112 protein-coding genes, 2 pseudogenes and 1 riboswitch (1 of these 115 running past the window's edge) are annotated in these 115,343 nt (G+C 41.5%); of the genes and pseudogenes, 29 read left to right on the top strand and 85 right to left on the bottom strand.

Features of this window, described 5'->3' with window-relative positions:
• The 8 genes from DOZ58_RS00565 to larC all read left to right on the top strand — a co-directional run.
• A protein-coding gene (locus tag DOZ58_RS00565; protein WP_111886510.1) for a DUF362 domain-containing protein crosses the window boundary here: on the top strand, positions 1-1,001 show its 3' portion. Its footprint begins 301 nt before the window's first position; 1,001 of the gene's 1,302 nt are visible here — the last part of the coding sequence; its start codon lies off the left edge, out of view; its stop codon occupies positions 999-1,001.
• Positions 1,002-1,069: 68 nt separating this feature from the next.
• A complete protein-coding gene (locus DOZ58_RS00560; protein WP_204355444.1) occupies positions 1,070-3,094 on the top strand; it encodes a sigma-54-dependent Fis family transcriptional regulator in 2,025 nt (674 codons plus the stop codon).
• A gap of 3 nt (positions 3,095-3,097) precedes the next feature.
• Complete coding sequence (gene lipB / locus DOZ58_RS00555; protein ID WP_111886508.1) at positions 3,098-3,784, top strand: lipoyl(octanoyl) transferase LipB; 687 nt, start codon at positions 3,098-3,100, stop codon at positions 3,782-3,784.
• A gap of 27 nt (positions 3,785-3,811) precedes the next feature.
• Positions 3,812-4,048, top strand: a complete 237-nt coding sequence (locus tag DOZ58_RS00550; RefSeq protein WP_111886507.1) for a biotin/lipoyl-containing protein — start codon at positions 3,812-3,814, stop codon at positions 4,046-4,048.
• Positions 4,049-4,051: 3 nt separating this feature from the next.
• Positions 4,052-4,795 (top strand): SDR family NAD(P)-dependent oxidoreductase, encoded by a 744-nt coding sequence (locus DOZ58_RS00545; protein ID WP_111886506.1) that lies wholly within the window; start codon positions 4,052-4,054, stop codon positions 4,793-4,795.
• A 33-nt stretch (positions 4,796-4,828) separates the two neighbouring features.
• Positions 4,829-6,688: a non-ribosomal peptide synthetase gene (locus tag DOZ58_RS00540; RefSeq protein ID WP_111886505.1), complete on the top strand. Its 1,860-nt coding sequence runs from the start codon at positions 4,829-4,831 to the stop codon at positions 6,686-6,688.
• Positions 6,689-6,732: 44 nt separating this feature from the next.
• Entirely contained in the window at positions 6,733-7,482 is a 750-nt protein-coding gene (gene larB, locus DOZ58_RS00535; RefSeq protein ID WP_111886504.1) for a nickel pincer cofactor biosynthesis protein LarB, read from the top strand.
• Between the two features lie 48 nt (positions 7,483-7,530).
• On the top strand, positions 7,531-8,682 hold the full coding sequence (gene larC / locus DOZ58_RS00530) for a nickel pincer cofactor biosynthesis protein LarC (protein ID WP_111886503.1): 1,152 nt from the start codon (positions 7,531-7,533) through the stop codon (positions 8,680-8,682).
• Between the two features lie 138 nt (positions 8,683-8,820).
• On the opposite strand, the gene DOZ58_RS00525 is transcribed toward larC, so the two are convergent.
• The 4 genes from DOZ58_RS00525 to DOZ58_RS00510 all read right to left on the bottom strand — a co-directional run bounded on the left by DOZ58_RS00525 (position 8,821) and on the right by DOZ58_RS00510 (position 12,117).
• Complete coding sequence (locus DOZ58_RS00525) at positions 8,821-9,504, bottom strand: L-2-amino-thiazoline-4-carboxylic acid hydrolase (protein WP_111886502.1); 684 nt, start codon at positions 9,502-9,504, stop codon at positions 8,821-8,823.
• 197 nt (positions 9,505-9,701) lie between these two features.
• Positions 9,702-10,388 carry a DUF2786 domain-containing protein gene (locus DOZ58_RS00520; RefSeq protein WP_162624366.1) on the bottom strand — a complete coding sequence of 229 codons (687 nt, stop codon included), beginning with the start codon at positions 10,386-10,388 and terminating at the stop codon, positions 9,702-9,704.
• A gap of 198 nt (positions 10,389-10,586) precedes the next feature.
• Entirely contained in the window at positions 10,587-11,762 is a 1,176-nt protein-coding gene (locus tag DOZ58_RS00515; RefSeq protein WP_111886500.1) for a MalY/PatB family protein, read from the bottom strand.
• Between the two features lie 55 nt (positions 11,763-11,817).
• Positions 11,818-12,117, bottom strand: coding sequence for a PLP-dependent transferase (locus DOZ58_RS00510; RefSeq protein WP_242988555.1), 300 nt, complete (start codon positions 12,115-12,117; stop codon positions 11,818-11,820).
• Between the two features lie 360 nt (positions 12,118-12,477).
• Here DOZ58_RS00510 and DOZ58_RS00505 point away from each other — a divergent pair, with 360 nt between their 5' ends.
• A complete protein-coding gene (locus DOZ58_RS00505) occupies positions 12,478-13,308 on the top strand; it encodes an ATP-binding protein (protein ID WP_111886499.1) in 831 nt (276 codons plus the stop codon).
• 72 nt (positions 13,309-13,380) lie between these two features.
• Here the strand turns inward: DOZ58_RS00505 and DOZ58_RS00500 are convergent, their stop codons facing one another.
• The 28 genes from DOZ58_RS00500 to DOZ58_RS00365 form a co-directional block, all read right to left on the bottom strand.
• A complete protein-coding gene (locus DOZ58_RS00500) occupies positions 13,381-14,445 on the bottom strand; it encodes an XdhC/CoxI family protein (protein ID WP_204355443.1) in 1,065 nt (354 codons plus the stop codon).
• Positions 14,438-16,432, bottom strand: a complete 1,995-nt coding sequence (locus DOZ58_RS00495) for a sigma-54-dependent Fis family transcriptional regulator (RefSeq protein ID WP_111886498.1) — start codon at positions 16,430-16,432, stop codon at positions 14,438-14,440. The genes DOZ58_RS00500 and DOZ58_RS00495 overlap by 8 nt, the downstream gene beginning before the upstream one ends.
• Before the next feature lie 10 nt (positions 16,433-16,442).
• Complete coding sequence (locus DOZ58_RS00490; protein ID WP_111886497.1) at positions 16,443-17,030, bottom strand: histidine phosphatase family protein; 588 nt, start codon at positions 17,028-17,030, stop codon at positions 16,443-16,445.
• A gap of 92 nt (positions 17,031-17,122) precedes the next feature.
• Positions 17,123-18,238 (bottom strand): DVU_1551 family NTP transferase, encoded by a 1,116-nt coding sequence (locus tag DOZ58_RS00485; protein ID WP_111886496.1) that lies wholly within the window; start codon positions 18,236-18,238, stop codon positions 17,123-17,125.
• Positions 18,235-19,281 carry an XdhC family aldehyde oxidoreductase maturation factor gene (locus tag DOZ58_RS00480; RefSeq protein ID WP_111886495.1) on the bottom strand — a complete coding sequence of 349 codons (1,047 nt, stop codon included), beginning with the start codon at positions 19,279-19,281 and terminating at the stop codon, positions 18,235-18,237. Before DOZ58_RS00480 ends, DOZ58_RS00485 begins: the two co-directional genes overlap by 4 nt.
• Positions 19,274-20,596 (bottom strand): DVU_1553 family AMP-dependent CoA ligase, encoded by a 1,323-nt coding sequence (locus tag DOZ58_RS00475; protein ID WP_111886494.1) that lies wholly within the window; start codon positions 20,594-20,596, stop codon positions 19,274-19,276. The genes DOZ58_RS00480 and DOZ58_RS00475 overlap by 8 nt, the downstream gene beginning before the upstream one ends.
• 6 nt (positions 20,597-20,602) lie before the next feature.
• The gene (gene trsS / locus DOZ58_RS00470) at positions 20,603-21,970 is read right to left on the bottom strand and encodes a radical SAM (seleno)protein TrsS (RefSeq protein ID WP_111886493.1); all 1,368 of its coding nucleotides are present in this window, start codon (positions 21,968-21,970) and stop codon (positions 20,603-20,605) included.
• Positions 21,970-22,419 carry a DVU_1555 family C-GCAxxG-C-C protein gene (locus DOZ58_RS00465; protein WP_111889642.1) on the bottom strand — a complete coding sequence of 150 codons (450 nt, stop codon included), beginning with the start codon at positions 22,417-22,419 and terminating at the stop codon, positions 21,970-21,972. The genes trsS and DOZ58_RS00465 overlap by 1 nt, the downstream gene beginning before the upstream one ends.
• Positions 22,420-22,431: 12 nt before the next feature.
• The gene (gene trsM, locus DOZ58_RS00460; protein ID WP_111886492.1) at positions 22,432-23,148 is read right to left on the bottom strand and encodes a DVU_1556 family methyltransferase; all 717 of its coding nucleotides are present in this window, start codon (positions 23,146-23,148) and stop codon (positions 22,432-22,434) included.
• Position 23,149: 1 nt separating this feature from the next.
• Positions 23,150-23,356, bottom strand: a complete 207-nt coding sequence (locus DOZ58_RS00455; protein WP_111886491.1) for a DVU_1557 family redox protein — start codon at positions 23,354-23,356, stop codon at positions 23,150-23,152.
• A gap of 46 nt (positions 23,357-23,402) precedes the next feature.
• Positions 23,403-25,793 carry a pyridine nucleotide-disulfide oxidoreductase/dicluster-binding protein gene (locus tag DOZ58_RS00450; protein WP_111886490.1) on the bottom strand — a complete coding sequence of 797 codons (2,391 nt, stop codon included), beginning with the start codon at positions 25,791-25,793 and terminating at the stop codon, positions 23,403-23,405.
• A 267-nt stretch (positions 25,794-26,060) separates the two neighbouring features.
• Entirely contained in the window at positions 26,061-28,787 is a 2,727-nt protein-coding gene (locus DOZ58_RS00445) for a molybdopterin-dependent aldehyde oxidoreductase (protein ID WP_111886489.1), read from the bottom strand.
• A 47-nt stretch (positions 28,788-28,834) separates the two neighbouring features.
• Positions 28,835-29,857 (bottom strand): molybdopterin-binding protein, encoded by a 1,023-nt coding sequence (locus DOZ58_RS00440; protein WP_111886488.1) that lies wholly within the window; start codon positions 29,855-29,857, stop codon positions 28,835-28,837.
• 287 nt (positions 29,858-30,144) lie between these two features.
• On the bottom strand, positions 30,145-31,608 hold the full coding sequence (locus DOZ58_RS00435) for an alkaline phosphatase family protein (RefSeq protein WP_111886487.1): 1,464 nt from the start codon (positions 31,606-31,608) through the stop codon (positions 30,145-30,147).
• Between the two features lie 8 nt (positions 31,609-31,616).
• Positions 31,617-32,966 (bottom strand): FMN-binding protein, encoded by a 1,350-nt coding sequence (locus DOZ58_RS00430; RefSeq protein ID WP_111886486.1) that lies wholly within the window; start codon positions 32,964-32,966, stop codon positions 31,617-31,619.
• 38 nt (positions 32,967-33,004) lie between these two features.
• Positions 33,005-33,514, bottom strand: a complete 510-nt coding sequence (locus tag DOZ58_RS00425; protein WP_111886485.1) for a hypothetical protein — start codon at positions 33,512-33,514, stop codon at positions 33,005-33,007.
• A 53-nt stretch (positions 33,515-33,567) separates the two neighbouring features.
• The gene (locus tag DOZ58_RS00420; RefSeq protein ID WP_162624365.1) at positions 33,568-34,305 is read right to left on the bottom strand and encodes an energy-coupling factor transporter transmembrane protein EcfT; all 738 of its coding nucleotides are present in this window, start codon (positions 34,303-34,305) and stop codon (positions 33,568-33,570) included.
• Positions 34,292-34,972, bottom strand: a complete 681-nt coding sequence (locus DOZ58_RS00415; protein ID WP_111886483.1) for an energy-coupling factor ABC transporter ATP-binding protein — start codon at positions 34,970-34,972, stop codon at positions 34,292-34,294. Before DOZ58_RS00415 ends, DOZ58_RS00420 begins: the two co-directional genes overlap by 14 nt.
• Positions 34,973-35,016: 44 nt before the next feature.
• On the bottom strand, positions 35,017-35,778 hold the full coding sequence (locus DOZ58_RS00410; protein WP_242988554.1) for an energy-coupling factor ABC transporter ATP-binding protein: 762 nt from the start codon (positions 35,776-35,778) through the stop codon (positions 35,017-35,019).
• On the bottom strand, positions 35,771-36,403 hold the full coding sequence (locus DOZ58_RS00405) for an ECF transporter S component (RefSeq protein WP_242988553.1): 633 nt from the start codon (positions 36,401-36,403) through the stop codon (positions 35,771-35,773). The genes DOZ58_RS00410 and DOZ58_RS00405 overlap by 8 nt, the downstream gene beginning before the upstream one ends.
• Positions 36,396-37,076, bottom strand: coding sequence for a hypothetical protein (locus DOZ58_RS00400; RefSeq protein ID WP_111886481.1), 681 nt, complete (start codon positions 37,074-37,076; stop codon positions 36,396-36,398). Before DOZ58_RS00400 ends, DOZ58_RS00405 begins: the two co-directional genes overlap by 8 nt.
• Positions 37,073-37,837, bottom strand: a complete 765-nt coding sequence (locus tag DOZ58_RS00395; protein WP_242988552.1) for a molybdopterin-guanine dinucleotide biosynthesis protein MobB — start codon at positions 37,835-37,837, stop codon at positions 37,073-37,075. The genes DOZ58_RS00400 and DOZ58_RS00395 overlap by 4 nt, the downstream gene beginning before the upstream one ends.
• Before the next feature lie 23 nt (positions 37,838-37,860).
• Entirely contained in the window at positions 37,861-38,442 is a 582-nt protein-coding gene (locus tag DOZ58_RS00390; protein ID WP_111886479.1) for a hypothetical protein, read from the bottom strand.
• Positions 38,443-38,531: 89 nt separating this feature from the next.
• Positions 38,532-39,029 carry a hypothetical protein gene (locus DOZ58_RS00385; RefSeq protein WP_162624363.1) on the bottom strand — a complete coding sequence of 166 codons (498 nt, stop codon included), beginning with the start codon at positions 39,027-39,029 and terminating at the stop codon, positions 38,532-38,534.
• 126 nt (positions 39,030-39,155) lie between these two features.
• Positions 39,156-39,278, bottom strand: a riboswitch (molybdenum cofactor riboswitch).
• A gap of 178 nt (positions 39,279-39,456) precedes the next feature.
• Positions 39,457-39,864, bottom strand: a complete 408-nt coding sequence (locus DOZ58_RS00380) for a zinc ribbon domain-containing protein (protein WP_111886477.1) — start codon at positions 39,862-39,864, stop codon at positions 39,457-39,459.
• A 12-nt stretch (positions 39,865-39,876) separates the two neighbouring features.
• Positions 39,877-40,914: a DUF4349 domain-containing protein gene (locus tag DOZ58_RS00375; protein ID WP_111886476.1), complete on the bottom strand. Its 1,038-nt coding sequence runs from the start codon at positions 40,912-40,914 to the stop codon at positions 39,877-39,879.
• Positions 40,915-41,060: 146 nt separating this feature from the next.
• A complete protein-coding gene (locus DOZ58_RS00370) occupies positions 41,061-41,714 on the bottom strand; it encodes a hypothetical protein (RefSeq protein WP_111886475.1) in 654 nt (217 codons plus the stop codon).
• Positions 41,711-42,238: a flavodoxin family protein gene (locus tag DOZ58_RS00365; RefSeq protein WP_111886474.1), complete on the bottom strand. Its 528-nt coding sequence runs from the start codon at positions 42,236-42,238 to the stop codon at positions 41,711-41,713. Before DOZ58_RS00365 ends, DOZ58_RS00370 begins: the two co-directional genes overlap by 4 nt.
• A gap of 251 nt (positions 42,239-42,489) precedes the next feature.
• Between DOZ58_RS00365 and DOZ58_RS00360 the strand changes: the two genes are divergently transcribed.
• Positions 42,490-43,140: a TetR/AcrR family transcriptional regulator gene (locus DOZ58_RS00360; protein ID WP_111886473.1), complete on the top strand. Its 651-nt coding sequence runs from the start codon at positions 42,490-42,492 to the stop codon at positions 43,138-43,140.
• A 62-nt stretch (positions 43,141-43,202) separates the two neighbouring features.
• Here DOZ58_RS00360 and DOZ58_RS00355 read toward each other — a convergent pair whose 3' ends face one another.
• The gene (locus tag DOZ58_RS00355; protein WP_111886472.1) at positions 43,203-44,183 is read right to left on the bottom strand and encodes a uroporphyrinogen decarboxylase family protein; all 981 of its coding nucleotides are present in this window, start codon (positions 44,181-44,183) and stop codon (positions 43,203-43,205) included.
• Between the two features lie 32 nt (positions 44,184-44,215).
• A complete protein-coding gene (locus DOZ58_RS00350; RefSeq protein ID WP_111886471.1) occupies positions 44,216-44,845 on the bottom strand; it encodes a corrinoid protein in 630 nt (209 codons plus the stop codon).
• Positions 44,846-45,466: 621 nt separating this feature from the next.
• On the opposite strand from DOZ58_RS00350, the gene DOZ58_RS00345 reads away from it, so the two are divergent.
• Positions 45,467-45,739: a zinc ribbon domain-containing protein gene (locus DOZ58_RS00345; RefSeq protein WP_111886470.1), complete on the top strand. Its 273-nt coding sequence runs from the start codon at positions 45,467-45,469 to the stop codon at positions 45,737-45,739.
• Positions 45,740-45,952: 213 nt separating this feature from the next.
• The gene (locus tag DOZ58_RS00340) at positions 45,953-48,106 is read left to right on the top strand and encodes an HD-GYP domain-containing protein (protein ID WP_111886469.1); all 2,154 of its coding nucleotides are present in this window, start codon (positions 45,953-45,955) and stop codon (positions 48,104-48,106) included.
• A 42-nt stretch (positions 48,107-48,148) separates the two neighbouring features.
• On the opposite strand, the gene DOZ58_RS00335 is transcribed toward DOZ58_RS00340, so the two are convergent.
• The 7 genes from DOZ58_RS00335 to lpdA form a co-directional block, all read right to left on the bottom strand.
• Entirely contained in the window at positions 48,149-48,670 is a 522-nt protein-coding gene (locus DOZ58_RS00335) for a PadR family transcriptional regulator (RefSeq protein ID WP_111886468.1), read from the bottom strand.
• A 307-nt stretch (positions 48,671-48,977) separates the two neighbouring features.
• On the bottom strand, positions 48,978-49,994 hold the full coding sequence (locus DOZ58_RS00330; protein WP_111886467.1) for a radical SAM protein: 1,017 nt from the start codon (positions 49,992-49,994) through the stop codon (positions 48,978-48,980).
• Between the two features lie 103 nt (positions 49,995-50,097).
• A complete protein-coding gene (locus DOZ58_RS00325; RefSeq protein ID WP_111886466.1) occupies positions 50,098-50,457 on the bottom strand; it encodes a metalloregulator ArsR/SmtB family transcription factor in 360 nt (119 codons plus the stop codon).
• A gap of 200 nt (positions 50,458-50,657) precedes the next feature.
• On the bottom strand, positions 50,658-51,023 hold the full coding sequence (gene arsD / locus DOZ58_RS00320) for an arsenite efflux transporter metallochaperone ArsD (RefSeq protein ID WP_111886465.1): 366 nt from the start codon (positions 51,021-51,023) through the stop codon (positions 50,658-50,660).
• Between the two features lie 57 nt (positions 51,024-51,080).
• Positions 51,081-51,359 carry a hypothetical protein gene (locus DOZ58_RS00315; protein WP_111886464.1) on the bottom strand — a complete coding sequence of 93 codons (279 nt, stop codon included), beginning with the start codon at positions 51,357-51,359 and terminating at the stop codon, positions 51,081-51,083.
• A 69-nt stretch (positions 51,360-51,428) separates the two neighbouring features.
• On the bottom strand, positions 51,429-53,144 hold the full coding sequence (gene arsA, locus DOZ58_RS00310; protein ID WP_111886463.1) for an arsenical pump-driving ATPase: 1,716 nt from the start codon (positions 53,142-53,144) through the stop codon (positions 51,429-51,431).
• A 108-nt stretch (positions 53,145-53,252) separates the two neighbouring features.
• Positions 53,253-54,638 carry a dihydrolipoyl dehydrogenase gene (gene lpdA, locus DOZ58_RS00305; RefSeq protein WP_111886462.1) on the bottom strand — a complete coding sequence of 462 codons (1,386 nt, stop codon included), beginning with the start codon at positions 54,636-54,638 and terminating at the stop codon, positions 53,253-53,255.
• A 267-nt stretch (positions 54,639-54,905) separates the two neighbouring features.
• Between lpdA and DOZ58_RS00300 the strand changes: the two genes are divergently transcribed.
• Positions 54,906-56,057 (top strand): aminotransferase class V-fold PLP-dependent enzyme, encoded by a 1,152-nt coding sequence (locus tag DOZ58_RS00300; protein ID WP_111886461.1) that lies wholly within the window; start codon positions 54,906-54,908, stop codon positions 56,055-56,057.
• Positions 56,057-56,596, top strand: a complete 540-nt coding sequence (locus DOZ58_RS00295) for a (Fe-S)-binding protein (RefSeq protein WP_111886460.1) — start codon at positions 56,057-56,059, stop codon at positions 56,594-56,596. Before DOZ58_RS00300 ends, DOZ58_RS00295 begins: the two co-directional genes overlap by 1 nt.
• 202 nt (positions 56,597-56,798) lie before the next feature.
• On the opposite strand, the gene DOZ58_RS00290 is transcribed toward DOZ58_RS00295, so the two are convergent.
• From DOZ58_RS00290 to DOZ58_RS00270, 5 genes are read right to left on the bottom strand one after another with little or no spacing between them, the layout of a single operon-like run.
• Positions 56,799-57,206: a putative zinc-binding protein gene (locus DOZ58_RS00290; protein WP_111886459.1), complete on the bottom strand. Its 408-nt coding sequence runs from the start codon at positions 57,204-57,206 to the stop codon at positions 56,799-56,801.
• Position 57,207: 1 nt separating this feature from the next.
• Positions 57,208-57,609, bottom strand: a complete 402-nt coding sequence (locus DOZ58_RS00285) for a putative zinc-binding protein (protein WP_111886458.1) — start codon at positions 57,607-57,609, stop codon at positions 57,208-57,210.
• On the bottom strand, positions 57,602-58,450 hold the full coding sequence (gcvH, locus tag DOZ58_RS00280; RefSeq protein WP_111886457.1) for a glycine cleavage system protein GcvH: 849 nt from the start codon (positions 58,448-58,450) through the stop codon (positions 57,602-57,604). Before gcvH ends, DOZ58_RS00285 begins: the two co-directional genes overlap by 8 nt.
• The gene (locus tag DOZ58_RS00275; RefSeq protein WP_111886456.1) at positions 58,443-58,745 is read right to left on the bottom strand and encodes a ferredoxin family protein; all 303 of its coding nucleotides are present in this window, start codon (positions 58,743-58,745) and stop codon (positions 58,443-58,445) included. The genes gcvH and DOZ58_RS00275 overlap by 8 nt, the downstream gene beginning before the upstream one ends.
• A 2-nt stretch (positions 58,746-58,747) precedes the next feature.
• Complete coding sequence (locus tag DOZ58_RS00270) at positions 58,748-59,119, bottom strand: hypothetical protein (protein ID WP_111886455.1); 372 nt, start codon at positions 59,117-59,119, stop codon at positions 58,748-58,750.
• 184 nt (positions 59,120-59,303) lie between these two features.
• Here DOZ58_RS00270 and DOZ58_RS00265 point away from each other — a divergent pair, with 184 nt between their 5' ends.
• The 4 genes from DOZ58_RS00265 (at position 59,304) to DOZ58_RS00250 (ending at position 60,997) form a co-directional block, all read left to right on the top strand.
• Positions 59,304-59,609 (top strand): helix-turn-helix transcriptional regulator, encoded by a 306-nt coding sequence (locus tag DOZ58_RS00265; RefSeq protein ID WP_111886454.1) that lies wholly within the window; start codon positions 59,304-59,306, stop codon positions 59,607-59,609.
• A gap of 16 nt (positions 59,610-59,625) precedes the next feature.
• Positions 59,626-59,991: a putative zinc-binding protein gene (locus tag DOZ58_RS00260; protein WP_111886453.1), complete on the top strand. Its 366-nt coding sequence runs from the start codon at positions 59,626-59,628 to the stop codon at positions 59,989-59,991.
• A 130-nt stretch (positions 59,992-60,121) separates the two neighbouring features.
• Complete coding sequence (locus tag DOZ58_RS00255) at positions 60,122-60,553, top strand: arsenate reductase ArsC (protein WP_111886452.1); 432 nt, start codon at positions 60,122-60,124, stop codon at positions 60,551-60,553.
• Between the two features lie 24 nt (positions 60,554-60,577).
• Positions 60,578-60,997: an arsenate reductase ArsC gene (locus tag DOZ58_RS00250; protein ID WP_111886451.1), complete on the top strand. Its 420-nt coding sequence runs from the start codon at positions 60,578-60,580 to the stop codon at positions 60,995-60,997.
• Positions 60,998-61,267: 270 nt separating this feature from the next.
• Here the strand turns inward: DOZ58_RS00250 and DOZ58_RS00245 are convergent, their stop codons facing one another.
• The 17 genes from DOZ58_RS00245 to DOZ58_RS18615 all read right to left on the bottom strand — a co-directional run bounded on the left by DOZ58_RS00245 (position 61,268) and on the right by DOZ58_RS18615 (position 77,481).
• Positions 61,268-61,918 (bottom strand): class I SAM-dependent methyltransferase, encoded by a 651-nt coding sequence (locus tag DOZ58_RS00245; protein WP_204355442.1) that lies wholly within the window; start codon positions 61,916-61,918, stop codon positions 61,268-61,270.
• A gap of 289 nt (positions 61,919-62,207) precedes the next feature.
• Positions 62,208-62,441: a thioredoxin family protein gene (locus tag DOZ58_RS00240; RefSeq protein WP_111886449.1), complete on the bottom strand. Its 234-nt coding sequence runs from the start codon at positions 62,439-62,441 to the stop codon at positions 62,208-62,210.
• 27 nt (positions 62,442-62,468) lie between these two features.
• Positions 62,469-63,341, bottom strand: a complete 873-nt coding sequence (locus DOZ58_RS00235) for a universal stress protein (protein ID WP_111886448.1) — start codon at positions 63,339-63,341, stop codon at positions 62,469-62,471.
• A gap of 91 nt (positions 63,342-63,432) precedes the next feature.
• On the bottom strand, positions 63,433-63,972 hold the full coding sequence (locus tag DOZ58_RS00230; RefSeq protein WP_111886447.1) for a permease: 540 nt from the start codon (positions 63,970-63,972) through the stop codon (positions 63,433-63,435).
• Complete coding sequence (locus DOZ58_RS00225) at positions 63,969-64,451, bottom strand: permease (protein WP_242988731.1); 483 nt, start codon at positions 64,449-64,451, stop codon at positions 63,969-63,971. Before DOZ58_RS00225 ends, DOZ58_RS00230 begins: the two co-directional genes overlap by 4 nt.
• Positions 64,452-64,476: 25 nt before the next feature.
• The gene (locus DOZ58_RS00220) at positions 64,477-65,403 is read right to left on the bottom strand and encodes a cation diffusion facilitator family transporter (protein WP_242988551.1); all 927 of its coding nucleotides are present in this window, start codon (positions 65,401-65,403) and stop codon (positions 64,477-64,479) included.
• Between the two features lie 57 nt (positions 65,404-65,460).
• Entirely contained in the window at positions 65,461-66,465 is a 1,005-nt protein-coding gene (locus tag DOZ58_RS00215; RefSeq protein ID WP_111886446.1) for a permease, read from the bottom strand.
• A 31-nt stretch (positions 66,466-66,496) separates the two neighbouring features.
• Complete coding sequence (locus DOZ58_RS00210; RefSeq protein ID WP_111886445.1) at positions 66,497-66,856, bottom strand: metalloregulator ArsR/SmtB family transcription factor; 360 nt, start codon at positions 66,854-66,856, stop codon at positions 66,497-66,499.
• Positions 66,857-67,152: 296 nt separating this feature from the next.
• The gene (locus DOZ58_RS00205; RefSeq protein WP_111886444.1) at positions 67,153-67,557 is read right to left on the bottom strand and encodes a response regulator; all 405 of its coding nucleotides are present in this window, start codon (positions 67,555-67,557) and stop codon (positions 67,153-67,155) included.
• Positions 67,558-67,621: 64 nt separating this feature from the next.
• Positions 67,622-70,678, bottom strand: a complete 3,057-nt coding sequence (locus tag DOZ58_RS00200) for a PAS domain S-box protein (RefSeq protein WP_162624362.1) — start codon at positions 70,676-70,678, stop codon at positions 67,622-67,624.
• A gap of 59 nt (positions 70,679-70,737) precedes the next feature.
• Entirely contained in the window at positions 70,738-71,208 is a 471-nt protein-coding gene (locus DOZ58_RS00195; RefSeq protein WP_111886442.1) for a chemotaxis protein CheD, read from the bottom strand.
• Positions 71,209-71,216: 8 nt separating this feature from the next.
• Complete coding sequence (cheB, locus tag DOZ58_RS00190) at positions 71,217-72,266, bottom strand: chemotaxis-specific protein-glutamate methyltransferase CheB (RefSeq protein ID WP_111886441.1); 1,050 nt, start codon at positions 72,264-72,266, stop codon at positions 71,217-71,219.
• A gap of 59 nt (positions 72,267-72,325) precedes the next feature.
• Positions 72,326-74,005, bottom strand: coding sequence for a methyl-accepting chemotaxis protein (locus tag DOZ58_RS00185; RefSeq protein ID WP_111886440.1), 1,680 nt, complete (start codon positions 74,003-74,005; stop codon positions 72,326-72,328).
• 48 nt (positions 74,006-74,053) lie between these two features.
• Complete coding sequence (locus DOZ58_RS00180; RefSeq protein ID WP_111886439.1) at positions 74,054-74,560, bottom strand: chemotaxis protein CheW; 507 nt, start codon at positions 74,558-74,560, stop codon at positions 74,054-74,056.
• Positions 74,561-74,577: 17 nt separating this feature from the next.
• A complete protein-coding gene (locus DOZ58_RS00175) occupies positions 74,578-76,656 on the bottom strand; it encodes a chemotaxis protein CheA (protein WP_111886438.1) in 2,079 nt (692 codons plus the stop codon).
• A gap of 17 nt (positions 76,657-76,673) precedes the next feature.
• Positions 76,674-77,264: a TetR/AcrR family transcriptional regulator gene (locus tag DOZ58_RS00170; protein ID WP_111886437.1), complete on the bottom strand. Its 591-nt coding sequence runs from the start codon at positions 77,262-77,264 to the stop codon at positions 76,674-76,676.
• 73 nt (positions 77,265-77,337) lie between these two features.
• Positions 77,338-77,481 (bottom strand): hypothetical protein, encoded by a 144-nt coding sequence (locus DOZ58_RS18615; RefSeq protein WP_204355441.1) that lies wholly within the window; start codon positions 77,479-77,481, stop codon positions 77,338-77,340.
• 41 nt (positions 77,482-77,522) lie between these two features.
• On the opposite strand from DOZ58_RS18615, the gene DOZ58_RS00165 reads away from it, so the two are divergent.
• Entirely contained in the window at positions 77,523-79,145 is a 1,623-nt protein-coding gene (locus DOZ58_RS00165) for an NAD(P)/FAD-dependent oxidoreductase (RefSeq protein ID WP_111886436.1), read from the top strand.
• A 119-nt stretch (positions 79,146-79,264) separates the two neighbouring features.
• Here DOZ58_RS00165 and DOZ58_RS00160 read toward each other — a convergent pair whose 3' ends face one another.
• From DOZ58_RS00160 to DOZ58_RS00130, 7 genes are all read right to left on the bottom strand, one after another.
• The gene (locus tag DOZ58_RS00160; protein ID WP_111886435.1) at positions 79,265-79,732 is read right to left on the bottom strand and encodes an NAD(P)H-dependent oxidoreductase; all 468 of its coding nucleotides are present in this window, start codon (positions 79,730-79,732) and stop codon (positions 79,265-79,267) included.
• A 381-nt stretch (positions 79,733-80,113) separates the two neighbouring features.
• Complete coding sequence (locus tag DOZ58_RS00155; protein WP_111886434.1) at positions 80,114-81,784, bottom strand: formate--tetrahydrofolate ligase; 1,671 nt, start codon at positions 81,782-81,784, stop codon at positions 80,114-80,116.
• A 691-nt stretch (positions 81,785-82,475) separates the two neighbouring features.
• The gene (locus DOZ58_RS00150) at positions 82,476-83,870 is read right to left on the bottom strand and encodes an SLC13 family permease (protein ID WP_111886433.1); all 1,395 of its coding nucleotides are present in this window, start codon (positions 83,868-83,870) and stop codon (positions 82,476-82,478) included.
• 139 nt (positions 83,871-84,009) lie between these two features.
• Complete coding sequence (locus tag DOZ58_RS00145) at positions 84,010-84,990, bottom strand: uroporphyrinogen decarboxylase family protein (protein ID WP_111889638.1); 981 nt, start codon at positions 84,988-84,990, stop codon at positions 84,010-84,012.
• Positions 84,991-85,075: 85 nt separating this feature from the next.
• The gene (locus DOZ58_RS00140; protein WP_111886432.1) at positions 85,076-86,446 is read right to left on the bottom strand and encodes an MFS transporter; all 1,371 of its coding nucleotides are present in this window, start codon (positions 86,444-86,446) and stop codon (positions 85,076-85,078) included.
• Between the two features lie 702 nt (positions 86,447-87,148).
• Positions 87,149-87,658 (bottom strand): GNAT family N-acetyltransferase, encoded by a 510-nt coding sequence (locus DOZ58_RS00135; RefSeq protein WP_242988550.1) that lies wholly within the window; start codon positions 87,656-87,658, stop codon positions 87,149-87,151.
• Between the two features lie 903 nt (positions 87,659-88,561).
• Entirely contained in the window at positions 88,562-88,954 is a 393-nt protein-coding gene (locus tag DOZ58_RS00130; protein ID WP_111886431.1) for a pyridoxamine 5'-phosphate oxidase family protein, read from the bottom strand.
• Between the two features lie 134 nt (positions 88,955-89,088).
• Between DOZ58_RS00130 and DOZ58_RS00125 the strand changes: the two genes are divergently transcribed.
• Complete coding sequence (locus DOZ58_RS00125; RefSeq protein ID WP_111886430.1) at positions 89,089-89,475, top strand: helix-turn-helix domain-containing protein; 387 nt, start codon at positions 89,089-89,091, stop codon at positions 89,473-89,475.
• Between the two features lie 58 nt (positions 89,476-89,533).
• A complete protein-coding gene (locus DOZ58_RS00120) occupies positions 89,534-91,906 on the top strand; it encodes an ATP-dependent DNA helicase (RefSeq protein WP_111886429.1) in 2,373 nt (790 codons plus the stop codon).
• 23 nt (positions 91,907-91,929) lie between these two features.
• On the opposite strand, the gene DOZ58_RS00115 is transcribed toward DOZ58_RS00120, so the two are convergent.
• From DOZ58_RS00115 to DOZ58_RS00080, 8 genes are all read right to left on the bottom strand, one after another.
• Positions 91,930-92,223 (bottom strand): nitrous oxide-stimulated promoter family protein, encoded by a 294-nt coding sequence (locus DOZ58_RS00115; RefSeq protein WP_371414185.1) that lies wholly within the window; start codon positions 92,221-92,223, stop codon positions 91,930-91,932.
• Between the two features lie 10 nt (positions 92,224-92,233).
• The gene (locus DOZ58_RS00110; protein ID WP_204355440.1) at positions 92,234-92,476 is read right to left on the bottom strand and encodes a hypothetical protein; all 243 of its coding nucleotides are present in this window, start codon (positions 92,474-92,476) and stop codon (positions 92,234-92,236) included.
• 18 nt (positions 92,477-92,494) lie between these two features.
• Entirely contained in the window at positions 92,495-93,748 is a 1,254-nt protein-coding gene (gene dinB, locus DOZ58_RS00105; RefSeq protein ID WP_111886428.1) for a DNA polymerase IV, read from the bottom strand.
• Positions 93,749-94,053: 305 nt separating this feature from the next.
• Positions 94,054-94,668, bottom strand: a complete 615-nt coding sequence (locus tag DOZ58_RS00100) for a carboxymuconolactone decarboxylase family protein (protein WP_111886427.1) — start codon at positions 94,666-94,668, stop codon at positions 94,054-94,056.
• A gap of 175 nt (positions 94,669-94,843) precedes the next feature.
• Entirely contained in the window at positions 94,844-95,851 is a 1,008-nt protein-coding gene (locus tag DOZ58_RS00095; RefSeq protein WP_111886426.1) for a uroporphyrinogen decarboxylase family protein, read from the bottom strand.
• A 300-nt stretch (positions 95,852-96,151) separates the two neighbouring features.
• Entirely contained in the window at positions 96,152-98,158 is a 2,007-nt protein-coding gene (locus DOZ58_RS00090; RefSeq protein ID WP_111886425.1) for an HD domain-containing phosphohydrolase, read from the bottom strand.
• A 254-nt stretch (positions 98,159-98,412) separates the two neighbouring features.
• Positions 98,413-98,808, bottom strand: a complete 396-nt coding sequence (locus DOZ58_RS00085) for an MmcQ/YjbR family DNA-binding protein (protein WP_242988549.1) — start codon at positions 98,806-98,808, stop codon at positions 98,413-98,415.
• Between the two features lie 43 nt (positions 98,809-98,851).
• On the bottom strand, positions 98,852-99,658 hold the full coding sequence (locus tag DOZ58_RS00080) for an MBL fold metallo-hydrolase (protein ID WP_111886423.1): 807 nt from the start codon (positions 99,656-99,658) through the stop codon (positions 98,852-98,854).
• A gap of 244 nt (positions 99,659-99,902) precedes the next feature.
• Between DOZ58_RS00080 and DOZ58_RS00075 the strand changes: the two genes are divergently transcribed.
• Both DOZ58_RS00075 and DOZ58_RS00070 read left to right on the top strand, forming a co-directional pair.
• The gene (locus DOZ58_RS00075; RefSeq protein WP_111886422.1) at positions 99,903-100,265 is read left to right on the top strand and encodes a BlaI/MecI/CopY family transcriptional regulator; all 363 of its coding nucleotides are present in this window, start codon (positions 99,903-99,905) and stop codon (positions 100,263-100,265) included.
• 2 nt (positions 100,266-100,267) lie between these two features.
• Positions 100,268-101,941, top strand: coding sequence for a M56 family metallopeptidase (locus DOZ58_RS00070; RefSeq protein WP_111886421.1), 1,674 nt, complete (start codon positions 100,268-100,270; stop codon positions 101,939-101,941).
• Between the two features lie 194 nt (positions 101,942-102,135).
• Here the strand turns inward: DOZ58_RS00070 and DOZ58_RS00065 are convergent, their stop codons facing one another.
• Positions 102,136-103,461, bottom strand: coding sequence for a diguanylate cyclase (locus tag DOZ58_RS00065; protein ID WP_111886420.1), 1,326 nt, complete (start codon positions 103,459-103,461; stop codon positions 102,136-102,138).
• A 260-nt stretch (positions 103,462-103,721) separates the two neighbouring features.
• Here DOZ58_RS00065 and DOZ58_RS00060 point away from each other — a divergent pair.
• The 3 genes from DOZ58_RS00060 to DOZ58_RS00050 all read left to right on the top strand — a co-directional run bounded on the left by DOZ58_RS00060 (position 103,722) and on the right by DOZ58_RS00050 (position 107,151).
• A protein-coding gene (locus tag DOZ58_RS00060; protein WP_111886419.1) for an IS3 family transposase occupies positions 103,722-104,848 on the top strand; the annotation gives its coding sequence in 2 pieces (ribosomal slippage) (positions 103,722-103,971 and positions 103,971-104,848; 1,128 coding nt in all).
• 750 nt (positions 104,849-105,598) lie between these two features.
• The gene (locus DOZ58_RS00055; protein WP_111886418.1) at positions 105,599-106,060 is read left to right on the top strand and encodes a response regulator; all 462 of its coding nucleotides are present in this window, start codon (positions 105,599-105,601) and stop codon (positions 106,058-106,060) included.
• Positions 105,961-107,151, top strand: coding sequence for an HD domain-containing phosphohydrolase (locus DOZ58_RS00050; protein WP_371414223.1), 1,191 nt, complete (start codon positions 105,961-105,963; stop codon positions 107,149-107,151). The genes DOZ58_RS00055 and DOZ58_RS00050 overlap by 100 nt, the downstream gene beginning before the upstream one ends.
• A 635-nt stretch (positions 107,152-107,786) precedes the next feature.
• Here DOZ58_RS00050 and istB read toward each other — a convergent pair.
• Positions 107,787-108,551, bottom strand: a complete 765-nt coding sequence (gene istB / locus DOZ58_RS00045; protein ID WP_111886416.1) for an IS21-like element helper ATPase IstB — start codon at positions 108,549-108,551, stop codon at positions 107,787-107,789.
• Positions 108,541-110,067 carry an IS21 family transposase gene (istA, locus tag DOZ58_RS00040; RefSeq protein WP_371414184.1) on the bottom strand — a complete coding sequence of 509 codons (1,527 nt, stop codon included), beginning with the start codon at positions 110,065-110,067 and terminating at the stop codon, positions 108,541-108,543. The genes istB and istA overlap by 11 nt, the downstream gene beginning before the upstream one ends.
• Positions 110,068-110,239: 172 nt before the next feature.
• Between istA and DOZ58_RS00035 the strand changes: the two are divergent.
• Positions 110,240-110,587 (top strand): annotated as a pseudogene (locus DOZ58_RS00035) (ATP-binding protein); the annotation flags it as partial.
• The gene (locus DOZ58_RS00030; RefSeq protein ID WP_111886413.1) at positions 110,580-110,909 is read left to right on the top strand and encodes a hypothetical protein; all 330 of its coding nucleotides are present in this window, start codon (positions 110,580-110,582) and stop codon (positions 110,907-110,909) included. The pseudogene DOZ58_RS00035 and the gene DOZ58_RS00030, both read left to right, overlap by 8 nt.
• Before the next feature lie 578 nt (positions 110,910-111,487).
• Here the strand turns inward: DOZ58_RS00030 and DOZ58_RS00025 are convergent.
• The 4 genes from DOZ58_RS00025 to DOZ58_RS00010 all read right to left on the bottom strand — a co-directional run bounded on the left by DOZ58_RS00025 (position 111,488) and on the right by DOZ58_RS00010 (position 114,777).
• Positions 111,488-111,967, bottom strand: a complete 480-nt coding sequence (locus DOZ58_RS00025) for a Csac_0668 family 2Fe-2S cluster-binding (seleno)protein (RefSeq protein WP_111886412.1) — start codon at positions 111,965-111,967, stop codon at positions 111,488-111,490.
• A gap of 215 nt (positions 111,968-112,182) precedes the next feature.
• A complete protein-coding gene (locus tag DOZ58_RS00020) occupies positions 112,183-114,027 on the bottom strand; it encodes a heavy metal translocating P-type ATPase (protein ID WP_111886411.1) in 1,845 nt (614 codons plus the stop codon).
• Positions 114,028-114,041: 14 nt separating this feature from the next.
• Positions 114,042-114,263, bottom strand: coding sequence for a cation transporter (locus DOZ58_RS00015; RefSeq protein ID WP_111886410.1), 222 nt, complete (start codon positions 114,261-114,263; stop codon positions 114,042-114,044).
• 145 nt (positions 114,264-114,408) lie between these two features.
• Positions 114,409-114,777 (bottom strand): metalloregulator ArsR/SmtB family transcription factor, encoded by a 369-nt coding sequence (locus DOZ58_RS00010; RefSeq protein ID WP_111886409.1) that lies wholly within the window; start codon positions 114,775-114,777, stop codon positions 114,409-114,411.
• A gap of 366 nt (positions 114,778-115,143) precedes the next feature.
• Between DOZ58_RS00010 and DOZ58_RS18770 the strand changes: the two are divergent.
• Positions 115,144-115,215: pseudogene (locus DOZ58_RS18770) on the top strand (hypothetical protein); the annotation flags it as partial.
• Positions 115,216-115,343 lie beyond the last annotated feature (128 nt).

The raw sequence follows: 115,343 nt of genomic DNA, 5'->3' as shown, positions 1-115,343 counted from the left end.
TTGGTGACAACCCATCATTAGGGATGCATGTTGGTCGCGCTAAACCGGCATTTAAAGATTCAAAAATGGAAGAAGCAGCCAAGCTTGGCGGTGCGGATGAAGTTATCTATTTTGACGAACATGATGTTGTTGCGGTCGAAATTGAAGGCGCAAAACTATTCAAACACGCCACTGTTTTCAAACCTTTTCTGGATGCGGATGTCATTATTAACCTTCCCAAAATGAAGGTGCATTTAGCCGGAACCGTAACCTTAGGGCTTAAAAACTGGAATGGGATCATCCCCAACTGTCATCCAAATGATCAGCAGCAAGGGGCTCATCGTATTGAATTGGGCCAGAAAATGGCTGATATGTATCGAATCCGTCATGCCAATCTGACCATTGTTGACTCCGTAATTGGAATGGAAGGCCAGGGACCTCACGCCGGTTCTCCTATTGAAATGAACTTGATCGTTGCCGGAGCCGATACCGTTGCTGTTGACTCGGTGGCCTGTTCCATCATGGGCTTTGAACCCATGGAAATTCCAGCTATCCGCTGTGCCGGAACCGAAGGTCAGGGCGAAATCGATTTAGCCAAAATTGATGTTGTCGGCAACTCGATTGAATCGGTCATGAAACACTTTCGACGCCCCGGTGGTGATCCCATTGGTATGTACGCCGGTTTAACCTGCGTGATGCAACAAACCTGTCCCGGCTGTTTTGTTAATGTTCGTGGTGCGCTCGATTCTTTTGCATTAAGCGGTATTGATATGAATAAATTCCTCGAAAAATCTGGAGAGGTTGTTGTTATTGCCGGCGGTGTGCCAGATTTCGATCCGCAAATATGTGTTGATAAAAACGTCTTTATTTGCGGCGACTGCTGGGAACTTTTCCCATCTGTTGACAAGGTAAAAGAAGGGGCTGAGCTGGCAAAATCCGTTACTTATTATCCCGGATGTGCGCCTGTCTATATTTTTGCACAACTCAATGCCGATCTTCAGAAATTAGCTGCTGCTAAATAATTATTCTAATTGGTATCAGGGGACTCCCTGATACCAATTTACTATCTTTTCAGCAGCGAGCAATCACCTTGAATGATAAAAAAACATCAAAAAGGAGCGTGAACGCTTTGAAACTTACTGCTGACTTTGATGCAATCAAAAATACCTGGGACGATTTTGTGTTATCTGGAAAAATCGGTAGCCATATCCGCAAGCCGATTATTGATTCCTGGCTACGCTGTCAAAAGGCTGGGCTTGATCCCCATGCCTTAAATCGCACTCCTACTGTTAGTGAAACAAATTTTAGAAAACGCCTGGAACAAAATAAGGTGCTCCTGGACGTCAGCATCCCCTTTATGGTGGAATTACAAGAATTTGTTAACAAATCCGGCTTTTCAACCACGCTCACCGATCCAAATGGCGTTATTCTGGAACTAATTTGTGACCAATCCATTTTGAAGGAAGCCTTCACTAAGAATCTGGTCCGGGGCAGTATCTGGAATGAACACATGGCCGGCACCAATGCCACCGGTTTAGCCATCGATCTCCTCCAACCTATTCAAGTGATCGGGGCCGAGCACTACTATGAATGTTATCACGAACTAACCTGCTCTGCTGCACCCATTCTTGACGCCCATGGCAAACTGCTGGGAGTTATGGATATGGCTGGGCCTAAAGAAATGGCTTATCCCCATACGCTGGGAATGGTCGTTGCTGCAACAAAAGCTATCTCGCGGCAGCTTTGTATTGCCGAATCTAATCGTCAGGTCGATTTAACCAACCACTATTTGAGCACGGTTATCGACTCCATGACGGATGGTGTGGTTGCGGTGGATGTCAATGGTAAAATAATTGGTATTAATTCTCATGGTGCCAAAATTTTAAAAACGACCACCTTTGATTCCTATGGAAAAAACATTCTGGAGATTATGGACGGTGAAACCATTCTGGATCATAACGGAAATGTACCGCCTTCTCTTGAAGAAAAAGATAAACACATTATTACCAAAAGCAAAAAAATAAACTGTTTAATTAACAGTAAGCTGATCCTTCACGACAATGGGACCATCGCCGGAGCTGTTGCAACGCTGAAGGATATGGATAAAAAAACCCCGATTTCTGATAAAGCCAAACGAAAAGGCACCCGCTTTACCTTTGATGACATCATCGGTGACAGTTCTGCGTTACTACGATCCGTTCACCTTTCTCAAATTGCCGCTAAAGGCAGTGCAACGGTCCTGTTAGAAGGTGAAAGCGGAACCGGCAAAGAAATGTTTGCCCAGGCGATTCATAACGCTTATCAATCTGATCAACCATTTATTGCGATTAATTGTGCCGGTATTCCTGAAAGCCTGATTGAAAGTGTCCTCTTTGGCTACGAAGAAGGCTCTTTTACCGGAGCCAGCAAACACGGAAAAATCGGAAAATTTGAACTAGCCAGGGGCGGCACTATTTTTCTGGATGAAATCGGAGAAATGCCTCTAAACACCCAGACCATTCTGCTTCGGGTCTTACAGGAGCGTTATATTCAACGCATTGGTGGCAACAAGGACATTGCCATTGATGTGCGGGTGATTGCTGCCACCAATAAGAATCTTGCCGAAGAAGTAAAAATGGGGCGGTTTCGACAAGATCTTTACTATCGATTAAATGTACTACAAATTAACATTCCGCCACTACGGAAACGAAAAAAAGACATTCCAACCCTAGCTGCTTTTTTTCTCAATGATATTACCCGGACCTGTGGTAAATTCATTGAACCGCTTCACCCCTCTACCCTCGCAACAATGCAGGAGTACGAGTGGCCGGGAAACGTGCGACAGTTTAAAAATGCCATCGAACAAGCCGTAAATTTCACTGAAACCAATCGCATTGACGATTATTTTATTTCCAGTTATTTACCCAACCTTGACGCCGAGCTGACCCTAAGAGAAGAACCACGAGCCATCGAGACAAAGGTTTTACAACCTGATGTGGATTTAAAAAAAATGGAACTCTCTGCTATTAAAAATGCGTTGGCGCTTTTCTCAGAACGCAAGAAAGCTGCTGAATATCTGGGAATTTCCCGCAGTACTCTGTACCGCAAAATGAAACAGTATCACCTGGAGGATTAGACCATGAAGAACAATCTTACCTGGCTTGACCTGGGACTGATTTCCTATGAGGAGGCCTTTATCATCCAGGAACAGCTCCACCAGCAATGCGTCGATGGATTCAGACCGGACACCCTGCTTTTTCAGGAAAATTATCCCGTTATTACGCTGGGTCGGGGAACCCAGGAAAAGAACCTGCTTTACACTGCTGAAGAACTGGACGCAATGGGTATTACTGTGACCGCAGTCAGCCGGGGCGGGGATATTTCCTATCATGGGAACGGACAATTCATCGTTTCGCCGATTCTTCATTTTGATCAATATGTGAAAGGGGCCCACCAATATGTACGGTGTCTGGAACAGGTCGTGATTAATCTGCTGGTCCATTACAATCTTAATGGTAAACGCGTCAAAGGGCGAAGCGGAGTCTGGGTTTCCGAACCCGGAACTGGCGAGGAAAAAAAAATATCCGCTTTAGGCATCGCCGTGTCCCATGGTGTTACCCTCCATGGGATGTCCATTAATGTCAACCCCAACCTCGAACATTTTAAGACCATCATTCCCTGCGGCATCGAAGATAAGGGTGTTACTTCGATGGCAGCCTGTGGCTGCTCCCCCGTTACCCTGGGCGATCTCCGAGATCAGTTTATCCTCGCCTTTGATGGGATGTTTGGCACTCGAACGACAAAAAAAACAATTGCAGAGTTATAAAATAAATACGATTAAGGAGAACTAAAAATGAAATACGAAATTGCAATTCCTGAATTTGCCGAAGGCGCTGAAGAAATAAATTTAAGACAATGGCTTGTAGCTATAGGAGATACTGTCAAGAAAGGCGACAACATTGCTGAAGCTGCCACCGATAAAATCTCCATTTATATTGAATCTCCCGCTGATGGGGTTCTTTCTACCATGTTATCATCAGAAGATGACCGGGTTCTGGTTGGCCAGATCATCGGCGAAATTGAGGGTTAGATCATGGCTGGAATTCATCAGGATAAGGTTATTATTATCACTGGCTCATCCCGGGGAATTGGTTACTCATTTGCCGAATATCTCAGCAATGAGGGTGCCAATATTGTCATTATCGGTCGTAATATTGACACGGCTAAAGCTGCAGCCGAAAAACTGCCCACTAACTGTATTGCTATCCAGTGCGATATATCATCCGAAGAAGATGCCATTAGAATGGTTGATCTGGTTATGGAAACCTACGGAAAAATTGATGTGTTAATCAACAATGCTGGCATCTTCCCGGTTAAAACTTTTAGTGCGATGACTCTGGAAGACTGGAAAGCAGTGATTGACATTGATTTAACCGGAACCTTTATCGCTACCCATGCGGTTTATAAGGTACTGGAAAAACAGAAACGGGGCAAGATTATTAATGTTGCCTCCATTGCCGGTCGGGTTGGGGGACTGGGTTTTACCCATTATTCTGCCGCTAAAGGCGGGGTCATTGCTTTTACTAAAGCCCTGGCTCGTGAAGCCGCCCGTCTCAACATCCAAGTCAACGCCATTGCCCCCGGTGTTATTGAAACCGATATGGCCAAATCAAATTTCCCTAAATATGCCCTCACCGAACATATCAAAAACACCCCAGCTGGACGATTAGGCACCGAAGAAGACCTTTTTGGAGTTATTTCCTTCCTCTGTTCATCCGGAAGTGATTACATCATCGGACAGACCATTGCCATCGATGGCGGCTATACCATGATCTAATGCAAATCTGACAAAATTGTTGAGGAGACGCCCATGAATATACAAGAAGCGTTTAAAAAGCTGAAAACTAGTAATGTAACGATCACTTATCTGGAAGCGGATGGCCAGGAGTTTACACAGACCTACGCCACGCTTTTTGAGAATGCTATCAAAGTCCTTGGCGGTTACCAGTCCTGTGGGCTAAAAAAGGGTTCCCTTCTTGTTTTCCAATTAACCAGCATTCAGGCTCAGATCACCTGTTTCTGGGCCGCTATTCTGGGGGGGATGGTTCCTTCTATCCTGCCCATTGCCCAGGATGAAAAATCCCGGACTTACCTTAAAAGTGTGCTGACTGTACTGGATAATCCCGTCATCATTAGTGACCTTGAAGGGATCACCACCCTTTTCGAAAACAACCTGGTGATGTTTCGGACTTTGGTAGAATCCCCCCCGGGAACCATCGCCTCTGTAATTGATACTGATCCCGGAATGATTCAATTCACCTCGGGTACCTCTTCTGACCCCAAGGGGGCGGTTCTCACCACCAAAAACCTGCTAGAAGGCGGAATTGCCAGTAGCATCATTGTCCGGAAAAATGTCCAGGAACGTTATTTAAGCTGGCTGCCGCTCTCCCACTGTTTCGGCTTTGTCGGCTATCACCTGGTTCCGATTGTTAATAACTTCCCTCAGTATTTAATGAGCCCCATGCAGTTTGTAAAAAGCCCCAACCGCTGGCTGGAAAAATTGGCCCAGTTTTCTGCCACCGTTACCGGAGCTGCCCTCTTTGGGATTGAACTGCTACTCAAGGTCGGCATTAAACAGCAGCGAGCAGTCGATCTATCAACTGTATATATCTGTTTTTGCGGCGGTGAGGACGTCAATCCGCTCTCACTAACGGCTTTTGAGGCTCAAACAGCCTCGATGGGTTGGACCAAAGATACCTTGAAGCCAGCCTACGGTCTTAGCGAAACAACCATGGGTGTTGCCTACACCCCTTATGGTTCCTCTTTCCGAATGGATTATTTTTTGGGCAGCGGCATCAGTATTGGTGAAAAACTATTCTTCTGTGATCCTGATGATGATACCCTCGGCCGCATGTCGGTGGGTGTCTTAGATGCATGCAACGAAGTAGTTATCAAAGATCTTGACGGTAATGTTTTGGAACCGGAATATCTGGGCCTGATCCATATTCGGGGCACCAATGTGATGCAGCGCTACTATTCAAAAGACAAAAATGCGCCCACCGGACTAGATGAAAACGGCTGGTTTAACACTGGCGATCTGGGCTTTTTTAGAAACGACTGGCTAAATATTTTTGGTCGCTATAAGGATATTATTATCGTTAACGGCGAGAATTATCTGGTCTCAGATTTAGAAAAAACCGGTAAACAGGCCTTGTCTGACACTATCAACCTGATTGTTGTCCAGGGAAAAGATCGAATCACTCAAAAAAACTGTCTGATTCTCTTTAGTGATTCTAAAGATCCGCAAACCCTAACCCTTGCCGGCCAGGCCATTTCAGCCACTTGGCAGATTCCCACCTCCTGGGGTATAATAATTGATGAAATTCCCAAAACCACCTCGGGCAAAATTAACCGACTGGCCCTAACCATTGCCTGGGAAAACGGCGACTACCAAGATTATGATCAGGCCATCCCGTTAGGCAACATATCTGAATCAACCCTAAAAGGCGCCTATCAAGAGATGGCCAACTACTGGGCCGGAATTCTAAAAATTTCGCCTGCTCTGATTGGACTCAGTAGTCATTTTGTCTATGATCTTGGTGGCGACTCTCTGGGTCTTATTGACCTGATTCAGCAGCTTGAAAAGGCCTATGCTCTTAAAATGAACACCGATCAGATTAGAAATCACCTGACGCTCAAAGAAATGACCGATTATCTCAAAGCCCTTTAGTAATTTTAATATATGCTGACGCATCAGCAGTCATGGAGACAATTATGAATGTAGATCAATTAACAAAACTATTAGAAGACGTCAAGAACCAGCAATGCGAAGTACCTGCAGCACTGGAGCTGCTTAAAACCCTACCCTATGAAGATCTTTCCTATGCCAAAGTAGACCATCATCGGGAACTGCGAAACGGTTATCCCGAGGTGATTTATAGTCCCGGTAAAACACTCAACCAGATAAAAGGGATTGTTGAAAACATGCTGGCACGATCCACCGGAAATATTCTGGCTTCACGGGCTGAACGGGATGTCTTTGATACGATTAAATCCATTACCCCTGATGCCATTTATTACGAGGAAGCCCGTTCGGTTGTTGTCAAACGGGAAGAATATAAAACCACTGATGATTATATTCTCGTGGTTACTGCCGGAACCTCTGACATCCCGGTCGCTGAAGAAGCCGCTGTTACTGCCATGGTTATGGGTAATCAGGTTAAAAGACTTTATGATGTCGGGGTGGCCGGCATCCATCGACTTCTTGGCAACGTCCCGATTATCAATCATGCCAAAGTAATTATTGTGGTTGCCGGCATGGAAGGAGCGCTGGCCTCAGTGGTGGGTGGGCTCACCGATAAGCCCATCGTCGCCGTTCCCACCAGTATCGGTTACGGCGCCAGCTTTGGCGGCATCTCCGCTTTGCTGGGGATGCTGACCTCCTGCGCCAGCGGCATTGGGGTTGTCAATATTGACAATGGTTTTGGGGCTGCCTGTATGGCATCAAAAATTAACAAACTATAAATTAAATAGTATTTCATCAGGGCGTGGCCCGAAGAAGGAGAATTGTCCATGAAGGTTTTATTTTTCGATTGTTTTTCTGGTATTAGTGGCGATATGGTTTTGGGTGCTTTTATTGATTTGGGTATTGATCCGGCTTACCTTTACGCCGAGCTGAAAAAGCTCAATCTTAGCGGGTTTCGCATCGAAGCCGAATCAACCATGAAAAAAGGAATCTCCGGGACCCGCTGTCATGTGGTATTAGAAGCTGATCATCACCATCATCGACACTTTAACGATATTAAAGAAATCATCGAAAATTCAACCCTTTCGGATGAGGTAAAAAATACTGCTTTGGCCATTTTTATGCGGGTGGCGGTGGCTGAAGGCAAGGTTCACTGTGTTCCGGTTGAACGGGTTCATTTTCATGAAGTCGGTGCTCTGGATTCGATTGTTGATATCGTTGGTGCTGCTATCTGTTACCATGCTCTGAAACCGGATCTGGTTTATGGTTCCAGAATAAATGTTGGTAGCGGCTGGGTGCGCTGTGCCCATGGACTACTACCGGTGCCTGCTCCGGCCACTGCCGAAATTCTCTGTGAGTCTAATTTTGAAATGTACTCCAAAGCCATTGATGGCGAATCAGCAACCCCCACCGGGGTTGCCATTCTGGCTGAACTGGCCACCTATTCCCCCACAACACCCAGTTTTATTCCGGAAAAAACTGGATATGGCTTTGGCGGCAAGGATTTTGGTATTTTAAATGCACTGCGAATTATTCAGGGCCGCAAATCCGAATCTAATACCATCATGGTGGTGGAAACCAATGTGGATGATATGACCGGTGAAATGGCCGGCTATGTGCTGGAGGTATTACTGCAAAGCGGTGCCCTGGATGCCTTCTACACACCCGTTTATATGAAAAAAAACCGTCCGGGCATCCATTTAACGGTTTTGTGTGTTGAAGCTAAGCTTGAACTAATTGAATCCATTGTTTTAAAAGAAACTTCCACCATCGGCATTCGCAAATATCCGGTGGAACGCACCTGCATGCACCGGCATTTTAAAAAAATTACTACCCCTTTAGGTGAGGTCACCATCAAAATATCCCAACAGGGCGATATTACCCGGGCTACTCCGGAATATGAGGATGTCAAGAAAATCGCCCGGGAATCCGGCAAATCCCTTTGGGAAGTTCTGGAAATGGTCGAAAAATTAAAATAGTATTTTAAAGTGATAAAAATACAAAAGACTTGGAGGATTAAAAATCTGAGTCTTTTATTATGATTTCTGTGATCATTTCACTAAACATCTCATTAAACAAATTTATATTAGCACTAAAATTGACTAATCTGTTCTTTATCACATTAAACGATAACCTTTAACCTCAGAATTTTTTATCTTTTTATTGGCTGTTTTCCCGTTCTTAAAATAAAAATCACATATTTCATTCCCTGCTGCCAGAGTCCATTTCCGGCAAAATAAAATCCGGGGGGCTAAAGGATCGTAGGCGACATGATCTGAATGACAAAAAGCCGGGCACAGCTCTAGGGCATCCCTTTTTAACAGCTCCTCGCAGTACAAACAGCTGGTAATATGAAAATAGATGCGTTTCCCGCTGCATTCCCGCCACTTGATGGTCCATCCCTCCTTTGGGTAACCCCGTTTCAGGGCGGGTATAATCAGAAGTTTAAATAAGGGGTAAGCAAATGGCAGGCTTCTGAGCAGTTCGGAAATGGTTGCCATGCGAAGGGCAGCTGCTGAAATTTCTTCTTCAACAACGGCATAGGCCACCTCCCAGTAAACACCGCACTCCACTAGTGCCCGATAACAGGCATAGCCCGGTAATATCGATGTTCTTAAATGCCTGCCAATGGCCTTGCTGCCACGATCATCCACATTTTTCAATTCATTCTCCAGAACCGCCTCAGCTTTACCAAAATAGTGACGACCTCTGATTTCGCCAAATAGGATAACCAGGGTTTCCTGGATATTGGAGAGTCGTGTCTTTTTGAAAACATCTCTGTCCTGCTTATTTTTCATCATCGTTGACTCCCATTCTGTCTTTTCTAACTTTAATCGATTTTATTCTGATCGTCTTTCAGCGCAACGATCTCAGGATACCGGCTCATCTCGATACTACCAATCTATTATCTATTTTAACATATCCTGATAGTGCATCAAAATGAAAAAAACCAGCGACATATTTTCAGTATGTAACTGGTTTTTAACTGCTGGCATCATTACACAACATCTTCTTTAACTTCATCCAATTTATTCTGGGTCGTGAATTCTTTTCCCTCCCGATAACCCTGCGCATAAAAAGAATAGTGGTCTTCGTGATTTTCGACTTTATGCTGGGCATGCTCCATTGGTCTGAGAATTTCTTTCACTTCCGGCGGTACTGTCATCACCAGACCCCATTCCTGATGTTCAAAATCCTGAACCGTATATGCGTCATCCAAACCCTCGTAAAAACCCTTTCCGTAGGTTTCACAGGCTTCGTTTATGATGGCGCTTGGTTTTTCATCAAGTTTCATCGCCTTCTTGATTGCTTTAAGCTGAGAACGGACGCAATCAACCGCATAAGCAAAAATACTGCTACAGATTTGGGCGTCTTCTTCATAACCGTAAAAAATAATATAGTGCCGTTGGGTCCCGGGCGGTGTGATCATATAGAAAACGCAACAATTATTTTCTGAAATGACATCAGCCAAACCGGTCATCCAGTGTTCACTGCGAGTGGTATAATAAATGTCCGTGTCAACCTTTATGGGTTTTTCATCATATCTTAATAAATCCCGATCTGTCAATTTATATTCAACCATCAACTTTTTTGCTTTTAGAATCGCAAAATTTGCTTCATTGGGATTGGGACTTTTGCCAAGAGCTAGCAGTTTTTTGATTCGATCTTTTATATTGGCTTCCATTTTCTTCCTCTTTATGAACTTTCTGTTTTTGTCAAAAACAAACATTTTAATATAGAATATATCTTAATTAAATATCACTTTACTCTATATCTCTATTTTATTTGGTAAGTCTTAAACTGTCAAGAACGAAGTTCGTTTTTTATCGACCATAGCAGCAAAGATTAACAAAAAAGGTAAGATGCGTTTTAAAGAAATATCTTACTTGTTATGGATCGCCCGTTCCAGTTGGGTCAACGCCTGCTCCAATATAAGTCTTGGGGTAGCAATATTTATCCGTTGAAAGCCTTCCCCACCGGCACCAAACATGCTGCCGGCATCTAGCCAGAGACCTGCTTTGTTAATAATTAAATCTTCTAAAGCTTCCTCATTTAATCCCAGTTCGTTAAAGTCCAGCCAGATCAGATAGGTTCCTTCCGGCTCAATAAGCTTAACTTGGGGAAGCTGTTCGCTTAAAAAGTCTCTGAGAAAATCCAGATTCTCACCGAGATAGATTTTTAGTTCTTCCAACCATTTTCGGCCTTTTGAATAGGCTGCTGTACAAGCGACAATGCCCATAATATTAATCTCATTATAGCCGCCTTTTTGCATTTCTTTTTTGAACTTTCTTTTTATTTCTTTGTTTTCAATGAAAATATTAGAAACCTGAAGTCCGGCCAGGTTAAAGGTTTTACTGGGGGCCGTACAAGTAATGGTGATCGCTAAAAACTCTGGCTTCAAATCTGCAAATACCAGGTGTTTATGGCCCGGATAGATAAAATCCTGATGAATCTCGTCAGAAATGACCATTACCCCATGTTTGAGACAAATATCACCTAAGTGAACCAGTTCTTCTCGTGTCCAAACCCGACCAACCGGGTTATGAGGATTGCAGAGAATAAACAACTTCGCATTGTTTTCGATAATTTTACTTTCAAAATCATCAAAATCCATAAAGTATTTTCCGTTTTTATGCTCCAGCTTGTTCACCACCAGCTTACGGTCGTTGATTTTGATTGTCTCGGCAAATGGATAATAAACCGGCTGTTGAATAATAATACTATCACCGATCTGGGTCAAACCGCGGATTGCTGTGGCAATGGCATAGACCACACCCGGCGTGGTGATCAGCCATTCTGGCTGGATATTCCAATCAAACCTCGTTTTAAACCAATCCTTCAGGATGAAAAAATAATCCTGTCCGCCTTCCGAATAACCAAAAATACCATGCTTACTTTTTTCCACCAGGGCCTCCACCACTGGTGCCGGAGTTTTAAAATCCATATCAGCCACCCACAGCGGCAATAGCCCCTCGGGTTTTCCCCGTCGATGGGCAAAATCGTATTTGATGGAATTAGTGTTATCCCTTTGAACAATTTCATTAAAATTATATTTCAAGTCTTATTCCCCCTTTATCATCCTGGTTAATTCAGCAATTAAATCCTGGGCACTTTCAATTCCTACCGACAATCTCAATAATCAAGTTGTTAATCCCCTTTGCTTCCCGTTCCTGTTCTGGAATATCCCCATGGGTCTGCAGCATCGGATAGGTAATCAGCGTTTCCACCCCACCAAGACTTTCAGCATATTGAATAATTGAAACCCCTTCTAAAATGTGTTTAGCGGTTTCTTTACTGTCGACCTCAAACGAAATCATCCCACCAAAACCAGTGGACTGACGTTTAGAGATTTCATAGCCTTCATGAGTCGGAAGTCCGACATAGTGGACGGCAGTGATTTTCTCCGTTCTCACATCTAATTCATAGTATCTCAGTATGTTTAATAAATATTATCCGATTCTCGTATTTTTGTCAAGCTGATTCTCTTTTTTATGCTATCACAATTATCGGTATACAGTACTGATTATCAAGAAAGCCTTGTGATTGAAGGCGGCCTTGTTAAGTAAATAGAAGGCCTGGTCTAAATAAATTTGGACAAGCCTTACACCACAATTCTAAAAAGTAAAATCTTCATTTGATTACAAGTATTTTTATAGTATAATTAAAAATCAGCCTGGCGACTTCTAAATGATCTCCTGGGTTTTTTTTGAATCGATGTATTATGGAAATTTTTGATTCTGTTATAAAAGTTAGACTAAAAAATAGGAGTTATCATGGAACGCTATGAAGAAATAGAAAAAAGTTTAAAGAAAAAGTATCGTAGCAGTATCTGGTGCCGCTTTACCAGCGGCATCAATGAGTATGAGCTGGTCAAGGAAGGTGATAAAATAGCAGTGTGTATCTCTGGAGGAAAAGACTCCATGCTGATGGCAAAGCTATTTCAGGAACTGAAGAAACATAATAAATTTGAATTTGAATTAGTTTTTCTGGTGATGGACCCGGGCTATAACCCGATGAACCGGGATATGATCAAAAAAAATCTGAAGCTGTTAAATATCGAAGCAACTGTTTTTGAGTCTCAGATTTTTGACTCAGTCGCCGATATTGAAAAATCACCCTGCTATCTCTGTGCCCGGATGCGTCGGGGCCACCTGTATCATCATGCTAAAGAATTGGGATGCAATAAAATCGCCCTTGGTCATCATTATGACGATGTCATCGAGACCATCCTGATGGGGATGCTTTACGGCGGACAGATTCAGACGATGATGCCCAAGCTAAAAAGCTGTAATTTTGAAAATATGGAGTTGATCCGGCCGATGTACCTGATCCGGGAGGAGGCCATCATCAGTTGGAAATTACATAACGACCTGCAATTTATTCAGTGTGCTTGCCGATTTACCGAAAATTTTATGCTTTCAGACAATGAAGGTGGGACTTCAAAGCGCCAGGAAATGAAAACTCTGCTAAAAAAATTCCGGCAAACCAGCCCTTACATCGAAAGCAATATTTTCAAAAGCGTAGAGAACGTTAATCTGAATACCATTATTTCATACAAGCAAGATAAGGTTAAACATCATTTTTTAGATGAATATGATAACTAGCCTATACATGCAAAATAATCTAAATAATAAGGGCACCTGGTAGATCCATCAGGTACCCTTATTAATTGATCACTAAAATATTTCAATAACCACATCCATAATCCCACCACAGGCCATGCCCTCATCTTCGGCGACGGAACCGGTCATATCGACTTTCATCATCAAAAATCCACCATCTTCACGGATTAGATCCCGAGCCGCTACAATTACTTCCCCTTCACTACATCCGCCACCAATACTCCCCAGACTGCGTCCATCAGCCCAGATGATCATCTTGGCACCTGGTCCGCGGGGAACTGAACCTTTTTTCGAAATCACCGTTACAATGGCCCGCTTTTCCGACTCGTTTTTTGCCAGATTTTTAATCACATCAAAATCAAAATCGGAATGATTGGTTTTATTTTTCAGATCAGCTTTTTCATGCTGATGACTTACACGCTTGACGCTGATAATTTCAGCGATGATCGAAATAGCAATTTCTTCTGGCGTCACGGCCCCAATTCGCAAGCCGATGGGCGAATACACCCCACTTAGTTGTTCCTGACGAAATCCGTCTTCAAGAAACTGTGCCATCAAACCTTTAACCCGGCGCCGGGAACCGATCATCCCTAAGTACTCCGGATTGACTGATAGTGCCTGCCGCAGGCAAAGGGCGTCATGTCGATGACCCCGGGTAACAATCACCACGAAATCCGACCGCTTAACCTTTAGTTTTTCAAAACAGGTATCAAAACTTTCGCAGAGTACCTGATTGGCTTGGGGAAACCGCTGGGTGTTGGCAAAGGATGGCCGATCATCAACCACCGTCACCTTAAAGCCAATGTCGGCACCATATTGAGCCAGAGGTTTAGCAATGTGCCCGCCGCCGAGAATAATCAAACGACCTTCAGAATAAAAAGGTTCATAAAGCTCCTCAATACCGTCTTCTGAGGCTAAAAATTCCGGCAGTCCTTTATTAATAACCACTTCCAGAATCTCATCCGTTTTTTCCTTACCGTTACCCCGATCTTCTTTGCTGAGGAGTTTTTTTTCAATCACTTTTTTTCCCGTTTCTCCCAGGGTTCTAAATTGGGTGACCATAACTACCTGATCTTTTTGATCGAGCTCTGTAATTAGCTTCTCGTATTGATTAACCATGTTTATGTCCCTTTCCATATCGATCTTCAAACCAAAATTCTCGTGGTTTATTACCGATTTCAAGTTTAATTTCATATTTACTGATTTTACTGTACAACGTATTTCTCTGAATCCCCAGGGCTTGCGCCGCTTGACTGATGTTTCCCTTGTAAATCTTCAAAACCCGTTTAATATGTTCCTTTTCAATATAGTTCATATCGAGTAGCGCGGGATCCAGATCTTCCAGGCGCTCTTCCCGCAATTCGAGCGGTGTTTTATCAACATAACCGGTGAACTTTTTCGATAAGTCTGTTTGTTCCGAATTTTTCAAAAAATATTGATCCGGAAAGGATTCGGTATTGATCATCAGTTCGACAACATTTTCCACTTCTCTTACATTTCCCGGCCAATTATAGGTTTCTAGCATCTGCATATTTTTTTCAGTAATCTGAACTTCTTTTTTCTCATATTTCGATGACAGGTTTTTCATAAAATAATGAAAAAGGATGGCAATGTCACTTCTTCGTTCCCGTAGTGGCGGCAGATAGAGGGGCAGAACATTAAGCCGGTAAAAGAGATCTTTTCTGAAACGTCCCAGCTCCACTTCCTTTTTTAGATCTTTGTTGGTAGCAGCGATAATCCGTACATCGATGGGAATGGATTGTTGACTACCAATTTTTGTGATGACGTTTTCCTGAAGTACCCGCAACAATCGGGTTTGCATATCCAGGGGCATTTCACCGATTTCGTCCAACATAATGGTGCCATTATTGGCCTGCTCAAATTTTCCAATGTTTCCCCCTTTTTTTGCACCCGTATAGGCACCGTCTTCATAGCCAAAGAGCTCTGATTCAATCAACTGGTTGGGAATCGCTCCGCAATTAAGGGCCACAAAGGGTTCCTCCATTCGTTTACTATGATTATGAATGGACTGGGCAAAAACTTCCTTACCACAGCCACTCTCACCCAAAATAAGAATCGTTGAACGGTTATTAGAGATTTTCTTTGCATATTCAATCGTACTGACAAACTGAGAGTCCTGCCCCATGATTTTATCAAAGGTGTAATAGGGTTGCTCACACTTCTGGATTTTTCGGGACTGATCTTCTTTTAATACAAAGACAATTTCAATACTGTCGTCCTGGGGATTATAAATGGGACTGGCCGTCATTTGACAATGAAAATGATTGCGTAGCGCCTTGATATTAATAATCCGGTTAACATGTTTTTCAGAGTGGATCGCGTCCTTAATGTTTTCCCAATCTTCAATGATTTCAGAAACATTGGTCGCTGACAATTGTTTGTATTTATTACCAAAAAGATCCATGGCTTTTTGATTATAGATTTTAATCATCCCATCCAAATTGGAGGTAAGAATCGCTACCGGCATCGAATTAAAGATCGTTTTAATATGTTTGTTGGTCATATTCTGAAGTCTGTTATATTCTTTGGCCTTAAGCATCTCCTCAATCGCATTCGATGCTGCAATCACCATTCCCAGGGTATGGGGATGTACCGAATCAGAATAACCAGTAAGATCCAGTGCTGCAATCAAATTGCCATTAGGATCCCGAATGGGTGCACCCGAACAGGTCCAGCGATGATAAGCTTTTACCAGATGGTCTGTTCCTGACATTTGAATTGGCTGCCCCGATTTGATTACCAATGACATGGCGTTCGTTCCAATGTATTCTTCACTCATATAGGCACCAGCCACCATTTTTAGTTCAAAGGCTTCTGTTAGAATTTTCTCATCACCAATAGCGTTGAGAATACAGCCATCCCTATCGGTTAACAAAACGAAAAAATTGTTACCCCGGACAATGCTCATCAGATGCTCCATGTAGGGAGCCGCTGTCAGGATTAGATCACGATTCTCTGAAAACTTAGTCTGCAGCTCACCGTGGTCAATCATTTTTTTACTGAAAACCTGATCCTCAGTAATCCCATATCCGATACATCGCTGCTTTGATTCTTTGATGATTGCTCCATAGATATTCTTATTCATGTTTCCCCTTTCATCGATTAACAACGACCCATTTATCGTTTCTTTCATCATAGTCCAGTTCAAAGACTGTCCCATAGAGAAGCTTCCATTTAAACAGTTCGTTAATGGATAGTCCCATAACCTCACCAAGTATGACCCGTATGACACCAGCATGGGTTGAAATTAGAATAGCACCTTGGTAATTTTCTTTTATCATTTTATTAAACTCGGGCATCACCCGCTTCGTCAATGCTTCAAAACTCTCCCCTCCCGGGGGAACAAAGGTATTAATCAGCCGACCTCTTTTTTGATAGTCTTCAGGGTGATTTATTTTTATCTCATCAATGGTTCTACCATCCCAGTCACCCATATTAATCTCTTTAAGCGCATCCACTAAAACCGTTGGCACATTCCGTTTAGCAAGAAGAATGTCCAGAGTCTGCACACAACGTTTAAGAGGGCTGGTATACACCTTAGTAAGTGAAATTTCTGCAAACGTCTTCCGTAACTCTTGAGACTGGATTATTCCCTCCTGCGATAGCGGGAGATCAATCTGCCCGATATAGGCCTTGCCCTTAAGCCACTTTATTTTACCATGTCTGACCAAAAAAATCTTCATTACCAACCTTGAATCTTTCTAAAACTTTTTTTATTTAATTAAAATGATCTTCTGATTATTAACTGCTGCCATCGTACCTTTTTAAGTTTTTACTAATCTTTATTTTTATCTTTGTTCTCTAAATTCTCTATTTTCTTAATAATTGTTTCGGCGTTTATAAAACGCTGTTCAATTTTTTCCTGAACTTCGGGATTGTCTTTATGCCGCTCCAGCATTTTCTTTTTTCGGTAGCTTAAGTCAATCTGCTGATCATTTTCTACCAGCTTATCGGCCAGATATAGAATTTCATTCTCACGAATGGCCACCTCCGGTTCTACTTCAATATCCATGTGAGTAGCGATCAAACTTCCCACCTGATCATACCCCATTTGTTTTAATAGCGTTCCCGCCGCCTGGGCATGATCTTTTTGCGTTTTCAGAAGATCGTGAAGAAGCGCAGCCGCCCGAAGCACCCCGCTATTAAGCTTTATACCCTTGTCAGCCAATCGGCTTTCTAGGTTCCTAACGACGCGGTAAACCATTTCACAATGCTTTCTGATTTCTAGCGGCAGCTGATAAAGATCCATTAAGGCATAACACTCGCAGAGATTTGGAGCCATTAAGCCATCATAGTCAAGTAATCTCTGATAATCCGCTTGGGTATCCATATCCATAAGGATGGCTTCATCGGCCAATGCAAAACTTGTCGCATCTGTTTCATGACATTCAAGAAAACGTCTTAGTCCCCCATCCTGCTTATTTCTCAAAATGGCCTCGCGATATTTTTCATGAATAAGCGGTGGATGTCCCCGTTCTCCCAAAAAACAAGGATAAAGGATTCCTTGACTAAGTGGCCGAAAAGCCATTATTAATGCTTTAATGGTTGCGACTCCGATCAAGGGAATATCCACTGGATGGACAAAAAAAGCCGCCACGTCGTCATCCAATTGATCAATTCCTTTTTGAATCGATGTGTACATCCCTTCATCATAACGTTCATTGACGACGCCATTAATGGCCTGTTCCTTAAAATAAGGTTTGATTTCAGCAGCCCGATGACCCGCAACCAGAATGATCTGATCCACCCCTGCCTTTTGATGTGTCATCAACACGCGTTCAACCGCCGTTTGGTCGCCAAATTTCAGTAACGGTTTGAACGCCTGCATCCGCGATGAGTACCCCGCTGCAATCACAATGGTTGCGATCTTCATCTTTTTTATCTCATTCATTCTTGACTCCGTCTAATCTCAATCATCTCAGCAACGATACTAACGGCAATTTCTTCTGGGGTATCCGCCGAAATATTAATGCCAATGGGACAATGCACCCGTTCCCAATCATTAATGTTAAACCCCTGATTTAAAAGACTCTGGTAAATATAATTGCATTTATTATGGCTCCCGATCATGCCAATGTATTTTGCATCCGTTTCAAGCATCTGGGCCAACACCTCTTTATCATCCGAATGACCCCTGGTGACAATCACGACAAAGGAGTATTGATTAATAATTACGTTGTTTTCAATGTTTTTTAATCCCGGAACAACCAAAACATCATCTACTTTTTTGAAGCGGCTCCAATTTGCAAACTCCTCCCGATCATCCACCATTGTCACATAAAATCCGACTAGCTTTGATAACTCGGCCAGAACCCCACCAATTTTCCCACATCCGATAATGACGACATTTTCATTACAGAAAAAAGGTTCCACATAGAATCCGGATGGCTCCAGAAACGCGGCACGATACTTATACTGTTCAAAATTAGTACAGACCTCTTCAACCAGGTTTTGACTCGCCTCGCTTTCAGGACCATAAAAGCCCGTTTCCGTACAAACCCATTTCTCCGGCAAGCTTATGTTATTTAAGTGATGATTAATTCTTGTGATTGTAATAAAATCTTGCTTAGCTTCCTGCAGTCGGAAGATTTCCTCATAGAAGCTTTGATTTTGATTTTTCCACCAATCAATATATTCAAAAATAATTTTTAAAGTCCCCCCACATATCAAGCCCTGGGATTTTTTATCCTTACTTTTTAAATCAAATGATTCAATGTGATCAGCGTGGTTTTTATAGACCCTGGCTGCCGTCTGAATGACCATGGCCTCGATAAGTCCTCCGCCAATAGTACCAAAGGTGGTGAGATCTGGTCGAATCAGCATTTTTGTTCCACCACTGCAAGGCGCTGAGCCGGATTTTTCCAGGATGGTTGCCAGAACCAGATTCTCTTTTTGGGCATAGGACTCAGCAATCATTTTAAAAAAATCATCCATTACACTCTTCCTTTCGCAGGTCAATAATTCTACGCTTGACCATGCTATTGACCATCTGGTCTGGTTTACACAAGTTTCCCTGCTCAACTTCAATTCTCACATTATCTTTTTTATTTACCGATAGATGAGCGACCAGTATTTCTTTGACTCGGCTGATTTTTTGATCCAGCCGGTTTTGATTGTAGAAATTCACCATGATACTCAAAACGCTATTATTTTTTATCAAAACCTGATAATCTAAAATATTTTCATCACCCAGCAGGCTTTCTTCAAACGTACTAAGATCAATATAGTTATCATGATCCAGACGAATCCGATTTGCATACCGTCCCGCTACCTTTTTAAGGGTTCTTAAAAAGGTGCCACAGGGGCAGAGATCAGTGGAAAAAGCGCCAATATCGCCGGTTCGATAACGAATCAAGGGCATCGCAATTCGATTAAGACTAGTAAAGACAATCTCCCCATATTTTCCATCTTCTATGGGCGAGCCGGAATCAGGATCGATGATTTCAAGATAGAGATCCCCTTCCCTTAAGTGATAGCCATTTAAAGCCTCACATTCAACACCGCCACCATAGCCCATTTCAGTCATGCCATAATGATTAAACACCCGACACCTAAATTTATGACTTAGTTCCGCAACCATGGATTTAGGAACATAGTCAGTACTTAAGAGCACTTTCTCAATTTGCTTAAAGCATTCTGCCTTGCTGCGACTTAAGTATAACACCTGAATCGGAATTCCCACAATACAGTTAATCCGATTCCTTAAAATTACTTGCGCCACAGCATCTAAATCTGTCAGCAGACCAAACACGATACAGGTTGTGTTGGACCGGGCCAGGGCTTTCTTTAAAAGATCGCCAATCGTCCCATAAGCCTGCCCCGGTAACAAAACCAAAACCCGGTCGGACGAATCAGTTAGGGATCGCATCCCATAATCGAAAAAATCTACCGTTTTTAGTAAATCCTCCTCGGTAAAAAACAGCCGTTTTTTCTTGCCACTGGTACCCGATGTATTCAGGGTTACAATTCGATCCACCTGCTGTTGAGGAATACATAAAAAGGAAAAGGGATTTTTTTTTATATCGGCGCCAGTCGTAAACGGCAGCAGTTTAAAATCATCCCAGGATTTAATCTCCCGCAAATCCTGATCAACGAATTGTTTTTGATAGAAGGCACCATTGGCTTTAGCGTATTCAAATACTTCCACCAGTTTTTTAAATTGATAGGTGCTAAGCGATTTCTGATTGGCTGATGTCAAACCGGTTCTTTTTACTATCCAGTCTTCCATTGGTGTTTTGTTTTTTTTCATTTTCCCTCACTGGTTTCGATAAATGGATTGACCGCTTATACTGGTCAAATTATATAGACAAAAGGGAATCAACTGCCCCTTTTTATTGACAACGTGGATACAGCAATCCTTCACCCGATTGAGATCCACATTCCAGACATCCTGAAAGGCCATCGCCGATAGGCTGAAAGTTTTCGTGTTGATGGCATCAAGTATTTCATCCCAACTGTCTTTAGCCTGATTCGTTTGATCGTCACCAGGCTGTTTATTTAGCAATCGATCCCGATTATTACCAGACCATTTCCTGGCGACCTGGGCCTTGGTTTTATTTGCTCCCGCCTCTGCCGTTTCAACGCCACAGCAAGAGGACGGCTTATTTAATGCCCGAATCACTCCATCCGTTTCCACCATAAAATTGCCGTGAAACGAACACTTGGCGTTTTCACATCCTGGTGGACTAAAGCTGCTTGCTAAAATACGCCGGTTCGTCTGAAATTCAATTTTATCCATGAGATCTCCCAGTGTCAATCGTTTTTCTTCCACCGGCAGATTGGGGATCCGCCCAAAATAGCTGGCTGGCTGCAGGTGAATACCCTTGACGGTAGGTAACCATGAAAGTGCAAAGTCGATGATGTTCCCAAGATCATTTTCATTAACCCCATCAACCAGGGTAGGCACCAACACCACCCCAATATGGTATTTCTGACAGTTCTCAAGAGCCTTTGTTTTGATGTCCAACAGTTTTTTGCCCCGCATTTTTTTATAAATATCGTCATTGGTTCCATCAAACTGCAAAAATACAGAGTTTAGTCCAGCGTCTTTTAAGGCTTTTACATAAGCCTCGTCTTCACCCAATCGAATACCGTTGGTATTGATCTGAATAAACGAAAAACCCATTTCATGACCAACCCTGACAATCTCAGGCAGATCATCCCGGAGGGTGGGCTCGCCGCCGGAAAGCTGGATGTTACAATTTCCGGATGCCTTCATAACACATTGGTACATCCATCTGATGGTTTCCATCGACAGGTCTTCCTGGCTTTTATTGGCGTCAGCAAAGCAGAAAGAACAGCTAAGATTGCAGCGGCTTGTTACTTCGATCAAGGCGGTGCAGGTGTGCTGACGATGGTCTGAGCAAAGACCGCAATCAAAGGGGCAACCTTTTTCCACCAGGGTACTCGGATTCTTAATATGAGCTGGTATTTTATTGCGCACCCACTTTTCCATGGGTATACGCCCGCGCCAGATCAGTGACTTAAAACGACCATGTTCCTGGCAGGATTTTTCCAGATAGGTTTTATCTCGCGCTGTCCAGATTATCGCCTTCACTTTTCTCAGACAAACTGGACACAGGCTTTCAGTTGTTGAAATAATTCGTTTACTCCCGCTTCCCATTACTCCCGGTCACCAAAGAGATAACCATTTTCCTGCAAGATCTCGATAACTTTTCCAAAACTCTCTGATAAGGTATCACCGCACTTGACGGGATAAGGTTGATTTTTATCATCTAAAAACTGATAAACCCCAATCAGATCAAGACATTCGGTACTCTCAAATCGTTCTTCAAACCAGTCCATGTAAGCTCTGACCATGGTACCAAAATTATCTTTTGTCCATTCTTCAGTATTCCCTTTCCCGGCATACAAGCCAATGATCCCGATGCCGCCAGTTAACACCCCACACGTTTTTTGATTCCCGCCAATGCCATTACAAAGACCATTCATAACCCGGATCAGATCGGGATTGTTTTTTTCTTCTATATCCAAAGCCAATTTGAGCATAATCTGGCTGCAACAATATCCTTCCGCTGCCAGCTTAAACAGTTCAAATTTTAATTCTTCCATTTTAAAACTCACCTATTTCACCTTTCTGGCAACCATTAAATAGTAACCTGGTTTACAAGCTCTCAGTTGATCCTGAAATCCTGCCGCACAACGCCCAGCTGCTTTTTTCCAGAAGACATTCATCGAACCGTATTCAAATACCGTCTTGACCAGCAGCGTTTTTAAGAAGTGGCTATGATCTTCCATCCGTTCGATCATAAAACCCGTCTCTAGGATTTGATTCTCAAGCTGATTTAACGCATATAAACCGCGCATACAGCTGTCAAAGTCACCGCTAATGAGTCCTTTTAAAGCATCTGGATTTCTGGCATATACATCTGTGATAAATAAATGGCCACCCTTTTTTAGCACCCGGTGTAGTTCTTTTAGTGCCGCTTCCCGGTTTGTCATAAGTGAAAGGGTACATTCTGAAAGGGCACCTTCAAAACTATCATTTTCAAAAGGAATTTGCTCGCCTCTTCCCTGATAGAATAATCCATTGGGATTATTTTTCTTAGCGATGGCCAGCAGCTTTTGAGAGGGGTCCAACCCAACGGCTCTGATATTGTATACCCTTTTTAGATAATCTACGGTAGCACCCCGCCCGCAGCCCAAATCCAACAATCGATCTGTTTCTTTCCACTGACAAAACGCAACACCCTTGTCAGTGAGAAGCGTTCCGCCGGGTCGCAACGTTTCTCCCAAGAGGGCTTTCATCTCCGGCGTTTCATAAGCACATTTAGCCACCATGTTATTTATCCTCCAGACCTTCTTCCACTTCCTTCATCTTTCCCAGGGCCAAAGCTTCATCAATAAATACCTGATTACACGTCGGACATTTCATCAGATCCACTTCAAAATTACCTTCCAGATAGCGTACCTTAACCTTAGACAGCACCAGTTCTCGTTGGCATTTATCACATAACCATTTGACTTTATCATCACTTACATGTTTCATTTTTGCTCTCCACTATTTCCATCCTCCTCCACTATTTCCATACCCACTATTTCCATCCTCCTCCACTATTTCCATACCCACTATTTCCATCCTCCTCCACTATTTCCATACGATGGCTGTAAATACTTTTAATCAGATAGTTTTTTTCATCCTTTTGATATTTCACCCAAAAGGTGACACTATCCCGTCTTAACTTAGCCAAATATTCATGGGTTTCCGGGTTGCAAAAACGTTCATTTTTCGCCTCGGCATTCTTAAGCACTGCCTGGATATCTTCCATCAAGATATACCGATCCTCAATGTTCTTTTTTACCTCTTCGGGGATGATCAGGGTAAGATTATCTTCCATTATGTCTTCTATAGGTTCCTCTCTCCAGATTTCTTTTAAAAGAATTTGTTTGACCCGACTTCTGTTCTGATGACGCTCCGACAAGGTTGGCATTTTGCGGGTAGCAGCGTCGCCATCGTCTTTAGGATAAATCAAATCCAGCAAATGATAAGTTCGTTTGCCACCAGAAACAAAAAGATCCTTGCACATGGCACAATAAACCAGCAGGTCATTCTCGCTTTCGCCGATGCGCTCATGAACAAAAGCGTCGGACTGCTCCCGGTTGGCGTAATAAACTAGTCCGCCATATCCGCAGCATTTTGTTTTTTCTTTGGTGTATTCCAATTCTTTTATCCCGTATCCCAGTTTAGAAACAATCTTTCGGACACTCTCGTGAAGATCACTGTTTTCGCGGGTACCACAGGCATCGTGAACGCTCAAGGTCTGCGGAATTTTAATGTGATCTTTGTTAGGTAAACCCTCGCGGACATAAATATCCCAGAGTGACACAACTTTAATTTCCGGTAAATACTTTTTAAAAATACGCATACAACTGGAACAGGCCAAAATAAAGGTTGGTCGTTCCAGATCTACCCAGACTTTTTTAATCGCTTCAATATTTTCGCTCATCAAACCCTGTTGTCCAGCCCAATCAGCCGGGGCACCGCAACAGCCCAGATAAATACCGACATCGCCGTTGACATGGCCGACCAGGTACTCATAGATACTTTTAATATCATCCGGATAGGATGCCGGCAACTGACAACCGGGATAAAAGAGATACTCCGTATTCCCGGTGCCCTTATATAATCCTTTAACATAATCAGAAAAGGAAATCAGCGGATAATAAAACAGATCTTTGGACTCTTCTTTGCTCGGTTGTTTGCGCACCAGAGAAAAACGAGAGCTATTTGAAAAGGCCATGTCCTTTAAGGCAAAGTCATGGGCCGTGATTGGCATCTTTCCCCGTTCCACCATACTTTCCCGGGTTTCGTGAATCACATCATTCATACTAATGTCCAGAAAACACGCTTCTTTGCAGAGACCGCATTCGGCGCAGGAATTAATCATTTTATTGGCATAATGAGTTCCTAAAATAATCCGTTCATTGTGATTGATCTGCCGGATATAGGCATCTGGCGAAATGTCAAATTTTCGTAGATGAACACAGCCTTCAATACATTTTCGACACTGACATTTAACACAGCGCTTAGCCTCCTCCATGGCTTCTTCCTGGCTGTAAATTGCAGTAGATTTTGCAATCGGGGAGAGTGGCTCTTTCGAGCTGATATCAAATTGAAGCGGCGTTTCAAAGACGCCTTCCCGGTCTCTGGAATCGGTGAGGGACACCTTTGACAAGTAACGCTCAATGGAAATGGCCGCCCGTCTCCCGGAACTGGCCGAGAAGATCACTGAATCTGTTTGACTCACCAGCTGCCCGCCGACAAAGAGGGAGAAATCGCCGACCTGAAAGGTAATTGGATGATATTTAATTGGTTCTTCCCAGTTAGATGTTCCCAGATAAACTGCGTCATATTCAGTTAGAAGCTGTGTTAGTTTGTTTTGATCGACATTGTTTTCTAAATGGATAGCGATTTTTTTATCAACAACTGCTTTTAATTCTTGGTTTAGTAATGCTTCAGTCAATGAATTGCCCACAAAATCCCACAGCCGTCCACCCAGTCGATTGGTTTTTTCAAAGATTGTAACTATGTAACCTTTTTTGTCCAGATCAACCGCAGCAGTTAAGCCACTTAAACCGCCCCCGACAATGGCAACCTTTCCTTTGTTTTTGGGAAGTGGCCAGACTTTTTTAGGTTTATAGCCACCATATTCCAGCACCGCTTTTTCAAGATCTGATATCCGAATAGAACCGCCAGCCTTGCTTCTTTCACAGGGCGCTTCGCAGGGATGATCGCAGATTCTTCCGATAATTTTGTGAAAAGGCATTTTTTTTTCCATCAACTTATAGGCATTCTGAAAGTTCCCTTTTTCTATTTCCGATAAAAAATCAATAACTTCCAGATGAATCGGACACTGGGCTGTACAGGGTGGGGGTTCTTTATGAATACAACGATCCCCAGTTTCCAATAATTTATCTAAATTCATAGTTGGTCTCCTCTTTTCATTATTCAAGCGATACATTAATAATTAAACATCATCACCATAACGCGTTCTGATGTCTGTTTCTATATACAATTCACAAAACGCCATAATAATGAGCGTTTGACACTTTCGTTAAAGCTAAGCTCGTAATTTAACCCAATTGCATCATAGAAACAAACACCAAAGTTTGGTGTTACTAACCGATTAATTTGAAATAGGAATTGAAAGCTTAGAAGCTTTCAATTCCTTTGGCAATGAGACTTGGACTACTTATTTTAAGGCTTCTAAACCTTCTAGTACTTTTTCTGGATAAGCTGGTAAATGTTTGATGCGAACGCCACAGGCATTAAAAATCGCATTACATATGGATGCATGTGGTGCAGATAATGGCATTTCACCAGCACCAGCAGCTCCGTATGGTCCCAATGGACGATGCGTTTCCTGATGAATCAGAACAATTTCATCTGGAACATCCTTCACTTGAGGAATACCGCAACCGGTCAGGGTAGTATGTTTTTTTAGATCTTCAAAGTCTTCGCTTAAGGCTAAGCCAATCCCCTGAGTTAAACCGCCCCACAACTGACCTTCAAGTACGGTTTTATTGGTAATGGTTCCGCAGTCAGATACAAGGGTCAATTTGTCGACATGCGTTTTTCCGGTTGTGGTATCAACAGAAACTTCTGATAATAATACCCCATACATATAAACTGGGAATGGATTTCCCTGGCTGGTTTCAACCGATGGCGCCGTACAAGGTGCCGTCCAAACGCCTTCATAACGTAATGGCAAACCTTCTGCTACCATTTCATCGTAGGTTCTAAAGCTGCCATCTGCTTTTTTCATGGCTGCCAGTAAGTTTTCACAGCCTACTTTTATAGCATTACCAACCATAACATTTGAACGGCTTCCACCGGCTGGTCCACTGTTTGGTGTCAGTTTCATGTTATTCATGATCAATTTGATTTGTTCTGGTTTGATCCCCAATGGTTTTAACGTTTCGTGAGCAAATGTCAATGTCCCCATGTCAGCACCCTGGCCATGATCTTCCCATGAATCTCCTACTGTTACGCCATTTGGTGTTAACTCTATCCACATTTCAGCAGAGTCAGGACCATCGAGACCACAACCATAGATATTAAGTGAAATTCCCACGCCGTGTTTAGTATCTCCGCCTTTTGCGTTCAGGTCCTCGGCTTTTGCTTTAGCAGCCTGATAAATCGGTCGAATCGTATCAATCGCCTGTGGTAAAGCAATAACGTCTGGTGGACAACCTTGTGGGGTAGTATCACCTTCACGATAAACATTTTTATATCGCAGTTCCAATGGGTCTTCGCCCATTTGATCAGCCAGCATGTCAATTAAGGTTTCAGAAGCGAACAAACTCTGTGGTGAGCCATAGCCTCGGAATGCTGAACCCCATGCATGGTTAGTGGCAACTGTTCGTCCTTCGCCGCGAATATTGGGAATGTTGTAGCCGGCACCGATAAATTGTGAACCACGGGTCGTTACCAGATCTCCAAATTCGCAATATGGACCATGATCACAAGACCAATCGGTTTCCATCGCTTTAAGAATTCCTTTTTCATCAGCCGCCATTTTTACATTCATAAAGAATGGTGAACGTTTTCCGGTATAAGTAATTTGTTGGTACATGTTGAATTCCAGGTAAACCGGTCTTTTAGTAACCAGTGCCGCTACACCCAGCAAGCCTTCAATGGTTGGGCTGAATTTATAACCAAAGGTTCCCCCGGTTGGGTTCTGAACGATGAAATATTTGGTCGGATCAACACCAATCGCTTCGGCAGTCATTAATTGGTGGAAATGAAGGGCAATGCTCTTAGAATGTACCATCAGATTATCTTCTTCATCAAAATAGGCAAACCCAACATCTGGCTCTAATGGTAAATGGGGTTGACGGCCAACATAAAAGTCGTCTTCAATGATATTTGGTAATTTATCCATTAATGGCGCCGTTTCATCACCTTTAACGATATTGGTTTTAAAATAAATGTTTGGTGTGCCCGGATGAATTTCAATGGCATCATCGGCCATCGCTGCCGGCGCACTCATGTATGGTAATAATTCTTCAACTTCAACAACGACTTTTGCTGCTGCTGCTTCTGCCTGTTCCGGGGTATCGGCCAGAACCATCGCGATGGCATCTCCAAACTGGAAGATTTTCTTATCATTTAAAATCGGACGTTCCAGACCATCGCCTAAGTTCGTTGGGAATGCCAGACCGTTAATACGGTTGGTTCCAGGAACATCTTTTGCGGTGATGACTTTAAAGACACCTTCCATTTTTTCAGCTTCTGAGGTATCGACAGAAATCAGATTGGCATGAGAAACCTGAGCTTGAACCAATTTTATATGTAAGGTGTTTTCAGGCATTTTTAATCCTAAATCGGCACCAAAGTCCCAGGTTCCGGTAACTTTTGCCAGAGCAGATGGTCGAACCATATTCGACCCCATAATGGATGCACCTTCTTTTAATTGGAACCACAGGTCTTCTTTATTAATTTCGCCACGCATCAGTTTGGCTGCGTCCATAACCGCATCAATAATGGGGATATAACCGGTACAACGGCAAACATTTCGATGTTTTTGGAACCATGCCCGCACTTCTTCACGGGTAGGACTGGCATTTTCTTCCAGCAATGCTTTTGCCGAAACAATAAATCCAGGTGAACAGAAACCACATTGGGCTGCTCCATTTACCATCCATGATAATTGTAGCGGATGCAGATTATCGTGCGTTCCAACGCCCTCAATGGTGATGATTTTAGACTCATCGTCAACCCGCTTCATCTTTGTTACACAAGACCGTACCACTTTGCCATTTAAAATAACTGAGCAGGCGCCGCATTCAGCTTTTCCGCATCCTACCTTTGTTCCGGTTAACCCCTGCTGTTTTCTGATTAAATTTGCCAATGTTGTTTCCGGATCGACAATTACCGTCCTTTGAATCCCGTTAATAAATAATGTCTTTTTTTCCACGTGAAATCCTCCTTAAAATATTAAAAGTTACTATATGGATGCAAAGATCAACCTTTTCCAAATCCACAATTGGGATAATGACAGTCCGGACAGGTGGAACATAGTCCGCCGTGTCCCAACTTTGAGATGTCTTTGGGAGTTAATCTTTCGCCGACCATCAATTTAGGTACCACCAGATCAAACACCGTCCGGCGGCTGTACATAATACATCCGGGTAATCCCAAAACGGGAATATCCCCCAGATATGAAAGCAAAAACATGGCTCCGGGCAAGGTTGGTGCACCATAGGAGACAAACTTGGCTCCTGTTTTCCTAATCCCCTCTGGTGTTACATCATCCGGATCCACTGACATTCCACCGGTTACGGTAACAATGTCTGCCCCTTCTTCGATTAAATCAAGGATACATTGGGCAATCATATCCGAGTCATCCCGGGAAAACACTTGTTTAAATACGTAGGAATCAAGTTCCGCGAACTTTTCTCTGATTACATCTCCAAACTTGTCTTCAATCCGACCATAAAAAATCTCATTACCGGTGGTCACAACGCCCACTTTAAATCTTTTCAGTGGCAGCACTTCTACAATCGGTTTACTACTTGCACATAACTTTTCCATCGTAATCAGTTTTTCATTTTCAATAGAAAGCGGAATGATCCGGGTCGATCCGACCAGGGTTCCCTTTGCCACCATCGTATCGGTATGGAGCGTGGCCATCATCATTTCACCCAGTTCGTTTATTTCCTGAAGTACCGAAACATTGATCTTAAGCAATCCATTTCGAGTTGCTGTCATCGTCACCTTACCTTCAGAAGCACCTACATATTCCACACCGCTACCCGCTGCTGCCTGTCCCAATCGTAGTGCCGCATCATCTTCATGGATTGTTCCATCACCATACTCAATAATGGCAATATGTTCTTTTCCCATGTTCATTAATCGGGGAATGTCTTCTTCTTTGACAATGTGCCCTTTTTTAAATGCTGCGCCTTTAAACTCCCCGGGGATGATCTGGGTCATATCATGAGCCAAAAACATTCCCACTGATTCCCGAACAGGTACTACCTTCATTGTATTTCCTCCATTTGTTTGATATCTGTCTTCGTTGTCAGTCTGACACCAATTAATAACGCAATAATCGTGCCAAATTAAAAAAAGCCCAATTTATGGGCTTTTTAAAAATCATGGATTTGTATTTGTGCTTATTTTGAGCGTTTACTTTTTAACTAACGTTCGTTATTTGATCATTTGTTCGTTTTTAGAGCGATTAAAAGTTGGCTTGTTTGCTCATTCTAACAACACCGAAATCTCTTTTTTCTTATTGCTCAATTATTGATTAGCCTGCGAACCAATCTCTTTTATGATACCGGTTCGGTTTTAATCACGATATAGGGCACTTGCATATCTTCATAACAGATCCTGCCATGGCTTCCCCCTGAACTGGTAGGATGGAGCCCGTGGTCAGCGGTAATAATAACCGTTCCCTTAAATTCTCGGGTCAGTTCCAAAACCATCCTATCCACCTGGAAAATCTGCTCGATTGCCTCCTGAGAATATGGGCCATAGGTGGTCGCATCATCATCAATGCTGTGGAAATGCGTGAAGATCAGTTGGTTTTTCTCTGTAATCGCCTTTTGAGAATTTTTAAAAACCTGGCTATCCTGATCGCCCTCGTTAACCGAAAGGACCGGCTCGATGGAAGTATTGAGCATTTTGATGTCGCCTTCAATGTAGGCCACCGTTTTACCCAGAGTCAGGGCTCTCTCAAAAATATCCATTCCGTTAAAATCCATGACTTCCCGGTCTTTAATCCCATTGCTGCTTGGAAGCGTTCCGGTAATCATCGCCGCCAGTCCGACCGGAGAAATCGGCGGATAGACAGATAAGGCCTGCTGGGCGGTCAAACTGGACAAGTAGGGTGCTTTTCCCTGCTCACCTGCTGTTTTTAGCATCGTCCAGCTCAGACCGTCGAGTTCAATAACCATCACATTATTTCCTTTGTCAAGCTGATGGATGGTATCCGAAGCCACATCTGTAATTGAAACCCGAGGCGGATCAGCTAAAACACCAGCAACATCATCGATGGTTGTAAGATCCGAAGCGGTAAAGCTGATCGTGGTTTCGCTGATTTCAAAATAGTTCTTATCGCTTTTTTTATCAAATTTGATGCTACCATCCCGTCCAAACACTGCAAATTCGGTCTGGTAATTAAGAAGTTGCTCGGGTAAAATCTGCTTGTGGGTCGTATACACGGTAACGGTTCTGCCCTTTAATTCAGACTGACCTTCAAAAATTCGTTTTTCGGTAAAGCCCTCAAGAAAAAGATTCCCGGCACTTGTTTGTCGATATCCCTGCTGGTCATCAATTCCGATCGCCTGTTTATCATCTGCTAAATCAGTGGAAATAACAATAATGGTGCTCAGATTTTTAATCTGACTGGAAATGGGATGGAGGGTATTGATCAGTTCCCAGTCATAACGACTTGAATAACTCAAATGACAACCACTAAGATTAGCGCCACTTATTTTGGAGGACAAACCATCTTCGCCAATTAACAGCAGATCATAGCTCTTTGACCTGGGGACTGCTTCGTCAATCACCTGTTTTAAGGCAATGGCAGTATAATTATTTTCATCTCGGGTAACTCGCATGATGGGATATCCCATCATCGTATTGACAGTCAGCGGGGTCTCCACATCCCCGCTGATTCTAAAGCTTTCAGGGTACTCACCGCCCAATCCCTGATAATCACATCCCGAAAGAATAACCATGAACAGAATCAAAAAAACGATGATCTGAATTTTTCTTACATGGGTTTTCATCCCGTCACCTACTGAAGTGCTTTAATAAACAGTAGACCTTTTACCGATGCTGCTTCCGGTGTTTCAAAAACGGTGTCAACACCACTCTCAGAAAGGGTGAGCATTCCTGACTTTAAATCTTGCAGAGAAATCTCTGCTTCATAGCCATCCGAACCGATCAGCTTGTACCTGGCTGCTTCTGCTATTTTTAGCTCCTGAAAGATTTTTTCAATGGCGACTCCGGTCCGACCATTGATAGTAATAGTCCCATATTTTTGCTCGGCATTGGTAACACTTAAAATCAAATCTTCACCCAGTTTATTATAGAGCACGTCCTTCATCCGCATCCCTTCAGGAAGATCCGGGCCGATAAACATCGGTGCATCCTCTCCGGTCGTTTTAAGATACTGATTATTATAGAGATCATAGGTCTCCGTTCTGGCCCATCCATCTATTCCGGCTACCTCCACTGTATCGGTCTTAAGACCGCCAGTTTTTTCAAGCAGTTGACTCGTGGGAACAGCCTGATCGATGGCATCATAATACTTATATTCTTCTGGTGTGCACAAAAGCAGAGCCGTTTCCATCATCGCCAGGTTTTTAGTTTCTATTTGGGTTACCAAACCTTTAAGCTCAATTTTATTGAGGAATTTCACCCAATACATGGCCCGTTCATCTGGCACCACGGTTCGTAGATCAGTGGCGGTACCATTAATTTCATAAGCAATAATCACATCCCGAATGGCCAAAACATCACGGGGGATTTCAATAGCGTAACCATCCGTGGCATTTAATACAATGGCATCAAAGTTCTTTTGCGATGCCCCATATTGGGCCAGAATGTCCTCTAATCTGACGCCTATCCCGGTGGTGGGGGTTTCGGTCCCGCTGGCATCCACAGCCACCGCATCGAAGGACACAGGGGTCATGGCCTTGATCTCATCGCCAGTAATAATCTGTTCTTGTGCCAGACCGGTAATCACTACTTCCTGGCCGTCGGTTTTCTTATCCACGGATGCATAGCCCAACTTTAGCGGGTCAGCTCCGGCGTCGGTCACACATTGAGCCACTGCACCAATAATACCACGGCTGGTCAGAGTCGCCCCTGAAACAGCATCCACATCCAGACGTTGTTTGTTGATAATGATTTCCGGCATCCCGTCTACCGCACTGGTTGCATACTCCGGATCGTCCTTGTGAGAAACGACCTTAATTGCTTCTATCTTGTTTTCTAAAAAGGTCACTTCTACCTTGATGGGACCATCTTTCCCTTGAGCCGACCCCACATAACTACCTGCTTCATAATGAACTCCACTGGTACAGCCCGCTAACATAACCACAATCAGACAAGCAAGCACCCCGATATAACCCTTTTTCATTTTTCCCTCTCTTTCTCTTATCAAGCACTCTTCTTATATTAGTTAATTTTTATTTCTTTTAAGAACTTTGTCCAGTTTTGTTTGAAACTTTCATTCCTGGCAACGATAAAAAAACAATCCTGATTCTCAAAGGTCAAATTTTCACCATCCATTGCAAAGGTCAAGAACAGTTTTTCCGGATCTTCCAAATCGGTTTTACTGTAGACCTTTGAAAAACCGTCCAGTGAGGTACAGGTGATCTGATTAACCGAACTTATATCCACACCGGCTTCTGTTAGAATATCCTTTAAAAGGATTCCCACATGGTCATTGGTTGTTGACTCTTCACCACTTTTCCCCTGGGTCGTTTCAAATGCCACCAGTGGCACACTCGACATCAATTGGTCATCAATCAACCATTGCTCACCCGCAGCGGTAAAAACCCGCACCTGGGCAGTTCCCGAAAATGTCGTCTCATCCTGGGATGATTTCTCTCCCGTTCCACTGCATCCCACTGCCAGAAATAGTACCATCATCATAGCGAAAAGCAGACTTATACTCTTTTTCATTGCTTTCTCCTTTATTCTTTTTTATTATTTATTCGTCAATTTCCTTCTTTGCTTTATATAATTAAAGCTACCCATACATAAATGATGCTTAACAGAAAAGCCGCAATCATCACCCCATAATCATAGCCTTTTAGTTTAAGAACCAGATATTCCACCCGATTGGGATAAGCCCCAAAGGCCCTGCTTTCCATGGCAATGGCAATCTCTTCGGCATGTTTTAAGGACGAAAGAATGATGGGAGTAATCAGATAGACATAAATCTGAGTTTTTTTACCAAAGGGAACCTTTGTAAAATCAACGCCCTTTAACTGAAGTGCGACCATCGAATCCTGAAATTCTTCTGTAAAAATGGGGATAAACCGCAATGACAAAGCGGTCATAAAAGCAATCTTATAGGGCACCTTCCACTGAATCAGACCCTGAATGGTCTCCCGATAGTTTGATGTCGACATAATAATCCCTGAAGTCAGAATCACCAGCATCCGGACAAATGTCTTAACCCCCATAGCAATTCCTTTTGCTGTGAGCAGCGGGATTCCCAATATCTCAAACAATACCTCCGTGTCCGGTGTAAATACACTCTGGACAATGGAGAGCGTCAAAATCAGAATCAGAATCCGCCGATACCGTTTGATCAGCATTAATACCTCCACCCCCAGAAGCAGGGCGCAGACAATTGAAATGATACCAATTCCCACAACAAAGGCCAGATTTTCGACAACCAGCACCATCGAGGTCAGACAGAGGACCAGGACTATTTTTGTCCGGGGATCGATTCTAGCAGCCATCATCCACAACCTCTCCATTTTCCAGTTTGATAATGCGATTGGCATGATCCTTGATAAATTGCAGATCATGGGAAATCACAGCCAGACCAATGCCTTCCCCGGCGAGTTCTTCCATTAATTGATACAGTGCTTTTTTGCGGTCCCGATCCAGCCCCGTTGCGGGTTCATCTAAAATCAGAAACCCGGGTTCCTGGGCCAGGGTTGCCGCCAGCACCAGACGCTGTTTTTCACCGCGGCTGAGTCGCATCGGCACCCGATCTTTGAGATGATTAAGCTCAAACCGTTTTAGCAGCACAGCGGCCTTTTCTTGGGCGATTTTTTTATCGAGTCCCTTAATTTCAAGGGGAAACGTGATTTCGTCCTGGACACTGGCCGCAAAAAGCTGACGATCCGGATTTTGAAAGGCATAACCAATCTTTCCGCCCCGCTCACACAACTTTAATGCCTTACCGTCCACCCCATCAATCTCAATGCTTCCGGAATCAGGTTTTAGAATGCCCATGATAATTTTCCCCAGGGTCGTTTTACCTGATCCGTTTTCGCCGGTGATCCCCGTAATTTCACCCCGATTCAGCGACAAATCGATGTTTTTTAATGCAAACCGACTGCGGGGATAAGCATAGGTTATTCCCGCAAGTTTGATGTAACTCTCCATACTGGCTCCGTTCATTGTTATGCTTTACTTATATGTTTTACTTTTACCGATCGATCGATTTACAAGCTGCCCTCGTAAGGAATCAACCGACCATGCTTCAGCACCAGGATGCGATCGGCAATGTCCATATTGTCAAAGTCATGCTCGACCATGATAATCGATTTCCCCGCTTCTCGTAAGCGTAACATCACCGCTTTGATCATCTCCCGGCCGCGGGTATCGATCTGCGACAAGGCCTCATCAAAAAGCAGTACCGACGGCTCCATACTAAGAACTGAAGCCAGAGCGATCAGTTGTTTTTGCCCGCCGGAAAGATTGTTGGGCGTTTCAAACCGGAACTCTTCCATACCGACCAACTGAAGCATCGCCGCGATCCGTTCTCCAATAATCTCCCGTTTGACACAGAGATTTTCGGGTCCAAAGGCAACCTCCGCCTCAATGGTGGGAGAAAATAATTGATTATCCGGTTCCTGAAACACAATTCCCACCTTTTCGGCTAGTCGGGGTGTTTGCATATCAAAAATCGATTCGCCAAACAAGGTCACCTCACCCTGAATTCTTCCCCGGATGGTTTTGGGGATGATCCCAGCTAAGATATGACACAGGGTGCTTTTACCACAGCCGGAATAACCAGCGACTGCTAAAATTTCATTTGTTTTCAGACTCAAATCCAGTCCATGGAGAATATTGGTATCACAGCCAGGATAACGAAAATAAAGATCGTGGACCTCAATCGGATTCATCGCTGCCTCCCATTTTCTTTCTATCTCGTCTCCAACTTTGATCGATTTGATCTTTTTTTGTACCTTCCCCTTATTCACAGTTGGTCTTCTCCTCTTTATCGATTCGTCCCGGATCACCGCTAAGACGAATATCAAGCGATTCCTCCGCCTCGTGCGCCTTGAACGAACCGAGACGATTGACTTGATTCGCAATAGCGTAGGCCAGCAGTCCGCCCAGTCCCCCGGACAAGGCTGATAAACTCAGGGTCAAAAGTAACGGAATCAACGGCAGTCGGAAGAAGACAAAATTAACCCCAAAGCTACCGAGCACATTGGCAACCACCCCGGCACTAAAACAGCCACCTTTGGTATATTTATATTTTCCGATAACGAAGTAAAGAATTTCCACCCCCATCCCCGGCATTAAATAGGTCATCATACTCATGATGCCATGAGAACCCATCGTGCCAGTAACGGTTACCAAAATGGCCTGTACCAGACAAACCAAAAAGGCCGCTCCGGTTTTTTTTACCAGCATGGCACCTAAAACAATAAAAAGCATATAGATTCCCCCGGAAATTGAACCCCCCGGGATAAAAAAAGGACCGGTAATAATGTGTACCAGGGGTACCAGAACAACCTTAACCGCGATACCCAGAGCTGACATCATGGCAATGGTGACCAGATCAAAAAGGGTCATCTTTTCAAATTTTTTCTCAAACAAGTTTAGCCCTCCTTTTCTTGATACGCACAAGTTCTTTCTCTTTTTCCAGCCGAATTTCATCTAGATCCGCTTTGATCTGATTCTTTAGATAGTCTTCCAGTTCACTGATTAGCGCTTTTTTCCACTGGGTAAAGCTGGGCCTGTAGGTTAGGGTAAAGGCCAGCAGTCTTCCATAATCAACTGCCGCTGTTAATGCCTGGAAATCTTCATAATCAATGGCATAAACTGTGCCATCACGGATAATGAAATTTCTGAGATTAATGTCGTAAAAAGCCAGGCCAGTTTTTTGATGCAGTCGATTAAGCCAATCAATGGTCTTTTTAAAAAGATCAATTATTTCCTTGCCAGGCATAACTGTATCACCACTACGACTTGTTTCTTGCGCTTCTGCAACTTCTAGTTTTTCACAAAGGGTGACACCTTCAAGATATTCATAAAGAAGCACCCGATCAAACCGGCCCCGACACGGCGCTACGCTAAAATCCATATCACTCAGCCGTTTTAGCATCGCCAACTCATTTTCAAGGGATTCTGTTTTTGCAAATTTCTTTTCGATCAGTTCGAGTACCTGTTCACCATCTGAAATCTTAATCAGTCGAACCCGGTTTTTCTTACTTTTAAATTGCCTGATCACCTCATAGGTGCCGGCTTCATAGTTTTTTATTAGTCTCATTCATCCACTTGCGGCCTGCCGATATGTATTTTTATATCGGCTCCTTTTTCATAACCTTCCAATTCTGAAACCACACTGAGCACGACGTTTTGAATGAGTTTTTGAACAAAGGGCACCATTACAATCGCTTGTCCATTAATTTTTAGAGTTACCCCATCATCTTTAAGGGGACAATCCGATCTTTTTACCTCACCTGTAATAATCTGGCGACAAAAACCGACACAATCTGTGCCACATAAACCACAGCACTTTTCTGTAAAGCCAGGTAACAACTCAAACGCATAGTGCTGAACCAGATCAACCAGACGGTCCGGTTCCTTCAGGCAGTGAACCACTTCTTTTCCCCGATATTCTTTACGTTTGTCGGCAATAACTCCCGAAAATGCAAAAACCGTGTCATCTAAGCGCTCCTCAAGACCTTCGCAATCATGTCCGGTGATAATTTTAGGGATTGTTGGATCGTCAACACCCTCTAATATCACATAATCATAGTCGTAGTGAGCCAGCAGCTTTCGGATCGGCAATTTTTCCTGATAGAGAATATCCGTTTCATACATCCCCAGAGCCGTCACCAGTTGTGCACCGGCTTCTTTATGACGATCGGTGTTGGTGCCCGGTTGATCCATCATAAAGGCTTCGTAGTGGATTTCCTTAACCGATCCCACCGAATAGCCTCTTCTTCTCAGGCCTCTGATAATGGTTTCGATCACTGTTGTTTTTCCCGAATGGGTCAATCCCCTTACCGACATTACTTTCATCATGCACCTCATTTATGGTAATTATTTTACTCGAAATATATTTCACTTAAATACTTGCAATTTCGCAAACTAAAGGTCTCACCGGTAATAACAATTTCCATGGGACCCGTTCCACCCTGAGTTTTATCGGTATTTTGAATCCCGTTTCGTTCATAGACTAGATAGACCCCACCCGCGTCCAATTCAGCCACCGTCCCGGGGGACGCATAACCATCAATGGCTTTATAGGTTACGGTATTATACTGATGGTAGTCAAAGTTAGTGGTGTCGAGCACATCTTTTAACAGCAAACCGCCAAAGACCACCTCTTCTCTGCCGTTACTGGTATTTAGCCCCTCATCAATCAAAACCTTTGGCAGTACTTTGACCTCGTCAAGATTAAACTGGGCAACCATTTCATCACCGACTATTATTTTAACAGTTTCCTGCCCCAGAGCACCCAACCGCTGCTCCGTCTGACTTTTGTTAATCGCAATCAGAAAAACAGAAGAAAGGGTTAAAGAGAGAATCACCAGTGGCAGGATCCATCGTTTGAGCCGCTCTTTGCGTTTAGAATTTTTGTTACTCAAATTAACCAAGGTGTCATCATCACGCGTTTCTCTGCTCATCTTTTTAACCCTCCTTTAATTCTAAAATCCGCACCGCTCCCCAAACAAAACAAAGCAGGCAAAGGTGACTTTGCCCACTTAATCTCTTATTATTTCACAACACTCATTTTACTGATGTTTTGAACCCAGGCGCTGGAACCTAAACTGCCTGCCACTACGCTGACGAGTTCTTCACCGTCAAGTGAGATGGTCAGTAGTGAATCCTCTGCTTCCACCGTCGCCTGATCATAGGGCTTGGAATAACCATCTGATGCTTCCATCGTGATGCTGGTAAAATCGGTGACTCCTAATTTTTCGGCTACGTCTTTTAAGGCATACCCTTTAAAAATCCCACCTGTTTCTGAGCCATCTTTTTTAGTCATTTTTATGGTTTTTTCAACCAAAGGAAGAGCCGCAAGATCTGCCTGGGTCAACTGGGTTTTTCCATCAACCCCTTCCAGGGTAATGCTAAACTCGGCCACCTGCTCCTGGCTTTCCGTTTTGGAAGCGTTTTCTTCTTTTTTTGAATCTGCCGCAGGTGAACTGCAACCAAGCAGACCAACCCCTAAAACCATCACCAATGCCAGTGTTAACAACTTCTTTTTCATTTTTTCCTCCTGAGCTTTCTTTTTTACGGAAGCATGCTGAGTCAGGAATCCCAACAGAAAAAACAAAAAAAACAATTTTTGCAAAAAAGAAGGCTCAGCAAAGCTAAACCCACAAAAAATTCGATGCAAACATGAATTCTCTTACTTTTCCAATGTGGGAGGCCCTGTCGTTTCCAACAAAACCCTAACGTCATAACCTCCATAATATTCTAATATTTTAGGAAGTTAAGATCAGTAAGCAATTTCATTCCGTATTTAATTATTTTTATTATATTTTTTTTGCCTTTAATTGTCAATGTCTATTTGTTAATGGCCCTGATAAATTTACAGTCGCTTCTCACCCATCCTTCACACAACGCACGCGATAACGTGCTAATCACAAAAAAGATGCCAACTCGTAGGCATCTCTTTTGTATGTTATAGCTGCTTAATAGTAATACATAGAACCCATAATGGATGCCATAATTGCCCCCATCACAATGCTGATGAGAATTCCCAAGGCGATGGCAATTGCCATCATTATCAAATATGCCCGGGCAAAATTCTTTTTATTAGGACCTGTTTCACTGCCAAATCCCCAAATAAAGAGCATCACAATCCCGGCAATGGGAATGGCTGTGATCAAAAACATAATCAGGTACTGTCCCATCGTAATCAAATCCACTCCCGCGGTAGCTCCGACCGGTTGTGTCGGTGGACTTGCTCTAACTGGTTGGGGCTTTGGTATCGTACTTACGGTCTGGGATGGTGCCGAACCTCCTGATTGTTTGGCTCCGCAATGGGTACAAAATGCTGCATCATCTGGAATTTGTTTACCACAGTTTTCACAAAACATTGTCTTTCCTCCTTATTTTTTATCCTCTATTTTTGTATCTTCCGGTTCAATAGTATCGATTTTTTTGAGACGACGCTTCTTTTCTTTCATTTTCTTTCTGATCATCATACCAATAAAGAATCCTAATCCGGCAATGGCAGCAAATGGAATCAGCCTGAAAATTAAAACGATCAGAAAGGCAAAGATATAAAGAACTAAATTGATCGATGTTACAAACCCTTCCGCTATTTTAGAAAATATTTCAGAAAAGGGGGAACTTACCACTGACGAGGATAATTTCTTTTCATAAAGTGAAATATAAATCGTTGAGTAGGCCATATCGGTATCCCAGTTTTTTATCGTGGTGGTCAGACTGTCAATTTCTGTGCGTACACGGTTTAGTTCACTCTCAATCGCTAACAAGTCGGTGATATTGATGGCCTGTTTTAAATACTCCACCAGTCGTCCCTCTTCAATTTTCAGATTATTAAGACGCGCCTGCACGTCCTGATACTGCTGCGAAATATTGGTGCTGCTGACATTGGCACTAATAGGACTGCCTAATGTCTGGATCTCGGTCATCGCTTCTGAAAATTTCGCCGATGGCACCCGAATGGTAAGATAGCCCGAGTTAGCTTGAACGCCAGCCTGTTCTGATGCATAGTTCGATCCCGCATCCTGAACAAATCCACCCAATTCCTGCGCATAGTTACGAATTTTTTCAAAGGTACTTTGGTAGTCGTCGGTGTTCAGACTGATGTTTCCGCTATAAATAATCTTTGATGCATCAAAAGGTGCACTGGCATTTGCCGCTGGCTCGACTGTCTCCACCGCACTTGCCATCTCACCGTTTGTCTGATCAGAAACCATGGACTCATCGATTGCGGTTTTACTGTTTTCCTGGATAGCGCCACCAAAACACCCCCCTGCAACGATCATCACCAGACAACATAAACTAACCGCCACAACCCATAAGTAATTTTTTTTGGTACTAAGTCGTCTGCGTTTTTCCTGGCTCAAACATCCTAATTTTTCTTCTTCCGGATTCTTTTTCGGGTTTTCCTGAATCATGAATCCACCTCCTAAATAAATTTCTGATATTTTGTCATTTAATCTATTTTTTACTTTTTACCCTTATTTTCGCTAAAAATGCATAAACTTTTTTTTATCGTTTCAGTTCGTTAATTCTCCTGCTCTTCTCTTTGTGACTCATTGATTTAAAGATTCTCATAGGGGCTTTTTGCCTGATCCCCAATCCCCTTTTCCCGACGCTGTTTATCAATTCTTCGATTCATCATTTTTGCCATTAAATAATAAACCAGCCCCGGCATCCTTAACTGGGCATGATGATATAGGTTCGGCGGAGAGATTTCTTGCTTTGCCACGTTTTCCAGAAAAAGTCCAAACCCGTGCTCAACTTTTTTACCATTTAATAGTTTGTCTAATGGTTGACCATTTAGCATTGCCCCCATGCCAATCACAAATCCCCCCTTATAACTGAGGTCATAATCACCGGCAAACAGTTCTAGCATGTTCAGACCTGATTCATGGGTATGAACATAGGGCATCCCGCCCTGAATAATCCCATAAAGACCTTGTCCATGGAGGACGTCCTGGTTCTTTTCAAGCTCTTCTAAAAAGTATACTGTATCGGCTGGATAAGTATCAATGTAGCAGGGACCAACCATGATAATCGTCTGGGCGTCATTAATAGCTACCAATAACGGATTTAAATTTTTTAAGTTTGGATATAAATGCAGGATTTCTGCCTGATAATCCCGAGAAGAAAGAAACGTCTGGCAACGATTAGCCAGCATCATACTTGTCCCTGTTTTTCTGGGACTCAGGTTTATTATAACTGCTTTTTTCATTGGTTTAAACCCTCCACTACCGATTCAAGGCAAACGTTAAGGTTGCTGTCATCAACCATATATACACTACCCTTGATGTTCATAATCTTGATGTTTTCCACAACCAGGTTCTTAAAAGCACTTTTTTCGTCATTCTTCCATTGATCCTTAACACCAATCGCTACTAGAGTGTGAACCCGACCAATTTTTCCTTTAACCAGCTCCCCCTTTTTACAATAATAATGCCGATCTCCAATAACAGCACATTTATCGAAAACACGTTTCATTTTAAATGAATAGCTTCCCCATTTAACCGGGTTTACCATGACCAACACATCAGTTTTCATCAATTTTGGCAGAATAATATCGGCATCATCCCGATGTATGCACTGTCCATAGGTTTTATCAGTACATCCGCCACAACTGTAACATGGACCCACGTCCAAATCAGTTAAAGAAATAAATTCAGTTTCTATTTTTCCATCCCTCAGTTTTTTATTGAGTCTTTCGCCAACTTCTGTATGATCTGATAAGATTGTAATCATAATCGCCCTCTTTTCTTCATTTTATAACAGCAGATGTTAAAGCACACTTCTCTAAAAGGTAATATATTACATATATTTTAAATTGTCAACCGAAACAATTGTCATCAGTTAAAGGGACGAATTGTTTTATTTCTTTCCACTTAAATTAAAATCATAAAATTTATCTGATTTATAATTTTTTGGATTTAAATCTATACCGAAATATGATAGGATGTAAGCAGATTGAATCCTGAAGACTCGAGGAGTATAAAATGTACGAAAAAGGTATCCAGACAAGAAACCATCTTTATGAAATTTCAAAAAAGTGCTTTTATGAACATGGTTATGAAAAAACAAAGATTAAAGACATCGTAACAACAGCTGATACACCCATTGGTCTTTTTACCTATTATTTTAAAACAAAAGATAAGATTGTCCACGAGATCTATTTGGATTATTACCAGCAAATTGACAAATGTCTAAACGCACTGACAATTGATGGATTTGAAAATCCCATCCTTCATCACGCGGCTTTGAGTTATATCTATTTTGATCTGATTCTCAACAATGAAAACAATCGACGGTTTTACTATGAAATTCTTAGAAAAGCCTCAAACTATCGCGTTGCTGGTGATTTCATCCGCAACACCTACCTTGGTTATATAAAAGAATACAATTTAGTCGTCAGCGAAAGAGAATTCGATAACTTACTTTTTATTGATTTTGGTGGACGCCGCGAGTATTTCCTGAACTATTTTGAAAAACCTTTAAATGACTCGATTGACGAATTGATCTTTTTACTTAATGGAATTCTACCCCGATTGCTTGGCATCGATCAACATGCGGTCACCACCCTTCTTTATAAGGGTATCCAAATCGCTAAAACCATTGACTGCAGGCAAATTAAGTTTCTCTATAAATAATTGTTATCATCTAAAAAGGAGGTTTCAACCCAGATTTAAAATGGGATGAAACCTCCTTTAAATTAAAACATTTCTTTTGTCATTTTATCAATTTCTTCATCCGTTGCTTCGTAAACACCGGGGAATGAACTAACGTTCAGGCCCTGGCTGGCACCAGGTATGAAATATAGTTTTCCGCATCGTCGACACGCTGTTTCCACTTTTTCTGCAATATTTTCCTGGGTCCATCCCGGGAAATCAATAACGCCGCTATCAATATCACCCATAAACGTTATTTTTTCGCCATACGCTTTAATCAGTTCTGGGACATTGTTGGTGGTCATCACGCCTTGCCAAATATCGATACCCATTTCAATCATGGATGGTACCAGGTTAGCACCATAGCTATCACTATGATGTATGACTAATTCTACCCCATTGTCTTTGTAATACCCATAGATTTTCTTATAGGCCGGAACAAAGAATTCATCAAACATCTCTGGAGAGATAAATGAATTGATCTGACTGCCCCAGTCATCATGATGGAAAACGGCATCCGGATGAAGATGATCAATAAACTCTTTCGCCAGTTTAAGTTCAAATTCCACAATATAGTCAATGAGCTCATGCATCGCTTCCGGCTCTTCGTAATATGCCATTAACGCTTCTTCCATGCTCATCAGATAATGAACCTGCTCAAAAATTCCTGGTGCCACAAAAACAGTGACATATTGATCATTTCGGTCAACGGCCTCGGCTTCAGCAATGGCAACAGCCCATTTTTCCTCGGGTTGTTCAACCGAAGGTGCTTTTACATAGTCCCTCCATTTGGTAACATCTTTGACCACAATATGTTCTTCATCATGTACCGGAAAGGCACCTAATTGACCTTCTGGCCAGCGAATGGTAACTCCCCATTCATTCACAATCTCTCCACCTACTGGTGGCTTAATTCGTGTAATTGGCGTTTTCATCATCATTGCGAAAGCTTCGTATTGTTTTACAAAGCGATCCGGGTTACCACCCTTCATGACCTCTACCAGATTCTGTCTTTTTGTCAGCATTTTGATTTCTCCTCTTGTAAATATTTATGAAATTAAGCCGTAGCCAGTTCTTTCGCTTTGACAGCCGCACTACCAGCATCCGGCGCATATCCGTCGGCGCCAACTTCAGCAGCATATTCCGGTGTAACCGGGGCCCCCCCAACAATAACTTTTACATCCGGACAAGCCGCTTTAACGGTTGCTACGGCTTCTTTTAAAGCTGGCATGGTGGTAGTCAGCAGGCCAGAACACGCGACGATTTTCACATTATCATTATCTTTAACTGCCGAAACAAAGGTGTCCGCGGGTACATCAACACCTAAATCAATCATATCAAATCCGGCACTTTCGATCATCATCGAAACCAGATTCTTGCCGATATCATGGAGATCCCCAGCTACGGTACCGATTACACAAGTACCTAAAGAAGCGGAACCGTCGCCAGCCATCAGAGGTTTTAACACTTCCACGCCTTTTGACATGGCCTTAGCCGCGATTAACATTTCCGGTACGAAAATTTCTCCTGATGAGAATTTGTCCCCAACAACACCCATGGAATCGACCATAGCCTGGAGAATTTCTGCTGCTGCATTACCTTCATCCAGGGCTTCCTGAACCAGACCGGGAACCAATTTGGACTTTCCTGCTTCGACCTTTGCTTTAACTTCTTCAAGTTTTGACATATTACTTCTCCTTTAATTTTTATAATTGATAATTACGAATCCGCTGCATTTAACGCAGTCCGTTTCGTAATTACCTTATTATACGCTAAATGGAATCTTTTATTTACAGCCATAACGATTATCAATATTGTAATTTATTTTTTATTTCCAACTTTATTGTACTCGTATACAACATGAATGTCAATATTTTTTAGTATATTTTAATTAATATACTGTTTCAACCTTAATTCTAGTCCAAATTACGACATGATTTCTGTTTTTTTTATCATTATTTCGTTTTTTCTGCTATTTTGTCTTCTTGCTCTAAATTTACTGTTAAGTTCATTTTATTATAATGTCACATACTTTTACAATTTAGATCATTCTAAGACGAATCACTTTTTTCCGTACACATTTATTGTTGGTTTGTAAATTTGTTTTCTTAATTTTCTCTGTATTCTAATGCACACCAGCGCGTCACTTGTTTTGAAATGGAAACACCGGGTATAATAAATCCAAGTCAAAGGTCTTGGTGTGGCGATTCTTTGCCTTGAGACAAACAATCACCACGTCATTGCTTCCTGAACCAAATGTGCTACAAAGCTAAACCGAGATTTCTAAATAATGAATGGAGATACGACAATGAATGAAAAACTATGTCAAAGCTGTGGAAAACCGATGGGCGAAACCAATAAACTGTATGGCACTGAAAAAAACGGTACCAGGAGCCTTGATTATTGTGACGATTGTTATAAAAACGGTGAATTCACGTCGCAAATTACAAAAGAACGAATGATTGAGGTGAGTATTCCCTACCTATTAAAAGAGAAACCAGGGATTAGTGCCGATGAAGCCAGGCAAGAAATGGAAGCTTTCTTCCCAACCTTAAAGCGATGGAAGCAATTCAAATCGTAATATATTTCTCCGACACCGATTAAAAGACAACACGATGAAGTATTTCGATTCTTAAAATCGTTCATAATTTATCAATAAATCATTGTATTCTTTATTAAAATTATGCATAATAGGAATATAAATAAATGCGATTCAATTCTGCAAAAATCTGAGCAAAAAATGCGATCGCATCTCAGATAAAACTATGAATTTTGGGATAGGAGGTCGGGGATTATGGCAAATAATTTTTATCATGAAACCATTAAGCATTTGCATGTGGGTTATGCGTATCATCGAATTATTTGTGATACTCAAGGCGTTCCTGTAGATTATGAATTTATTGAGGTTAATAAAGCCTTTGAAACCGCAACTGGACTGCAAAGCCAAATGATCATCGGAAAGACATTAACACAAATATTACCAGAGATCAAGGATTCAGACTTTAACTGGATACGTTTCTACGGTGAGATTGCTCTTAACAACGGAGCGGATGAAATCGAACAGTATTCAGAGCCTTTAAAGCGATGGTATCGGATTCAGGTCTATTCTCCCGAAACCAATTATTTCATCACCTTATTTCATGATATCACCAGAGAAAAGCAGGATTTGGCTGAGAAGAATCTGCTTCTTACCACCCTCCACGATATTGTGTTTGAGGTCAGCGACGATTATTATTTCACGAATGTCATCGTCCATGACGAAACCACGCTTTTTATGCCCAAAAATAAGATCATTGGAAGTCATATCACCACTATTTTTTCAAAGGATATTTCTGATGAAATCTTATCTGTTTTTAAAAAAACTTATACTACTCAAAAAAAACAAAACTATGAATATAAATCTCCGCTGATTTCCGATGAACGCTGGTTTTTAGCCGAATTTTTTTGTATTAAAACCGATCAATCATTCAAATTTGTGGTCAGTATTCAGGATATCACCCAGCGTAAAGTTATTGAGAAATCACTCTTTATCGAAAAAGAACGTTTTCGAACGACTCTGTTGTCCATTGGCGATGGTGTTATTTCTACCGATTCACGGGGATATGTTACCTTAATCAACAAAGTTGCTGAAAAACTTACCGGTTGGTCTTTGCAAGAAGCTTATGGTTTACCCCTTGATCAGGTTCTTTGTCTTGTTGATGAATATACCCGAGAAAGCTGTGAAAACCCAGCCGCCCGGGTTCTTGAAACAGGAGCAATTATTGAACTCAACAATCATACCTTGCTTTTGTCTAAAGATGGCCTGACGATTCCAATCGAGGATAGTGCTGCCCCAATCAAAGATCAGGATGGTCATATTACCGGAGTTGTTATTGTCTTTCGGGACTTTTCTGATAAAAAAGAGAAGCAGGAGCAAATTGAATACTTAAGCTTTCACGATCACCTTACCGGTTTATACAACCGTCGTTTTTTTGATGAAGAACTAAGACGCTTAAATACCCCACGAAATCTGCCTTTATCGCTGCTTATTTTTGATGTCAACGGATTAAAGCTAACCAATGATGCCTTTGGACATCTGGCTGGGGATCGACTACTTCAAAAAGTTTCCCAGATCATGCAAGAAAAAGCGAGAAGCGACGATATTATCGCCCGTGTTGGCGGTGATGAGTTTGTTATCCTACTTCCCCAGACGACTATCAAGGAGGCCAAAGAACTGGCGAAACGGATCAATACAGCGCTAAGCCAAGAAAATCTCGAAGCAGGTCATATCTCTATTTCCAGCGGCTGGGGTGTTAAAAATACTCCGGATGAGGAAATTGACGAGGTCTTTAAAGCTGCTGAAAACAAGATGTATCAATACAAAATTTCCGAACGCAGCAGCACCCGTAACGAAGCTATTCAATTTATTATGAAGACCCTTTATGAAAAGCTTCCCCGTGAACAGGAACATTCAGAGCGGGTGAGTAAAATTAGCGGCCTTATCGGAACCGAGCTAGGAATGACAAATGAAGAGATTAATGAGTTGAAAACGGCAGGTACTCTTCACGATATTGGGAAAATTGCCATTGGTAACGAGATTTTGGATAAGTCTGATAAACTAACTAATTTTGAATGGATGGAAATTCACAGGCATCCGGAAATCAGTTACAGCATCTTGAGTTCGCTCAATGATTACGCTCCGCTCGCCAATATTATTCTCTTTCATCACGAGCGATATGATGGCAAAGGTTATCCCAAAGGCTTATCCGGCGATCAAATCCCTTTGCAAGCCCGGATCATCGCTGTTGCCGATGCTTTTGATGCGATGACTTATGGCCGACCATATAAAGAACCGCTAACACTTGAGGCCGCCATTCAAGAAATCATTAATGGCAAACATACCCAGTTTGATCCAGAAGTCGCTGATGTTTTTTTGCGTATTGTCTCAGAAAATAATAATGAATTATAAAAACCGTACATCGTTAGAAGATGTACGGTTAATTTTACCCATTTATTCCAATGAGGTATTTTTTAAATCATCAATGAGTTTTTCATGCCAGTTCAAAACCATCTCATAATAGGTCCGACCAAACGAAAGACTGGCGTATTCAAAAGGGTCCATCCCATCACCGATTGTTCTTTCAATTTCCGACAGTTTTTCCATAGCATCCTGTACTGTCCCTCTAAAAAGTTCGATATTTAGAATCGCATCATTTTTCTTTAAATGTTTGTAAAAAAACAGTTTTGCCAAATATTCCTGATTAAAAGGAGAAAATGTACAAGGTGTTTGCAGCCATTCGATAAAATGTTCGCGTCCTTTTTGCGTTATGGTATACATTTTTTTAAACCGGTTACCTTCGACAATTTCAGAAAAAGTAATCAGTCCAATCTTTTCCAATCGTTTAAGCATTGGATAAATACTACCAAAACTGGCATCAATAAAATTTGATGTCCGCAAGACCATCATTTGTTTGATATCATAACCGGTCATATCCCGATCCAACAAGAAACCAAGGATTGCAAATTCTAACATAACACCCTTCTTTCAGCACACTCTTTCTTTTTCAATGCGATCCACCTGATCATACCTTTAGTGCATCATCACACTTTCTTTTTAGTTGCTATTACCCTCTTAATAATCCATTATCTCAAAATAATCTGTACACCAGACCAATAATTATTCTGGTTTTTTAAGTATATCGTTTCGATATAAGCAATTGTATAATATTTATTTTATATGTCAATAGTTTTTACACAAATTTTTATTAAATACAGAAAAGTACTGTATCGCGCTCAGTTCGCTTTTACAGTACTTCCTTACTCATTTAGATTTTATACTCCTATGGACAGCGTACGAAATTTCGAACCCATAGACAGTCGGCACAGGATGGCGTATTGAAATTGCAGTCGTATTTGGTGTCTTCTACCAGGCTACATCCACCGCGGAGATCACAGTCAATACAGGATGGATATTGATTATTGTAAACTGTGTTCCAGAAATCCTGATATTCTTTGCCTTCGATAATCGCTTTTAAGGATTTTTCACTTACATTTCCAAATGAATGTTTAATCACTCTTTTTTTGTCCCCAAAGACGTACTCATCATAACTGTTGGCCAGACGGTAGCAGGACATCACTTCGCCCTTGGTGTCAATATAAACATAACCTTTGTCAATGAAGGTACAGCGTCGTTCAGTTTTTAATTCCATATCCGGAATATTTATTTTAATATCGCGATAGGTAAATATTTTTTCTAAATAAGCCTTACCTTCAGCATTTTCATATCGATTATAAAAAATATCATTTGTATCTTTTTCGTTGATCGGTAGCAGATGCGATAGCGACAGCCGATGAAAACCATAGTGCCTCATCATATCCATGATCTCAAACAAGGCTTCTTTATTACTTTTTGTCATCACATAGGCAACACCAACCTTTGGAGTGGATGAATGGGTTTGTTTATGATACTTTGAGATTGTTTCAAAGGTATTGATTAGTTGATCCTTGACGCCCTGGGTATCTTCGTGATACTGGTCTGCTGAAAAATAAACCTCATTAAATTTTTCACAGATCAACTTCGCATTTTCTTCTGTCATAATCCCATTACTGGTCATTAAAAGCTTATAACCATCAAATAACTCAACGGCTTCTTTAAAATGTGGGTACACCGTCGGTTCACCGATCCCGCCAAAAAAAACTTCTTCAAGTGACCCAAACTCTTTTACCTGTTCACGAATGGACTTTAATAGTTCCAAATCCATATCCCCTTCAATGGTGTCCCAGGTATGCCTAAAACACATCTCACAATTCAGATTACATCGATTTGTGAGCTCAATATATAGCCGTTTAAGTTCCATATTATACCTCGCTTTTTGTTAACCACAGTCTCCCCCAAGCACAACACCTGTCACCGGACAGGTCTAACTTTCCTAAACACAATAGTTAGCGTTACCTCATTTTTTATACTATCAACGCTGTTATACTATGGCAGGTTAATTCACTCTTCTGATAATGACTTAATTTATTTATTTCTTCCATTAAAAATTCTTCTTTATTTAATTCCGTCTCAAAAATAGTTGTCAGAAAGGGATGCTCAGAAAAAACGGACGCCTTTATTTTATAATAGGCAAATTTGTTCTGCCGACGACTTTCCAAAAAACCAGCATCACTCATCAATCTGAGATGCTTTGAAAGATTAGATTGAGAGATTCCCAATAAGTATTCCAACTCGCAAACACACAGCTCCTGAACGTATAATAAATTCAGAATTCTTAGGCGATTCGTATCTGATAAAACCTTAAGTATTTCAACAACTGTCATTTTTTCACCTCTTGTATCTATAACTTTTATTAAAGCCACCACTTCAACGATTCATTTATAAAAATCAAAGCAAAGGGTTGTTAGTTAAGTTGCCTGCAACACCCAAACAACCCTTGCAAAATTTGCACCTTGAATATTATCTCTATGAACGTAAGCTTTTCAGACCTTTTTCATTGGTTTTCTGACCTGGTACGCGCCCGTTAATCATTCTTGATTATCGTAGCTGTTTGAGCCTTCGCAACCAGCTTCACTAATTCTTCTTCAGATAGTCCTGCCCAGGTTGCCAATTCTGTATTGGAAGGGTATCCTTTTTTCCTTTTTACTTCACCATCGACAATAGTGACCGGAAGCACTTCAACCCCTTCGTTAAGAATTAAATCATTTACTGTCTTGCTAGCAACAAAGGCCATTGGGTCTTCAGACAAACCATATCTGAGAATTTTTTTTCCTTCACCTTCTAGCACATTTAATATGGCTGAAACCCGTAACAACTCGGGGTCTACACCTGGTCCACATACCCCTGTTGAGCAGCACATGGCCGGATCATATATTTCTACTTTATTCATTTTCTTCTCCTTCTAAAAGATGAGCCTTTTAAAAAGCTCTGCTCTTAATCATTTAAATTAACAACAACCTGATTTCTGAGCTGAGTCCTCAACAATCAACTTGCCTTCATCATCGGTTTTTAACGTAACTGTGTTCGTTTTAATAACAGCTTCACCTTCCATTAACACATTAATGCCATTTACGACCACTGGTTGATCATCTGCTTTTTTATTGGTAAAAGTAAAATAAAGGGATGTTCCACAACAACCCTGTTGCAGGGATGCCTGGAGTGAATCTTGACCGCCTTCTTTTAACATTTCTTCTAATACCACTTTTGCTTCATCTGTAATAATCATTTTGTTTCTCCTCTTAGTTTTATTTTTAATTAATTCAACTTGTTCGTCGATCTGTCGAAACAGACTTGTTTATTTTTTCCAGGGAATAACCACATAGTTTCCTTTAGTATCTTTTGCAATTCGCTTGATCCATTTTTCTTCATTATTGGCGCGTGCCCGTAAGAATGGGTCCTTGGTGTCGGTGGCCAATAAACTGGCGTTCATAACCCACCACTTATTCATAATACCAGCACGTTTTAAATCTGCTTCTAAGCGCAGTGCTTCAAAAACTGGTGTTGCTTCTGGTAGAGCTACAATCACCACTTCCGTTTCGGCCTGATTTTGCAATCGTGGTAAAAGATTAACAACTGAATCCGGAATATCTGCATTGGATCGTTCCATTTCTTTATGATAGCTCTCAGTCGAGTTAAGGAGCAGCAAGGTATGACCAGTTGGTGCCGTATCAATCACAACTACTCCATCTTCAGCTTTTTTTACCTGTTCTGCAAAAGCTCTAAATACGGCAATTTCCTGGGTACAAGGAGATTCTAAATCTTCAATAATGTAATCAATGTCATCTTGACTCATATTCGCTGCTTTGGCTTTTCCAACGACCTCATCACGATATTTTTGCAATTCTTCGGCTTCATCAATATTACTGACACTAATGTTTTCACCACCCATAGTTGATGCACTGATATGCCCGGCTGGATCGGTGGTGGTTAGATAGACCTTCTTGCCCATTTTTGAGAGTCCCAGTGCTATAGCGGCTGCGATAGTCGTTTTACCAACGCCACCTTTACCCATGGTGAAGATCACTTTTTTATTTGAATCGTACATATCTTTGACCAGTTTTTCCAAACCAGGCAAGTCAATTGTTTCCTGAACTTTTTCAACATCAATCACATCATCTTCGGTGAATAGTCGGCGTATATTATCAACCCCGGCAACGTTATAGGCACGAAGCGGTAAGGTATAAATATCCAGAGTCTTTAAACTATTGGGAATATTTTTGACGGCGTCTTTTTGTTTGCCATAAAAGGCTGTCGCAATTTCATCGGTTTTGTCAAAATTTTCCAGCGCTCCGTTGATAATCAGAATTTGATTCTCAACGCCAATTTCTTTTAATTCCTTAGACGCTCTGGCTGCTTCTGCCAGCGGCGATGGTTCCGGTCGTGAAACTAGAATCAAGGTTGTCATATCACCATCAGAGAGGGTTCGCACGGCTTTTTCATACATTTTCTTTTGTTCGGTTAAACCGGATAGCTGCCCCAGACAGGAAGCACCATGGGTACTGTCATCAATAAAGCTGTCCCAGGCTGATGGTAATTGAAGCATTCTGAGGGTGTGACCGGTGGGGGCGGTATCAAAGATAATATAATCATAGTCTTTGCTCATTTTTTCATCAGTGATGAATCGGGAAAATTCGTTAAATGCGGCAATCTCAACGGTACAAGATCCTGCCAGTTGCTCTTCCATACTGGCAATCGCTACATCTGGCAATTTACCCCGGTATGGTCCGACGACAGATTCCTTATATTCTTCAGCGGCCTCGATGGGATCCAGGTTGGCAACCATTAAATTAGGAACGTTCTTAATGGGAACCCCTTGGCCGGATAGTTCAGTTTCAAACACATCCTGCAAATTAGAAGCCGGGTCGGTGCTGACAAGAAATACTTTTTTCCCTTGATCGGCAAGACTCACTGCAGTTGCGCAGGCGGTGGAGGTTTTGCCGACACCGCCTTTGCCAGTGTAAAATAAATATTTTGTTAAGCTAACATGATCAGGTGTAAAATTTTTATACATGAAGGGCCTTCTTTCTTATATGAATAAGAATTCATATGTTCTTATATTCATATGATAACTCTTTCATGTGAACATGTCAAGTGTTCTTTAGTAATTTAAGATCTCCCTTTAAAACCGCGTCGAGACCTTATTAATTGATTTTCCATGCACATCATGCAGCGCTTCCATAATGGCTTCGGACAGGGTTGGATGTGGATGGATCACTTCTCCTAGCACTTCTGCCGTTAAGCCAAGATGCACGGCCATGGTTAACTCAGCCAAAAGATCGGTCGCCTCAGGTCCAATAATTGAGGCACCAATAATGACATCTTTTTCATCGACAATAATTTTAACCTGGCCCTGAATTTTAGCGATGATTTGAGCTTTTCCCAGGGAACGAAAATCAAAACTTCCAACCTTATAAACGATTCCCCTTTGCTGTGCTTCTTTTTCAGTTATCCCGACCGCCGCAACCTGGGGATCGGTATAGACACATCTGGGGATCGCTTTATGAACGCCTGTTTTGTTTTTCCCCAACATATTTTCTGCGGCGATAATGCCTTCCTTAGAAGCGACATGAGCTAAATAAGGTGTATTAATCAGATCCCCTACGGCATAAATTCCTTTTACACTGGTTTCTAGTGACTCATCGACTTCGATCCGACCTCTAGAATCAACTTTAATTCCTACTTCTTCCAGGTTAAGTCCTTTTGAAAAACTGGATCGACCGATCGAAAGCAGCATTATTTCAGCTTCTAAACGTTCACCCTTTTTTAATGTCACTGACACTCCGGAATCCTGAACCTTCACATCCGTAACACCATTGGCGGTCAATACTTTTATTTTTTCCCGTTTTAACTGCCGCAGTAGTTGTTTTGCTACACTCTCGTCCTCGGCACTTAAAATCTGGTCGGCCATTTCGACAATTGTTACTTTCGTCCCCAAGCGACTAAAAAACTGCCCCAATTCACACCCGATGACGCCTCCCCCTACGACAATCATCGATTTTGGCAGCGTTTTTAAAGACAGCGCTTCCGTACTGGTAATCACTTTCTCACCATCATAACAAAACATTTCCGGACAGATCGGGACTGACCCCGTTGCTAATAGTATTTTATCACTTACCAGTGTTAGCGCTTCGCCATCACTCCGCGCAACTTCAACCGTTTTAGCATCGATTAGTTTGCCAACCCCGCGAACCAGATTAACACCATTTGATTCAAAAAGAAATTCAATTCCCTTCACTAAACCAGAAACCAGCTTATCTTTTCGTTCAATAATTTGTTCTAAATTAGCAGTCGTATGATCATTAAAGACCCCAAACTTTTCGGCTTCTGCTGAAGTTGTCAAAACATCTGCCGAAGCCAACAATGTTTTGGTTGGAATACAACCGATATTAAGGCATGTGCCACCAACCTCCTTTTTCTCAATAACTGTCACTTCTGCACCTAATTTAGCTGCCATAATAGCGGCTTCATAACCACCCGGACCCGCACCAATAACCGTAATTTTCATTGTGTCTCCTTTTTGGTTATCTGATCGTTTTGTTTTCATACAACTCAAACAACCGCACCTTCATATGATGTTTTATTCATACGATATCGTTTTCGTGCCAATTTGTCAACCGTAATTTTTTTGCCCCTTTTCCAAACCGATTCGTAGTGTCAGAATTTTAATCAACCCAAATTCTACCTGTTAATTTTATTGACGAAATTACCATTAGCGTCTATGATAAAAGAAACGACTAAGCATATTATTATTTGATTATAGAAGGAGTATATTATGGATATTTATTTAGATAACGCTGCAACCACTTTTCCTAAACCGCTGGCAGTTCCCGAAGCAATTTACGATTATATTGTCAATAATGGTGGAACTTCCGGTCGCGGATCTTATGAAAAAGCCATTATCGCCGATGGTCTAGTCTATCAGACCAGAAAAAAACTGGCAAAACTCTTTAACCATAATGATCCTAAGACCGTGGTCTTCACGTCTTCCGTTACTGAATCTTTAAATCTGGCACTTCAAGGCATCTTAAAACCCGGTGATCATGTGGTGACCAGTTCACTGGAACATAATGCCGTCTGGCGATGCCTAAAAACCCTGGAACGGGATTTGGGGATTTATATTTCAATGGTCCCGGCTACAGAGCAGGGTGAAACAGATATCAGCGATGTGGAAGCAGCCATCACTCCCGATACAAAAGTTATCGTCTTCACCCATGCCTCCAATGTGCTGGGGACGATCCAACCAATTGGTGAAATCGGTGCCTTAGCCCGAAAACATAACATCCTTTTACTAGTCGATGCTGCCCAAACTGCCGGGGTTATTCCGATTGATGTCCAGGCACAAAACATTGATCTTTTGGCCTTTACTGGACATAAAAGCCTTTTAGGACCGATGGGGACCGGCGGATTGGTCGTTAATTGCAATGCTAAAATCGATCCCCTCATCTCTGGCGGCACCGGCGGCGACTCAGCCTACGAATACCAGCCAGACTATTACCCCAACCATCTGGAAGCCGGTACCATGAACGTCAGCGGAATTATCGGTCTGGGTGCTGCCCTGGCATTTCTCGAAGCAGAAGGCCTGGAAACAATCCGACATAAAGAAGATACCCTAATGGACTACGCACTAAACGTTTTAAGTGAGATCCCTGGGCTTGAGATTTACGGTCCCCGGGATTCTTCCAAAACTGTTGGTGTTATTCCGTTTAATATTACAGGTCACGTTCCTGAAGAAATTGCTTTTTATCTGGATCAGGAATGTCATGTGATGATTCGTTCCGGCTTACATTGTGCACCCAGTGCCCATCGTCTGATTGGCACCGTTAGCCGGGGAACCTGCCGCATCGGCATCGGCTATTTTAATGAAACAGCGGATATCGATACCCTGGTCAATGGCTTAAAATCTTATTTAAAGGAGAACAACTAATGTACCTCTCAACCATCAGTCTTATTTACATCAAACCGTGTACCACCGGTGGTGGTCGGATTAAATTTCGTGCTAAACTCAGTAACCCGGTTCCTGAAGTGATGCCTTATCTTAATACTGTCATAAAAACCGGACTTTATCTTCCATCAGCGCAAACCTTCACCTACAAGATTGACAGTCATATTATCAATATCCATGAACGAAATCTCACCTGTACACAGTTAACCAATGAAGCAGAGTGTTATGAGATGATCGATCAACTCTATAATCTGATTAATGAGACCTGGGAAAACCGAGATAACATCGTCCCTAATGAAGAGACCCGAGAGCGACCCAGTGCCATCCAGCTCTACAAATTGTTACCCAAGAAAGTTGGCTGCAAGGTCTGCGGTCAGGGTTCCTGTATGGCCTTTGCCTCCAAACTGATTTTAGGCACCACTCGGCTAAACCAATGTACCCTCATGAAAGAAGAAGCATATGCTCCCAATTATTTAAGCCTGGAAGCCCATCTCCAACTGCTTGGTTATGAAACCGACTGAGTCTAGTTTATGAAAAAATAATCGTTAGTAATAAAAAAGCCAGATCATTTTCAGTGAAAATCTGGCTTTTTTATTACTAGATACGTTGGATTAAAGAATTTTGCCAATTGAACTGGCAATTGCGCAGTGCGCCGGCAATTAATAATCGCCCCTACATTAAAGAGTTAATTCTACTTATATCGTTATTAAATTTTTCGCAAATTTATTGTTTTGCTATAATCTCATCAAAAATCTGACAGGTTTTATCGGCTGTTTGCTTCACAAATTCCATCTGTAAATCGGTGAGATGACGTGTTGACAAAGGCTTTTCAAGGGCTTTTTCAGCGCCAATAATTTCAGCTACATCGACACTGCCAGCTACTTTATTGCTATATTTTTCGATAGCCCGTTTGGCACAGCATTTTGAACAGCCATCCACAGCAATGGTAGGATATTTTTCAGCAAATTCCCGTTCGCCGCCATCACCGGCAATAAACAAAGGTAAACATAGGGTGGATACCTTCCCCGGTCTTCGTTCTTCCATCATTTTTCTAACCGCCAGACGAGAAATCGTTCCACCCAGGCACTCTTCGCCACTACATGAAATAACGCCAATTTTGTTTCCTAGCATCTTAGTTCACCTCTCCCTTTATCGCTTTGATCTCTTCGACCATAATCTCAGCCAGTTCTTCGGCGTATTTCCAGCCATCATCCGTGAGATAGGTTCCGGTGCCATGTTCTTCACCACGGTGGGCTTTCATAAAATCTGGGACCTTATGGCTTTTTGCAACAATCCCACCGGTTTCTTCGATACTCTTCTTGGCGCAATACTTGGCGCAGCCATCCATGGTGATGCAGGTTTCGCCTTTAATCTTCCCCACTACTTCGTCATCTCCAGTGACCACATGAGCCAGACAGAGGGTTTCTGTGTCGTTTGGACATTTCTCCCCGGTGACCATCAGCACTGATTCCCGGGCCAATAGGCCAAATACTTTTCCAATCCCGCTACAGGGTACTACTTTTATTTTAGACATCAATTTCTGCTACCTTTCTCTTTAATAACTCAAAATAGGCCAGGCAATCATGGAGAAGATCCCGATCTTCTTCGAAATCACTAAGACGAACCTCCACCAGCCAGCCTTTTTCATAAGGGCTTTCATTAACCTGCTCGGGGGCATCATTTAAACCGGTATTAACAGCAACCACAGTACCAGACACCGGTGAAATAATTTCAAATACCGCTTTGCTGGATTCGATGCTACCTAAATCGTCAAACTGTTCAAATTGATCGCCGATTTCCGGCGGGTCAACATAGAGAATATCAGAGAGATTCTGTTGCACATAATCACTAACACCGACCCTGGCCATATTCCCTGATACTGATACCCAACAGTCATTTTCATTGAAAAAATAATTTGCTTTTGGCACCTTAAAAATAAACTTTCCATGAGAAAAAGAATCATATTCCACTAAGTCCGGTTTAATGAATTCCGATTCGAGCTGTTCTGCAGTGAAACTGTTTGCTTTTTCCAGCACCGCCTGAACCACTGCCAGAGTGTCCGCATCTTCGCGGATTTCAACTCCCAGCTTGATATCCAGAGTCTTGGCAACCTCGCTGACATTGATTTTTTCTTTGATGGCAAGTTGTAACTCTCCGGCAAGTTTGCTGGTACAGCGGGTATTGCAACCATCGATCACCGTTAAGCTGCCAGCTTCCAAAACTTTCTCGTAGCGACTTTTATTCTGATTTAGTAAAACCGGACAGATAAGCTCCACTTCTTCTGATTGAGCCATCTCCAGGGCAACACGTCGGGACAGATCCCCAGCACATTTATCCAAACCATTACAAGGCAATACACAAATCGATTTACTCATCGGTTGCCGCCTCTTTTTCTGCCTTACGAATGGCTTTAATCTTCTTAGTCGTTTCCGGTTTGTCGGGAAATGTAATCGCATCCGGACCACAGGTTTTACTGCAGGCGCGACAAAATACAACACAGTTATTAGGGTTTTTAACCTTTAGTTTGGGCTTGGCATTTTCATCGACTTCAAAGACCTGATGAGGGCAAAATTCCACACAATCCATACAATCGTTACATTTTGTAAAATCAATTCGGGGAGACCAATCAATCCGATCCCGTTCGACACCCATAAAAGTTGATTCGCTCATGACTATACCTCGTATCCCATTTCTTCCAATTTATTCTCAACCACTTCAAACGCTTTTTCATTGGTCATATCGCGGATGTCGAGCATCACGGCATCTTCTTCAATACTTAGTCCCGCTTCTTTAAAGGCATCCTTAAACATCTTCTTTTGCATATTGGGCGCACAGGCACCAATAATTACTTTTCGATGGGACTTTAAAAAATCGGCTAAGAAACGATCGCCGTCTTCCTCACATAGTTGCGGATGAATAAAAGCGTATTCAACCGGTAACTCAACCCGCACCTGATTGATAAAATCCCAAATGTCCATGGCCTGAAATCCAGGACATTTTCCGGTACAGACACACATAATAAAACCTGGTAATTCTTGACTCATATCTTCTACCTCGTTTATAATATAATTATTTCCTTATGGTTAGCTACATTATACGCCTCACCTTTATTGGTGTCAAGCGTAAAAGATAAAGATTGCTTTTTAATAAGCAATTGCTTATAATGTTATTGAATCAACAGTTTTTGTTTGCGTTCAGTAACATTACCAAATAGAAAAGAGGCCACTTATGAATGCTGACGATGTTTCTGTAAAAATCTTCAAAGCGCTGGGCCATCCCATTCGTTTACAAATCGTAAAATCACTCCTGGTCGAATCACGTTGTGTGTGTGATCTCAACCTTTCTTTTGATTTTAGCCAGGCTAATCTGTCCCAGCATTTAAAAATTCTACGCGAAGCGGGAATATTGGAAAGTAAAAAAATCGGTGTTGAAATGCATTATCGAGTAAAACTAAAAGGCATCGCAAAACTATTAAGTACCATGGATCAAACCGTGGAAGAGTATTTTGAAACACTGGTTTTTAATAGAACTTAAGAAAGAGGTAACTATTATGAAACTTAAAATTTATCCCTGTCCCGGACATTGCAATGTCAGTATGATGACAAAAACCGTTGCCCAGTATTTTGGAATCATTGATGAGGAAAACATTACCATCCTCCCCCATGTCAGCATGAACATTCTTGCGGAGGTTGAAGCGGCCGGTGACAGTGAAAAGTATATTTCGCTCAATGGCTGTCCGTCAACCTGTGCCTCGATGGCTTACGAAGACATGGGCTATGAACGCTATGATGAAATTGTTATGACTCCGGATTATGATATCAAACACAACGAAAAATATACCAATCTGGATGATATTGAAAAAGAAATCGCACACGTCCAGAAAGCCCTTGATAAAATTCTAGAAGTTACTCAGTAATTGCAAGTCTCGAAGTTTTGCATGATCCGAAATTTTTTAATTAAACCAAAATTTAACACAACTTATCTCGTTCATATTTTTTGATTATGATATGCTTATAGCCAAATCTTTGTTATAAGGAGTCAAAAACATGATAAAAGTACTATTTGTCTGTGTCCATAATTCTGCCAGAAGCCAGATGGCCGAAGCTTTTTTAAACGATTTGGGGAAAGACTATTTCATTGCTGAAAGTGCCGGTCTGGAGCCGGGCACCATCAACCCCCTGATTGTCAAGGTCATGGCTGAAGTTGGATATGATCTCAGTCAAAACGATACCAATTCGGTATTCGATTATTATAAAGAGGGTCGTTTATATTCCTATATTATTAAGGTTTGTGATTTGGAAAATGGCCAGCGTTGTCCGGTTTTTCCACTGGCCAGGAATGTGCTTGACTGGAACTTTGAAGATCCGGCTGCTTTTACCGGTACCGAAGAGGAAAAACTTGAAAAGGCTCGACATCTGCGCTATAAAATCCGCGAAAATGTCACTGATCTGATTAATACCTACAAAGATTCCATTTAGATTTTTATAAAACAGGAGAAAATAATGAGCAAACCCAAAGTCGCCTTTATCTGTGTCCATAATTCCTGCCGGAGCCAGATGGCCGAAGCCTTGGGCAAAATATTTGCCAGCGATGTCTTTGAAAGCTATTCAGCCGGCACCGAAACCAAACCGCAAATCAATCAGGATGCCGTCCGTTTAATCAAAGAACGTTACCATATTGATATGGAAGCTACTCAGCAATCGAAGTTACTGACCGATCTTCCTCCCATAGACATAGTCATCAAAATGGGGTGCAACGTCATCTGCCCCTATCTACCCAGCCGTTATGTTGAAGACTGGGGACTGGAAGACCCATCTGGAAAAAGTGATGAAGAATTTATGGCAATCATTGACCAGATTGAGACCAATATAAAAAAACTAGCCGATAACATCCAAAATAACATCCTTCTTCTTACTTCTTAAAAGACAAAAGCCGGGAAATTTTTAAATTTCCCGGCTTTTGTCTTTGTTTTTAATTATTTGATGTCTTTATATAATTGGTATTAGCTTCTTATTTTTGTTCGATGTCGTAGCGGATTCGTTTTTCCGCCACGATCCCGATGTTATTTTCCAGATAGGTTTTGGTCTCCTCCAATCGTTTAACTTCATCTCTATAGTCTCTATTTTTTTATTGACATCGATGCTTTCCTTTCGTATTTATCTAAACTTTATTGCGTTATATCGCTAAACTCTTTAGCTTTTTCTGAAGGTAGAATAACGATGATGATTGGTATCAATCAGTTCTAGTCCGGTTTTTTCGGCAATTACTTCAAGTGTTTTAACCGTATAAAAGGATCGATGGGACTGGTCCCGGACATAATGCCAGGTTCTAAAAGCGTTATTATCATTATGATGAAAAAGCGTCATGATTGATAAAATGCCCTCGTCTTTGAGCAAACTTTTAAATAAGCTGAAATACGCCAGCGGATCATCCAGATGTTCCACCACTTCGGTTGATGTCACCAGATCATATTTTTTTCCAACATAAACCTTTTGAGGTGAATAAAAGTGATCATAAATATCCATGATCAGACCATAATCCCGTTCCAGTAGCGTGGCTAACACCGGTGAGGGACCACTACCAAAATCCAAACCATAACCCGGCTTGGGGTAATGGTTAAAGACCGCCGCGTCAAGAAATTTTTTAAAATAGGCAACATAGCGGGGATCTTCAATGGAATTTTCATGGGTTTCATATATTCCAAGTTCTTCTTGATGACTAAGTTTCAGGTTTTCGTCTTTTGCGACAAACTCACAGGCTTCGCAATAATAATAAGCCGCCCCAAGGGTTTCGATAACAATTTCCCGGGTTTGGCTACCACAGATTTTACAGTGATGGTTCAAAATAACTCCGTTCTATTTACACATAACTAAAAATGACTCCTCCGTACTGGAAAATCATTTTTATCGTATCCTAATCTAAATTGCTATTATAACAATTCTTTACTATAAATACCAGTTTTTATCTTTTTTTTAATAGTCATCGCTTAATATTTATGCTATTTTTAAAATTTACATATCGTTATATTAAAGGAACATATGCACCTAAATCAAAGTAAACGCAAATTAATTATAATTACTAGCAACTTAAAAAGATCAGTTTGCCCATAATCGAGCTACTGATCTTTTTTTATTAGGAATGTAAATATTTCTTGAGTTCTTTAACTGAAGGGATCTTGCCTGCAAATTTCACCTCTTCATCTACCACCAACGCTGGTGTTGACATAATCCCGTAGGCCATAATTTCCTCCATACTTTCCACTTTTTCAATCGATGCTTCAATCTCCAACTCTTTTAGTGCTGCTCTCGTGTTAGCTTCCAATTTTTTACAATTTTTACAACCTGGTCCCAATACTTTAATAATCATATCATTTCTCCTTTAATCTATTTTATACTATTCCCGATTAGCAGGAATTAATAGCATCGAAGAGGACGAATGTCTGGCCACCTGATGGCTGACACTCCCTAAAAATACTTCATTTAAGAAGCCCCGCCCTTGCGAACCCATAACTACCATAGAAATATTATTTTCCTGAACTGCTTTGATAATCTCTCCCGCGGGCAAACCGATTGGCAGTTGCACATCAACTTCCACATCTCCAATTGACTGTAGTTCTACTTTCATCGCCTGAAGTCTGGTGTTGTCCAAACGGATAAAATCCGAAAGGCTTTCTTTAAGATAGGGTTCTACCACTGCTTTGTCGATGACATGCATCAACGTAACCTTTTTTACTCCATCTGTTACCATTTTTTTGACAACCTCAAATGTTTTTTGGGCGTTTTCAGAGAAATCAGTGGGAAACAGAATATGCTCAATCAGATTACAGGATTTCATCAATTTCAAACGTGCCTCCGGTTCATTAACAATTCGGATCAAAAGCACCGGTTTTTGGGCATGAAGAATCACTTCGTGGGCTGTACCACCAAAGAAAACCTCCCCGACCATCGAGTGTTCCGGAGCTCCCACGACCATCATGGAATAATCTTCTTGTACGGCAATGCGATTGATTTCGTTTTTTATATGACCCGTCACAACACGGGTGTTAACCAGATACCCCATTTTTTCCAGCAATACTTTCTGTTCATTGAGATTTGCTTCAGCAACAGCCGTATAAAACGACGAAATTCTTGAATCCAGGTCATAGGGACTCAGACATTGTAACAATAGAGATTCTTTTACCCCTAACTCTTTCACGCTTTCCAGACAATGAAGCATATTAAAAGCAGCTGGTGACATCTCAGACGCAATAACAATTCGACTAAACATGACAATACTTCCTTTCTAAATCGACAAAACATTACTCTTAAATTACCCGATCTATCATGATTATAACGATACGTCCATAAACAACCGTTTTTTAGTCATCAAAATGTTCCGCATTTTCATAGATCACCTTAATTTCATCTCCTTTCATCAATGCAGATAAAATAAATGCAATAATAATAATTCCGGGAATATCAATCAGTAATCGGGTGATTGCAAATTTTGCGCCCATCGATGTCATTTCAAACAAGAACATCGGTATTTTTGTTGTTGACCAGGCTCCGATAAAAATCATAACATTACTGAACTTCACCCCTTTTTTCATAAAAACAGCGGCAATCGGAAATGCCCCATATAGCGGTCCAGCCGCTGCCGAACCGATAAAAAAGGCTAGGATAATTCCTTTTAAACCAGAGCCTTCGCCCATATATTTAATCATCGTTTCCCGGGGAACCCAAATATCCAGAAGCCCCAGCAATACAAAAACCGGCGGAATCACCAAGACCATCTCTTTTAAAGAATAACCAGTAACGCCAAATGCTTTTATCCCCAGGTCGTTATTAAAAAGCGTAATGACCAACATAATCCCTAATACAACCAGAAATGCGCGATAGCGTTTTACTATTTTTTTCATAGATTCATCACCACTCCAATCACCAATGCCACCACAAAAGAAAATAAAAATGCCAGAACATTTCGATAGATCGTTAATTTCTTGCCGAAATATTTTATTTCAACCGGTATAGTCACGATCCCTACCATCATGAGTGCTGAAATAAAGGCACCAATTTGCATATAACCAGCCCCACCGTCTAAAAGCAATGCTGTCATTGGAAAGGCTACAAATCCGGGAATCAAGGTAATCGATCCAATAACAGCCGCCAGAATCACCCCAAACCAACCAGATTTATCACCAATAATACTTGAAATCATTTCCGGATTCATAATGGCCAGCAATAAACCGACCAGTAAGATCACCACTAGAAATTCCGGCAAAATATTTTCAAACGCTTTCCAGGCTTTTTTTAATGCCATTTTTGTTTTTTTCTTATCTTTATAAAACGAGACGAGCAACAGCACACCCGTAACAACATAAAGTGCAATATTCACAATTTCTCACAACCTTTACAAAATTAATTTATTTAAACAACCGTTTATCACAACATTTGTCAACTTCCGCCTGTAATGTCACATGATAAATACCTTCTTTTTCTTTAAGTAAATGCTCAATTTTATCAGTAATGAGACAAACCTCAGATAACAGCATATCTTCCATTTCGACATGCGCTTCAAAGTAAACCGTTTTTTCATCAGACATCCAAGTATGAACATGATGAATATTTTTAACCTTTTCCATTTTTTCAATTTCTGTTTTGATAGCCTCGTAATTCAGAGGCGCCGATGACTGCATCAGAATATTGACCGTTTTTTTGATGATCTGCCAGGTTTCCCGAATAATATAGATCGAAATCAGGGCTGTGATCAGCGGATCAATCCAAATGATGCCCCATAACTGAATCGCAACACCCCCAATCAATACACCAATCGATGAAACCGTATCACTGATTAAGTGCAAATAACTGGATTTGATATTTAAATTATTGTGTGAATCTTTTTCCAATAAAAAAACGGAAATAAAATTGGCGATCAGTCCCACAAAGGCAACAATCATCATCATCAACCCATTAATAGTCTCTGGTGACTGCCACCGTTTGATGGCTTCAATAATCAATAAAGCCGATAAAGCCAATAATACGGTTGCATTCACCAAGGCTGCCAATATTTCAGCGCGTTTATATCCATAAGTTCGCTTTTCATCCCGGGATTTTTGAGCAAGTCGATTGGCAAAATATGACATTGCAATGGCAATCGTGTCACTTAAGTTGTGTAGTGCATCAGATAGCAATGCTAAACTGCCCGAAAGAATACCGCCGATTATTTCAGTCATCGTAATAATCGCATTTAATACCGTCACCCAAAATATTTTTTTGCCGGACAGATTGGAATGATCATGGGTGTGCCGATGTTTTTCGTAATCATGGTTTTGGGTATGATTATCTTCCACGGTACTTCACTTCTCTTTCACTATTTTTATCTTTACTAAAATGTTTGTTTAAGTTCTTTACAAAAACAGATAACCAAAGGCGTTGAAACTAAAGCCGATTATCAAAATCCCAACCGTAACAATTCCTGCAAAAATCACCAGCAATTTTGTTTTGACCACCTTCTTAAGCATGATCATTGATGGTAAAGACAGTGCCGTTACTGCCATCATAAATGCTAATACGGTACCAAGACCTGCACCTTTAGAAACTAGTGCTTCAGCAATGGGAAGGGTCCCAAATATATCCGCATACATGGGAATGCCAACTAACGTTGCAATTAGCACCGAATACCACTTATCTTGGCCAAGAACTGCTGAGATAATTTCTTCCGGTATCCAATTATGAATAACAGCACCAATTCCAACCCCAATCAAGATATATAACCACACCTTGCCGGCGATCTCCAGAACCTGATCTTTTGCAAAACCGATGCGATCTTTAATTGTCAATGTTTCCTGATCTGTTTCAATCATCTTATTACTGTAAACAAAGGGTTCGACATAGTCTTCAAGCTTTGCTTTGCCAATGATGGTCCCGCCTAACACCGCCAGTATCAAACCAACAATGACATAAGCAATGGCAATTTGCCAGTTAAAAATGCTGGCCAGTAGAATAACCGAAGCCAGATCCACCAGGGGCGATGAAATCAGAAATGAAAAGGTCACACCAATAGGTAATCCCGCACTGGTAAAACCGATGAAAAGTGGGATCGATGAACAGGAACAAAAAGGCGTGATGGTCCCCAGCAATGCCCCTAATATATTGGCTGGAATGCCTTTAAAATTGCCCAGTATTTTGCGGGTTCGTTCCGGTGGGAAAAAACTTTGAATATAAGAAATCAGAAAAATCAGAACAGATAGGAGGATGAATATTTTAATAACATCATAAATAAAAAACTGTAAGCTCCCCCCTAGTTGACTCTGGGTATCCAGTCCAAATACATTTTCCACCAATTGAGCGACTAAATAATTAAGCCACTCCATTTTCAACAATTGATTATTCAACCATTCAAATACAAACATGAGATCATCTCCTAACTTATTTAATAATTTTTTACTGTTTATTCAACCGATGATTACAACATTGGTCGAGCCATTTTAGATTACCATCATTTCTGTTTTGATCAGTGACAAGCTGCGGATAATCCTCAAGATTGTCCAGAATATCGTTCAAGATATGTGTTAAAATCATATTGTCATTTCTTAACTGATAAAAAATATATTTCTCTTTTCGTTGTGAAGTAACGAGACTTAATTCTTTTAATTTTGCCAGGTTTTTGGAAACATTTGGTTGAGAAACATCTAAAATATAACTAAGTTCACAAACACACAACTCACTTTGGGTAAGCAAAAGAATAATGCGAAGCCTTGTCTCATCTGACAGAACTTTAAAAATATTAATGAGTGATTTCATTGCAGATTCCTTTCATATTTTTGGATAAGTCTGTTTCTATAATCACATGCTTATATAAGCATGTGATTATATTACACCTGTTATCAACTCTTGTCAAGCTACATATCAAAATTAGCCAACTAAAAATATATCACGACATAAAAAAGCAGCTGTATCATAAAGTACCCTGATACAGCTGCCACTAAACAGTATTTTTCACATCACTTGCTGCGATTATTTTTTAGTTCACCAACATATTTCGTTCACGCTATTCGATCATATTTTCATTAAAATCACACCGATAAAAAGACTTTGTCTTACTGATCGACTTTGATCACACCTAACTTATTCATGACCTCAACCAGTTTATCCGTATCAACCGGCTTGGCCGCATAAGCTTCACAGCCCAAATCAAAGGCGGTATTCACAAATTCGGTATCGGCCAGCGCGGTAATGATAATGATTTTGACCTTTTCTTCAGGCAGAATTCCACGTTGCACTTCAAAATCGCGGATGGCTTTAAGCACCTTCACCCCATCTACCTTTGGCATCATAATATCCAAACAGATGAGATCATAGGGGTCTTCTTCTTTAATCGCGATGAGATACGCATCCAAGGCTTCCATTCCATCTACCACAATAACGCATTCTCCATACTGAGCTAAAAACTTCCCTAAAAAGCGTCGACTTACCATGTCATCTTCTACAATTAATATTTTCATTTTATTCCTACCTTTCTTACATTGAATCTAATGTCTTTTGTCACTTTTAGATTGTCCGATTCTTTTATACTGTTCTTTTGTATACCGAATAAATATGATTAATCTGATCGACCTTTTCGGCTGCGGCTTCAAAATTCCCCCGTCTAATATCCAATTCTATTTTAAAAGCAACCACCTTTAAGTCTTCAATGTCTAAAGCAATGGAAAGCTTTTTGATCTGATTTGCCATTTTTTCAAATTCCGCTAATTTCCCGGCTGCCACCTGATCATTTAGCTCATCGATCAACTCCGACAGTTGTTCTTCTTTTTCAGCATCAGTTACCTTGCCACTCTGAAGAACTGGGGCCTTCTTTTCCTTAATCACAATTTCCCCATTAGCACCGATATACATTTCAAAATCGCCGGTCTTCCTTGTCTCTTCCTTACGGTTGATGCATTTTTCAATTTCCTCAACCAGCTTTTCTACTTTAATCGGTTTTGATATGTAGCCATCCAACCCCTGGGACAAAAATTTTTCCCGATCTCCGTGGAGCGCATAAGCGGTAATAGCCAACACCGGAGTATCCTGATTGATTGCCCTGATCCGCTTAGTGGCTTCAATACCATCCATTTCCGGCATTTGAATATCCATTAGAATAATATCATAGCTGTTTTTTTTAACCATTTCCAGTGCTTCAAAACCATTCCCGGCAATATCTACCCCATAACCACATTCGTTGAGCATCCGGGCAATAACCAGTTGGTTAACCTTGTCGTCTTCAGTCAGAAGGATTTTATACTGCTGATTGATCTTAAAATAATCAGGCTGTTTTTCCGATTGTCGCTCTTTAATGGAACCCGGCTCAAAGGTAAGCTGAAAATAAAACCGACTACCAACGCCCTCTGTACTTTCGATCCAGATTCTTCCGCCCATCAGTTCCACCAATTGCTTGGTTATCGCAAGCCCCAAACCGGTTCCCCCGAAACGGCGAGTAAAGGAGCCATCCACCTGGCTAAAGCTTTCGAAAATCCGTTGCCGGTTTTCTTCCGCAATCCCGATGCCAGTGTCTTCCACCACAAAAAGAAGTTCAACCAGATTATCTTTTGCCGCCAGTCTCTTAACCTTGACCCACACCTCACCGGTATCGGTAAATTTGATGGCATTACTGATCAGGTTATTGAGAATTTGCTGAATCCGATGAAAATCCCCCATCACATATTGGGGTACAGACGCTGAGAACGCATAACTAATTTCAATACCCTTACCTGTCGCTGCCGGCGACTGAGCTTTGATTGTGTGTTCCACCAGGGCTTTAATGTCACAGTTTTTCTTTTTGATCTCCAATTTTCCTGCTTCCATTTTTGAAAAATCAAGGATATCATTGATCACATTGAGTAGAGCATTGACGCAAGTTTTGATGATTTTGATGTTCTCCTGTTGTTCCTGATTCAAATTGGATAAACGCATTAAATTGACCATCCCAACAATCCCATTTAATGGCGTTCTGATTTCATGACTCATATTTGCCAAAAATTCACTTTTGGCCTGATTGGCACTTTCTGCTTCTTCCTTAGCCAATTTTAATGCCTGCTCCACAGCCAGTCGCTCGCTGATATCGCGGACAATCGTAATAGCTACCTTTTTCCTATTTAAATAACAGTGGCTACATAATAGCTCCACTGGCAGGGTCGTGTCGTCTTTTCGTTTAGCTAAGGCCTTGATGGCAATCTGACTTTTTTCAAGCACCTCTTTACAATATTTCTCTGCCTCGATGGTTGAGTCAATCAATTTAAAAACGGGATCCGCAAATCTAAAAAACTCCTCGTAGGCGTAATAAAACATATCTCCAGCAGTCTGATTGACTTCAATGAGTCGACCATGGGAGCCATCTTCATTAATATCCTGAACAAAAATTGCGTCAGACGAATTGTGAAAAACCTGACGAAACTTTTCTTCACTGTCAACAAGGGCATTTTCAGCATTTTTCCGTTCAGAAATATCTCGGATAATACAGATAATCACCCGTTTTTCATTCATTTTTGTGGCTTTAGCACTGACCTCAACCGGAATCAGGGTACCATCTCTCCGTTTATGAATGGTTTCAAAAAAGACGCCATCCTTATCCCCATGCTCCATTTCCTCAATTGCTACAGATTTTCCACCTTCAATTAAATCAAAGACTAAAAGGTTTAACAGTTCTCGTCGCTTATAGCCATAGAGCTGGACAGCAGCATTATTGGCATCGATTATTTTGCCGTTTATTTCGACAAAAAGAATGGTGTCTCGAACCTTTTCCGCCAGCATTTTATAACGGATCAGTCCCTCTTCCAGTTTTTTTCGATCAGTAATGTCAATTCCAATGCCAATATAACCACCATAACTTCCATCCTCTTCAAAGGATGGACTGTAAATGCCCTCAAGCCAGCGATAATTACCGCTGGCATGCAGAATACGGTATGAAACACTGAAAGATCTTTTACTACGAAAGGCCTGATTCTTCATTTCCAGATAAAAATTGCGATCCTCAGGATGAATCAAGTCCATCCATTTTATTCCCAGATAGTCTTCGTTTTGCTTACCGGTAAACAAGAACCAACCGCGGTTAAAGTAAACCACATTTCCTTCCCGGTCCATTTTCCAGATCAAGGTAGGAAAGTTTTCAAACATCCGGTAATAATAATCCCGGGACTGTTCCAGAGATAGCTCTCGATTCTTGCGCTCAGTAATATCTTCGAAGGTTACCACTGCATTTCTTATATGTTCCCGCATTAACGGGGCAACGCTAACTCTGAACCAATAATCATTCTCCTCATCGTCAACAAAAATACTTTTCTTAAATTCTATTTTAATCGGTTCATCTTCGAACTCCAGAATCTTTGTTACCGCATTTCTCAGTTCACAGAACTCACAAGACGGGTCAAAGCCGCAACCGCGTTTGTTTAAGCGGCTGCTTTTGCACTGTATCGCATTGCCAAAGTGTTTTCCAATAAAGTCTTCTCTTTTCCGATTGAAATAGTTAAGCAGTGGCTCATTGACATTGGCAATTTTTGCCTCTTCATCCATCACCACTACTCCAACTGAAATAGCATTAAATTCCTGAACGAACTTATCTTCAGTATTCAACCGCTTCTCTTTCAACATTTTGTCACTTCCTTTATACATGCATCCGGTTATTCACAACCGCCATGATATGACAACCTTTAGATAATCATATTTTGGTGCCAGATGTTAATATCACCACTGGCGACCTCCAGCTCAATAGTACGACTGACCGTAGCACCCGTTTCTTCATAGTGAATACCTAAATCCAACTCATCAAGAATCTTTTTTGTAACTTCTAGGTTATGTCGACCCACGTTAAAGGTATCATTCTTACGCAAGGATTCGGCACCACCAAAAATTCGAATCACCAATTCATTTTTCTGACATCCGTATTCACTGGAAAACTGCTTTATAAAGTAAGGCAACCCCGTGGTGACATAATAACAATAGCGGTCAACCGCATCCTCCCTTCGGGCTGGTCGAGGCAGGGCAATATGGATGATCCCCCCCACTCTTCGGATCGGAGAATAAGCTGTAATTCCCAGACATGAACCTAACGCAAAGGTCTTAATCTTATCATTTAATTTGTTGGAAATGGCCATTTCACCGATTCCGATAATTTTTGTCATCGTTTCACCTATTCCTTTAGTGCTGTAAAAATGTGTTGATGGATATTTTCCAGCGCGGATTGGACTGATACAGCGCCCATATTATAGGCGACCTTGTTCATACCATACACAACTGAAGATGCCTCATCCTGACCGATGGTATAACCACCTTTTCGTCGGATCTCCAAAAGACCTCTGGCACCATCACTACCCATTCCCGTCAATAGCACCCCAATAGCCCGATGGCCGGCTTCCCGGGCAACGGAATCAAAGAGCGTATCAACTGACGGACAGTGACCATTAACTTTTTCGCCAGCAAACACTTCAACTCGATACTTTACACCAATTCGCTTAATGCGCATGTGCTGATCTCCTGGAGCAATATATACCCTTCCCGATTCCAGATAATCCCCGGATTGGGCTTCTTTACACTGTAAAGGGGTCTGGGCATCCATTCGTTCGGCAAACATCTTTGAAAACACCGGAGGAATATGCTGAACAATCAGAATTCCCGGAGAATCCACCCGCAGGTTTTTAAGAATGTGATAAATTGCTTCGGTGCCACCGGTGGACGCACCAATGGCAATGAGCCGGTCTGATGACCGCCCATTGCCAGATATTTGCTGGATATGATTGTTTTCGATTCTTTGGAGAATCGGCTTTTGCACTGGAAGGATCACCCTGCTCTTTACCGCCAAGCGGATCTTCAGGATCAACTCAAGAAGAAAGTCTTCAAAGGTTTTTGAAGATACGCCATTCGGCTTTTCTACAAAATCCATGGCTCCGACTGCTCTGGCCTCAGGGCCAATCTTAGGATTACCACTGACAATCACCACCGGGATAGGATATTGGGGTAACAACCGTTTGATAAATTCGACACCACTCATTTTTGGCATTTCCTGATCACAGACAATAAGATCCAAATCGTATTTAAGAATTTTATCGCGCGCATCAAAGGCATCACATGCGGTAGCAACGACCTGAATCTGCGGATCAACGACCAGTTTTTTAGCCACCATTTCCCGGAATGACTGGCTGTCGTCAACGATGAGTACGCTGATCTGATTTTTCTTTCGCAATTCTTCTCGTCCTCTCTACCCGCTTGAGAAACCGTTGTCCCCATTTCTGGGATCTAATTTCAGTATTTTCCAAACTCATTATCGGTTAAAGCAATTTTATTAGGTTTTGACGTCGCATTATTAACCGGCACTTTCCGATTTGGGCGGCTTTCGATTGCTAACTCTTCATTTTGTCGATAGCCATACCGGCTATTTTTTTTTAAAGCAAATCGTGCTGCCTGTTCTCTTAACAACTCTGCCTGACTCGATAATTCTTCGCTGGCTGAGGCACTTTCTTCTGATGTTGCCGAGTTCATTTGAACAACTTCAGACACCTGCATAATACCCTGGTTGATCTGGGAAATGCCAATCGCCTGTTCGTTGGACGCTGAGGCAATATTTCCCACAATGCCAGAAACTTTCGCCACATCGTCGACAATCATGTTAAGGGATAGCGCTGTGGTTGTGGCGATTTTTGTGCCATCATCAACCTTTTTAATGGACCCTTCAATCATTCGGGTCGTTTCTTTGGCAGCATCTGCCGATCGGGCGGCCAGGTTCCTAACTTCTTCGGCAACTACTGCAAATCCCTTGCCATGCTGCCTAGCCCGGGCGGCTTCTACAGCAGCGTTTAAGGCCAAAATATTTGTTTGGAAAGCAATCTCATCAATGACCTTGATAATCTTAGAAATATTTGCTGAAGATTCATTGATTTCTTCCATCGATTGCAGCATCCGTTTCATTTCATTGTTCCCTTTTACGGCGTTTTCTCTGGTCAGTTCCGCCAGTTCATTCGCCTCACCGGCATTATCAGCGTTGAGACGAGTCTGCGAGGCAATTTCTTCAATCGAAGCAGTTAGTTGTTCAATTGAGCTGGCCTGTTCGGTAGCACCCTGGGATAAACCCATACTGGAATCGGCAATCTGTTTGGAACCAGCAGCCACCTGTTCGGCGGCGGAATCAATGTTGGACATAATGTCATTAATATGATCGGTCATTTTTATAAAAGCCAATCCCAGCTCGCCGACTTCATCACGGCTGTCAACTTTCACATCCACATCCAAATTCCCATTGGCAATTTCCTCAGCTGAATCAACCATCCGTCGTAAGGGCTTGCTGATCCCATTGGCAACGATCAATCCCAATCCCACCGCTAATGCAATTCCGACAATGATGAGAACGATCATCACAGCACTCTGGGTCGTAAAGTTTGCGGTATTCTGTGTAAGAATCGCTTCGGAAAGTTTTGTGTTGTAATCAATAAGACTTTGAAGATCCTTATCGACGGTTTCTCGTGCCTGGGTTACACCAGCAAGTTCTGCCAGTGCTTGATCATATTTCTGGGCTTTGACCAATTCCAGATTAGCATTGCGCACATCCCGGTAGGTCGCCATGTTTTCAATCAGCGTATCATAAAGGGCCTTATTTTGATCATCCTGGATGGTCGCTTCATATTCTTTTATTAGAACATTGTCACTTTCTACTGCCGTAACAATAGCATCTAAACGGGTTTGCAGGGTTCCCGGATTGCGTTCATAAACGGCCAGTAACTGATTGGCCCGGATATCTTCCAGGGCTGATTGAACATTGGCCAATTTTTGAGATGGCACCAAATTGTTATAGTACATGTTTTCCGACTGGGTATTAATGGTATTCATGGTATAGATGCCAAATACCCCCACAATTCCGGTTATTACCGCAAGCAAAATAAAACAGGTGACCAATTTTTGTTTTATTTTAAGATTCCTAAAAAATTCCATCTCGTGTTTCCTCCATCTGAGTTTTTATTTTGTTCCTATATACACAAATCAGGCTTCTTGAACGTGATTTTCCATTTCATCATCCTCAAGCAATTTCTGGCAGTCCAGAATGAGTTTTACCGCATGACCGACTTTTCCAATTCCTCTCACAAATTGCCTACCGTCGGTTTCATCCAAATCTGGATGGGGAACAATATCTTCCTCAGGAATGGCCACTACCTCAGCAACACCATCGACAATCAGTCCCACCGTGATATCTGAAATCTCGACAACGATCACGCAAGTTCGTTCATCGTATTCCCGTTCCGGTTTCCCAAACCGCAAGCGCACATCCACCACCGGAATGATCTGTCCCCGGAGACTCATAATCCCTTTGACATACTCCGGTAACTCCGGCACTTCGGTTATTTTCTGAATCCCGATTATTTCTGTAACATAAATAATTTCAAGACCATAGGCTTCACTGTCCAGATTAAAGGTTAAATACTTCCCTTCTTCGGTTTCATCATCCTCTTGCAGCTCCAGTTCATCAAATTCATCAAACGCTTCCGCCATCGTTTCGCCTCCTTTACCTAATTTTTAAGCCGTTTCTGGGTAACTAGTCCATTGACATCCAGTATCAGGCTGATGTTACCATCTCCCAGCAAGGTACACCCGGCCAGACCATCAATTTTTTTCATCCGCCGAATATACTTCGGCAGCGTTTTAACCACGACCTGCTGCTCGCCCAATAGTTCATCGGCAAAAAGACAGGTGGTTTTCGTTTCTCCTTCTAGCATAATTAAAATGCCGTCTTCAATCTCGGTTGCTCCAGTTTTAACCTTGTAATGCTCTTTAAGTCGCATAATCGGATAACACTTGCCCCGGATCATAATCATTTCGTTTTGATCGGTATCCCGAAAGATCTCCTGAGCCTTGGGAATAAAGGATTCTTTAATGGACATAATCGGCAGGGTATAACAGGTTTCACCAACCCGGATATTCATGCCTTCGATGATGGCCAACGTCAGGGGAATTTTCAGGGTAATGACGGTTCCCTGTCCTTCGACACTTTCCACCAGAATGTTTCCGCCCACTGCCTCAATATTCTTAGCTACCACGTCCATACCTACCCCCCGACCGGAAAATTCAGTAACCGCTTCCTTGGTCGAGAAGCCTGGTAAGAAAAGCAGGTTGAACACTTCAGTATCGGTCATATTAGCGGCTTCATTTCCGACTAGTCCGTTTTCCATGGCTTTTTGAAGGATTCCGTCGCGGCTCAACCCCTTACCATCATCGCGGATGATAATTAACACCTCGCCGCCGGCATTTTTAGCTTCCAGAGTGATGGTCCCGGTCCGGGGTTTGCCCTGGCGAACCCGATTCTCAGCAGCTTCAATCCCATGATCAGCGGAATTCCTGACAATGTGCATCAGTGGATCACCGATCTGCTCAATAATGTTTTTATCTACCTCGGTTTCTTCGCCCAAAATTTCGAGGTTAATTTCTTTCCCGAGCTTTTTGCTGATATCCCGGACAATCCGGTTCATTTTAAAAAAAGTAGGTCCTAAAGGAACCATCCGAATGGACATGACCATATCCTGAAGTTCATTGGTTATTTTTTTGAGCTGCCTGGCCGATTTGCTAAAATTATCCAGCACCAGGCCTTTAAGGTCCGGATTCTGGGTGACCATCGCTTCAGAAATGACCATCTCACCGACCAGATTCATCAGTTTATCCAGCTTTTCAACGCTAACCGAAATGATACTCTGGCTTTGGCTGCCATTATTTACTGGTGCCTCTTTGTTGATAACACAAGCTGTTATGGTTTCTTTCGGTTGGGGGACACTAATTGTATCCTCTGAAAGAAGACCACAGATCGCTTCCTGGATTTCCTGTGTCTGATCCAGCTCAACCATTTCGAATTGATCGATAAATGCCAAGCTGCGAAAAAAAGTCGCCAGTTTTTCTTCGGACTCCAGGGTATCAATTTGGAGAATGAAGCCATCCCGTCTAATCGTCTCCACACAATCCGGATCATTAATGACGTCTTCTGGAGTGCTTTTAAACGATTCGGTAATCTCCTTTAAATTATGAACCACGGTGAACGCCCGGATATTTTCCATCCCGCAGTCTTCATCGAATCGCAAAATGGCCTGATAGGTTTTTAGCTCACTGATTTTTGCCGCCTTGTTCGAGCTGATATAATATTTTTCTTTTATCGGTTCGTTGTTAATCACCTGGGAATCGGTCAGATTATTACTTTCTTTGAGCTGCTTAAGATGCTCTTTGATCTTATCTGTTAAACTTTTCGGATCGCCGTCGGCTTCTACCCCATTTTTTATTTTTTCCAGCTCCAGTTTCATAAAGTCAATGCCTTCAAGCACCAGATCTGACAGCGTTGATACATCAATAACTGCTGGCTTTTCTTCCCGAATAAAGTAAAACATATCTTCGGTGGTATGCGCCAGCACCGACATGTTATTGATCAGCATCATCGCTGCTGAACTTTTAATGGTATGCATGATTCTGAATATCTCATTGATAATTTCGCTGGGATAGCTGCCCAGGGCTTCGGTCTTAATCACCGACTGTTCCATTTGTTCCAATTGCTGGGATGTTTCAAAAATAAACACTTCCTGCATCGGATCATTCATATATTGATCTGCCAATCGTGTCCCTCCTTTTCTCAGTTTTTCATAAAACCGCTTAAAATTAATTCAACCATTTCCGCTGATTTTTCTTTGATCGAAAAGCTGTACGCGTTCATTCGCCATTTCAGACAAATTTCCTTGCTGCCGCCAGTGAGTATATTTTCAAGTACCGCCGGATCAAGATTTGTTCGGATCAGATTCTGATCGATGGCTGCTTGAATGGTTTTTGTAATAAAGTCGGATCGTTTATAAATGATTGAACTAACTTTTTCGGATAGTTTTGCATCGCACATCAGGCTGTCATAAGCTTGAACCACCACCGTTATTTCCGGGTAGTTCTGATAATATTCGGCATAGGCGTTATAAAAATAACGAATCGTTTCAAGTGGCAAAAAGTTTTTTAAAACACAGGTTTCAATGATGGCATCATCATACTGGGAAAAATGATCCACCACTGCCAGCATAATATCTGTTTTCGTCTTGAAATGCCGAAATAGAGTCCCTTCTGAAACACCTTCCTGTTTGGCAATCAATTTTGTCGATAAATTTTGAAGGCCAACGGCATTTAAGGTTTGGATGGTTGAAACGATGATGCTTTCATGTCTTTTTATCAAAGATTTTCCCATGTCGCCCCTCCTACCGGAGTGATTACTTACTCCTATATTTGAATTATACACTTTTCTACTTTATTGTCAACTTTTAATGTGAAGTTTCGACGTTTTTTTTTGTGCTGATTAAAGAAATTTTTATCGGCAACACGCACTCTTTTAGCAGTTCTTCATCATTACTGTTAAACGAGCTTAAAACGACCCCACTATATTTTTTGATTTTGATAAAAGCCATGTTATAATGGTCTCCATTAAATAATACTATAGGAGGATCGGATGATTCGAATTTCCAATCTAAAGCTTGAAATCACGAAGGCTAAAAATAATGATACTGAAGCAGCAGCATTAAAAAATGCCCTTCTGACCAAACTTAAAATTAAACCCAACGACTTAATCACCTTTCAAATATTTAAGAAATCCATTGATGCCCGCAAAAAAAGTGCCATTGCCTATATCTATTCGGTGGATGCCAGCCTCAAAAATGAGGGGGCCATTCTAAAAAAATGCGGCAAATCCGGGGTTATCCCCAGTCCGGATTTATCCTATCAACCAGTGACACCAGGGAATACCACCATGGGACACCGACCGGTGATCATTGGCCTGGGCCCCGCTGGTCTTTTTGCTGGTCTTAACTTGGCTAGAAACGGATACGCGCCGATTATTCTTGAACGTGGGGATGAGGTGGATATCCGATCCGCCAAGATTGACACCTTCTGGCAGACTGGAGAACTGGATCCCGACAGCAATGTCCAATTTGGGGAAGGCGGCGCCGGAACCTTTTCCGATGGTAAGCTAACCACCCTGATTAATGATCCCCGCTGTCGAAGTATTCTAGAAGCGTTTATCGCAGCCGGAGCGCCGGAAGAAATCCGCTATCTCAGTAAGCCCCATATCGGCACCGATCTGCTCCGCGAAACGGTAAAAACACTCCGCAAGGAGATCATTGCAAATGGTGGTGAGGTACGCTTTCGGTCCCAAGTGACTGATTTTTTGATTGAGGACGACCAACTCACTGGATTAATTATCAATGAGCAAGAAACCCTTAACTGCCAGGTCGCTTTGCTGGGAATCGGTCACAGTGCCCGGGATACCTTTTATACCCTTCATCATCGAGGCGTCACCATGACCCCAAAAGCATTTTCTATCGGCGTGCGGATTGAGCATCCCCAGAACCTCATCAATAGCGCCCAATATGGTCAAGCTGCCGGCACAGTGGGACTGGGGGCTGCGGATTATAAGCTTTCCTATCATTCCCCCAATGGCCGCTCAGCTTACACCTTCTGCATGTGTCCCGGCGGCTATGTGGTAGCTGCTGCTTCTGAAGCAAACGGGGTTGTCACCAACGGCATGAGCGAACACCGACGCGATGGTGAAAATGCCAATGCGGCCTTGCTCGTCGGAGTGCAACCCGAAGACTTCGGCGACAGTCATCCCCTGGCCGGAGTCGCCTTTCAGCGTAAATGGGAAACCCTGGCCTTTACTCTGGGGGGCCAAAATTATCATGCCCCGGCACAGTTGGTGGGCGATTTTCTGGCGGATCGACCCAGCACCCATTGGGGGCAGCTTAAGCCAACCTATGCCCCGGGACTTAAGCTTGCTCAATTGAAAGACTGCCTGCCCGATTATGTGGTCGCCACCATGAAGGAAGCCCTGGTTCATTTTGATCAAAAGATGACTGGCTTTGCCATGGATGACAGTGTCATGACCGGGGTCGAAACCCGCAGTTCTTCGCCAGTTCGTATCAACCGCAACGATGATCATGTTGCCAATATTTCCGGACTCTATCCGATGGGTGAGGGCGCTGGTTACGCCGGTGGAATTATGTCTTCAGCGGTTGACGGAGTTAAAACTGCCGAAAAAATCATCAAACGATATGCCCAATTAAATCCGCCAAAATAAAACTTTGTATTTTCCATCCTCATCGCTCACATAAAAAAGCTCCTGAAGATTTTTTCTCCAGGAGCACTTTTTTAACAAATTACATTATCTCAAATTTTTAAGCCTAATCCTGATGACCCTTAAACGGCTTTTAAAATTTCTGCAATTAAGCCCTCAATCTCTTGCTCTCTTTTTTTATTTTTCCAGCTGACAATAAAGGACTTTTCCACCGTGCCATCTTTTACTGCCACTGCAGATTTGATCTGTCGATTGGCCTTGTTTCCACCAGTAATTTTAGAAGCTAACTGCTTAGTAACAAAACTAAAGACCCGTTTGCCTTGAAGAGATGAAATTTGTTCAAGATATTCCGCCATTACTCCCGCCAATGAGAAGGCCCATACCGGACTGGCAAAGATCACCACATCATAGGGCGAAACATCCGGCTTATTGGTAAATACAATCGGTGGCTTAACACCAGGAGCATCATCTTCCGGAATAACCTGTTCAATTTCTACCTCCAGCCCTTTATCTGCCAGAGCATCTCTCAGCCTTTTGGCAACTGAAAACGTATTGTTGGTTTTGGAAAATACAATAATGCCAATCTTCATTCTACTCTCTCCATTCTCTTAAAAATTTGAACCTGTCCAGAATACAAATAAAGTCCCCATACTTTTAATCATTAATAATTCTCTTATTGACACTAAGGTACCTCATTTTATTATTTTTTACAAGTCTTTTCTTTGATTCAGATAAGCGTTTTTTGGTTTATTCCCAAAATTCCTGACTAATAAGCTAACAGCCTGAAACTATTTTATAACCTGTTTCGCAAAAAAAACACAGACTCACAAGCACGTGATCTGTGTTTTTTATGTTTATTACTATACCGAAAAACCGTTTGATCGGATAAATTGCTGATTTGCGCATGTTTTATCACCGGCTCAATCTTTGTGCAAACGCCGCGTGAACGCTTCCTCACGCATTCATTATAATTAGGATAGTCCGATTATTTCACCATCTTCGGTAATATCCATACCATTTGCAGCAGGCACCTTAGGCAGACCTGGCATGGTCATTATGGTTCCGGTGATCGCCACTACAAATCCGGCTCCAGCAGATAGTCGCACTTCTTTAACATGGATATTGAAGTCTTGAGGTGCGCCTAATAAGGTTTGATCATCTGAGAAGGAATATTGAGTTTTCGCCATACACACTGGTAGGTGGTCAAATCCCAGGGCCACAATCTCGTCCAGTTGTTTTTTAGCTTCTGGCTCGTATTCTACCCCATCCGCCCGGTAAATTTCTTTGGCAATGGTTTCGATTTTCTTTTCAAGCGGAAGTTCAAGCGAATAAAGGGGTTGATATTGAGATTCACCCAGGTCACAGAGTTTCACTACTTCTCTGGCCAGTTCCTCGCCACCTTTTCCGCCCTGCGAAAACACATCAGAAAGGATCACCTTGACATCTTTATGTTCGCAGGCTTTCTTTACCGCATCAAATTCTGCCTCCGTATCGGTTGGGAATTTATTGAGTGCGACAACAACCGGTACCTTGAATTTTTGGAGATTTTCCAAATGTTGGATCAGGTTAGCACTTCCTGAGGTGACGGCTTCTACATTTTCTTTGGAAAGTTCTGTTTTAACAACCCCACCGTTCATTTTCAGCGCCCGGACAGTGGCAACGATGACCAGCGCATTAGGTTTAAGCTCGGCGTAACGGCATTTAATGTCAAAGAACTTTTCTGCTCCCAGATCCGCTCCAAATCCTGCTTCGGTGACCACATAATCCGCCAGCTTCAAGGCCGTTCTGGTGGCCAGAACGGAGTTGCAACCATGGGCAATATTAGCAAAGGGACCACCATGGATAAACGCCGGAGTGTTTTCCAGCGTCTGAACGAGATTGGGTTTAATTGCATCTTTAAGTAGCAATGCCATGGCACCGGTGGCTTCCAGATCAGCCGCTGTCACTGCTTTACCCTCGGTATTATAAGCCACAATCATTCGGCCCAACCGATCTTTAAGATCTGTGAGACTGGAAGCCAGACAGAGGATCGCCATAATTTCTGATGCTACGGTAATGTCATACCCGGTCTCACGCTCGACTCCATTGGCCCGACTTCCCTGAGCAACGGTGATCATTCGTAGAGCCCGATCGTTCATATCCACAACGCGCCGCCAAACAATCCGGTCCATATCAATATTTAGTGCATTTCCCTGGTGGATATGATTATCCAAAAGTGCTGCCAGCAAACTGTGAGCCGAGGTTATCGCATGGAAATCACCGGTAAAATGCAAGTTGATATCATCCATCGGGACAACCTGGGCGTATCCACCACCAGCTGCTCCGCCTTTGACTCCAAAACAGGGTCCCAATGATGGTTCTCTCAAGGTGGTTATGGTTTTTTTGCCAATATAATTCAAGGCCATTGAAAGACCTACATTAGTTGTTGTTTTTCCTTCTCCCGCCGGGGTCGGATTAATGGCCGTCACTAGGATAAGCTTCCCATCTGGCTGATCCTGGTTGTCTTTTAATACCGACAAAGATACCTTGGCTTTATGATTGCCATAAAGTTCCAGTTCATCTCCAGTGATCCCCAATTTTTCGGCCACCTGTGCAATCGGTTGCATTTTAGCTTCCTGTGCGATCTGTACATCTGTTTTCATCCTGTCATTCTCCTTTTTAAAATAATTTCCTGATTCTCTGAATCCCTTTTCAAATTGGCTATTCAACAATCGGCTACCGACTGTCGATTCTACGGGCATTGCATTTAAACATTTGTGGATTACTCATAATCTGCTTGGTTTTTTCAACCTCCTTTTACCAAAGCTCTGTTTATTACATCTTACATTTTTCTCTGCGATTAATTATGCACATGTATATACAGATTTTTCCATAGGTTACCATCTTTTATACTATCTGTCAATATTTTTCTATATCGAGACAATTTATTATCTTTACTTGTTTGTTATTTCTCAAACAAACTTTAGTAAGTGAAATATCTTGTTATTATTTTAACGTTTTCAAGCGATCAACCCACTATTTACTACTATTTTTTATACTTTCCTTTTTTTACAAATTCTATTCATAATTCTGTAAACGGTTAAAAAAAAACGCCCTGAACAGTGTCTTTGTTCGGAGCGTTTTAGATTTCATTCGTAAAAATAGTTATTTTTTCATTCTTATTGTGTCACTTATTTAACTAGTACATTATGTAATTCTAATATACTTTTTATATTCTCTCTATTTTTTCTGTCTCGTTATCAAAATTAGCCGCCATTTTTTTATATATTAAGAAAATATTTTTAATTTCACGCTTTTCTTAACTAAAAATGATCCGATCAAGAAGCGATCATTTTACGCAAGCCCGACAATCTTACCGCCAATGGGCAACCAAAGTGTACAGAGTATGATAAAGGCCAGTTGCATCCAAATCGTTGCCTTTGGCATATCCGTCATCTTGTAATAACCAGCCGTATAGGTTATCAGCGGAATGGTATCAATGGGAAACAGATAACAATTACCGGCACACAATCCCAGAGTAATAATTAGCAATGCCGGATGAATGCCCGTTGTTGCTGCCAAGCTGATAATTACCGGTGTCAACACCCCAATCAAAGCAGGAGCTACCGGTACAACCAGCATAATGATAAAACACATTGCCGCGACAAAGAATACCCCTTCCATTGTCGAAATAGTCAGACTGGTGGGTAAGACATGAGTGACAAACCATTCACTGACACCATTGGTCACAATGGTGTTGGCAATACATAAAACCGTCCCAATCAAAACAAAAGAAGTCCAGCTTACCGCTTTGATGTAGCGGTCCCAAGTTAAAATATCGATCCCTGGCAGGAAAAATAACGAACATCCTATCAGAGCAACCACAGTAACATCAATTCCTGATACAAAGGAACTGAGAATCCAGAAAAACATCATCCCTGATGCGATGGTAATAACTTTCCATTCGATTTTTGAAATCTTTTCTTTTACGGCAATGGTTTTTAAATATTCCTGTATTTCTGACTGATCAATTTCAGCCGGCGGATATATTTTCATCAACACAAACCAGGAAAATGGCACCATTAACACAACAATGGGAATGGCACAAATCATCCATTGAATAAAGGTAATCTGAATACCAGCAATGTTTTGCAATAAACCGATGGTTAGGATATTAATCCCACTGCCAGCAGGGGTCATGACTCCGCCTAGCATGATGGCGACCGGGATCCCGATCATTAGTGGTCTTGCTGTTTTTTTACGGTCCGCTTCATTTTTGAATAGTTTTAAAAAGCCTGCTCCAATTCCCATAAAAACAACCACCGTCGGCACATCCGTAACCACCGATGAGATCAGCCCTCCAGCAACCATGATTGCTAAAATACATGTTTTTACGTTTTTACCAAACTTCTCCAGTAAAAGATGGAGGACGCGTTGCACAATTGGCGTTGATGTCACTGCTTCAGCCAAACCAAACGAAGCCAGTACAAAAAACAACATCGTATTGCTAAATCCAACCAAGCCGGTTGCAAGATTTTTAGTTACGCCCAGAATTGGCAGCAAAGCCAGACTTAAGAAACAGATAACCCCTACTGGTAGTGCTTCTGTTATCAGCATGATCAAAAAGAAAATTAAAAGTCCTATGGTAATAAATCCAATATCCGTCAAACCTTCTGGAATTGGCAGAAGGAAAACTGCAATCAGTACCCCTATGCTCATGATCATTCCTAATAGCTGTTTTTTATTCATAATCCACCTCAAGATATTTATCTCTAAAATAATACAGACAAGAAGTCGATTCAGATCTTGAAAAGACTTCCTGTCTGTAATCATAAACCTTCATCAAATCATAAATAAAAATTAGATTTGATTAGCGTATTTCCCTAAATCAAAACATTTCCTTTGACATTTTGTCTATTTCAGTATTAATTGTTTCGTATACACCGGGGAACGAGTCAATCGGCAAGCCGGAGGTCTGAGATGGAATAAAATATAGTTTTCCATTTTCTTGACAGGTTTTTTTAACATATTCAGCGACAATTTCCGGTGTCCAGCCCGGGAAATCAACAAGACCGCTATGGATACCACCCATAAAGGTAATCTTGTCGCCATATTTTTTGATCAATTCAGGAATATTATTGGTATTCATGACTCCCTGCCAGATATCAATGCCCATTTCAATCATGGATGGCACCAGGTTAGCTGCATAGCTATCGCTGTGGTGAACAATTAGTTCAACGCCATTATCTTTATAATAGCCATAGATCTTCTTGTAAGCGGGCTCAAAAAATTCTTCAAACATTGCCGGTGAAATAAAGGAGTTAATCTGGCTGCCCCAGTCATCATGATGGAAAACAGCATCCGGATGAAGATGATCGACAAACTCTTTAGCCAACCGAAGTTCAAAATCCACCAGGTAGTCAATCAGTTCATGCATCGCTTCAGGTTCTTCATAATAAGCCATTAAGGCTTCTTCCATACTCATCAGATAATGGACATGTTCAAAAAGGCCCGGAGCAACAAAAACAGTAACATACTTGTCATTCCGATCAACAGCATTGGCATCAGCAATGGCAGTCGCCCAAGCTTCCTCGGGATATTCAAGTTTTGGTGCTTTCACGTAATCCCGCCACTTCGTAATATCTTTAATCACAATATGTTCTTTGTCATGAACCGGGAATGAACCTAACTGCCCTTCCGGCCAGCTCAAAGTAACACCCCATTCATTAACAATTTGCCCCCCTACTGGCGGTTTTAAACGGCTAATCGGAGTTTTCATCATTAACGCAAACGCTTCATATTGTTTGACAAAGCGGTCTGGATTTCCACCTTTTAATACTTCCGCAAGGTTTTGTCTTTTTGTTAGCATCATATTTTCTCCTTTTATGGTTTTTAAATGGATTTATCATTTCGAACCGAAGCGAGTATAACGCGCTTCGGTCGAAAAATAAGATTTATCCCTGTTGTTTTCGTTCAGCAACTTCTTTGTTCATTTCAGCCATTCTTGTTGGTGTTAATGTATATAGTCCAAACATTAACACTAATCCGATAACCATAATGATTGCTGGATATAATGCAAAGCCATTTTTAATTGCCTGTACCAGTTCTGGTGTTACCGCCATATCAGCTACGTAACCAACAGAACCTAAAACTGCTGCAATGATTACCGAACGGATAAAGATCGATATTTTTATTGGGAAACTGATGAGTGACATAATGAAACCGCGAGCATTTTTCCCTGTTTTCCATTCACCATAATCTACCGTTGCAGAGTACATGGCAACACCCAGTGAATCAGGCAAGCCATAGCCAATATAGGCAACAAACATAATAATCTTAAATGCGGTTGCTTCAAGCGGCATAAACCACACCAGTAATAAGCCGATAACTAAAAGACTCAGTGCGATCATGTAGGTTGTTTTTTCGCCTAGACGCTTGGCAATCGGTGCCGCAATCATGGCTGCAAAGAAGCTTGAAATGGTTAATCCTGTCATAAACAAAGCTAATCCCGGCAGATCTTCGATAACATATTTAAAGTAGTAGAATGCCATTCCAAAAATTACAAACCGACCTAAATATCTACCCAGTTCTACTAACATTAATCCCAACAAAGGCGGATTAACAACAATTTGTTTGAGCATTTCTCCAATAGACATCTTTTCAGCTGGTTTTCCAGCTTTAACTTCTGTACCGTTTTGAGCATATTCTTTTGTGATAACATAATAAATGATGTTACAAGTAATCATGATCGCACCAGTAATCGCTGCCATATAAGTATAGCCTAAAACTGGGTTGCCAACACCAGCGCCGATGGCAGTGATTGCTTTTACCCCAAAGTAAGAAAACGCCAGAGCACCAGCAGCATTAAACATCCCCCGGTTGCTAGCCATGGAGATTCGCTCTTCACGAATGGTGGTCAGTGAATTGTTCATCGAAATATGGGCTGCATAGAATGTATTCCAGACCAGATGACTGATGGCAAATCCTAAAAAGATAATAATGGCATTAATCTCTGCTGTGCCACCAATTTGTGAAAACTGCAAAATATAAAAGAGTGCCGCGACGGGTGGTCCAACCAGCAGCCATGAACGGTATTTACCCCATTTCATGTTGCTTTTTTCTAAAATAACCCCCGCGGTTGGTACTGCAACAATATCTACGATACTGGTTACCAATAAGATAGTACTTACCAAAGCCAACGGTATTTTTGCAAAATCTGTAAGAAATGCTGCAAAAAACATAACTTCAATATTGACCATGGTCTGAAATCCGAACGACGGCAATCCATAAAGATTAATGGCCGACTTTTTTAATGGTTTGTTCATAATTTTTTCTCCTTTTTAGTATAAACTTAAATATCAATTCCTTTTTTAATAGCTGTTTGCATCACATGCATGAACAGTCAGTCCTCATCTTCCAACAATCAAACACTTAATTTATCCATTCGTTCCTTCACCCGATATTTATTTTGCACCATCCCTTCCATATATGATGCAATTCTTTTACTACTCCTTTCTTAATATTATTCAAAATTTGACGGGGAAGCACTAAAGATTTTCAGAATTTTGTGATCTTTTTCGTAAACCGTAAATAAAATTGTAATTACTATTGCATTTTCAACATCATTGTACTCGTATTCAATGAGACTGTCAATGGTTTTTTTAGTAAAATATATCAGTTAATCTATTTTTGACGCCATTGTACTCGTTTACTTTTCGTATTTTTCTGAATAATCTATATTTTCTCGTTATCTGTCTCATTCTACATAGCAGCTTTTTATCACAGGTCAATCATCACCATATTATTTTTGTTTTTGATTTGTAATTTATTTCCGATCACATTTGTAAATTTTATTATTCCTCTTTTAGCTTGATTAGCCCTTTTTGTTTGTCGTTCTATTTCATTCCCTTTTTGGCATTCATTTAATCACACCCAAATAAAAAGAACCTCTTTCGAAGTTCTTTTTTTGAAATTACGCATTTTTTCAGTAATTTTACTTGTGGTCTGTTTATTAAAACTGTCTGAGTTTATTTTGTCAATGCGTACATACAAGAGTCTTGAATTACTCCATTTTTACAAATACTCTTTCGAAAAACACCTTCCAGTTCAAACCCAGCTTTTTCAAGCGTTCTTCGAGCCTTCTGGTTTTCTGAAAAAGGACGGGCATAAATTCTTACAACATCCGATTCTGCAAAGGCATTTTCACAGACTTGTTTAATCGCCTGGGTCATGATCCCCTTCCCCCAGAAGGGTTCGCCTAACCAAAAACCCAGCTCTCCGCTTTTACTGCTAACATCCTCCTGCATAAGTAAACTGATCGACCCGGATGCTAAATCATCAATAACAACCGCTCTGTTTAACAGTTTCCGTTTATTCTTATGAATACTTTTTGAAATAAAAAGATGTGCATCATCTAACGTATAGGGATAGGGAAATGTATTTCTCAGATTTCTCGCTATCTTTTCATTATTGGCCAGGGGTACGATACTTTCAGCATCACTCAGTTTCCACTCTCTTAGTCCAAATTCCATTTTCATAAACCTCCTATTATAATTCAATTCTTGCGTTTTTGTTAAAACCCAATTTGTGCACGTCTGCTTTATAATTTTCATAAGGTTAACACCTCTCACTATTTATGTCAATATTTTTCCTTTTTGCGACAATATATTGCATTTACTTGTTTGTTATTTCTCAAACAATTTTCAAAACAGAAATATATTGTTCGTTATTTAACAAATCAAGTTTGTCGGAATTACTAAGTTTGGGCGTTTATTATTCGGGTAACTTTAATATTTGTTTGCACTATATAATAATGGTTTCACATACTATTTTTCAAAATTTATATTTTAAGGTGAAACACTTTTTGATTTTTCTAGTATATTAAAAGGAAAATAATTGATATTTATTGGAGCAACTGTTTAGTTTGTTTTTTTGCTCGTTTTATTTTATATTTGACCGATGCTTGGCAAAATTATTTCTTGCTAGAAATTTCATATGATGTGATAACTTTAACAAATAACAAAACGAACAAAATTGCAAACTATTGCTTTTTTATTGCTTTCCTTCCTTTTTAACGTCTTTATTTTTATGTAATTTCTGATCACTTTCCATCGGAAATCAACGTGAAAACGATGCATAATTAAGCATTACTTAAGGAACGATTTCCTCCCGCTATCGTTTCTTCTTAATTAAATGGAACTAAATTAATTGGTACCTGCTCAATTGCAATCATCACAATTTATTATAAAAAAAGTGTTTCCTGTTATAACAGCAAACACTTTTTTTATAATGAATCAAAAGACTATAATTTTACGAATTACTTGTCTTTTACCTGATCGCAGTTAATTACACTATAAATTAAACCTGCTTAAATTATTAACTCATCCAGAATTTCAGATCCACTGGGTTTTGCCTGAATTCCAATTCTTAGAAATTAGTCTCTAGAATTCAATGACCTTTGGTTCGGCCGTAAAAGACGAAATAGTTGCTACTGCATCTTTTAAATATAATACTTGTGTATTGTCGTCATTGGCTGAGTACATATCTTGTAAGCTTGGGTAAGCATCCAACATACTTTGTTTTGCTTCAAGTCGATCATCTTCAACGGCAACTGCTTGAAGTCGGATCCATGTTTCACCATTAAAAGCTGAAATTTCAACCTTCGGATTTGTCATCATCTGTTTTGAAACAGCTTTTATTTTCCCTGTTTGAATATAAAGTTTGTCCTCAAAGATGTTGATTGTTCCGAAAGGACGAACGCGTGGTTGATCGCCTTCTTCCGTTGCTAAAAAATACGTACCACAATTTTTCAAATAATCATACACTGCTTCCATTTTTTCTCCTTCGCTCATTATTGATTTGACATCGCTGCCAGTTATATTATAATTTTATATCATATAACAAATAATACAAGTACGATGTTTTAGTATTGTTACTACCTTATTAGATAGTATCCTCAGGAGGTATCATGGAAAACGATTTATTTGGCATCTGTCCATTTGTGACAACACAAAAAATTCTGACCGGAAAGTGGACGTTGCTTATTATGCACTGTTTAAGTGAACGCACCCTTCGATTTAATGAATTACAAAGAACACTCCCCTCTCTAACTTCCACCACGCTGACTAAGCAGCTACGAATGTTGGAAGATCACGGATTGATTATCAGAACCGTATATAATCAAATACCACCCCGGGTCGAATACTCGCTGAGCGACCTCGGAAAAAATTTCAAGCCAGTGTTGGATGAATTAGAAATTTGGGGGAACCAGTATATTGAATTTTTAAAAAATAAAAATCAGATCTCTGACCAAACTAACGATGATACCAATAAAAATGAAATGACGAGTTTTTAACAAATTTTTAAATCAAGACATTTTATAAAATAAAACAAGTAAAACAACAGGTGAAACGATGACCAATCAACCCGAAATAAAACTATCCGTCCGGAATCTGGTGGAATTTATGCTCCGTTCCGGAAATATTGATTCTAAATTTATCAGCAATGCCAGTGCTCTGGAAGGAACCCGAGCCCACCAGAAGGTACAAAAAGACAATCAGGACAAGGGCTATACCGCAGAGGTATCACTAAAATACAACCTCGCATATGAAGGCTTCTACTTCCTTATCGAAGGCCGTGCCGACGGCATCATCACCACTGACACGGGGGTTGTCGTGGACGAGATCAAGTCCACCAGCCAGTCCCTTTCGGACATCGACGAAGATTATAGTCAAACCCATTGGGCTCAGGCTAAATGCTATGCGTTTATTTATACTATCCAAAATGAGCTGCCAGAAATTGGCGTCCAGCTGACCTATTTTCAACGTGAGAGTGATGAGATCAAGCAATTTCTAAAAGTCTTTACCCAAACCGAACTGACCACTTTCTTTTATGATCTGATTAATCAATACCTGGTCTGGGCCAGCCTGACTAGCGACTGGGTAACCAAACGAAATGCCGCCATCAGGGCCCTGGATTTTCCCTTTGAGAGCTATCGCCGGGGTCAACGAGAGCTGGCGGTGGCGGTTTATAAAACCATTACCGAACATAAAAAGCTGTTTGTTCAGGCTCCCACCGGGATCGGAAAAACCATGTCCACCCTGTTTCCCGCGATCAAATCGATGGCTGAAGGGCATACCGCTAAAATTTTTTATCTGACCGCCAAAACCATTGTCCGGGAGGTGGCCGAGGAAGCCTTTGCTAAAATGGCGGACCAGGGGCTGGCTTTTAAAAGCGTCACCCTCACCGCCAAGGATAAAATCTGTTTTCAGGAAGAAACCATCTGTGATCCCGATTACTGCGACTACGCCCGGGGTCATTTCGACCGGGTTAATCCAGCTATTCTTGACCTGCTGGAGCAGGAAAACCGCTTGACCCGACCGATCATTGAAGACTATGCTCACAAGCATCAAGTCTGCCCCTTTGAATTTTCCCTGGATTTAACCCTCTGGTGTGATTGCGTGATCTGTGATTACAACTATGTTTTTGATCCCCGGGTTTATCTCAAGCGCTTTTTTACCGATAATGGCGGCGACTACACCTTTCTGATTGACGAGGCTCATAATCTGGTGGATCGGGCCCGGTCGATGTTTTCGGCAGAACTTTATAAAAAACCGTTTCTGGAACTGAAACGCCTGTTTAAGGATACCGATCCCGGTATCGCTAAAGCCCTGGGAAAAATCAACAGCCACATGATCGGGCTGCGGAAACTGGCTGAGACCGACCAGCATTATCGCCAGCCAGAAGCGCCCAAGGATTTCTTGCCGCTGCTGCTGAAGTTTATTAATCTGGCCGAAGCGTGGCTGGTAAAAAATGAGGGCAACGAATCCCACAAACAGCTGCTGGAACTGTATTTTAACGCCCTGACCTTTATGCGCACCGCCGAATTTTACGATGACCGCTATCTGACCTACGTCGAAAACGCCAATGGTGACACCAAAATAAAACTCTTTTGTCTGGACCCCTCCCACCTGCTGGGCGAAGCCATTAAGCGCGGCCGGGCTGCGATTTTTTTTTCTGCCACCCTGTCTCCCCTTAACTATTTTGCAGAAATTCTGGGTGGCGATCCTGACAGCTATAAAATCAGCCTGCCCTCTCCCTTCGATGTCAAAAACCGGGAACTGCTGATTGCCGATACCATCTCAACCACCTTTCGAAACCGGGAAAAGACCTATCCCGCCATTGCCACGTGTATCAAAGCCATACTGGAGCAGCAATCAGGCAACTATCTGGCTTATTTTCCTTCCTATAAATATATGAACGCGGTATTTGAGATTTTTACCGAAACCTACCCGGAGATCATCACCATCCGGCAATCCCCTGAAATGAACGAGGCCGACCGCGAGCTATTCCTGAATCAGTTCCGACCGAAACCCGGCACTACCCAGGTCGGCATGCTGGGCTTCGGGGTGCTGGGCGGGATCTTTTCCGAAGGGGTGGATTTAAAGCACGAGGGACTCATCGGCGCCATTATTGTAGGTGTGGGTCTGCCTCAAATCTGTTTTGAGCGTGATATCATCCGCGATTATTTTAATGAAAAGAACAACGCCGGCTATGAATATTCCTACCTCTACCCCGGGATGAACAAGGTGCTTCAGGCCGCTGGACGGGTGATCCGAACCGAAACTGACCGGGGGGTGATCGTCCTCATCGATGAGCGGTTTGGTAGCCTCAGCTATCGCCAACTGTTTCCCCGTGAGTGGTTTCCCCACCGCCGGATTCGGACTGAGGCCGAGCTAAAAAAGGGTTTGCAGGATTTCTGGGCCATGCCCGAACCCCAAATTTGACGTAAAAAACATCTGCTGTCGTACTACGACAGCAGATGTCTGATGACCATGACAGGATGATAAAAAATCATCCGCGGTCCGCTAAAACCCATCACTTCTCGAATTTTCACCTGATTCTCTTTATTATAGCAGTGGCTTGGACACTGACTGCAAAAACCCTTGTTTTCGCCATAGTGGCAATGATCCAGACGGTTCAAGGCATAGCTTAACAGAGCCTGGCACTCATCACACAGATCCTGCGAACGATGTTTTTTACGGCAATAGATTCTTACCATCAAGGTGAGGATTCTTCTTTCCTTGTCTATTTTTCGCATCATGCTTTATTCCCTATCTTTCCTTGCCCTCCACAAACCATTTGGGTGCTTCATAATAGAGACAGACCTCTTTATTCTGAATCCGGCAGGTGTAGCGAATTCCCTGTCCGCCGACCTTCAGGGAAACACCCGGGCGCATATCCAAAACCCGGTCGATTATAAAAACCCGACCATCCTCCCATAAAACCTTTAAAGGAATAATTTTTCCATCTTCTTCAAATTTTGCAATCACCTGGACAAACTTTTTAATAGCCATTCTTCTCTAACACCTCCTTTAAAAGTAACCAATCGGATGGATAATGTGGTCTTTTTTGGGGTCCAGGCAGCTCATCTGATCCCCGATGGTGACCGCCCGCCGCACCGCCAGATTACCAAAACGCTTGCGCAAGTCATCGACGGTCTCATCAAGCCGAGCCTGCCGCACCCGGAGTTCTTCATTGCCAAACAGATCGAGCTGAATCGGGGTTGAATCCGGTACCAGATCGGTGACCCGCACCCCCATGGAGCGGATATCCGAGCTAAAATCATAATTGTTTTCAAACAGCGCGATGGCCGCTTCCGCTATTTCCCGGGTCAGATCCGAGGGCTTGGCCAATTTCAACTGCCGGGTGAAGCTGTGTAATTCTTTGTTTCTTACATGGATGGCCACGGTCAGGCAATAGCAGCCGGTTTCCCGTAACCGCATGGCCACACTTTCGGTAAGCATGTAGATGATAAATTTCACATCCTTCAGGTCTTTTAAATCCCGGGGAGTGGTGATACTGTTGCCAATGCTTTTAAGGATCCGTTCATTGCCGTTATAATGCTCGTCAAAGGATTTGACCGGGCTATCGTCCAACCCATTGGCAAACCGCCATAACACGGCACCCATTTTGCCAAATTGAAGCACCAGAAAATCCAGGGACGTTTTTGCCAATTGTCCGATTGTATAGATGCCATATTTCATCAATTTTTTCTTGGTTGAGCGGCCCACATAGAGGAGATCCCCGACCTCCTGCTGCCAGACAATTTTTTTATAATTATCCCGGGTAATCACGGTGATGGCATTGGGTTTCTTGTAGTCCGAACCAAACTTGGCAAAGATCTTATTCCAGGAAACCCCAATGGACACCGTGATTCCCAAATCTTCCTGAATATCCCGGTTGATTTTTTCGGCAATCACTGAGCCGTTGCCGTGAATCCGGGCACTGTTAGTGACATCCAGCCAGGCTTCATCCAGGCCGAAAGGCTCCACCTGATCGGAATAGCGATTGTAAATCTTGCGGGCCAGCCGAGAGAAGCGCAGATACAATTCATAGTTAGGGGCCCGGACCACCAACTCGGGACATTTTGCCCGGGCCTGCCATAGCACTTCCCCGGTTTTGACGCCAGCTTCCTTGGCTTTCTGGTTCTTGGCCAAAATAATCCCATGGCGCTTCTCCGGATTTCCCCCTACCGCCACCGGGAGATTTCTGATTTCGGGATGATATAAACATTCCACATTGGCATAAAAACTGTTTATATCCGAGTGTAAAATAATCCGTTCCATGGCTCACCTTTTTTAATCTACCTCATTCAAATTAGTACATATGTTCTATTGGTATTCTATACCCACTGGCACTCTTTGTCAATGCCTAAATTCTTAACCTCACCAAATCCCTCTTAGCGTCATTTTTATTTCATGTCCAAATTGTAACATCGCTGTTTGTATACCACTTTCAACTTATCCGAAGATTAGGTGAAGGCTTACTGTTTTCGGGACAAAAGAAAAAACAGAGGGTATGATCCTCTGTTTTAAGAAATTTGTACGCTTACTCGTTTGCAGTTTCCAATCAATCGGAGCACCACTGCCAGCTAACATTTGTGATAGAGTAAACAACGGTCGCTAAACCCTGCTGGCGGTATTCCTAGCCCCTGATTCAGTCTGGCCCAATAATTGACACTGGCAATGGTACTTGCCAACATAACGATTTCGGCTTCGGTAAATTCACAGGTCAGATTTTTAATGAATTGACCAGATAGATCGGGCGGGGTACGTGACAGACTGATGGCGTACTCCAGTGCCAGCAGCTCACGCAGGCTAAATGTATCAACAGACTGCACCTTCCGACGCCCCTGTAAGACTGCCAACTCGTCATCCGTTATCCCATTTTTAAGGATCCCGACGGCGTTCATGTCAATACAAAATGAGCAGGAGCAGATTAACGAGGCCTGGAGCCTAACTAGATTGAGTAGCCGCATCTCCTGATTATTCTTCCCTTTTGCAGTCATCATCTCCAAAACACCGGAACCAATGGCCGCTCTGGGATACCAGGTTAACATCCGGGCCGGCATCAAGTCTTTACCAGTTTCTTTTTTGGCGATGTACAATCCGATCCGAAGTAACAACGGTATTCTTTTCGGTGCTTTTATAAATGCTTTTGGTATTCCATTATTGCTATTTTTTTCTTTTTTACCCGTATTTTTCATTTTCCCCTCCGTTTATCTTTATATCGACTGTATACCATCATTATAACCAATTAAACACTGATCATAATCCGACTCCCAGAAACGAAAACAGCCGGAGAAAATTCTCCGGCTGTTGCTAGGTTTTCTTTTATGATGGATTGGTTTAATCAGGGTGTAAATTATTCTCCAGCACTAACTATTTTCCGGCATTGATCAGATCAATTTCCGTAGTAATCGCTTCATAAACGCCGGGGTAAACACTACCGGGACCACCTTGGGTAATACAAGGGATATAATAGTGTTTACCGCATCGGGCGACGGCTTTGCGCACTTCGGCGCCAACACTTTCCTGGGTCCAGTTTTCATCATCAATCAGGGAGTTGTCGATATCGCCCATGAACGAGATCTGGCCGCCGTACTTTTTAATGAGGTCGGGAACATTATTATTAGAAATACAGCCCTGCCAGATATCGATTCCCATTTCGATCATCAGTGGTACCAGATTGGCGGCATAGGAATCGCTGTGATGGACCACTAGCTCAACACCGTTAGCCTTATAAAAGCCGTAGATTTTTTTGTAAGCCGGTACGATAAACTCGGCAAACATTTCCGGTGCCATAAACGAGTTCAGAGAACTGCCCCAATCGTCATGATGGAACAGACAATCTGGTTTGTAATATTTGATCAATTCCGCGGCATAACGAAGTTCATATTCAACAATGTAATCAATTAAGGCATGCATTTCTTCCGGTTCCTCATAAAAACCCATCAGACAATCTTCCATCCCCATTAAATGATGGCATTGTTCAAAGACTCCCGGAGCCACAAAGACGGTGGCGAATACCTCGTTACGGTCAATTGCTTCAATGGCTGGTAAAAACGGGGCCCAGGCTTCGGCTGGTAAATCTGTTTTAGGGGCCTTAACAACGTCCCGCCATTTTGTAATATCCTGGAGCACCTTGTGTTCCTTATCGTGTAAGGGAAATGCTCCGGGGGTTCCCGCTGGCCAGGCAAAGGTAATGCCCCAGGCATTCTTTGCCGGTTCGCCACCAGGCATGGGAAAAGCGCCTTGTCCGGTAATCGGATCACCCATTATCATTCCGTAAATGGCATCGGTACACACAAAGGCCTCATACTGATTGACAAAGCGGTCCGGATTGCCACCTTTAATCGTTTCCAATAGGTTCTGTCGTTTCGTTAGCATAAATCATTTCCTCCTAAAAATAGTAGCGTTACACAATTTAAATGCGTATATATTTGTAAAATGAATTATATCACTAGTTTCAAAGAATTACAAGCATTACTTAACCGGTTAAATCTATATTTTTGATGACGTTATCATTGGCCTGTTGATAAGCTTCTTTAAAAATCCCATCAAGTTCGGGAGTTTCCTGATCCAAAGGGGATTTATTCCGTCTTTCTACTGTTTTAAATATAATTAAGAATTTTAAACCGTCTTGTATTGTGCATTCAATCTTTGGTCAGGATCTGCCTTATCGAGCTCCTATTCAATCATATTTTCTTCGATTACATCCTTAATGAACACCCCCACCAGAACCGGATCAAACTGAGTGCCGGCATTACGCTTTAACTCATCAATGGCGTCCTTTTTTGTCATTGCTTTGCGATAGGGTCGGTCCCGGGTCATTGCATCATAGGCGTCCACAATAGCTAGAATCCGGGCCAACAGGGGAATTTCATCGGTTTTTAGACCTTGGGGGTAACCGGTGCCATCCCAGCGCTCATGGTGACAAAGAATATATTCAGAGATCTTGCGCAATTCCGGCACTGTCTGAGCAATTCGATAGCCCACCTCAGGATGCTTTCTGACTTCCAGCCACTCATCATCAGTCAATTGACCATTTTTTTGAAGTAGCTTGCTGTCGATGCTAATTTTTCCGATATCATGAAGGGTTGTCGCCAATTCCAAAGCTACCAGTTCCTCCTGATCCAGCCCCAAGACCTGCCCCAATTGCTTAGCCATACTGGCCATCCGCTCTGCGTGTTCTTCGGTTTCGTTACTTTTTTCAAAGAGGGTGGTTTTAATGGAATTCAGGACGGTAGAATGAAAACTTTTATAGTCCAGTAGTTTTTTTCGGTACATCGACTCCTCGGCTAACCTGAATACTTTTTCAAAAGGTTCCTGCTCCCGGGTTTTGGTGGCAAATCCCAACGAAATACTTGTAATAATCCGTTCATTATCCAGCTCGTATCCAGCTTTGCAGGCTTTTTTAATTTTTTCAACCAGAGCTCCAGTTTCCCGATAAGAAGTCTGGGGTAGCAACATAACAAACTCATCCCCGCCGGTTCTCACCAAGACATCTTTTTCTCTGGCGCAAGAAGCCAAAATCCTGGCGATGCTAATTAGCAGTTTGTCCCCTGCGCCATGGCCAAAGGCATCATTAATCAATTTGAGTCCATTAATATCTCCAATGATTAGAGATAACGGTAAATAATCGTGATGATCCAGCCGCTGCCGTTCTTTTTCGTAGTAGCCCCGGTTATGGAGGCCCGTAAGGGCATCGTGCTGGCTCAGAAAGAGCATCTCAGCTTCTGTTTTCTTACGTTCGGTGATATCCCGACTGACCCCGATTAATCCCAGAATCTGAGCATTGTGATCATAGTAGGGCGTTTTCAGGGTTTCCAAAATAACTTCTTGTCCATCCGGATAGGTCACGAATTCTTCATTCCGACGGGATTTTTTTTCCTTCATCATCAGTTGATCCATATCGCGAAATAAGGTTGCCATTTTTTCGTCAAAGAGATCAAAGTCAGTGAGCCCCACCAATTCGTCCTTGGTTTTACCGGCAAAACCTTCGAAGGCTTTGTTGCAACCGAGATATACACCCGCATTATCTTTATAAAAAACCAGGTCTGGCAGCGAATCCAGTAGTGAACGCAGCAGCGATTCTTTTTTCTGGTATTCATAATAGAGGTGTTTATAACTTTCCCGGCTTTCCCGCAGATTTTTCTCTGCTTCCCGATTTTTGAGTGCCTGAAGCATCACCAGGCATAGCAGCAAAGTTCCCAGAGGATAGATAATCAGCACTGGCAGAGTAATAACCTGCAGAACATCAAACCCTTGTTGATTGGGCAAGGTCAGCATACAAGCCAACATGGCGAGATGGACAATCACGCCAAACAAGTACAGCTCCGGCCAGACTTTTTTAGGCTTTTGGCGTATTTTCTTCAACCGATATCGATACCAGCACAGCCCAATTAGAGCGGAGGTCACCGTCACTAACACCCCGGTGAGGGCCCCACCACCGCCTAAATAAATCCGATAAAGCGAGATCATCAGGGTGGCCATGATGGTAGGCAAGTAACCGAGAAATAGTCCCGTTACACTAATCAGAATCGATCGGGTATCGAAGATGATCCCATTTGAAAAACTAACGGTATTCATCATTAGCAGAATCCCCACTCCACCCAGAAAAACACCGAGAGCAACCTCCAACCATTTTTTGCGATAGGTGTTTGCAAAACTCAATAAATCCCTTGGATAAGTCATTTCTTGTATAGTATATTTATACAGCTCCTCACCAAATCAGCTTATATTTATCCAAAATTGGTTTGGAATAGCTTATTTACGTCAGTTTTTATAATTAGTTTCGCAATTACCTATTTTTTGCGACGCTCGTCAAAGTGGATAAAAAAGAGATTGTAAACAATGCTGATGGAGAGCAGCAGGGCAGTATTAAATAATAGATCCTTAATCAGTTCGGCTGACATGGTTTCTCCTCTTTTCCGATTGAGCTGTTTTACTTATGCTTCGGAAACTTTCGTACTTTCCTCAATCTCCCGCTGTTTCTTTTTTGTCAATTTCTTTAGTACCGTCTGATAAGCCAATTGAATACAATCAACTAAAACTGCCTCTGGCACATTTTTATCAAGCATGATTGAATTCCAATGCTGTTTGTTCATATAATACCCAGGAATAATATCGGGGTAACGGGAGCGGAGGATTTCTCCATCACCGGGTGGCAATTTGACTGTCAATAATGAATCGCCAACCTTATTTTCTCCACGCATGGCAAACATCACATCGCCGACAAAATATCGAACCGCATCCCATTCGTGTTGATAATCCCGGGACGTGCCCGGTAAAGGTTCTATTGTATTTTCGATCAGTTCATCCCATTTTTCACAAGGTTTCATCATAATCTCCTTTCCTATTCGCAGGGTCTTCGTATTCATTAGCATTTTAGAGTTCAAATTCCTCCAGATCATCCGGCACCAGCAGGTTTCCCGCAAAAAATGGTTGCCCTTCGGCAATGTACAGGGCCTTTCGGTTGGCCAAATTGCGATCTTCGGTATGATAGAGTATCAAGTTGACCACTTCCAGCCGGGCCCCGATTTCACAGGCATCCTTAACGGTGGTATGAAACTTTTCATAAGGCTTAAACCGCTCTCGTTCAGCATAAAGGCAAAAGGCCTCATGCAACAGCCAGTCGGATTGGAAAGCATACCGATATTCATGATCTTTATAGGGTTCATCTCCTAGAAAAGTTAATTTTCTTCCCGACTCCAGCTTTATTGTAAAGCCAAATTGTTTGGCTTTTTGAGATTGAATATCAAAAAAAGTTACCTTATTACCTAAAATTTTTTTGGCCTTCCCATCTTTCACAATTCTAAAGAAAATCCGTTCACCAATAAGTTTAACAAACTTTTCAGGAAGTGTTAGTTTCACTATTATCATGGCTGTTTTATTTAACTGCGGATGGCAATAGATATTTAAATTACCTTCGTATTTTCCGCTGCGGATTTTAGCAGCAATCATCCGGATCAACCAGATTAGTCCGAGCAAATGATCTGTGTGCTCATGGCTGATAAAAATATCATGAATCTGTTCTAATCCAATTTCAGCCTTTTCCAACTGGGTCAGTATTCCGTTTCCCCCGCCGGCATCAACCAGAAAATAATTGTTTCCCTTTTGTATTGCAAAACAAGTATTATAACACCGCGTGACAGCTGCATTGCCAGTGCCCAGGATAATTAAACGTTCCTTCACTCTTATTCCTCCACTAATTGCATCATTTGCTGCTTTTTAATTGATTATACTCGAAAATCCTGGATTTATCCAGTGGTCCTATCGCAACCCCAGCGCCAAACGTTAAACTTTTCACGATTCTGCTATTTCTAAAAACTATTTGCAGCAATTTTCACTAACAGCAAATCGTTTAAACACAATTTGACTTATCTGTCTAATGATGTTAGACTAAACTTGTCTAGTGTTATTAGACAAGGAGGCTTTGATGAAAAAATATAAACTGGGGGAAATGGAGCAACGATTAACCGAACTCATTTGGGAAAATGCACCGGTCTCCACCCGGGACTTAATAGCGCTGTGCGCGGAAGCCTTTAACTGGAAGCGAACGACGACCTATACCATGCTTAAACGCCTCTGTGACCGGGAGCTGTTTGTCAATGACAGCGGCATCGTTAGGATTATTGTATCAAAAGATGATTTTTTAAGTAAGAAGGGCGAAGCCTTTCTCGCCGAAACCTTTGACGGCTCGCTACCGCGATTTATCGCGGCATTTACCCGTCGCCGGAAATTAAATGAGCAAGAAGTCCACGAGCTGCAGCAGCTAATTGACGAATACCGGGAGGAATAAACATGTTTGAAGCGATTTTTATCGAAGTTCTTAATCTGAGTTATATCGGGAGCATTGTAATTCTGGCTGTTCTCATGGCCCGATTACTACTAAAAAAAGCACCAAAGCGCTACACTTATATCCTCTGGTCAGTAGTGTTACTAAGACTGCTGCTTCCCTTTTCTTTTGCTAGTGCACTTAGTCTCCTGCCGGTTAATCCAAAGCCGATCCCTACTGACCTTTCAGTGGCAGAAACACCACAGATCATCACTGGCATTGCTGCGGTTGATGTCCCCATCAACAACGCACTGCCGACACCGGAAGTCGTCACCAGTGTTAATCCGTTGCAGATTTTTTTCATGATCGCTTCCGTTATTTGGGTCATTGGTATGTCAGCTCTTCTACTTTACGGTGTAATCTCTTATATCAAACTAAAGCATCGTTTGAAAAAAGTAACTATTGATAAAGACAATCTCTTCATTTCCGACAAAGTCCTAACGCCCTTTGTGCTGGGGTTTATCAAACCTAAAATCTATTTACCGGTTAATCTGGATGAAATAGAGAAAAAACATATCCTCTTGCATGAACAAACTCATATCCGAAGATTTGATCATGTGATCCGCTTTGTCAGCTATCTGATTTTATCTATCCACTGGTTTAATCCACTGGTTTGGGTTGCTTTTTATGTCAGTGGCAAAGATATGGAAATGGCCTGTGATGAAGCCGTGATCAATCAGTTGGGTTATGAAATAAAAAAAGATTATTCCCAATCCTTATTAAATCTGGCAACAGGTAAACGAAACCCGCGACTATCGCCCTTGGCTTTTGGTGAAGGCGATATAAAAGGAAGAATCCGAAACATCCTTACTTTAAAGCAACCAAAATTCTATGTCGTTGCCGCTGCGGTGATTATTCTCGTCGGCACGATGATCGGACTGATAACGAATCCTTCCGACACGAGTGCCTGGTTAACGGAAAAAGAGATTATCAATACCTTTAACGCCCATAATCTGGCAATGGAAAAAGACCGCAACAAAAACCCTGCGGATTATGCCATTGGCGGTATTGAACCGGGAATTTTCCGGTTGAAAGCATATGATGGCACCATCTATATTTATATTTTTGATAACATGGATAAACGATATGATAACTTTGTTCGTTGGGACTTTGGCTATAATAACATTGTCTTCGATGGGTCGGTTAATGCCTATCATTCAAAAAATGCCTCCGTTGTTTTAGAGGCACCGTTTGGAAATGGCGATCTTCTGGAAGCCAATGAGTCCAGCGAATTTCACAAGTTGGCAACCATCATTTTCGACACCGTTTTTCTATATTTAAACGACGGAAAAACCGTTGTCTATCATGGTGAAAGCCAACACTGGCGTGGTACCTATACCTCAAAATATTATAATAATCCGATTGAGGATGAGGATGGCCGACTGCATATGGATGCCTATGGTTGGGAGACATCTCAGTTAGTTTATCGTGGTGATGATCCGGAGCGGGTTGGAAGTATCTCATATAAATATGATCGCACTGGCGGTGGCGGTGGCGGAACTGGCTTGCGGGTGTATGACGACGGAATTGTTAATTTAGGGGGCGGTTCCGGTAATGGGCCGATGTCAACTCCTCCTCAGGAAGTTACCATCACCGTGATGTGGAATGATCAGGAAGAAAGTCTTGTCTTGCAACCTTGAACAAATTTGACCGACTAAGTTCTTAGTGTCTGGAATGGCATCAGAATTCGTGTCACTCGTCTCTGATGCCAATGGGTTCACTCTAAAATACCCGGCAAGATCAATCAGATCCGGCTCTTTCAAACCATATCTGATTGGCATTATTTGGGGAATCCCGGTTGTAATACCCTAAAGAATTCCAGTTAGCACCTTTGCTACTTTGGGTTAATCATTTTTTGCATCTTATTTTGATACATTTTTTTATCTGCCGCATTTATCACCGCATTGATACTTAATTTGTTATCAACACATAATTCAAGTATTCCGTAGCTAAACCCATGCTGGTATGGTTTTTCATTTTTCTTATCATAGTCTTCTAATTTGTAGTTAATCCGCTGGATTACTTTTTCAGCATCCGATTCAAAACAACCAGGAAAAATAATTAGAAATTCATCTCCACCTATTCGGCTAATTGTATCGATCTCACGCACTGATTCTTTTAAATTCTCAATAATAAGATTAATCAAAATATCCCCCTCTTCATGTCCATAGGTATCATTTATTTTCTTGAGACCATCAATATCAAGAAAACATATTGATAAAGGTGCATCTATCCTATGTTTAAACAACAGCTCCTGTTCTAAAATCATAAGACCGGTTCTCCGATTTGAAACACCTGTCATTGGATCAGTAAATGCATAGTATTCCAGCTTTTCCTGTTGTTTTTTTAATATTTGATCCATTTCTTTTCTTTCGGTTATGTCATTGAATAAAATAACGGTTCCTCTGTATTTTTCACTGACATCCAACATTTTTCTGAATTTTATCATAAATGTTTTTTGACCCTTTTTTGTTTCCATTGTTTTTTCGATTATAACTTCTTTTTCATTTAAATCCATAAATTTATCAAGTTCTCTATTTAACCAGTCGAACTCCTTTTCCGTATTAATATTTCCATAATATTTCATGCCGGAAACAGCAAAGTCAAAAAAAACTTCAGCTGCTTTATAATTAATGTTTTCAATATTGTTATTTTTATCAACGAGAATAATCGGATCATAAATACTTTCGAAAACTGTGAGATATTTATTTTTTTCATTTGTGATAACTCTGTTTGATTTCTGAAGTTCCTCCAACTTTTGTTTTTCAGATAATCCCGACCACTCTAACGCAAAACCCAATTCAAGTTGATCAAAATACCGTTTGATATATAATGAGCAATATCTTTTTTCTTCTACTGAAAAGTTACTTTCATAAATGAGATCTTCATATGCTTGTTGATAATATTTCATAAAACTAAGAAACATGCCTAGGGTAACACCTCGTGAGCGATGTTTTTGGGCTTCAATTATCCCAAATTCAGCAACTTCACTTGTAGTGAAATCATCATCTGGTCCCATTTCAGGGATAGCATCGTTCTTTTCAATGACTTTTACTAACGCCTTCGAAAGGCCTGCTATTGACATCCGCCAAGCCTCTTTTAAGGTTGATGTATATTTTGTATAATTTCTTTCTTTCCCATAATTTAGTGCTTTTTCCATAAGAACATGGATAGGCTATACTTAACTGGACAGATTTACTAAGGTCATATAAACTAAATCCATAAAATGAAGGAGAACCAATATGACCAGAAGAGATGGATAGGCTATACTTAACTGGACAGATTTACTAAGGTCATATAAACTAAATCCATAAAATGAAGGAGAACCAATATGACCAGAAGAGATGGATAGGCTATACTTAACTGGACAGATTTACTAAGGTCATATAAACTAAATCCATAAAATGAAGGAGAACCAATATGACCAGAAGAGAACGCCGAATTTTTACAGATGAATTTAAAAATCAGGTCGTCCAATTATATTTAAACGGAAAACCCAGACATGAAATTATTAAGGAGTATGAATTGTCAGCTTCAGCCTTTGATCGTTGGGTGAAACAGCATCAAAACTCCGGATCATTTAAAGAAAAAGACAACCGCAGTGATGAAGAAAACGAGTTAATCAAATTGCGCAAAGAAGTCCAACAATTAAAAATGGAAAACGACATCCTAAAGCAAGCAGCGCTGATCATAGGACGAAAGTAGAAGTCATCCAAGCGAATCAAGACAGATACTCGGTATCAGCAATGTGTAAAGTCCTAAAAATAACACGAAGCACCTATTATTATGAGTCTAAAACCCGAAAATCAGAAGATGAAAAAAAACTGAAACAGGATATTACCGACATTTTCAAGGCTAGCAGGCGTAATTATGGCACGCGTAAAATCAAAAAAGAACTGGAAAAGAAAAAACAGATTGTATCACGCCGACGGATTGGCCGAATAATGAAAGAACTGGGCCTGGTATCGACCTATACAATCGCTCAATTCAAAGTTCATAAAACACCGGTAAACAATGATAAAATCCAAAACGAAGTTAATCGCCAGTTTGATGACAGAGAGCAGCTGGAAGTAGTTGTCAGTGATCTTACCTATGTTCGTGTTGCCGGAAAATGGAATTATGTATGTATTCTTCTGGATTTATACAATCGCGAAATTATTGGTTACAGCGCAGGCGCGCAAAAAGATGCCATGCTTGTTTATCAGGCTTTTGCAACGGTCAAATACAGACTGGATAAGATATCAATCTTCCATACGGATCGTGGAAATGAATTTAAAAACAATATTATTGATGGGATCATCGATACGTTTAATATCAGACGTTCATTGAGTCAAAAAGGTTGTCCGTATGACAATGCCGTTGCTGAAGCTACCTTTAAAGTTTTTAAAACTGAATTTGTGTATCCGAATACGTTTGACTCCCTGGAACAGCTAAAACTGGAATTGTTTGATTATATTCATTGGTATAATCACATCCGAATTCATTCGTCTCTTGATTATATGACGCCGATTGAATTCAAAACAGCAGACCTTAAAAAAGTTGTCTGAAAAAGTGTTGACAATCCAAATTCATTCGTCTCTTGATTATATGACGCCGATTGAATTCAAAACAGCAGACCTTAAAAAAGTTGTCTGAAAAAGTGTTGACAATCCAAATTCATTCGTCTCTTGATTATATGACGCCGATTGAATTCAAAACAGCAGACCTTAAAAAAGTTGTCTGAAAAAGTGTTGACAATCCAACATCTTCATTTTCTAAAATAATTCTTTTGAACTTTTCCTTGTCCATTTTAATTAACCTCTCTCACCTTATCGATTCTCACAAACTATTTTTCTAGTAAAATTAGCCATAATATAAGCATTACGCATACAATTGGACTGACAAAAGCCCTTTCTGATTTCATCGAGAGGTCGGACTTCTTCATCCCCAAAAGTGTTCACTAAAGGCAACCGAAACAGCACCTTTAACCTGACAGAATCCCTTTGAGTAAATCATTGATCCTGATGATGCCCTAATTAAAAGGAAAATTTCCAGATCGTTTCACATTATATTCATACCCTAAAATTTAATGTTCACACGATTATTATTACAAACGGCCTGAAATTAATTAATGGCCTATAAAATCTGAAAAGGGTGTTAAAGTGATTAAAAGAGTCTAAACAAGAAGTTGAAAGGATATAAAACGGAGAACTAATTTAGAAAACTGTGCCATTGTTATAAAGTGTAATACCTATGAAAACACGAAATATAAAATCATAATATAACCCGATGCAACTACAATATAAGGAGGGTTAACGATGTTGGAATTAGACCGGATTTTATTGGTTGAAGATAATCTCAATGATGTGGAATTAACATTAGTGGCACTGGAAGGAAGCAATCTTGCAAGTAAGGTAGATGTGGTCAACGACGGTGCCGAAGCACTTGAGTATCTTTTCTATCTGGGTAATTTTGCCAACCGGGAAAGCGGTAATCCAGTGGTGATAATCCTGGATCTCAAGCTTCCGAAAGTGGACGGCCTTGAAGTACTAAAACAAATCAAGGAAGAACCGAAACTACATCTGATTCCGGTTGTGATATTAACCTCCTCAAATGAAGAAACGGATATCTTGAGGGGTTATAAACTGGGTGCGAACTCCTACGTGGTTAAACCCCTCGAATTCCCGCTCTTTGTCAAGGCAATAAAAGAATTGGGATCATTCTGGAAGCCAACAATGCCGCCATCAAAAACTATGGGTACAGCCGGGAAGAATTCCTGACAAAGAGTATCTTCGAATTGTGTGGTTCAAACAAAGAGAAAATAATTATTAATGAAATAAAAAAAGGAAATCAAGAAGGAATCATTTTTGAAACGATTCATTTTCGAAAAGATGGTTCTGCTATGGAAGTTGAAATAAATTCGCATGGTTCTTTATTGGAGGGTAAGCAAATTCTGCTCAGTATTGTCCGGGATATCACGGCCAGAAAATTTGCCGAAAATGCCTTGATAAAGAGCGAGAATGATTACCGGACGCTTGTCGATAATGCCCCTGATATCATTGCCAGACTGGATCGGTCTTACCAATTTGTTTATTTTCACAACCGCTCCCAAATTGATTTAAATGTACCAACACAGTTGATGATTGGTAAAACATTCATCGACCTGGGTATTTGTAATGCAGATTATAAAAAGCTTAAAAGTGTGATCCAATGGGTGTTTGAAAATAAACATGAGAAAAACACTGATTTCGAACTCAGTACCGCCACAGGCATTCAGTATTATAACACCATCATTGTACCGGAGTTAAATAAAAATGGCAGCGTTTCAACGGTATTAAGTATTTCACGTTCAATCACCGAAACCGTATTGGCACAGAAGGCAATGGCTGCTTCACTGGAGAAATACAGGAAACTGCTGGATGGGATTGTCACGGCATTGTCCGCAGTCGTGGAGGTTCGGGATCCTTACACCAGCGGACATCAAAACCGAGTGAGTAAACTGGCGACAACCATGGCAATCCAACTTAATTTAGATGAAGATGCTGTGGAAACCGTACGAATAACCGGTTTGCTCCACGATATCGGGAAGATGTATGTACCGACTGAACTACTTGTAAAACCGACCAAATTGTCTCCCCTGGAGTATGAGATTATTAAAATTCATTCTGAGGCGGGATACAATATTTTAAAATCGGTTGATTTTACCGGGCCAATTGCAGAAATCGTATACCAACATCATGAAAGGATGGACGGCTCGGGGTATCCCCGGAAACTTAAAGCCGGGGAAATATTAATAGAAGCAAGGATTATCAGCTCTAATCCACTCGGCTATCAAGAAAAACTAGTAACTGAAAAATCATTGTTACATTAGTTGAATAAAATATTGTAACGTTGCGGCGATCCGTGATGGCCAGGGGAGCGGACCCTCGCGCACAGACTGCTCAATTACCAATTCAATTTGCAACCGTTTATTTCAACTTATCTAATAAATTAAAATGCGAATGAAAAAAGTTCTCGTTTTAATTTGTACTAAATATTGACATAGAACCACATTAAAATCATGAATAAACAGATCATTTTTTTGTTCAAGGGCAGATGGATAGCCTCGGCTGATTAAGGCAATATTATTGCCAAAATTCGGAGCCATTCTTAAAAATCCTTTGGCTTGGAGATCTCTCGGTAACCACAGATTAACTTTATTTCACACCTCAATTCTAAATATAAAAAAAGCCACCCACAATATATAGGTGACAATAAAATCGATAAAATGGCGTGCCCTGGGCGTACCCTACCGTATGTACGACAATTATTAGAGAATTAAAGAGCTTTCATGAAGAATGATTTATTCTTTATCCATTATTTAATAATCCATTCTGTTTTTTGCAAGAACTTTTTGCAGAAAGTTGCAAGTTAAAAATACAGAATGTTGCATTATGGAAAATCCATAGTTTTGCAAGCTAAAATGCGAAGCGATTTCGTTAAAAATCAAAGCATTGCGAGCATGTTTTATTGTTTTTTCAATTGATTGTCTGAGATTGAACGATACAACTCATTGATGCTGGATTCCCGCATGCGGTTACTGGGACCTGGAAACATAAGCAGGTGGCAGTGGTGAAGCAGCCGATCCAGCATAGCAGCCGTCATCTGTTCATCATAAAGCACATTGACCCATCGGGAGAATTCCAGGTTGGTATTGAGAATAATGGTCCGGCGTTCATAACAGTCGGATATGATTTCGAACAGGAGCTGTGCTCCCGTTCGATCCAATGGAACATAACCATATTCATCCAGGATAATCACTTCCGCTTTGTTCAGCCTTTTCAGAAAAGCGGTCAGGGTGCCAGCCGTTTTGGCTTCGGACAGTTTATTCACCAGGGCCGCCGTCCGGAAGAATTTCACCGGGATTCCCTGCCGACAGGCAGCGACGCCGAGAGCGGTTGACAGCATGGTTTTACCGGTTCCGGTGCCGCCATACAGGATGAGATTCTTCTTTTCGTGGATAAATGCCAGGGATTTCAGGCTTTCCGGGGTCAAATCCGAAGGCAGGGTGATTTCATCAAACCGATACCCTTCAAAGGTATTGATCGCATAGAAACCGGCACTGTTCACCAGTTTCTCGGTACGAGTGGTATTTCGGTAACGAAGTTCTTCACTGGGTAGCTGATACAGATATTCCTGGTGATTACTGCCTTCGGTGGTTTGTGCCAAATCAGCCAGATTGCGACTGAGGCGAAGCTTGCGGCAGCATTCGGCGATTTCTTTATCCAACACGACCGTCAACCCCCGTTCCCTGAAGCAACACATCATAAGCCGTCAGATTGGGCTGCATCGGGGTCATCTTTGGAATACCCAGAGGGAGTGTCATGGCCGGTAGCTCGGGGATATCGGAATACAGCCGCCGGTAAAGATTGGAAAGACTGCCGGCATCCCTCGCCTGATAGGTAATCGCATGATTAACGGTATTCACGGCACTGTCAAAACCAGTGCGGTCGGTCAACTCAGAAAGAAGCTTGAGGACCTGTCCAACTTCGCTGCTTGAACAGGTGGTCAGATAGGTTTGTATGGATTCCGGCATCAGTTCATAGATGCCGGTGTATTTAAGGGCTCGGGGTCGTAGGGATAATTGTTTCAGATAGGGCAGCCAGTCCATCTGCTCTTGTCGGTTATCCCCGTAAAGACGCCGATGGCGAACAATCTCACGAAAATTCTCATCCTGAATAATCACCATCGACGACGTTAACACCAGATGAACCGGGCACTGGGCATACTTTGGAGCCACCGAGTAAGCATGCTGCCTTTTGTTCAGATAAACCTTGGCCCAATTGTCGGCTTTGAGGATTTGATGACCGGTGAGGTCAAAACGAATCACGGGCAGTTCATGACAGGCCTTGAGATCCGCCTGAAACCGCTCCTCGATGGTTTCATCATAGCGATAATGGCCCCTTCGGGAATCCTTCTCACACTCTGAAAGCAAATGTCGATTATAATCCGAAAGTGATAAAAAGTGGGGAACCGGTACCATGAAGTTGCGGCGTTGATACCCAACCTTATTTTCAACATTTCCTTTTTCATGGCCAGCACCGGGATTCATAAAAACTGCTTTGAAGCAGTAATGCTCCCGAAACCGTTCGAATTTATCAGTCAGGTTACGCCCCCCACCACGGATGATCTCCGTAACAATGACTTTCGTGTTATCAAACCAGAGTTCCCCCGGAACACAGCCAATGTGGCGGAATATGGCATCCAGTCCTTCCAGCAGGCATTCCATATTTTCACCGTAGAATAGTTGCAGGTAGCCTTTGTTGCTGTAAGGAAAAGAGACCTCCAGGTATTTTCCAGTCAATTTTCGGCCATTTTCATAAAAATCAGCCGTGCCAAAATCAACCTGTGCTTCCCCGGGTTGATGCACTAGCGGCAGATAGGCCTGTTTGTTTTGTTTGAAAATTTCCCGGTGCTTCACCGCATAATAAGCGGCTACTGTTCGATAGGAACAGTCAAAACCAGTCACCTCAGAAAGCAGGCGATGAAACACCCGTTTAGCAGTATGTCGCTGTTTTCGCGGAGCTGATTTATCCTCAATAAGCCAGGAATCGATGACTGCTTTATAGGGGTCAAGCTTGGGACAGAATTTTTTATTGACCGCCGGCTTGGGTACCGGTTTATTAAAATCGTTCTGATCAATGTACTTACGTACCGTACGCCAATCAAGTCGTAGCGCTTCTGCGATTTGTGAAACATTTTCCCCTTTCTCATAAAATCGAAATCTGATATCATGTATTTGATCCATTGTGAGCATTCTCCATTTCCTCCTTGTTCTTTGGTCAGATACAAGGATAATTGATTTGATTTTTGCCCGCAATGGATTTTGCAATATTATGCATTTTCCAACTTGCAATACTATGGATTTTTGCTTTGCAACTTTCTACATTTTTATTTTACAATAAACATTAAGTGTTGCCAAGGGTTGTGGCACTTTCAGAAAGACCATCAAATCCTACCAGAAGGTTGAACTGCTGATTCTCGATGAATGGCTGATCCGCACCTTGGAACCACAGGAAGCCTATGATCTGCTTGAGATTGTCGAAACCCGCTGTAAGGAAGGTTCCATTATCTTCTGCACACAATACGAGATGGAAGGCTGGTATGAACGCATCAATCCCGATCCGGATAATGACAGCCCGATATCTGAAGCCATCATGGATCGCATCATTCACAATGCCTATGACATCCGGATTGGTGGCAAAATTTCGATGCGGGAACGGCGCAGCTTCAAGACTTCTTCCAAAAGCGGTGCAAGCCATGGTTGATCAGAATAATCGCTTTTACAGCTGCGACTGCGATTGCCAATACGAATTCTGTCAGTTGATTGATGATCTGATAAAAGATATTCAACATCTGGAATCTGAAACGGTCAGAACCCGTTATGAGCTGAGCCGTCATCTTACATATCCTTATAATGAGTATCTCAGAAGCGACATTCTCTCCGATCTGGGCAGGCGATATAGTGATCATCCCACATACCAGATCTATATTCAGTTGTTATATAATAACCAGGATCCCATGGAAACCGATGAGTGGTGCGAACATATCTGTCGTCTTGCTCATGGCCACAATGATTCTGAGTATTAGCATTTAGTTATTAATGGTTCAGCTTCCGCGAGGGTGGATCTTACCCTCCGTGAAGTTGGGTCGAAATGTCCGTGCAAATGGAGTTTGCCGGTCGGAATATACACCAGCATCATCAGCTGCTCTACCCCTCCTAGTGATGTACCATACATGAAATATCTTGACATTGTTCTCAGTCCTTTCTTCTTACTTTTGAAATAAAAAAAGGCGAAGACTATCGATCATAAGTTGACCGAAGACTTCGCCTCTTTGGGTTTCTTTATTTAGTTTTAGTTTTAGATTTATATAAAACAAAAACACCAAGATTTTTATATCTCAGTGCTGTTGAAGTTTTTGCATGTTATTGTTAGTATAAAAGATATGACATTTTCTACTAATGGAATATAACCTAATACTTTGGTTAGAAATCAACTATTCTTTTCTGACAATCAAATAATTTGTGTTTTCACAATATTATATTAACATCAGGTAGACCTTTATTTTGATTTCGAATCTGTAAGACTTCAATCTAATCGCATTTGTTAAACCCCATAAATCAAGAGTAGCTACGTTTTTTTCAATTTTAGCCATTTGCACAATAATCATTTTATAGTTAAGCCTTTATCGATAGCTTCCTGAATAATCTTATGACAACAAACTCCCAAGGGATTGTATTCTTTACAATTAGGTTTTTTCATAGCTCCAGTTATCGAATTCACTTCTTTAACTGTCTTCACACCATGCTTAACCACAGCTTCTATTACTTGTTCTTCAGTGACTTTACTGCAATAACAAGAATACTTTGGATTTGCATCTTTCTTAAACCAAATAGGAACACTAACTTGGACTTTTAAGAATTTTATTCCATTATCAACGTTGTAGTAGGCAACATCACAGTCTTCATTCATACAAATCCTATAATTATCTCCCCAGACTGCCTTGCGGTTATCATCTGTCACCAAGTGTTCAACGGTTATCCTACTAACTGTTACTCCTTCATTATTACAGACAGGGCAACTCTCCTTTGTTTTATTTAAATTTTGTGTGGTGCATTCACAGCAACATTCATCAATAACTTTCAATTACATAACCTCCATATCTTTTAAACCATCTAATTCAAGGTCATATACCAACCAATTTTCATTTATAGTTTTAAATTTCTGCCCTTGTGCAGGCTTCCATTGTCTTAGGCCTTAATTTTCATTTGCCTTTAAAAAGTTTCATTTTGTAATTTATACCCCTTGATTGTCTCATCAATTATCGGTATCAAACAAGGGGGGTGAATAGGAAAAATAGTTTATAGATTCTTTACATTCAAAGCTCTAAAAGCATTTAATACTGCGATGATAGTTACACCTACATCTGCAAATATAGCTGCCCACATAGTAGTTATTCCAAAAGCACTCAAAATAAGAACAATTATTTTTATTCCAATTGCAAATACTATGTTTTGATGTGCAATTTTTAGTGTCTTTTTAGAAATCTTCATTGCAGTAGCAATTTTCGATGGCTCATCAGTCATAATTACAATATCAGCAGCTTCAATGGCCGCATCAGAACCTAAACCACCCATTGCTATTCCAATGTCTGCACGAGCTAATACAGGCGCATCATTGATTCCGTCACCAACAAAAGCAAGTTTACCTTTTGTAGATTTTTGCGAAAATAATTCTTCTAGTTTTTCAACTTTGTCTGCTGGCAACAGTTCTGCATAAACCTTATCAACACCAAGCTCTTTAGCAACCTTTGAACCAACACTTTTATTATCACCTGTCAACATAACTATTTGTTTAATATTAGCTGCCTTAAGTTCCTTGATTGCTTGTGCTGAATCTGGCTTTACCTCATCGGCAATTACAATGTAACCTATATATTTGTTATTAACAGCAACATGTACAGCAGTACCGATCAGCTCTCCCTTGAAATAAGGGATATCCATCATTTTCATAAGTTTGATATTTCCTGCCATAACCTTTTTGCCATCTACTGTTGCAATAACACCATGACCTGATATCTCTTCTACATCTGAAATACGTCCATTGTCTATTTCTTTGCCATATGCACGTTTCAGTGAAAGTGAAATCGGATGATTGGAATAGCTTTCCACATATGCAGTTAATTCTAGTAGCTCTTCTTTGGAAACTCCTTCTGGATGAATTTCCTGTACATTAAATACACCTTTCGTTAGTGTTCCAGTTTTATCAAAAACAACAATTTCAGTTTCTGCTAATGCCTCTAAATAGTTACTACCCTTGACTAAAATACCTTTTTTTGAGGCTCCACCTATTCCACCGAAGAAACTCAAAGGAATTGAAATAACTAAAGCACACGGACAGGATACCACAAGGAATGCTAGTGCTCTATATATCCAATCACTAAAAGTCGCCCCGTCTATAACAAGAGGCGGTATAATAGCTAGAAAAACTGCGATTATAACCACAACCGGTGTATAATATCTCGCAAACTTCGTAATAAATTGTTCTGAATTGGATTTTTTACTACTTGCATTTTCAACTAAATCAAGAATTTTACTTACAGTAGATTCTCCAAATTCCTTGGTAACCTCTGCTGTAATAACTCCATTAATGTTGATGCACCCACTTAGGATATCACTTCCAACTTCTACTTCACGAGGAATAGATTCGCCTGTTAGTGCCGATGTATCAATCATTGAACTTCCCTCAATTACCTTGCCATCAAGAGGAATTTTTTCTCCTGCTTTAATTACAATAATATCTCCAATTTGTACTTCATCTGGGTCAACTTTGACAAGTTCATCGCCTTTTTTAACATTTGCATAATCTGGTCGAATATCCATAAGGCTTGCAATTGACTTTCTCGACTTGCCAACTGCATAGCTTTGAAACAGTTCTCCAACTTGATAAAACAGCATAACTGCAACACCTTCAGGATACTCACCAATAAAAAATGCACCAATTGTTGCAATACTCATTAAAAAGTTTTCATCGAAAACTTGACCTTTAAAAATATTTTTTACAGCTCTTTTTACAACATCTCCACCTACAATAATGTAACTTATTATAAAGAGAGCAATCTGTAACCATTCATTATTAAAATTAATAATTGCTGCTGCAACTAACACGGCTGCACCAATTATTATTCGCCACAATCGTTTCTTCATTTTTGCATACCCCCTTATACCCTTTTCATAATAGTATCAGGTTCAATTTTTTTAACTATTTTTTCAGCCTCTGCTATTATTGTAGGCATTTTTTCATCCTCACCATCAATAACAAGTTTTGTGGTCATAAAGTTAACAGTAGCTTCTTTCACTCCATCAAGCTCATTAATAGCCTTTTCCATTTTTGCCGCGCAATTTGCACAATCTAAACCTTCAAGTATAAATTTCTTTTTCATTATTAAATCCTCCTAAATATTATTTGTAATTTTATTTTGAATACTACAAGTCTTTTTCAAATTTTCTTGAAGCATTGCTCATTTGATATGAAGACTTAAATATCTGCCCAAATATCTTCAAAAAATATTCTATTCTACCGCATTACTACTTCTCGTTGATATGAATTAGACCTTGGTCAAATATTTCTCTTACATGATCATCAACTAATGAATAATATACTACTTTGCCTTCTTTTCTGTTTTTCACTAAATTAGCTTGTTTTAAGACTCTCAGCTGATGGGAAATTGCTGATTGTGTCATGTTAAGTAATACAGCGATATCACAAACACACATTTCAGCTTCATGTAAAGCCCATAGTATCCTGATTCGTGTTGAATCTCCAAATACTTTAAATAATTCTGCTAGATCGTAAAGGCTTTCTTCTTGAGGCATTTTATCTCTAACTTGATTTATAATATCCTCATGAATTACATTGCAGTCACATCTTTCAATTAAATTAAATTTTTCGGTCATATTATCACCTCTTTTTTAAACATTTCGTATGAATACTTGAACAAGCATTCATATGTTGTGTATTTATTATATTATTATTTTTCTCATATGTCAATAGTTATATGAGCATTTATTCAAGTGTTTTTTAATAACTGAATTGAAACATCTAAAAACACCTGCTTACGATAATAGTACTATAAAAGGGTGCTTTCAATACAAACGTTTTGAGTATTCCGACGATTTAGAGCCACACAGTCTCCTGCGCAGAGCCACCTAATCCGACGCAGGGAGCCACCTGTTAAAAATTTCAAATCCGCTATAGAGAGCCACTAACGTAAGTATTAAAATGAAGCTACGGGATAACCGTGATACTTACGAAAGGAGGACATGTTAATGTCCAAAGAAAAACAAATTTTACAGCTCCGCCTTGACGGATTCAGCCAGCGGAGAATTGCGGATACGTTAAAAGTATCCCGAAACACAGTAGCCAGGGTGGTAAAGGCCTGCGATGCCCACCCGATTAATGAGCAGGAGCTTCAGGCCATTGACGAATCAAAACTGCATCAGCATCTCTTTCCGGAAGAAAC

Origin of the sequence: Acetobacterium sp. KB-1 (assembly GCF_003260995.1) — a bacterium.
Classification (GTDB): domain Bacteria; phylum Bacillota; class Clostridia; order Eubacteriales; family Eubacteriaceae; genus Acetobacterium; species Acetobacterium carbinolicum.
Note: the sequence above shows the minus strand (reverse complement) of the source record. Positions and strands in the feature narration are given on the sequence as shown.

Coding starts and splice junctions, on each gene's coding strand:
- lipB (WP_111886508.1), top strand. CDS start 3,098: ATGAAGAACAATCTTACCTGGCTTGACCTGGGACTGATTTCCTATGAG.
- DOZ58_RS00550 (WP_111886507.1), top strand. CDS start 3,812: ATGAAATACGAAATTGCAATTCCTGAATTTGCCGAAGGCGCTGAAGAA.
- DOZ58_RS00545 (WP_111886506.1), top strand. CDS start 4,052: ATGGCTGGAATTCATCAGGATAAGGTTATTATTATCACTGGCTCATCC.
- DOZ58_RS00540 (WP_111886505.1), top strand. CDS start 4,829: ATGAATATACAAGAAGCGTTTAAAAAGCTGAAAACTAGTAATGTAACG.
- larB (WP_111886504.1), top strand. CDS start 6,733: ATGAATGTAGATCAATTAACAAAACTATTAGAAGACGTCAAGAACCAG.
- larC (WP_111886503.1), top strand. CDS start 7,531: ATGAAGGTTTTATTTTTCGATTGTTTTTCTGGTATTAGTGGCGATATG.
- DOZ58_RS00525 (WP_111886502.1), bottom strand. CDS start 9,504: ATGATGAAAAATAAGCAGGACAGAGATGTTTTCAAAAAGACACGACTC.
- DOZ58_RS00520 (WP_162624366.1), bottom strand. CDS start 10,388: ATGGAAGCCAATATAAAAGATCGAATCAAAAAACTGCTAGCTCTTGGC.
- DOZ58_RS00505 (WP_111886499.1), top strand. CDS start 12,478: ATGGAACGCTATGAAGAAATAGAAAAAAGTTTAAAGAAAAAGTATCGT.
- DOZ58_RS00500 (WP_204355443.1), bottom strand. CDS start 14,445: ATGGTTAATCAATACGAGAAGCTAATTACAGAGCTCGATCAAAAAGAT.
- DOZ58_RS00495 (WP_111886498.1), bottom strand. CDS start 16,432: ATGAATAAGAATATCTATGGAGCAATCATCAAAGAATCAAAGCAGCGA.
- DOZ58_RS00490 (WP_111886497.1), bottom strand. CDS start 17,030: ATGAAGATTTTTTTGGTCAGACATGGTAAAATAAAGTGGCTTAAGGGC.
- DOZ58_RS00485 (WP_111886496.1), bottom strand. CDS start 18,238: ATGAATGAGATAAAAAAGATGAAGATCGCAACCATTGTGATTGCAGCG.
- DOZ58_RS00480 (WP_111886495.1), bottom strand. CDS start 19,281: ATGGATGATTTTTTTAAAATGATTGCTGAGTCCTATGCCCAAAAAGAG.
- DOZ58_RS00475 (WP_111886494.1), bottom strand. CDS start 20,596: ATGAAAAAAAACAAAACACCAATGGAAGACTGGATAGTAAAAAGAACC.
- trsS (WP_111886493.1), bottom strand. CDS start 21,970: ATGGGAAGCGGGAGTAAACGAATTATTTCAACAACTGAAAGCCTGTGT.
- DOZ58_RS00465 (WP_111889642.1), bottom strand. CDS start 22,419: ATGGAAGAATTAAAATTTGAACTGTTTAAGCTGGCAGCGGAAGGATAT.
- trsM (WP_111886492.1), bottom strand. CDS start 23,148: ATGGTGGCTAAATGTGCTTATGAAACGCCGGAGATGAAAGCCCTCTTG.
- DOZ58_RS00455 (WP_111886491.1), bottom strand. CDS start 23,356: ATGAAACATGTAAGTGATGATAAAGTCAAATGGTTATGTGATAAATGC.
- DOZ58_RS00450 (WP_111886490.1), bottom strand. CDS start 25,793: ATGAATTTAGATAAATTATTGGAAACTGGGGATCGTTGTATTCATAAA.
- DOZ58_RS00440 (WP_111886488.1), bottom strand. CDS start 29,857: ATGAAGGTAGTACCTGTTCGGGAATCAGTGGGAATGTTTTTGGCTCAT.
- DOZ58_RS00435 (WP_111886487.1), bottom strand. CDS start 31,608: ATGAAAACCCATGTAAGAAAAATTCAGATCATCGTTTTTTTGATTCTG.
- DOZ58_RS00430 (WP_111886486.1), bottom strand. CDS start 32,966: ATGAAAAAGGGTTATATCGGGGTGCTTGCTTGTCTGATTGTGGTTATG.
- DOZ58_RS00425 (WP_111886485.1), bottom strand. CDS start 33,514: ATGAAAAAGAGTATAAGTCTGCTTTTCGCTATGATGATGGTACTATTT.
- DOZ58_RS00420 (WP_162624365.1), bottom strand. CDS start 34,305: ATGATGGCTGCTAGAATCGATCCCCGGACAAAAATAGTCCTGGTCCTC.
- DOZ58_RS00415 (WP_111886483.1), bottom strand. CDS start 34,972: ATGAACGGAGCCAGTATGGAGAGTTACATCAAACTTGCGGGAATAACC.
- DOZ58_RS00400 (WP_111886481.1), bottom strand. CDS start 37,076: ATGAGACTAATAAAAAACTATGAAGCCGGCACCTATGAGGTGATCAGG.
- DOZ58_RS00395 (WP_242988552.1), bottom strand. CDS start 37,837: ATGATGAAAGTAATGTCGGTAAGGGGATTGACCCATTCGGGAAAAACA.
- DOZ58_RS00390 (WP_111886479.1), bottom strand. CDS start 38,442: ATGAGCAGAGAAACGCGTGATGATGACACCTTGGTTAATTTGAGTAAC.
- DOZ58_RS00385 (WP_162624363.1), bottom strand. CDS start 39,029: ATGAAAAAGAAGTTGTTAACACTGGCATTGGTGATGGTTTTAGGGGTT.
- DOZ58_RS00380 (WP_111886477.1), bottom strand. CDS start 39,864: ATGTTTTGTGAAAACTGTGGTAAACAAATTCCAGATGATGCAGCATTT.
- DOZ58_RS00375 (WP_111886476.1), bottom strand. CDS start 40,914: ATGATTCAGGAAAACCCGAAAAAGAATCCGGAAGAAGAAAAATTAGGA.
- DOZ58_RS00370 (WP_111886475.1), bottom strand. CDS start 41,714: ATGAAAAAAGCAGTTATAATAAACCTGAGTCCCAGAAAAACAGGGACA.
- DOZ58_RS00365 (WP_111886474.1), bottom strand. CDS start 42,238: ATGATTACAATCTTATCAGATCATACAGAAGTTGGCGAAAGACTCAAT.
- DOZ58_RS00360 (WP_111886473.1), top strand. CDS start 42,490: ATGTACGAAAAAGGTATCCAGACAAGAAACCATCTTTATGAAATTTCA.
- DOZ58_RS00355 (WP_111886472.1), bottom strand. CDS start 44,183: ATGCTGACAAAAAGACAGAATCTGGTAGAGGTCATGAAGGGTGGTAAC.
- DOZ58_RS00350 (WP_111886471.1), bottom strand. CDS start 44,845: ATGTCAAAACTTGAAGAAGTTAAAGCAAAGGTCGAAGCAGGAAAGTCC.
- DOZ58_RS00345 (WP_111886470.1), top strand. CDS start 45,467: ATGAATGAAAAACTATGTCAAAGCTGTGGAAAACCGATGGGCGAAACC.
- DOZ58_RS00340 (WP_111886469.1), top strand. CDS start 45,953: ATGGCAAATAATTTTTATCATGAAACCATTAAGCATTTGCATGTGGGT.
- DOZ58_RS00335 (WP_111886468.1), bottom strand. CDS start 48,670: ATGTTAGAATTTGCAATCCTTGGTTTCTTGTTGGATCGGGATATGACC.
- DOZ58_RS00330 (WP_111886467.1), bottom strand. CDS start 49,994: ATGGAACTTAAACGGCTATATATTGAGCTCACAAATCGATGTAATCTG.
- DOZ58_RS00325 (WP_111886466.1), bottom strand. CDS start 50,457: ATGACAGTTGTTGAAATACTTAAGGTTTTATCAGATACGAATCGCCTA.
- arsD (WP_111886465.1), bottom strand. CDS start 51,023: ATGAATAAAGTAGAAATATATGATCCGGCCATGTGCTGCTCAACAGGG.
- DOZ58_RS00315 (WP_111886464.1), bottom strand. CDS start 51,359: ATGATTATTACAGATGAAGCAAAAGTGGTATTAGAAGAAATGTTAAAA.
- arsA (WP_111886463.1), bottom strand. CDS start 53,144: ATGTATAAAAATTTTACACCTGATCATGTTAGCTTAACAAAATATTTA.
- lpdA (WP_111886462.1), bottom strand. CDS start 54,638: ATGAAAATTACGGTTATTGGTGCGGGTCCGGGTGGTTATGAAGCCGCT.
- DOZ58_RS00300 (WP_111886461.1), top strand. CDS start 54,906: ATGGATATTTATTTAGATAACGCTGCAACCACTTTTCCTAAACCGCTG.
- DOZ58_RS00295 (WP_111886460.1), top strand. CDS start 56,057: ATGTACCTCTCAACCATCAGTCTTATTTACATCAAACCGTGTACCACC.
- DOZ58_RS00290 (WP_111886459.1), bottom strand. CDS start 57,206: ATGCTAGGAAACAAAATTGGCGTTATTTCATGTAGTGGCGAAGAGTGC.
- DOZ58_RS00285 (WP_111886458.1), bottom strand. CDS start 57,609: ATGTCTAAAATAAAAGTAGTACCCTGTAGCGGGATTGGAAAAGTATTT.
- gcvH (WP_111886457.1), bottom strand. CDS start 58,450: ATGAGTAAATCGATTTGTGTATTGCCTTGTAATGGTTTGGATAAATGT.
- DOZ58_RS00275 (WP_111886456.1), bottom strand. CDS start 58,745: ATGAGCGAATCAACTTTTATGGGTGTCGAACGGGATCGGATTGATTGG.
- DOZ58_RS00270 (WP_111886455.1), bottom strand. CDS start 59,119: ATGAGTCAAGAATTACCAGGTTTTATTATGTGTGTCTGTACCGGAAAA.
- DOZ58_RS00265 (WP_111886454.1), top strand. CDS start 59,304: ATGAATGCTGACGATGTTTCTGTAAAAATCTTCAAAGCGCTGGGCCAT.
- DOZ58_RS00260 (WP_111886453.1), top strand. CDS start 59,626: ATGAAACTTAAAATTTATCCCTGTCCCGGACATTGCAATGTCAGTATG.
- DOZ58_RS00255 (WP_111886452.1), top strand. CDS start 60,122: ATGATAAAAGTACTATTTGTCTGTGTCCATAATTCTGCCAGAAGCCAG.
- DOZ58_RS00250 (WP_111886451.1), top strand. CDS start 60,578: ATGAGCAAACCCAAAGTCGCCTTTATCTGTGTCCATAATTCCTGCCGG.
- DOZ58_RS00240 (WP_111886449.1), bottom strand. CDS start 62,441: ATGATTATTAAAGTATTGGGACCAGGTTGTAAAAATTGTAAAAAATTG.
- DOZ58_RS00235 (WP_111886448.1), bottom strand. CDS start 63,341: ATGTTTAGTCGAATTGTTATTGCGTCTGAGATGTCACCAGCTGCTTTT.
- DOZ58_RS00230 (WP_111886447.1), bottom strand. CDS start 63,972: ATGAAAAAAATAGTAAAACGCTATCGCGCATTTCTGGTTGTATTAGGG.
- DOZ58_RS00215 (WP_111886446.1), bottom strand. CDS start 66,465: ATGTTTGTATTTGAATGGTTGAATAATCAATTGTTGAAAATGGAGTGG.
- DOZ58_RS00210 (WP_111886445.1), bottom strand. CDS start 66,856: ATGAAATCACTCATTAATATTTTTAAAGTTCTGTCAGATGAGACAAGG.
- DOZ58_RS00205 (WP_111886444.1), bottom strand. CDS start 67,557: ATGAAAATATTAATTGTAGAAGATGACATGGTAAGTCGACGCTTTTTA.
- DOZ58_RS00200 (WP_162624362.1), bottom strand. CDS start 70,678: ATGTTGAAAGAGAAGCGGTTGAATACTGAAGATAAGTTCGTTCAGGAA.
- DOZ58_RS00195 (WP_111886442.1), bottom strand. CDS start 71,208: ATGACAAAAATTATCGGAATCGGTGAAATGGCCATTTCCAACAAATTA.
- DOZ58_RS00185 (WP_111886440.1), bottom strand. CDS start 74,005: ATGGAATTTTTTAGGAATCTTAAAATAAAACAAAAATTGGTCACCTGT.
- DOZ58_RS00180 (WP_111886439.1), bottom strand. CDS start 74,560: ATGGCGGAAGCGTTTGATGAATTTGATGAACTGGAGCTGCAAGAGGAT.
- DOZ58_RS00170 (WP_111886437.1), bottom strand. CDS start 77,264: ATGGGAAAATCTTTGATAAAAAGACATGAAAGCATCATCGTTTCAACC.
- DOZ58_RS18615 (WP_204355441.1), bottom strand. CDS start 77,481: ATGGCTTTTATCAAAATCAAAAAATATAGTGGGGTCGTTTTAAGCTCG.
- DOZ58_RS00165 (WP_111886436.1), top strand. CDS start 77,523: ATGATTCGAATTTCCAATCTAAAGCTTGAAATCACGAAGGCTAAAAAT.
- DOZ58_RS00160 (WP_111886435.1), bottom strand. CDS start 79,732: ATGAAGATTGGCATTATTGTATTTTCCAAAACCAACAATACGTTTTCA.
- DOZ58_RS00155 (WP_111886434.1), bottom strand. CDS start 81,784: ATGAAAACAGATGTACAGATCGCACAGGAAGCTAAAATGCAACCGATT.
- DOZ58_RS00150 (WP_111886433.1), bottom strand. CDS start 83,870: ATGAATAAAAAACAGCTATTAGGAATGATCATGAGCATAGGGGTACTG.
- DOZ58_RS00145 (WP_111889638.1), bottom strand. CDS start 84,990: ATGCTAACAAAAAGACAAAACCTTGCGGAAGTATTAAAAGGTGGAAAT.
- DOZ58_RS00140 (WP_111886432.1), bottom strand. CDS start 86,446: ATGAACAAACCATTAAAAAAGTCGGCCATTAATCTTTATGGATTGCCG.
- DOZ58_RS00135 (WP_242988550.1), bottom strand. CDS start 87,658: ATGAAAATGGAATTTGGACTAAGAGAGTGGAAACTGAGTGATGCTGAA.
- DOZ58_RS00130 (WP_111886431.1), bottom strand. CDS start 88,954: ATGGAAGCAGTGTATGATTATTTGAAAAATTGTGGTACGTATTTTTTA.
- DOZ58_RS00125 (WP_111886430.1), top strand. CDS start 89,089: ATGGAAAACGATTTATTTGGCATCTGTCCATTTGTGACAACACAAAAA.
- DOZ58_RS00120 (WP_111886429.1), top strand. CDS start 89,534: ATGACCAATCAACCCGAAATAAAACTATCCGTCCGGAATCTGGTGGAA.
- DOZ58_RS00115 (WP_371414185.1), bottom strand. CDS start 92,223: ATGATGCGAAAAATAGACAAGGAAAGAAGAATCCTCACCTTGATGGTA.
- DOZ58_RS00110 (WP_204355440.1), bottom strand. CDS start 92,476: ATGGCTATTAAAAAGTTTGTCCAGGTGATTGCAAAATTTGAAGAAGAT.
- dinB (WP_111886428.1), bottom strand. CDS start 93,748: ATGGAACGGATTATTTTACACTCGGATATAAACAGTTTTTATGCCAAT.
- DOZ58_RS00100 (WP_111886427.1), bottom strand. CDS start 94,668: ATGAAAAATACGGGTAAAAAAGAAAAAAATAGCAATAATGGAATACCA.
- DOZ58_RS00095 (WP_111886426.1), bottom strand. CDS start 95,851: ATGCTAACGAAACGACAGAACCTATTGGAAACGATTAAAGGTGGCAAT.
- DOZ58_RS00090 (WP_111886425.1), bottom strand. CDS start 98,158: ATGACTTATCCAAGGGATTTATTGAGTTTTGCAAACACCTATCGCAAA.
- DOZ58_RS00085 (WP_242988549.1), bottom strand. CDS start 98,808: ATGATGAAACCTTGTGAAAAATGGGATGAACTGATCGAAAATACAATA.
- DOZ58_RS00075 (WP_111886422.1), top strand. CDS start 99,903: ATGAAAAAATATAAACTGGGGGAAATGGAGCAACGATTAACCGAACTC.
- DOZ58_RS00070 (WP_111886421.1), top strand. CDS start 100,268: ATGTTTGAAGCGATTTTTATCGAAGTTCTTAATCTGAGTTATATCGGG.
- DOZ58_RS00065 (WP_111886420.1), bottom strand. CDS start 103,461: ATGGAAAAAGCACTAAATTATGGGAAAGAAAGAAATTATACAAAATAT.
- DOZ58_RS00055 (WP_111886418.1), top strand. CDS start 105,599: ATGTTGGAATTAGACCGGATTTTATTGGTTGAAGATAATCTCAATGAT.
- istA (WP_371414184.1), bottom strand. CDS start 110,067: ATGGATCAAATACATGATATCAGATTTCGATTTTATGAGAAAGGGGAA.
- DOZ58_RS00030 (WP_111886413.1), top strand. CDS start 110,580: ATGGTTGATCAGAATAATCGCTTTTACAGCTGCGACTGCGATTGCCAA.
- DOZ58_RS00020 (WP_111886411.1), bottom strand. CDS start 114,027: ATGAAGAAACGATTGTGGCGAATAATAATTGGTGCAGCCGTGTTAGTT.
- DOZ58_RS00015 (WP_111886410.1), bottom strand. CDS start 114,263: ATGAAAAAGAAATTTATACTTGAAGGTTTAGATTGTGCAAATTGCGCG.
- DOZ58_RS00010 (WP_111886409.1), bottom strand. CDS start 114,777: ATGACCGAAAAATTTAATTTAATTGAAAGATGTGACTGCAATGTAATT.